Below are 115343 nucleotides of genomic sequence, written 5' to 3'. Positions count from 1 at the left end.
AGTCCACTCTGGGGATTTATTTAACATAATCCACTGTCCATAACCCCCTTCATACCCACAGTCAAAGAACTCTCCTTGGTCATAATCATAGGTGCATTTTGCATTATCTAGAGTGCCGTCTAACCCACTCGGATCTAGCAAAAGCATTTGACAGATAGCGTCTTTAATGTCTTCGCGCAAGAAAATCTTAGTTCCATAGGTTCGTTGCCGTTGTTTGTAAATCGCGTCTACCGCCATTATAAAAATAGGAGCAGCGCAGAAGTAGCGACGACTGAAGTATTCGGATTTTCCTTCTGATTTAATTACACAGGGTGATAGAGAATGTAACCAGTTCAAGACACCAGTGATACTGCTATCACTGAATGCTATTTCACTGGCAGTAAGTTCAAAGTTCACAGCAGCTTTTTCAATCACTTCTCCCACTATGGACTTTTTTTCAGCAGGTGATAAAATAACTTCTTTTCGTAACCACAGTTGTTGTACGACAGTTGCATAAGCCCAGGAGAACCTTTTATCAGGGTCGAAAAGATGTAGCTGATAAATTACTAAGTGTAAAAAATCGCCTAGTAAAGCTGGGTTTGATTGTTGAATATCAGCCGCTACTTTACCTAGTGAAGTTAAACTAGATGGATTCTTTTTGTCGAGAATAGAAAGGTTACGCAGAAAGGGAAAAACATTTTTTTGTAAAACAGTAGCTCCAAGTTTACAGAGAACCGCTAACTGGTCAATATCTGTTTGTTGAATAGAAAAATTTTCCAGAATAACCGCCACTCTTGACAAAGTGGTATTTTGCTGTATGTGGAGAGTCAATCTTTTGTTCATAAATCACGCTCCAATGTATCCAACCAAGCGACTAGGTTGTGCATAATTCGATGATTTCGGCTAGTTCTTAATTGCTCAATACTTTCACAAAAATAACAGGAGTGGTGAGTATCTCTTTTGAGCTTTTCTACACCCGCTTTCGTGGTTTCAAAACTACGTCTCACTGTAATTTGAATTTGAGATTTATTAGGGAAAAAGATACTGCCAAAGCCTCCAGCTTTCCACCAAGTTGTGCTATCGAGAGTATCGGGAATTAAGTTATGTCTGCGGAGGCGATTATAGCTGTTTGGCCCACCAATCCCAAAACAGTGAACAAGCATTCCATGTTCTCTAGCAATATCACAGACTTTTTTAAATAATGCCAAGCTCTCAAAAGATATCATATTGACACTTCCGTTAGGGCCTGATGTTCCCCAAGAACCAAAGCCAATTCTGCGAATACCAAGTCTCGCATAGGTTTCGATACAACGATTGATTTGCTTGATAGTACGTCCCTGTACGGGAGCGATCGCACGCTCTTGTACATAATTAGGCATTTTGCTATAAAATGCCTCACAATGGTAGAGTGTGTCACGGACTTTGTACTCTACAATCTCATCATTATCTGTGCTTAAAGGTACAATGTCAGGTAATACATACCCATCTGCCCACTGATTTTCTTTATAAAATTTATCTAAAAAGGCAAGAAGTTCATCATAAGTTCGTTTACCTTGCTGCACTTGATAAGCACCACAATCTAACCAGACACTTTTAATGTTTGCTACATCTTTTTGTTGCTGCAAAAATTTGGTAGTAGATGGTGGGCAAGTGATAGGTGAATAAATAACGTAAGCAAAGGGATTACGTTCCAAATCACCGCCTGATTGCCATAGTTCAAAAAGGCGCTGCAATTGGGAACCACCCGCACTAAAAGATGCAACAAATTGAGAACTTAATGGTGTTGCAGACACTAATTTTTTGTGCCACACAACTAAACTGCGTTTTACTCCTGGTTCAATATTGACTCGACTAAAGCCCATTCGGCAATAAAAACCATTAGCTTCCAAATCTAATGGACATTTGAGGCGTAAAGTTTTTATACCGGATGTTCTGCTATATTCTTCCCATGCTCTAATTAGTTTAAAACCTACCCCTTGTCGGCGGTGAGATGGGGAAACAGAAAGATGGTATAAAGTGGATATTCTGTCACGCCTGTGATGAAAATGCAAGAAGCCATGAGACGTACATAAAATTTCCTTATGAGCTATTGCCTCAGCCAAAGTAGCTCTATTAACAAAACCTATCTCATGGCGATGGGCATCTGCGAGAGCCTTGACAAAAGGTAAGTCTTTTTCTGTTGCAAATGTTACTGTAGTTTCTAAGGATTTAATCTGCACGTACTTCACCCAAGAACCTTTTTTAACTCCATATATCAATAAGGCTTTTATAACTTAACATCTTTACATAACCACTTTGCCAAATTAGCCTGCTTTACTATAGGACTCATGTTTGATTTTGGAAATATACGCAGGGTGTGAAAGCGTTGCGTTACGCACCGTCCGAAAGCTTTGGTGCATTACGGACTCCGACGTAACGCACCCTATTTATACTTAGCTTTTTTAAAATTCAATGGATTGCAATATTACAATATACTTTGGGTAATTTCAACCAAGTAACCAAGACTTTTGTTCAAATCATATCTCACCTAAACTACCAGCCAATTGTCGTATCAGAAAGGCTACTCGCAAGTGTTTAGTATTGAAAGCATCTACGAAAACACGATCAACTCCAACTGGATTTTCCCTGGTTCTCACAGTTGAGTTATCCTTAAGCCTAATAATCGGACTAGAACTCTTAAAATCTCGCTGATGTACGCGAGTTATTCCAAGAAGGCTTTCTAATATCGAAATTATTGCCAAGGAGAACAGTAAGGGACTCCAGAAATTAAATCTATCCTGATGCGATCGCTTTCATCTTAATCTCCTCATTGTTTGTAAACTGTAGTAGCCCAAAATTCCGGTCTTTGTTTACTGCTGTAGCTATTATATGAGTGAGAAGGGTAAAAAAGAAACTAAAATGTATATTTATGTTGCAGATGTTGTATTCGTTGCTTGGAATAACGAGAGGGGGGAGCTTCTAAAGCGATTACGCGGTAAAAAATCGCGGCAGAAACTAGCTGATGAAATTGCAGCCACAGGAGGGGAATGCTCCCATCAGAACATCAAAAAACTAGAGTACGGTGAGTCTGAAAGTGTCTCTATTAAAGTATTAGAGGCTATTTGTGCAGCATTGGGTATTTCTCTAAGCGACTTCCTTAGCACTCTTGAAGTAACTAATTAAAGTTTTAGATATTTTCTTGATTTTTAGCTACTAAAGTAACTAATGTATTGATGAAAGCAAAAAGGCGATCGCCTTTTGTTAAACCCCATCAATGAGGTTACTCAAATGATTGTACAAGATGAATTTGACAACCAAGCCCCGGATCAAGCAGAGTTTGAGGAATATGTTGACCACTTAGCTGACGCAGTAGCGCCAGAAATTGAAATTGACTCAGTGCCAGATGATTTGGGAGAACTGTATCGAGTTTGGAACGGTTCCCAACTTCTGGGAACTTTTTACCAGAATCTTGAAGGCAAATGGATAACGCAACCCTGTAATAGCGATAATAGAACAGGTAATCAGGAAGGATGTAGAAAAAAGTAATGTAGCGCCAAAACCAGAAATCAAACCCAAAGAAAAGTGTGGACGTGGGCGACCAAAAGGGAGCAAGAACAAAAATAAGGTGGAGGTTACTTTAACATCTGAATTAGTGCGAATTCAAAAAATGATTAATTCGCTGTTCAAATTACTATCTGGATTTGTTCCACTTACTTACTTAGTAATAGATGGACATTTTGGTAACAATAACGCTTTGCAGATGGCTCGACAAGTTAACTTGCATATAATTTCCAAGTTACGCTACGATTCAGCATTGTACGTACCTTATCAAAATCCTGACCCCAATAAACGCTCTCGTCGTAAATACGGTGAAAAGCTGGATTATAGTAACATACCGAACAAATATTTATGTAAAAGTAGTATAGAGGATCAAATCCAAACAGATGTTTATCACGCTACCCTACTTCATAAAGAATTTGCCCAAGCACTGAATATAGTTAAGCTAAAACACATCTAATTTGCAGATGAAAATTTTCTCAATATCTTGTGGGGTGGGCATCTTGCCATTGGTGTCAAGTTAAGCTCAAACTTACTATGTCAATAAGCATTTAGGCTGAATAATTCGGTTTTCAAGGGACAAAAAACGAACTTTTTCAGGGACTATTAATGCTTTGTTTATTAGCATCACTCCCCGCTTGCGTATGAAAGGCAGAAAAAAGTTCAAGTTTATACTTCATTACTTACAAAACCGATCGTTGACAAATGGGTTTTAACCTTAAGTTGACACTAATGGCATCTTGCCCGCCCTGATTATGCAACTTGAATGCTGATTAGCTTATTATAGTCAAAACTAATCTTAAAACTAATGCTCGTAGTCATGTAATTCTATTTTCGAGTGACCTAAAGTTATCATACGAAAAAATAACCGACTACTGTAGACAAATAATTCGGTTGAACAATTTTAGCGCATCAAATGCTTGTTATTTCCTGACAAAGAAGAAATAACGGTTGAACAATTTGATTCCTGACTTTCAAAAAACTTGATTCCTAGTCTAATCAACAAATAAAACGATTAAACAATTTCTGAAAAGCTTTATATAACAATAGTTTGACGGACTATTCAAAATTTTAAACATCTTCTAATTGTATTGCTGGCATGGTAGTGTTCACAAAAATACCTCAGTGGCGATCGCACTCTATTTGACTTTACCTATAGTCAGTAGCATTGAGCGATCGCTGCTTTCGTTGAGCGCGCTTTGTGATGGCTATCCGCCCGCAAAGAGCGATCGCTGTGCCTGATAGAGACAGTGGAATTAGATGTACGGGTTGCCCAAAATTTCTTTGAGATAAGAAAAGCTTACTCGTTCATGAAATACTTTCATTGATACGAATAAGCCAACAACTTTAATCCCCCTGACAGGTGTAGGTTTTTTACACGATGGCTAAAACCCAGATTATTACGTGGTCAATATGGGTTATTGATGTGCGTCTCCATATAAATACGTACATATAATGTTACAGTCTGTTGACAAGCATCTATATGAGGATATAATCGTCTGTAAATCAATAATTAGGCTAATATACAGCAAAAAGCCATCTCATTGTACAGCAATCCCTTAAATTGCTATTTAGGGTTTGCTAAAGCATCGTTTCGTGTTTGTGTAGCGTGACGCTTGCTCTCAGCCAGGAGTTCACAAGTTCAGGTATTTGACATATCAAGATGTCAAATATGTAAACTCGCATTTGGAAGTTGTTCTTGACTACGGCTAGTACGATATAGATTCCACTGACTTCACGCTATTTTCTCCAGTTCAACTGGGGAAAAATCGCAAATATCCATTTTCGACTTTCCATGCAGGTTGTCAAATCTGCACTTTCTGATTGTGTCGAAACATTTTGATATTTCATCGTTTTGAGCAAGTTTTCGGTAACAACCCGATTCTCGTTCATGCTTTGCTTTTCCACTTTCCGGAAATTGCAAACGGATGCAACGAGCCAGAGCAAACCCATCATCTGTATACGAAACCTTTAATAGCAAGGGTTTCCGCATTTTATCGTTTAGCCTATTTTTTGTTCCAGATCCTTACCCAGTAAGGGTTTCTGAAAACCCGTGCCTTCGCTCTGTGTAACGACTGACTTTTCAGGTTATGTGGAAAAGTCCACCAAAACCTAACCCCCTTCCCGACGCGGGAAGGCAGGGTGGATTAATTGTCGAGAGAGAAAATATAACATAGAAGGATGATTCCTTAAGAAAAACACGGTTCTCCCAGAGGAAAGTTAGGAATGAATTTAATCGAAGCAATCCAAGGGGTTCCCGATTATCGACATGCTAGAGGTATTAGACATAGACTTTGGATAATACTAACTATAGTTTTGTTAGGTAGTTGTACAGGATATTGGGGGTATAAACCTTTAGCTGAGTTCACAAAAAATCATCGATTATCTCTAATCAAATTATTAGATTTATCTCCAGATATTCAATTTCCGTCAGCATCAACATTCAGAAATATTATGATGTCAATTGATTTTCAGATATTAGCTGAACTGTTTAACGTCTGGGCAGAAAAGAGTTTGCCAATTAATTTCAAAGAATTATTTGCCATCGATGGGAAATGTATTAAAAGTACTGTAACCGGGGGAAATCAATCCTATCAAAACTTTGTGAGTATCGTTTCAGTTTTCAGTTTATAGTCATCAGCAAGGATGGGTAATCAGACATCAAGCTATGGAAAATAACAAAAACAGTGAGATTAGTGTGGTAGAAGAGCTAATTAAAAAGCTTTATGGGCATCATATCGTGATTACAGCCGATGCACTACATTGCCAAAAAAAACTGTTGAGCTGATTATCGAGGGAGAAAATGACTACATTATTACTATTAAAAGAAACCAGCCAAATCTCCTGAAAGTAGCTACTGAGCTAGCTGAATCCTCAATCGCTATCGATACCAATTACCATGATGAAAATTTACATGGACGAAAGACTACTCGTCAAGTCAAAGTCTATCCAATTCCATTTGAGTCACTACCTGATTGGGTTGGCGCTAAAAGTTTAATTGAGGTTAACAGATATGGAACTCGACCTCAAGGATAGAATTGTCGTCGCCAGATTGTTGACTATCATGAACAACACTTTTATTTAAGTAGCTGAAATTATTCAGCTTCAGAATTCGCGGAGATTATTCGTGGTCATTGGTCAATTGAAAATCAACTTCATTGGGTCAAGGATGTAACTTTAAATGAAGATAACTGTATTCATACTGGCGGTTTTTCACCAGCTAATTGGGCGATGGTCAGACAGTTTTTAGTTTCCCTGGCTCGTCAGTTAAATTGTCGGACTCTTCCCGAAGCGTTAAGGCTGATGGCTAACCAACTTCAAATGATTTTTGATGCGCTATTTGACCACTCCGACTCCTTTTGCCCAATGCCTGTGAGTCCAATGGTCGAGTGAGAAAACTTTTTCTCTCCCGACAATTAATCCACCCTGCTAACAGACGAGGAGAAGGGTGTTGTAGAAAAAGTTTTAGAAGAATCTTGGTTGCGAGAAGATTTAGAAGCAAAAGCTAAGAGTTATGCGATCGCTCATCTTGTTCCCCAACATCTTCAAGAACTCAAGCAGCGCAAAGAGGAACTTATTGCTAAAACGATGACAGCAGTAAAAGATAGATTAACCAAGGAGATTAATTACTGGGATCATCGGGCTGAAGAACTGAAAATGCAAGAGGAAGCTGGCAAGCCTAATGCCAAAATTAACTCAGGTAAAGCACGTCAGCGAGCTGATGATTTGCAAGCACGATTAATGCAACGCTTGGAAGAATTAGAGCAAGAACGTAGATTATCGCCATTACCGCCTGTGGTGGTTGGGGGTGCGTTGGTAGTTTCAGTAGGCTTACTGCAACGAATGCAAGGCAAACAACAGGCAACAACGGCGATATTTGCCAGGGAGACGGAACGAGTAGAAAAGGCAGCAATGACGGCTGTGATGGAAGTAGAACGCAATTTAGGGTACGAACCAATAAATGTGAGTCATCAGAAGTGCGGCTATGATATTGAGTCACGTCCCCTCACCCCCAGCCCCTCTCCCAATTTGGGAGAGGGGAGCCGGAGGCGGGGTGAGGGCTTACGATTTATTGAGGTGAAAGGGCGAATTACAGGCGCTAAAACTGTGACAGTGACGAAGAATGAAATTATTACCGCTCTAAACAAGCCAGATAATTTCATTTTGGCATTGGTGCAAGTGCCTTTAGCAGAAGATATGGAAGGTAATTGTTCTATTCACTACTTACGCCGTCCGTTCCATAAAGAACCAGATTTTGCCGTTACGAGTGTTAATTATGATTGGCTGGAGTTGTGGCAACAGGGAACTGAGCCGTTTTAAAATAATTATTTACCGTGTTAATGATTACATTCTTGATATTTTTAATCATTCTTCATCCTCCAAGACTATTCGATTTCATCTTCAGTGAGGGTAGATTTTATTGGTTATAATGGTGGTAATCAGTAGGACATGAGCAAAATGTCACCAAAAACTTTTGATATTGCTGACTTATCTGAGAATTTAGCTGATTTATTGTCAGATATCCAAAATCATGTTGAAGTTACCCTAACTCATCAGGGTGTCCCTTTGGCAAAAGTTTTGCCTTTGACTCAACCTGAGCCTACAGTTACTAAAGCTGATTTAAATGATGCTTTAAAGCCAAGAGTTGCGGGTTTTTGGCAGGGGAAAGTTAAGATTGCTGATGATTTTGATGAGACTCCAGAAGAAGTAATTGCAGCATTTTATGGGGATGAGTAGTGAGTTTTTTGTTAGATACTCATATTTTGTTGTGGTTTTTAGAAAATGATTCTAAATTGTCCGATCGGTTACGAGAGGTAATTACTAATCCTGAAAATTTAATTTTCGTCAGTGCGATTAGTGCTTGGGAGATTTCAATTAAACAGTCTTTAGGAAAGTTAATTGCTCCTGGTAATTTGGAGGAGGCTTTGCGCTTCAGTCGGTTTGAGGTTTTGTCTATGACATTGGCACATGGAATAAAGGTTGCTGATTTGCCTCTACACCATAAAGATCCTTTTGATAGGATATTAATTGCTCAAGCTTTGGTAGAAGGTTTAACAATAATTACAGTAGACCAAAAGTTTAAATTTTATGATGTGCCATTATTCTCTGATGATGTCGGGTAGCTCAACTATGCCAAAATTTCAGAACTCTAGCTTTCTCTAAAATAACTGCTACAGGTTTACTTCATTTGCTAATTGTTTTTTGGTGCGATTGCAATTTTGTCAGAGTAATCGCTCTTGAGTCTGCCTACTTTATTGGATAGCTAGTTATCCAACTAAAAAGGGATACTTTTGGTGAGAGCAATCACAGGACTAAACTAACTCCTTAGCAGAAATCCTCAGAGGCTCGACTTTGTGCGATCGCTTTCCTTTGGGTGCTACAAAGCGAATCTCGACATCGTAACCTGCACTCCTAGCAAGTTTTGCTAGGGTTTCAATTTTAGGAACCTGTTTCCCAAATTCAATCCGAGCTAGCTGTGGCTGTTTAATGCCAACTAATTGTGCAAAATCCCGTTGATTTAAGCCACTAGCTTTCCTTAAAGCAATAACTTGTCTTGCAAGCTGGAATTCAGACTCCAAGGCATCGTATTCAGCCTTTACCTCTGGATCTGCTAAAACCTCATCACGAATAGAATCCCAAGAAATTGTATTAGAAGTCATCGTTTTTTAAACTACAGGCTTTTAGCTAAAGATAATGTGCGCTCCGAGTTATCACTGAACCATCCAGCAAGTATCGTGATTATAATTGCCGGACGAAGCTCTGTAACTAAGTTAGGCGAGCAGCAATCAACAAAGACTAATTAGCCTACCAATGCTTGATGCAAATATTCCGTAAGTCCATTTACTCGGAATATTTTGTGCTGCTTCTTGCTCAGACATTTACTCGCTTCGATTAATACCAGTCTGGCAAAATGAATGACCTACCGCAAGAAGCTAATCGAAGTCGCGTTACCACTGGAAGCAATTAACAAAGAGTCTGCCAGAGAAAAATCAATTAGGCATGGACACCCTTCGACACTACATTTATGGTGGGCGCGGCGGCCGCTAGCAACTTGCCGGGCAGTTTTGTTTTCGTCTTTGGTAGATGATCCATCCAGTCATCCTGATAAATTTCCCACAAAAGAGGCGCAGGATACTGAGAGAAAACGCCTGTTTGAAATTATTGAGCAATTGGTGAAGTGGGAAAATATCAATAATCAGGAAGTTTTAGGCGCAGCTAAAGCAGAAATTCTCAAATCAACTAATAACAATCCACCACCTGTCCTAGATCCATTTTGCGGTGGGGGTTCCATACCTTTGGAAGCGCAAAGATTGGGGTTAGAGGCACATGGTAGTGATATTAATCCAGTGGCGGTTTTGATTACCAAAGCTTTGATTGAAATTCCGCCGAAGTTTGCAAATCAGCCTCCGGTTAACCCTGATTCTCGAAAAAACTCTTTAGCTACTAAAAAATGGTTTGGGGCGCAAGGTTTAGCTGAAGATGTACGCTATTACGGGAAATGGATGCGAGATGAGGCATTTAAAAGAATTGGGTATCTTTATCCAAAAGTGAATTTACCACAAGAGTATGGTGGTGGTGAGGCCACGATTATTGCTTGGTTGTGGGCAAGGATGGTGAAATGTCCTAATCCTGCTTGTGGTGCCAAAATACCTTTGACGCGTTCTTTTACACTTTCAACCAAAAAAGATAAGCAAGCTTGGGTAGAACCCATTATAGATAGAAGCCAGCACCCGCCTATTGTAAGTTTTCAAGTGAAGACGGGTAAAGGTAAAACACCTAACGGAATTGTTAATCGTAAAGGTGGTATTTGTATATGTTGTGTTACGCCTGTGCCATTTGACTACATTCGTGCAGAAGGCAAAGCGGGACGATTGAGTACTCAACTAATGGCGATCGTGGCCGAAGGTCAGCGCCAGAGGGTTTTTATCTCACCAACCCAGGAAGATGAGGAAATTGCAGCTTCAGCACAGCCAGAATGGAAACCAGATGCTGAGTTACCAATCAATCCACGAGATTTCAAAACCCCTAACTACGGGATGTGTACATTTGCTGAACTCTTCACTCTACGTCAGTTGGTCACACTAACCACTTTAAGTGACCTAGTAACAGAAGCAAGAACAAAGGTGCTAATTGATGCTATAGCAGCCAAGGTATCTGATGATAATTTACCGCTTGATGAGGGTGGCACTAATGCAACAGCTTACGCTGATGCAATTGCAACTTATTTAGGACTTAGTGTAAGTCGGAGTGCTAATACAATTTGCTCACTAGCAGTTTGGTCACAAAGTAGAGATCAAAGTGTTAATGTGTTTAGCCGACAAGCTCTTCCCATGAACTGGGATTTTCCCGAAGTTAATCCATTTGCAGGAGCAGCTGGTGATTTTGGTGAAACAACTCAGTCAATGTCTAAGACCATTGCATCATTGCCTGCTAAAGGTAAGTCATCAGTTTTACAAAAGGATGCTTGTGCTGAAAACACATTAATAAACCCAATTGTCATCTCTACTGATCCACCTTATTTTGACAATATAGGCTATGCTGACCTCTCAGACTTCTTCTATGTTTGGCTACGTCCTTCACTTGGAAAAATTTATCCTAATATCTTAAACACATTACTCACACCAAAAAAACAAGAGTTAATTGCCACTCCTTACCGCTTTGGTGGTGATAAGAAAAAGGCTCAAGAATTTTTTAAAGAAGGATTAGGTAAAGCTTTTGCTCAAATGCGTAAAGTGGCTGATTCTGATTATCCACTGACCATTTACTATGCCTTCAAACAATCGGAAACAGATGAAGAAGACGAACAAGATGGAAATGGTATAACAGCGATCGCATCTACAGGATGGGAAACCATGCTAGAAGGCTTAATTAAAGCAGGTTTTACCATTACTGGTACGTTGCCCATGCGAACCGAACGCCCTACAGGAGTTAAGGCAAAAGTTAATGCCCTTGCTTCTTGTATTGCACTTGTATGCCGTCCTCGCCCAGAAAACGCCTCATCCACCACCCGCCGCCAATTTGTCAACACTCTTAAACGCGAACTTCCAGATGCACTGCAAAAACTCCAACAAGGCAACATCGCCCCGGTCGATTTAGCACAAGCCAGCATCGGCCCTGGTATGGAAATTTACTCGCGTTACAGCAAAGTCTTAGAATCAGACGGCAAAGAAATGCCTGTGCGTACCGCGCTGCAACTGATTAACCAAACTTTAGATGAATTTCTCGCTGAACAAGAAGGCGAATTTGAGCCTGAAACCCGTTTTGCTTTGATTTGGTTTGAACAGCATACCTTTAATGAAGGATTATTTGGGGATGCTGAAACCCTCTCCAAAGCTAAGAATACAGCAGTACAAGGCTTGGTAGACGCTGGCATCCTCACTGCCAAGGCGGGTAAAGTGCGACTATTGCGCCGCGACGAATTAGCCAAAAATTGGAACCCCCAAACCGATAATCGCCTCACGGTCTGGGAAGCCACACAGCACATGATTCGGGAATTGCAAGACGGTGCTGGAAATCAAGGTGCTGCAAATTTGCTATCTCAACTGGGAACCATAGGAGAAGCAGCAAGGGAATTAGCTTATCGGCTGTATAACATTTGCGACAGAAAAGGCTGGGCTGCTGAAGGTGTCGCTTACAACAGCTTAGTGATTTCCTGGCCAGAAATTTCTCGCCTCGCTGCTGAAACCGAAGAATCGACTCCCTTACAAATGGCTTTACTTTAATTATTTTCGACTCTCTTTATTAGCCTCAGCCTATTAACACATTCTGGGTGGCTCTAACGCTCAGAGTAGATGTAGCGATCGTGAGGCAGCAGCCCTGAGTTAAAAGAAAAACTAGTATAAAAAATCTATGTCCGTAAGTAACCGCGAACGAGTTGGCAGGGTGCTAGACCTTTTGAGAGATGGCTTATATCCTTTTGTGGAAAGGGAGATGCGTTCCATTTATGGCGATAAGTGGGTAGTTGCCGCTACACCTTTTGTTCCAGAAGACCACAGCCTAAGACGTAATGTCCAGCAAATTCTCAAGCAGGACGAATCAGCACTGCTGAAACTCATGTCTAATCAGTGGCGTGAGGTGTTCAAAAAGACTCTGGGCAATGCTGAAAGAAGCTTGGTTGGGGAATTAATTGATACGCGCAACTCTTGGGCGCACAACAAGCCACTCTCTACAGATGATGCCTATCGCGCTCTTGATAGCGTATCGCGGTTACTTTCTGCTTTTTCCGCACCAGAAGCAGATGAAGTTGATAAACAAAAACAAGAACTTTTGCGGCTACGCTTTACAGAACAAGCCCGTCGTGAAACTCGTCGTGCTACTCTCCAACCTCTAGAAGGCAATCCTGTAGGCGGTTTAAAACCCTGGCGAGAAATTGTTACACCTCACCCAGATGTTGCCTCTGGTAGCTACCAACAAGCAGAATTTGCTGCCGACCTCTGGCAAGTTTATTTAGATGAAGGTTCCGACGAATATCGCATACCTACAGAGTTTTTTAGTCGTACTTTTCTCACTGAAGGGCTAAAGCAACTGCTCACAAATGCCCTGCTACGTCTTGCTAGCAATCAAGGCGACCCCGTTATCGAACTCCAAACTAACTTTGGTGGCGGCAAAACCCACGCGATGCTGGCACTATACCACCTGTTCATGGGAGTTCCCGCATCCAAGTTACCAGGATTGGAACCAGTGCTGGAAGCGGCAAATGTTTTACCTCCGCCAAAAGTTAACACAGCAGTACTGGTAGGAAATAAAATTTCTCCCGGTCAGCCTCAACATAAAAAAGATGGCACAGTTGTCCGCACACTCTGGGGCGAATTAGCTTGGCAACTGGGCGGTAGAGAAGCCTACGATATGATTCGAGAAGCAGATGAAACTTCAACGAACCCTGGCGATACCCTCCGCCTGCTGTTTAACCGCTATGCACCCTGCCTGATTTTAATTGATGAATGGGTAGCTTATGCCCGACAGCTTCACGAAATAAACGACCTTCCGGGGGGCAGCTTTGACACTCACTTTACCTTTGCCCAGACTTTGAGTGAGTCGGCAAAAAACGCTAACCAAACGCTCTTGGTTGTGAGTATCCCTGCATCTGATAATGAGATTGGAGGCGATCGCGGTAAAGCAGCCTTAAGCAGACTCAAAAATGCTATTGGCAGAGTCGAATCTCCTTGGCGACCAGCAACTGCCGATGAAAGCTTTGAAATTGTGCGGCGGCGACTGTTTCAACCCATCACCGAAGAAAGTGGCTTTATTGCCCGTGATGCCATCATCCGTGCCTTTGCAGAAATGTACCAAAACCAATCTCAGGAGTTTCCTAGTGAGTGCCGAGAAGCTAGTTACAAACGACGGCTAGAAAATGCCTATCCTATCCATCCAGAACTGTTTGACCGACTTTATAATGACTGGTCAACTCTCGACAAATTCCAACGCACGCGGGGTGTGCTGCGACTGATGGCAAAGGTGATTCATTCACTTTGGGAAGGACAGGACAAGAGTTTGTTAATCATGCCTGCCAGCGTGCCAATGGATGACGGACAGGTACAAACAGAATTGACTCGCTACCTGGAAGATAACTGGGTGCCAGTGATTGAAAAAGATGTAGATGGATATAATTCTCTACCATTAGCGTGCGATCGCCAAAACCCGAATTTGGGACGTTACTCTGCCTGTCGCCGCGTTGCCCGGACGATTTACCTTGGTTCTGCTCCTACTCTAAGAGCAGCCAATCGCGGTGTAGAAGATCATCGGATCAAGTTAGGGTGTGTTCAACCAGGGGAAAGTGCAGCAACTTTTGGCGATGCTTTGCGCCGACTTACCGACCAGTCCACACATCTTTATGTCGATAGCACTCGTTACTGGTTCTCAACTCAGCCTAGTGTCACCAGACTTGCCCAAGACCGAGCCGAGCAAATCCAGCAGGATCAGGATAAAGTTTGGGATGAAATCATTCTCCGATTAAAGGCTGATAAGCAGCGCGGTGAGTTTGCTGGAGTACATATTGCTCCCGACTCTTCGGCAGATGTTCCTGATGAAATGGCCGTAAGGCTGGTTGTCATGGGGCCACAACATCCCCATAAAAATAAGGAAAGCGAAACCCAAGCCCGCACCAGAGCCGAAGAAATACTAAACCAAAAGGGAGCCAGTCCTCGGTACTGCAAAAATATGTTGCTGTTCCTGGCACCAGACAAGGCAAAACTGGAGCTATTAGAACAATCTGTTTGCCAGTACCTCGCCTGGAATTCGATTATTCGAGATAAAGAAGCCTTAAACTTAGATGTTTTTCAAAGCAATCAGGCGACGACTAAACAACAGCAAACTGACAAAGATGTAAAAAGTTTAATTCAGGAAGCTTACATCTGGTTGTTAGTGCCGATGCAACCCGATCCCCAAGGACAGATTGAATGGCAAGAAATCCGATTGCAAAAGCAAGACTCTCCTATTGTGCAAGCAAGTCGCAAAGCTGTTCATGAAGAACATTTGATTGCTAACTATGCTGCTAGTCGCCTGCGCTTGGAAGCTCTTGACCCTTATCTCTGGCGCGATGTAAACCACCTCGACCTTAAGAAGTTATGGGAGTACTTAGCGTACTACCTTTACCTGCCACGCATCAAAAATCAACAAGTGCTATTACAAGCGATCGCAGAAGGAGTTGCAGCGTTACTGTGGAATGAAAACTTTGCTTATGCCACAGGCTGGGATGAATCCAAAGGACGTTATCTTGGTTTGAAAGCAGCTGAACACATTACCGTAACCCTTAGTAGTCAAAATCTGATAGTTAAGCCAGAAGTAGCGCAACGCCAAATTGAGGCAGATGCTGCTGCTAAAGTAACTCCACCACTGACTCCACCAGGATTTAAAGAAAAAACAGGAAGCTACAAGATTGAAAAAGAAAAAACTATTGACATTGTAATAACAGATAATGCTTCCTCTGCTGTCATAGTTCCACCAAAACGTTTCTATGGTTCAGTCAAATTGGACGCATTGCGGCTAAGACGTGACATAGGACAGATAGCAGACGAGGTTATTCAACACCTCAGTAGTTTAGTAGATGCTGAAGTAGAAATCACCTTAGAACTTCAGGTCACTGTCCCTGAAGGAGTGCCAGAGAACGTGATTCGCACAGTCAGCGAGAATTGTCGGGTTCTCAAATTTAGTAATCATGGATTTGAACAAGAATAAAGTTGAGGTAGATAAACTTGTTAGATAGTAATGAGGTAAAGCATTAAGTCACACCCAACGAAGTAAGGGAAAGTTTTGTGGGTTAACGGATTTGAGGGCAATCGCAGTCTTAATAATAGTTACTACTTATTTATTACACGTAGTAACCAAATATCTTCCCATAGTTAATCTCCTTAACAAAACTAAACCCGTCAGGCATCTGACGGGTTTTTTGGGTTCTTAGGGGCAGAACTGATAATTTGATCTATCCATAGCCTGAGAGAATCGTTCTCTTCTCTCAGGCTGCTAATTTTCCCAAGTATTCATTTTGGAGTGTAGCAACTTGTTGTTTTAGATTCTCCAAGTCCGCTTGCATTTTGGCTAAGTCTGGAGTTCCTTGGAGTTCTTCAGCCATGTAAGAACGAATCCATCCCATGATCAATTCTGAGGCTGTCTTGCCTTCAGCCTTAGCTTTATTCATAAAAGCTTCCTTTGTCTCATCATCCATTCTGACAATAATCTGATTGCTCAATTTTGTTGTCTGCCGCTTTGCCATATTACTTTCTGCTGAAAACTTTCAATCTGTAATAACTCTATTTACCCTAATTGTGGCGAATTTTGAAAATTTTGTAGTAACGCTCTTGTTTTGGTAATGACAAGTAACTACAATATAGTAACAAGACAAAGGCGATCGCCCTCCGTCCAAAGATTGCGATCGCCTTTTGTTAAACCCCATCAATGAGGTTACTCAGATGATTGTACAAGATGAGTTTGACAACCAAGCCTCGGCTCAAGCAGAGTTTGAGGAATATGTTGACCATTTAGCTGACGCAGTAGCACCAGAAATTGAAATTGACTCAGTACCAGATGATTTGGGAGAACTGTATCGAGTTTGGAACGGTTCCCAACTTCTGGGAACTTTTTACCAGAATCTTGAAAGCAAATGGGTAGCACAACCCTGTAATAGCGATAAAAAACACTGCTGTGATACTTCTGATTCAGCACTGCTTTTGATTGTTGCTGTCAACGGCTTACTGGTTGCAGATGTAGCTTAGAACTCAATATTCTTACCATCACATAGAGACGTGTTAAATTCACGTCTCTTTATTTTTTGGAACTTTTGATCAACAGAAGTATTATCAAAAAAGCGTTATTAACTTAATCTAGTTGTTTATAAAGCTCATTTTCTAGAGCTGCTTTTACTCTCTGTGAGCAATTTTCTCGTAGCGCAGCAAGTCTAATTACCTTCCAAGGCTGAATTTCTTCTCCGCAATCATCAAGCCGCTGAATTGCCCACTTAATACGCCTAATCTGAAAATCTTCTACAGTTTCTGTCACTGATTCTAAATAAACCTTAGTCACTGGCATTTCTGACAAATGTTTTTCGAGTAGTGCCAGTAAGCCAATAGCTTTGCCTATCTTGCCAATAGTTATTCTTGCGGGTTTTTCTGCACTCAGAAGCGATCGCACAGCATTTTTTACCTTTTCGAGAACTTGCTTGTCTCTTTCTACCCAGTCAACTTTACCGATGCAAGGGAGAGGCACTTTTAAAGAAGGCGAATTTTTGTTGAGCCACTCTTTATCGTTTCTATATAGCCAAATATAGGTTGCCTTAGCTAATGCCCTGAGAGTAGTTTTCGATGCCTCTGGGTACTGCTTTTGTAAAGCTTTCCAAGCTTCCCTGTATTTTATCTTGTGATCGCTGGTTAAATTTAGATTTGAATCTAAAACTTCCTGTAAGTCTACTAGCCGATTTTCCTGTGAAGATTTCCAAAAAGTTTTTAGCTTAAGTATGGCAGTATAGCGGTTTACTGTTCTGGGATCGACATTGAGCTGTCTTGCTGTCTCTCGTAGACCTAATCTTTGAATTTCTACCAGTTGTTTTAGCTTCTGCTCCCAAAATTGACCGTAAGTCAAGACTTTGCCAATTCGTAGCTTGTCTTCATCAGTTTTATCAGGGCCAGTTCTACAATAAACCATGCCACAGGAACAAGAAAAAATACCTAATGGCTTTTTATTATCCAAACAGTGAGTGACAACAAGATTAGTTATTACTGGCTTGAGGTAATGGTCTACCGCAGCATTTAGACATAGCCAAGGGCCTTCACCAAAAGGCTTATACTCGTAATCCGTGTTGAAAAACTCCTCGATAGAATTCGTCAGAAATCTAATTAGGAGTAGGTGTCTGATGGGGTGGAATGACTTTCTATGCTTCCTGACAATGCTGAATAGCCAGTTTTGCTCATTTTCGTAATTCACCATCGAGTTAACAGCCTCAAGCACTTCAGCACCATAAAAGAATAAGAAATTATCTAGTAGTCTCTTCTGGTTTACTCGCCCAGTTGCCGTTGCAAAATCTTTTTCAATCAATAAAGCTATATATTTTCTTTGAAACCACTCTAGTTCTCTAGAGAAAAGATTATTATTTATCAACCATGAAATATCTTGAGCCAGCAGTCGCAACTTTTTTAAAGTCTCTTGACTGTAAGTCTGTTGTATCGGTACAACAGGACAGTTTTCTTGGCTTGCAGCATAGTATTCATGCCTGTTAAAACCTTGCATAGGAATTGTGCTATCTTGCAAAGTCACACCATGAACTGGGCAAACTAGAACCCCTGGTGTTTGATGTAGTCTATGCCAATAGGACTCCCCATAGTTTTGCAAATCTTCTTCCAAACATTTTGGGCAAAATCGCAGATACCTCGGCATCTTCAACGAACTCGCCATAATTCCGGTTCTGGTGTGAATATCTCCTCCGAAATCTGCTTTCATAGACTCCATCACCTGACTGGCTCTTTTCGGTGGCAGAAAAACACTGTAGAAAGGATAAAGGGTATATTTATATATCAAATCTTTTACTTGATAATTCGAGATAAATTGTAGATTCTCAATCAACGAATTAAGGTTAGAAGGTAAGTCAACAGTAGCTATTACATCTTGAAAATTAAATAGCTCTCCTAGAGTTATTTTTGGACTTGTGTTACCACTCCTAATGTGGTAGCGAGCCAAGATACTGTATAAAATTTCATCTGGATAAGGGGCTGGGAAAAAGCCAAGCATAGATTTTTTCTCATGTTGAAACCTGAAAAGAATATTTTTGTAAATTCCAAAGTGTTTCAAGTTTGTGGCAATCGCCTTCCACACCTTTCTCTGCACAGTCAACAAAATTATGAGGATTTTTGTCCTCTATCATCAAAATTTTAGGTATTACACAACGCCTATATTAGCAATAATTCAGGTACTACACAATAACTAAATATCTTTGAGCAATTTATAGAATCTACCTGTAGTGCTTGCTGTTGACTATGATTTAGGAGGTGTGTAATAGCTGGGTACTAATGGGAAAGAAAGGGCAGAAAGGACAAAAAGACGTACCAGAGATGTACGATGAGGTGAAGAAAAGGGTTAACCTAGCCCTTACTCCCACTGGTATTGAAGGATTAGATGCGATCGCTTCCAATTTTGATATAAGCAGGTCGGAGCTTGTAGAGAGAATTGGCAGACGACTGATTTGCCTAGATGTAAATTCCTTCACTGAGGAGGAGATGGAAGCTATAAAAAAGCACTGGCTGAATTGATTGCTATTTACAGCGATCAGTTGAACGGTCAGGGTTTGTTTACTGGTCTTTGTGCAGTTGAGGGCGATCGCAAATTGCAACTACAGAAGCAGATTGAGCAATGGGAACAAATCCGTGCAAAAATTTTGCATCAACAGGGTTGAGAGAGGTTTATTGAAGTATAAGTTATGGCAAGAGCAACAGAATCTTGCTTAACGTCTGACGATATCTAATGTTAAAGAACTCCCAATTAGCTGGGTAGAGGCTTCTATCCATTGGCTGCTCAACGTCTGACGACATCTAATGTTAAAGAACTCCTTTGGCTGGAGCAACCGCAATGCGTCGCCCTACTGCTCAACGTCTGACGACATCTAATGTTAAAGAACGACTTTAAGCCAACCTTGATATGGGAAATGTGCGACTGCTCAACGTCTGACGACATCTAATGTTAAAGAACTCGTCATTAAGCGTGCCATCTAGATTGCAGCCTTCGACTGCTCAACGTCTGACGACATCTAATGTTAAAGAACAGTCAAAACCGGAGAATTAACCGGACGCAGCCACGCCTGCTCAACGTCTGACGACATCTAATGTTAAAGAACAGTGCTTGCGCGAACGGGGATTTATCTTCGCCATACTGCTCAACGTTTGACGACATCTAATGTTAAAGAACGGCGATGGCTAAACAATCTTAATCCATCAAGTCTTCTAGATAATCTTACAAGCACCTGTCATTAGGAGGCACTAAATTTGCAAAATTTAATGGGCCAATATTGCTAATGATAAAATTTTTATTTTTATACTGAATAATTTGGTACTCTGGAAAATAAATTCGACTAAGCTTATAGATAAAATCTATTATTTCAGTCGCTTCTACCACTGCTATTTCTATGCGAGTTTTTTGCTGCTTTGACCAAACTACCGTTCCAAATAATATTACTTGGCATCGTTTTACTTGATCGGGTATAGCCAATTCTATAATTGTTTCGTAAGTAAGGTATCTTAACGCAGCGTCTCCTAAGCTAGATACATTGAAATCCTTGTAATCTAAGTTTCTCAAATTCCAGTATTCCTGGGCATAAATTTCTAAGTCAACCACTTCAGGTATAACTAGGGCATATTGTGTATGTTCCGGTTTGGTATGCGATCGCAAAACAAAATAGTGGCAAGCAACAAGAGCATATAAAAGAGCAAAAGCCAATTGTGGTTTCTCTTCAAACCTAGTTTCTTTTGTAAAAGCGACATGACGAACTACAGATCCCGGATATAGCCACCCTGCTACACCAATTAATTGTCCTAATAATTGACCTTGTTTATCACAGAGTTGTTTAGCAAAATGTTGATGAGCATAGGAAACTGCTTTTTTATACTCGACATCGATTTCTATACCATCAACTATTAATGACCAGGATTTACCGCCGTCAAATTTAAAAACCTGGTTATGTTGGAGAAACGTTCCTGTTATTCCCAAGTGAATATTAATTTGGGTTTCAATATTGATTGAATGCGTATTTAAGCCTGTCAGCGAAATTAGACCTTCTTTATTAATCTGAAAGGATTGCTTTAGCAGCCAGTCTAAAACTACGAAATCCTGCCCTTGCCATTCAATACTGATGCTGCGAGGAGTCAGCAACCAAGTTAAATTACCAGGTCGTTCCGCAGGTATTGGGTATAGTTTTTCTAGTTGCCTAAGCGTCATCCACAGTCCTGCTATGCCAGCACGATGCATCCAAGTTATGCTTGGGTCGCCCAAATTTAACTGAATTTTGGGGTTGACAACACTAGCTACTACGGACATCTTATTTATTTCTGGGAAATACTCTCAAACTTATATTGGGTAGTAGTTAAAACCAGCTTTAACTTGCGTTTCCCTTTCTCTTCACAGGCACAAAAACGCCACAGCCCATCTTACGTTTTCCCCCAATGCCATATCTTAGCAATGTTAGCGAATCTTCATCGTTGAGATTAATGATTTCTAACCCAAAACCCACAACAGTAAAGCGCTTGATTTTGATACTTCTACGTTTTGGGCTACCATCAGTATTTTTGGTAATAAAGGCTTTCCCCTGGATACCCAGTTGTTCTAACTGACGCTGTGCTGCTGCTAAAAACGACTCCGGTTCTTGATAACCCTGGATAATCACTATACGCGATCGCAGTCTCTCAGCAGGCTCAAGCAAATAAATTTCAGGAATTCCTAAGCGAATTGTATGCCTGGCAATTTTCAGCGACTTACCTGCTAACGGATAAACCAAACGCACTTGATCTACTGGTAGCCGAATCCGAAGCCTAGAATTTTTAGTTAGCTGAATTACGCCTTCCTTGGGAATACCTGCAATAGTATGAATTCCAACTGTATTTAACTTATGAAGTTCAGGTTCAAAGTGGGCGATCGCAGAAAATAGCTCATAGCCGTGGTCGACAGGTACTGTCTCACCAACCAAGTTAAAAATTAAATCTATGTATGGTAACTCAGACGTTAAAAGCTTTCTTTGCTTTATTAGATTTAAAGGTGACTCTGGAGAAATCTGCGTAGGTAACCTGCAATCAATAATCATCTTTCCCACCCTATCTTTAAGCAGATACACGATATTTGAGGCAACTAAATTATTACTTAGGCTACCTTAGTGATTAATGTGAGATTACTTTAAAACGACAAGCAAACATGATAATTTTTAGTAACTTTTTATTGTTTTATATTAAATATATTTAAAAAGTATATGTGAACTTTTGCTATAGGAAAAATAGTTCTATAGAATTTGCTAAATATTTTATCATCAAGATATGGGTGATCCGGTCAATTGCTGGATTTAAGTCACATCCAAGCAAGCAATGGGAGAAATATTTACCTTGATGTTGGGTTAACTTTGGATTGAGAGCTTCTAAAGATTCTTGACCATAAAAATCAAATATAAGCTTTGAAAAACCATATTCGTCAAATTTAAACTTCCCAGCAGGAAAAATTTGCAATAGCCCTTTACTGATTAAGTAATGCTGGTACTGAGCGCGAAGCCAAGCCAAGCCTTTAAAGGCAAAATTACCATGAATCAGCAAGTTAATATCATTTGCCAGTGTGAAGAGTGTTTTTAAAGCCTGGTTTGTCAAACTTTTTAAACCAGTAACTGTTAAACAATTATCTAAGCTCGCAGCATAATAATGTATGCCTTTCGATTCAATTGTGACAGAACTATTGCACAAAAAGACACCATGAGTTGGACAAACTAATATGCCAGGTACTTGATGTGTTCTATGCCAGTAAGGCTCACCATATTGATGTGTATCTTGTTCTAAACATTCAGGACAAAATTTTAAAAATTTTTTTGACTCACCACTAGAACCATTAGCCACCTTAGCAAGCTCTAAAATAGAACCACTAAGTTTTTTACTCATTGAGTCTTTTAATAACCAAACTTCTTGTGGTGTTAAAAAAGTTGCATAAAAAGGGTATAAAGTATGATTTTGCAGTAAATTACCGACTGTTTGCTGGGAACGTAAAGGCAAGTTTTTAACTAAATAATTTAAGTGATTAGTTAAAGTGACCTTGCAAACTTGTTGAGAACTATAACCGAATAGCTCTAAGTCGGTTTGCTTAAAAATTCTGTTACCACTGCGAATGTGGTATCTAGCCAAAGCACTATACAAAAGTTCATCTGGATAAAGAGTTGGGAAGAAACTAAGCATCAAGAAGCGAAATATTTATAAAATTTTCTACTGGATCTTTGATTATACCTGCCAATGTTAAAGCTTCATGTGCAGATTTTTTCTCTTTTTGTGCATTTTCAACAGTGCGTCGAATGTCATTTTCTACGTACATCGGCTTCAACTTAGCTTTCTTTTTACTTATCTTAACAAGGTTCCCATTTTATTGCCCTCCTTGCAAAGCAAGAGTATATGCTTTATTGACTAAAGATGTAATATCTGCATTTTCATCATTATAAACAATTACTTGTTCCGCACATTCCTTTGCTCTAGCAGCTTCTACTTCCAATTTCAAAAGCTCAAGAATTACATAATTTAGCTTCGGCGATACTTTCTGCTGATTCTGCTGCTTTCTAGCTAATCTCTGAATTTCTTTCAAATCGTCAGAATCAAGCTTAGAGAGACATTTATTTTGATATTCTGTAGTATCAAGAGGAGCAATATCCTTATACTTAATCATCCAATCTTTGTCCCCTGACCTAATAGCATCTAGCATTGGCTTGACTAAATATAGTCCGTCTTTAGCCGCTTGTCGAATTAAGTTAATAGTAATAATTTCTTTCCCACCTATTGAAATTGCTCTCCATTGAGCCATCTTATAAAGTTTGACGGCAATATCAATAATTCCTTGACTTTCGTTATAGAAAACTTTCAAAGAACCTGCATGAGGACAATCAACCTTCAACCAAACTATCTGGTAGACACTATGCTCAGGGTGAAGAATTACTTGAGGGTAAAGATTAAGAATATTTTGAAAATTTGTAGACTTCCCCATTCCTGATGGGCCAATCAAGGTTAAACCGGAAGCAGATGTAGGAAGATTAACGTAGTTTTCTAAGTTTTTACCTCCTCCGTCTTTTATTGCATTATAAATTTGCCTAGAGCGACTTGCATATTCAGGCTTTAGAACATTCCGAGCCAGATAGCCACTCATTATGAGGGCACAAATTACCTTCTGTAATTCAACAGTTTTATTTTGGGGATCAAAATACCTAGATAACCTTTCGATGCAATGAAATCTATAATGAGCTTCTAGCTCCTTCTCTTGTTCATGAAACTCTGGCGTTCTTGTTACTTTATTTAAAAATTCTTTTGCTGAAAGGATAGGAGGTAGTGCCTGAATTAATGGATTAGCGTTATATTCTGGCAGTTTTTGGTCTATGTATCTGGCAACAATCGCTAATTCTCCATTGGGAATCCTAATTAATTCACCTTCATTTCTGTCCACGTTTACGCTCCTGTCGGTTTTTCCTGAGAAGATCCAGATGATTTGGCTGTAGTGATTCTGGCTGTTCAGAAGTTTCGAGTTTGCTCTCTACAGCCTGAAAACTGTTCTGATTTTCTGTATTTGCTAGTTCAAATCCTTCGCTCTCTCGCCGTTTAGCCTTTTCAAACGCCCTATTTTATCTGATTCCAGAGAGTTTTTTAGACTTACTTAAATTAGGCTCCTGAGCAGAATTGGTCATTTTTTCTGCTCTATCTACTATGCTTTCAATATCAGCTATCAAATCTACCTTTTCTTGTAGTTGTTTACCTTGGCTTTTTTGTCTTTCCAATTCTTCATAAGCAAGCAAATATTCAATATCATGAAAGTTTTTATTAGCATACCGCCCTTCTGAATCGATAAGAAAACATTTTTCAAAATCTCTACCATCACTTGATGGAAGGTAAATGAAGTTTGGATTTCTGATATCGTAAGACACAATCAGTGATTTATCTGACTTAGAAAGGAGATTACTTCTAGCTTTTTCAAACCATTGCCTCTTTTCAGCGCTATCACAGGTATAGTACATCTCCTTCCCTCTCATTTTGATGCCTTTAGCGGTAATGGTTGCTTTTTCAGTAGGCATCAAATTCAATTTGACAATATCTTCAGAAAAAGTTCTAAGTCTACCAGAACGATTCGTAATACCCCACTTCCACAACTCTCTGGGTATAGGGGGTATATCATCAACAATCATCGCTTTGTCCCTTTCATATTCCTTAAGAGGTTTATTGTTGTGGTGAACAATTAAACGAACAATAATTTCAGTAAATTGATCTATGTCAAGTTTGCCATCAAGCCTATAATCTCTTGCGCCTCTTTGTCTAAAATCAGTATCTATATAACCAGGTAAAAAAGGTTTTACATATTCATGGATTATACGAAAGTGTCTTTCTACTAACCCTTTCCAATCTGCTCTATAGGAAGCTGCATTTTCAATACGAATATAAAGATTAGGGATTAATGTTTCAACTTTCATACCTGCTAATTCTCCCCTATCTCCTAAAATTGCATCTGGCATTTGATTGCAAGGCCATTTATCTTCAGTAATATTAATGTCGTATTCTTGGCAAAATAGGGTTTTATCTGTCGCTACATTGGCTAGTGCCATCATTGCCCCTGTCCAAGATGGGCCTTCTAAACCAACATAAATACCCGTGATTATTCGGCTAAAAACATCAATAATTACATAAATAACTGGTCTGCCAATTATCCAATCACGATTATATTTTGATACTAAATATACATCAGCAACCGTGGCATCAATTTGATATCGAGAACCTGGGCCAATAGTTTCCATCTTAGATGTTCCCAAAATCGCTCTATTCTCTAAAGCAAACTTCTTGGCTCCTTTTCGAGATGTCAAAGTTTTTGTGACATCATCCTGCTCAAGTTGATACCAGTATTTGAATTGGGTAATTGTAGGTATTTTATCAGTCGGAATTAAGATAGATTTTTGGACACCATTTTCGTCATATCTAATTCCTTCTTTATAATAATTTTTAACCATTAATTCATAAGCAGTTGTTAAGTAGTTCTCTTTTGAGCTATTGTAAAATTTACTTATAGCTATTCTAAAAATCTTTCTATCTTCTTCTGTAACATTGACACCTTCACCAATATCTGGCTCATGTGCATATTTTCTTGGTCTTCCTCTCTTCTTGCTTGATTGGCCTCGAATTTTGCCCTTCCCTGATGAATTAATAAAATCAGGTATAAGAGCGTTTATATTTTTCCCCCTCTGCCAAAATCTTCTCAAATATCCATAGACGGTTTTTTCTACCAATTTGTCTTTATCTCTTTCTAAGTTATGCTTTTCAACAATTTTTTTAACCAGCGAACCTCTAAAATTCCTATAATATATTGATGGTTCTTCTTTAACTAATGATGAAATTATTTCCCAAGCTTTATCTCTGTATTCCTTTTCCCTATCTGTTAAATTTTCATCCCTCACGATTCTTGCCCAAGGATCTTGTTGCTGTTTCAAAGCAATACCTTCAGATATGGCTTCTAAAATTTCAGATATTTTCTTAGGTTCAGGCAAACCTTTTGTAACATTAATATCTATAACGAATGCAATAATATAACCTTCGTCTATCCAAATAATTCTTTCAACTACATGAGCGTTGGTATCTAAAGTCCACTCTATTAAATCATTGACAAATAAATCTTTAACCATATTATTTACCTACTATGGAGGTTTAAAATATTATTTTTTCAATCACCTTAGTTGATGGGCAAGCAGATAATTTTATTTTTACTAAATTTACAATGAGTTGTTTTTTAGCAATTAAATGTTTAAATACATAAAGTGATGTACCATAATTTACATTCATTTCTTCATCTAAAGCATTAGTTATTTTATTGATGGTTGCATCTTCTTCCTGAAGCTTGGATTTTAAAATTGTTGACAACTCATGCAGTTGTGAAGTGTCCATTTCCGAATTTGCTTCTAGCCTATAAGCGGAATGAACCCACTCAACATTTTCTGCTAAAAGCCTTGAAATTTCTTTTTCTGTGATAATTCCCCAGTCAATACCTCTTGCTAAGTAATATTGTCTTTCTATCTCCAATTTCTCATTAACTCGCTTTTTCTCCAGTTCTGTTGACTGCTTGACAGTCCGGGCAATCTGCATCTGCTTCCCATTGCGATTGACTGTAAGCATGAAGTCGCTTGTTAAAACTTTAGGAGTGCCACTTTGTGTATCTATAGGGTACTTTATACCTATGTCTGTAGCGATACTCATGGCTAGATCCAAATTATCTAGAGGAAACTGCTCTCTTATATCTGTGACTATATCTGACCACTCAAACAAATAAAATAACCGTTTTTCATGGTCTGAGAAGAAATGATGTACTCGATTCGTTTTCCAACCAGGAGTTCTAGAGGAACGGCCTTTAGAGGGAAAATCCTGAATTGTAAGCCAAGGTTTATAGTCTTTACCGCTTCCTCGACCACGACCTTCTTTTATGTATCGTTCATATTTAGCTTGTGTCCATTCCCTTCTGCGCCTAACCATAAAAATAACCTCTGGAAGCGATCGCACCTTTACTTGGTACAATAGTACTCCCTTAGAGGTTATTGTTCAATCGTTTTATGAATTGTTGAATCGAATTATTTATTGTTTAACCGAATTATTCCTCCACAAAAATATAAAATTTTGTAAAAAATATTACTCTACGGTAACACTTTTAGCCAGGTTTCTTGGCTGGTCAACATCTAAACCGCGACGGGCGGCAATGTGATAAGCCAATAATTGCAAAGGAACTACTGTCAGAATCGGAGAAAGTAATTCTTCTACATGAGAGACGGGAAGAAGATCGTTAAAGATTTCCGCAGCTTCGCCATCGTTGACGGGAGTCACGCCAATTAACCGAGAATCTCTGGCTTTGGCTTCTTGGGCATTAGAAATAACTTTTTCATAAACACTACCAGGGATTGCGATCGCAACTACTGGCACTTTCGCATCTAAAAGGGCGATCGGGCCGTGTTTCATCTCTCCAGCTGGATACCCTTCGGCGTGAATATAACTGATTTCTTTTAATTTCAACGCGCCTTCTAAAGCAATTGGAAAGTTAATTCCTCTGCCTATAAAAATAAAATCTTGGGTTTCGGCGAATTCGTGGGCTAACTGTTCGGTTAAACGTTCTTGACTTTCTAAAGTTGCTTCAATTTCTTTGGGAATCTGCCGTAACCCATTAATAATTTGATCTAATGTGTCTTTTGAAACTGTCTGACGACGGGCTGCTAAATCCAATGCCAAAGCATAAAACGCCATCAGTTGGGCGGTAAAAGTTTTCGTCGCTGCTACCCCAATTTCAATTCCTGCGAGGGTACTGATAATATGCGGCACTAGATGACCAAGGCTGCTTTCTGGGCGATTGGTAATCCCCAGTAGTCGCGCTTGATATTTAGGTTCTTTCCCTTGGCGACGTTCTTTTTCCATCGTCAAAGCTGCTAGGGTATCAGCAGTTTCACCCGATTGGGTAACGCCAACGATCAAAGTATTAGATGTCAAAGGCGATGGTGCATAGCGATACTCAGAAGCGTAATGTACCTGAGTTGAAATTCCTGCTAATTGTTCGAGTAAATATTTTCCGATTAATGCTGCGTGCCAACTCGTACCACAGGCGACAATATGAATTTGTTCTAAATCAGTGTATAAATCCGCAGGTAAACCAAGATTGATTGGCGATTCAGTAGATTCGGCTGGATTAAAGTAAGCGTCTAAACTCGCTCTTACTACCCCTGGTTGCTCATGGATTTCTTTGAGCATGAAGTGTTTGAATCCCTGCTTTTCTACCATTGCCGGATTGAAGTTGAGCAGTCGGGGTTGTTTTTTCAACCTGTCGCCAGCAAAATTGAAAATCTCAACACCCAAAGGTGTGAGGCGGGCAATTTCGCCATTTTCCAGAGGTAGTACGGCACGGGTGTAGGCAACGATCGCAGGGGTGTCAGAGGCACAAAATAACTCCCCTTGCCCAAAACCAATTACCAAGGGTGCTTGTTGGCGGACAACAATCAATTCATCGGGATAGTCAGCAGAAATAACTGCGATCGCAAATGCCCCTTTTAGGTGGTTAACAGCTTGGCGAATTGCTTCTAGGAAGGGAGATGAGGAAGATGAGGGAGGAAGATTCTTTAAAAATTCGGCTATTAAATGGGGAATTACTTCTGTATCGGTTTCAGAAAGAAACTGGTGTCCTTTTGCTTTGAGTTCCTCGCGTAACTCGCGGTAGTTTTCAATAATGCCATTTTGCACCACAGCTACTCGTTTTGCTGTATCCAAATGGGGATGGGCGTTGTACTCTTCTGGTTTACCATGAGTTGCCCAGCGTGTATGACCAATACCAATTTGGGCAGGGGTTTCTATTTGTTCCAGTTTAGAACGCAGGTTATGGAGTTTACCCTTTGCCCGCACACAATTTACCTCACCTTCCCAAACAGTGGCGATTCCAGCCGAATCGTAGCCCCTGTACTCTAGTTTTTCCAGTCCAGCTAGTAAAATGTCTGTCGCCGCTTGAGTGCCTATATATCCAACAATTCCGCACATTCTTCACGCCACTTTTTTTTCAGGATGATTAAATCCAGTATAGTAGGTAGCATAAAGTGGACGTTTTGCAAAGAAAAAAGGGAGTATTTTACTCCCTCTACCACTAGGTATTGTGGCGTTGCATAATGGCGGTATGAATTGAGGTAAAACTGGATGGAATGTCCGCGTTGTGGGTCGTCTCATATCCGTAAGAACGGAAATAAAAGAGGTAAACAGAATCACATTTGCTGTAATTGCGATCGCCAATTTATTGATCGGTACGAACCACCTCAAGGATACAGTGATGAAGTGAAACGGGAATGCCTGAAAATGTACGTTAATGGTATGGGATTTCGTGGCATTGAACGGGTCAAAGGTGTGCATCACACGACATTGATTACTTGGGTAAAACTTGTAGGAGAACTGCTACCTGATGTTTATGATCCAGAGACAATTCCAGAAGTTGGCGAACTCGATGAACTAGAAACGTTCGTCGGCTCAAAAAAAACAAAGTTTGGCTTTGGACAGCAGTGAACCACTTCACACAAGGTATTTTAGCGTGGGTTTTGGGCGACCATAGCGCCGAAACTTTTCGACCGTTATGGGATATTGTAGGTACTTGGCAGTGCTATTTCTATGTCACGGATGGATGGTTGGTCTATCCAGGCTTTATTCCAGAGGGCGACCAGATTGTGAGCAAGACTTACATGACACGAGTTGAGGGGGAAAACACCCGGTTGCGCCACTATCTCGCTCGATTGCATCGAAAAACGCTATGTTATTCCAAATCAGCACAAATGCTGAAATACTCGATTCGATTGCTACTTCACTATCTCAAGTTTTGGGATGTTCCAGTTTCAGTATGATTCATACCGCCATTATGCAACGCCGGTATTGTTATAGATTTTAGGTTTTTTTTACAGCGGATTCCCCGTCAGCTTTTGACTTGACGGTACAAATACAGCTTCTAGGATTTAGATACCCAGAGATTATATCCCCAATCTAAAATTGCGATTTCGTAAGGTGGGCAGTGTCCACTCTACGATCATAAAGGTGCTTGCTATTGCGACACTTAAAAGACTTGAGTGCCGAGTTCCAAGTTCCGAGTGAAGAATCAAGAAATTGTGTTTCTGATTAACTTCTTTTTGTCTCAGCACTCAGCACTCAGCACTCAGCTTTTTAGTAAGCTAGACCCATACTGCGAGTTGTTTCAGCGCCCAGGTAAACCCGGATGCTCAAAAAGTCGGTGGGACAAGCGGTTTCGCAACGCTTACAGCCCACGCAGTCTTCTGTACGGGGTGAAGAGGCAATTTGAGCAGCTTTACAGCCATCCCAAGGAACCATCTCAAGTACATCAGTAGGGCAAGCGCGGACGCATTGGGTGCAGCCAATGCAGGTATCGTAGATTTTTACGGTATGAGACATTGAAAAAACGGCTCCTTTCGAGTGTTCTTCTCTGCGAAAGAATCATAATCAACGCATAGTCTACCGCAGTGGTTGATAGGCCGTAATCAAAAGGCTACATAACTTCAAACAATGTAATAAGCACCGTTAAAATTTGCTTTTGCGAGATTGTCCCTATTGACTGATAATCTGCAACATTATCAAAGCGTATTTACCACAGTGGTATACCATAATGGGGGTGAATCGTAAAGATAGATGAAACAAAATTAAAAGGGAATTTGCGATCGCCACATCCCCGTGTAAACGAAAACAGTTTGGCAATCTAGATTACGTAAAAGCTTGTTTTTCTTACTGAATAAAACTGCTTTTGCGATGTAAATGATTAATTTAGAGATTGCGATCGCAGTCAGTAATTTTAAGCGATCGCTCACTAATAACTTGTATATTTAATCTCTTAGTTCTGGCAATTCATAATTTTTATTTCTACCTATCAGAGAATTTCAGAAATTGCAAACTCATCATTTATAGCAGCAATTTGTGTTTGAATTTTTGGCTCAACAGGTGTTAATTGCAGTTGCTCTTCTAGATTTTTAGCATCAGAAGATTTATCTTTTTCATACTCCCTTTCTCGGATTTGTCGAACAATGCTTTCTAACAGCCAAAGTTGTTCTTCCACAGACAAGGCAAGGATGGAGCGCTCAATTTCTAGTAAATTCGGTGAGATCATTTTACTTCTAATTCCTAGTAAGGTGTATTTTTCAAAGATATTATATTCAGTTTATCTGGTTAACCTAGAGCATCGTCAATTCCCGATCATTTTCCCCACGCCTATCATTTCACAAATCATCAGAGATTGCTATAAATAACTAGAAAGCCGTTTTATGACTTTTTAATTAAGTATTACTGCTGAAGCAAAATGTGCGCTAAACTGACTACATGAATTACGAAACAGCTAGGAAACTCCTCATAGATCAGACAATCACAACCGAGGAAAACCCAGATGCGCTGTTAACGCGTATGAAACAGGGCAAACCGCTGGTACCCGGTCAGATAACTTCGATTTTGTTGGCATTGAAAGTGGTGTTTGAAGCCCTCAAAGATGCAAAGAGCATAGACCGAGAACTGGCTTTGGCCCTTTATCAGTTAAGCATTAAGGCGCAACAGCTATTTGGCGCAGGGCGTAAAGCCGGAGTTGATTGGCCACCACTACTCAAAGAAGATTTACTACGAATTTCTTTAGCAGCTGAAAGTATCTTTTCGGGTATCTGGCAAACCTTAGCTCCGATGGAGTTGGGGAAGAGATGAGGGAGCAGGGGAGCAGCACTTCGGCTTCGCTCAGTGACCAGGGAGCAGGGGAGCAAGGAAAATAATTCCTTACTTCTCACTCAGCACTCAGTACTCAGCACTCAGCACTCAGATGCCTATTAACGAATTTGCAGTTCATTTTCTAACTTGTTTAGATCAGTTTTGAGTAAAACGGTCATTTGACCAGTAAAAGCTTTGCCCGTCTTGGGTTGGGCAACTTCCACCCAATATACATAGCGATCGCCTACTCGTAATTCTCCCTTTAAGGCTTCCCGAATCGGAGTTTTAGCCAGACGCGCCGAATTAACTACCTTCTGGTTGGGATATTGATACACGACTTGAGCGCGATCGTAATCTTGATAAATCTCCAAGCCATAAATCACCCGCAGGGATTCTTGGAGACGCGCAAATGTCATGCCGTTAATAGCATCATACATAGTAATGCGCTCAGTCCGAATTGTGCCACGGTCTTTGGAAAACTCCACTCTACCAGGAGGCAATACCGACGCTTGAAAAGTGAATCGTTGGGCAGCAGTATCAGTCTTTTGCACAAATAATTGCTCCCCTCTCCTGGGGCGGAGTGTCGGATGTGCTTTAATCCAAGTGCCTACCTCTTCTGTACTTTGTCCTGGTAAAGCATTGGCTTGGGAATCAAAAAGCGTTCCCACACAGAGCCAGGGCACTAGAGAAAAAGGTAAAATTAAACAGTTAAGTAGAGATTTTTTGAGCATTTTGCTGTTCAGGATTTTTATAGAAATTTCCCCATTAGGGATTAACCATAGTCTTCCCGTTTTTCAGCAAAATTACTTCAATGGGTTGTAGCGATTGCGCATCGAAGCTTTTATGGATCGCGCAACTATAGGACTCATATCAATACTGTTCGGTTAAGGCAAGAGACGCGATGAATCGCCGTCTCTACAATAATCAATCAGTCGTTTTGTCTTGACGGCAATTTATCTAAGCACTTCTCAAAGCCACAATGGGGTCGAGTTTAGCGGCGCGACGTGCAGGAACAACGCCAAAGAATAAACCAATAGCCCCAGAGACACCAACTGCCATAGTAATTGCTACAGGAGAAAGACTCGCTTCTAAAGGAGTCAAGGCTCCCACTAATAGGATGCCACTGATACCAACCGCAGTCCCAACTAAACCACCAGCTGCGGAAACAATCACTGCCTCAATGATGAACTGTAGCAAAATATCTTGCTCAGTTGCCCCGATCGCTTTTCGCAATCCGATTTCTTGGGTGCGTTCGGTGACGGAGACTAGCATAATATTCATAATGCCAATGCCGCCGACAAACAGGGATATACCTGCGATCGCAGCTAGCATAATTGTTAATGCACCTGTAATTTGACCGACAGTTTGCAAAGCATCTTTCTGGCTGCGAAGAGTAAAATCATCTTCACCATTAATTTTGTGTCGTAGACGCAGCAAATTAGTAATTTGAAATTCTGCTGCATCCACACTCTCGGAATCACGAGCGGCAGCAACGAGATAATCTAAGGCGATACCATAAGGAGAATTCTTGCCTACAAGTCGGTTTGCTGATGTGGTAATTGGTATTAAGGCAGCATCATCATAATCTGCTCCCACGCTGGAACCTTTGGCTATTAACGTCCCAATTACTTGAAAGCTGGTATTTCCAACTCGCAATTGCTGTCCTACAGGGTTACTATTACCAAATAGTTTTTCTGCCAAATCTCCACCCAGCACTACGACTTGGTTACTTCGCTTGATGTCTACCTCAGAGAAAAACCTGCCTTTAGCAGTTTCAAAATCCCGCACAGATAGAAAACTGGGGGTTGTGCCAATGATGTTGACATCGGTGTTTCTGTTGCGGTACGTAACTACCTGTCTTCTGTTTAACTCTGGTGCAACTCCTACTACTGTTGGGACTTGAGAAGCGATCGCTTCCGCATCTTGCAACACTAGAGTTTTTGGTACTTCAAAGGATATCCGCTGAGTTTCTTGATTACCTGGCAGTACAAACAGCACATTTGGCCCTAATGACTGCAACTGTTTATTTACATACTTTTGCCCACCTTCGCCAATGCCAATCATGGCAATCACCGAAGCGTTGCCAATAACTATACCCAACATCGTGAGGGCGCTACGCAGCTTATTTGATAGCAGGGTTTTCCCCGCCATATTCATGCTTTCGAGAAAATTCATATCTTAAATTACGAATTACGAATTACGAATTACGAATTACGAATTATTCTGTTCTTTTGCCTTTTCAATTTTGTAGTCTTTGGGTGGGTTAACAAAAATGCGATCGCCTTCTTTAACTCCCCCTAAAATCTGAGTTTGGTCTTGAATTTGTGCCCCAACTGTAACTTCGCGGAACTGGGGTTTATTTTTTGCATCGGGTACGAGTACGCCAGTTTTACCCTTTTCGGTGACGATTGACACCGTTGGTAACACCAAGGCATTATTAACGCGATCGCCTAAAAAAGTCAGATCTACATTTAAGCCAGAACGCAGTTGATCTATACCAGTATCAAGAGCAACCCGCACCTGAAAGGATGTCACACCTTGTTCTACCACTGCTTCTGGAGCAATCAGGCGTACATGACCTTTAAAAACTTGATCGGGATAAGCATCGGCGACAATTTCCACCTGCTGTCCCTGTTTTATTCTGCCAAGATCGGCTTCGGGAACTTGAGCTAATATTTCTAAACCCCTTGCTACGGCGACAATTGAACTAGAAGTTGCCGATGCACTAGTAGATGCAGAAGTTGTGGGTGTAACAAATGCACCTGGTTCGGCATACTTTTGGGTAACAATTCCCGACAAAGGAGCGCGAATAATAGTATCTTCTAACTGCACTTGTACACCCTTTAACTGAGCCTCAGCGGATGCAACAGCGGCTTGACGCTGGACAATTTCTTCAGAACGGGTGCCATCTTCTAACAGTACCAATGCTGCCCGTGCTTCGTTAACAGCGGCTTGGCGTTGGTCAATTTCCTCAGTCCGAGAACCACTTTGGACTAACGACAATCGTTTTTTCGCTTCTTCTAAACTAGCTCTAGCACTTTTGTCGTCGCTGATGGCTTGGTCGAGTAATTGTTTTCTCTCTGCTCCCTCTTTATATAAGTATTGATAACGCTTTACCTGTTCACCGGTGTAATTCACCCTTGCTTGAGCCGCATCCACTTGTGATTGAGATTGAGCAATCTCTTGAGGACGATTACCAGCCTTAGCCGCAGCTAGTTGGGCTTGAGCTTGGGCTAATCGGGCCTCGCTTGANGCGATTTCTTGAGGACGACTACCAGCAACGGCTTGCGCTAGCTGTGCTTGACTTTGGGCTAAGTTAGCACGGTATTGGCTTCTTTGGGCTTCAATACCAGCGCTATCCATGCGGGCGAGAATTTGCCCTTGTTGAATGCGATCGCCTTGTTCCACGTATAATTGCGACAGTACTCCGGGGTTCTTCGGACTAATATTTACACTCTGAACTGGCACGACTTTGCCACTAGCTGTAATCCGCAACGTGACGTTTTGGGCTGCAACTGGCACAGTTAGTTGAGCAATATCTTCTTTGTTTGTCCCTTGATTTACCAAGGTGTAAGTTGTTATAGTACCCACGACCAAAGCACTCCCCGCCATTAGCCCCATCAGCCAGCGCAATGGATACTTAACTTTGCCAATAACTGGAATTTCTATGTACGTAGCCATATTATAGAAACCTGTAAATCTTGCTGTATAAGAATATTTTTTAGTTAGAGGACAAGTGGAGAGTACGGAGTTGTTAAAGCTTTGGGATTAAATTTGTATGAGTTAACTAACAACTAGACGCATAATTTGCTTCACAGTTGCTTAATCTTCCTTCATACTAGGCATTCGGATTTCTGTATGTCTTCACCTGAAAGGGTGACTTTAGCCACAGCATATTAGTGTAATATTGAACCATTCGTGAGAAACAAGATCCCCGACTTTTTTGAGAAGCTGGGAATCTACGGCTGGCAATTCTCACAAATCAGATAGGATTGCTATAGTGCGATCGCGCTTTAGTTGCTCTGTATCCTTTGCTTTTTCCCTACCGCAAAGCAGTTTGTAATTATTGCTGAAATTGGGTTAATAACCAAGCACCAACTTGACTTTGATTTATTTGACGAGTTTGCCGTAATGCATCGTTTAATAAAGAAATAGCTAATCCTGGTAATACCTGAGATTCTGTAATCCGCCTACTACCTTGGTTTTCAATGGCAAAAGCCATAACTTGGACATTCTGGACATTTAAAATCCAGTATTCTTTCACTCCTAAATCTTCGTATAAAAGTCGTTTTTCACCTTGATCGTCAGCAAGTGAGGTATTAGCCACTTCAATAACTAAATCTGGTGGTGGATAGATATCTAAATTGATGATAGAAGTACCGTAGGGAATGACATCAGCATTTTCACCAATATAATAAGACACATCAGGTTGAGCTTCCTTAAAGCCTGTTTTCCGATATGTACAATTAGTTAAGCCTTTGGCAGGGATGCCTTTGATTGTGCAAAAAAGGTTAACAGCAAAGGCAATAATTGTATTGTCGCAGGCGTGGTCATGTCCTAGTGGAGGCATTTCAATCCTCATCTGTCCATTGTGGTAGTAGCCCTTAGCTTTTTCGTAGGCAGGATTTTCAATTATTTGGATATATTCATCCCAATTTGCTGTTATCCAGGTATCGGTTGCTAGTTGGGTCTGTAATTCGCTCATAATATTGCGAAAGAGGAACTTTAACAACGATCATACAAGTTTCATTTTCCAGCACTAAGCTGACAGCAAAGCTTTGCATCCTTGCTAACAATTTTCGTAGGATGTGTTACCCGGAGGCTAATGCACCGATGGTTATAACCTACAGTTGTACCCTGAACTAGGGTTTTAGCTATGCAGTCTAGAAATTTATTTCAGGGCAGTTAAACAACGCAGATACTTACTTAAACTTACCTACTAGTTTGTAACTAGTAACTCGGTGCAAAAATTTTCCGTCACTTTTTTCTGTACTTGATTCACAATCATAGAAACAAATTCGTCAAGGTCGAATGGCTTAAGTAAATATTCTTCAAACTCTATATCTGGAATTTGGTCACAAGTACCTCTGATAGATGTTGAAGTCACAATGATTGGGATATGCTTACCATTGTTTGCTTCCATAGCATCCAATGTATTTAGCAATGTATAAACACTTTCACCTAAAAACCGAATTTCACTGACAATAATGTTGGGTGTGAACCAACTCAGGATTTCTAAAGCTTCCTTTATGGAACCAGCGGTAATCACATTTGCGCTTAGGTCTTCGAGTAAAAAAGCATACAAATCTCTACTATCGCGATCGTTGTCTACCACGAGTACTTGTACACCTTTGAGTATCCCAACTGCCAAGCAAAAGTCATTGATTAAATTCATAATAAGACCTGCGATTAGGGCTTTAAGGGCAAAGCGATCTGAAAAATCTGTAGTCTTAAGGTGATGAGACAACCAGATAGGTCAAATAAAAAGTAGCAGAGAACCATTTAATGGTTACAATTACTAGGTTCTGTTCTTATACTATGAGCGCGTGTTGTTTGATTTCCTAAATGAATTGATTAACTACGACATAAAACGTAGAAAAACTTTTCAAAAAACTGCGCGGTATGTTACCTCCAAAAATCTGTGGTTCAATGAACTGAAAATAGCTGTAAAGAATTAATCAACAAAACTATTCCCATTCCCTGTCCTCAAGTTCCTTTTGAAGCAATAATAAGGTGGCTTTAATTTCTTGCCTGATAGCAGGGGTTACTTCACAATTGCTATGTAGGCAATCGAGTCGTAACTGATTAGCATCATAGTAATGTTGTAACACTTGCTGTTGTTCAAGGCTAAACTCCCACTGGTGGTTAATGTTTCGATAATAAATCACTGTTGTCTTTAACTGTTCAGCCCAGGTTGAATAGTTCGTCTGACACCATAGCCCAAACCGTTCTTGACTTTTACGAGAATTGGGTAATTGGTCAGAAAGTTGTTGCGGAGATTTATAAAGTCCAACATCCAGAACAATACCCAGAATAGTCGAGAGAGCATCTCCACAGGCGTGGATATGGGCGAACAATTGCACACTCCAGCAACAGCATCTAATGCTGCATCCAGAAACATCCCTTGGTCGAGGCTGCTGGCTAGAACAAAGTGAGGAGCTACGTGAGGAGTCAGACTCAAGTCCAAATAAAATGCTCGAACTGTCGTATCTTTTGCTTGGCTGTGAAGTATTCTTGAAAGGCCAGATAAGAGAAAGAAAAAATTCCCTGTGCCCGTTCTGCCAGTAGTCCATGTTGAGCTTCGATTGCTTTCAGTGCCGCTTCGCTTTCTACTTGCAGTTCCTCTGCATCCATTGGCACGTTGGTCAAATTCTGAATATAGTCACCAATATATTGCTCAACGATGCGTTGCTCAAAAAAGTACTGACCATCCTCAAATGTTGCTGCTGCAATCTTACTCAATAATTTGAGCTTTTGTGGTAACAAAAACCCTATATTAGCCTTGTAATCAATTGCAGGGCTAATATAGTAGAAGTTTTATTTATCTCACTTTTTTAAAACTACATTGAAAGAATTTAAATACCCAGTAATGGTTTTAGCTAATGTCTTTTGCTGTTTTTTTGTAGTGATTGCCATTACTTGATATAGTCTTCCTTCGGCAACATACATTCTACTTATAGTAATTTTCCCTCCAGAATTGATGTACTGAATTTCTTTGCCGGGATGATTATTGTAACTACGAATGTTTCGTTGACTAATTAAATTGCTTTTCGTAGTCTTTAAAGCCATATCCCGTGCATTATTAAGTACAGCTTGAGGATCAGCCATTTCACCGTAACTATAAGGAAAATCATTGTAAGCAACTATGTATGCTACTTGCTGTTTTGGTGGTTGAGCGACAAATATTTCTAGGTTAATTTCCCCCATATAAGTTTTTTGGGATTCGGTATTTCTATTAGGGCTTCCCGGCATCAAAATTGTAAAACGTCCATCTGGAGCAGTATATAACTTCCATTTTGGCTGCACGGGTTGAGAAACCTTTGGTTTGACAACAGCTACCGGAGATTTGGGTTGACGCGCTTCCACAAGAACAGAGCCACCACAGACTATCGTGGCGGCTATTAGTGGTAACAGACTTTTAACTGTCATATTTTTTGCCCTTTGAGATGCTGATCTCACTGATGATGCCAGCTGTTATAACCTAGCAGCACATAAAGCAGCACCAATTAGGCCGACTTGCGAGTTGAGGATAATATACACCGGGATCTCTTCGAGGAGGCGGCGCATTCTACCTTTTTGGGTGAAATTTAATAAGAAACCGCTGTTTTGGATTAAGGGCAGGATTTTGGGCGCAATTCCACCAGCGATGTATAAGCCACCGTAAGGTAGGAGTTTCAGGGCGAGATTGCTAGGCTTCTGCACCGTAAGCCTCTATAAATAATTGCAAAGTTTGTTCCGAAAGGCGATCGCGTTTTTCTAGTGCAGCCGTACCAATGACAGCACCGGGATCGACACTTTTCTCTTCTTGTCCCGCTTCTTGTTCCCAAGTTCTGACGACTTGGGCAATATCCGGTGATTCGGCGGCAAATTTGCGATCGCGCAGAAATTGGTAAATTGCCACAATTCCCATTCCAGAAACCACGCGTTCTACAGAAATGCGCTGGATATCATGTTTACCCAGCAGGTATTTCAATAGTTGAAACTCCATCTCGTTCCGAGGGGCAAAGTCAGCGTGTCCACCTTCTGAAGAAAAAACTTGATAGTCGTTTCCCTGTCTAATTAAAAATCCTTGGCCTAAACCAGTACCAGCGCCAATAATTGCAATCGGGGCTTCAGGTTGAGATTTGCCAACTTGCAACGTCAGCAAGTCTTGTTTTTGTAAACCTAAAATGCCGTAACCAATGGCGGCGAAGTCGTTAATCAAAGAAATGTGCGGGATACCCAATTCTTCTTCTAGACGTTCGGTATCCAGGAACCAGACTAAATTGGTTAGTTTGGCCGTATTTTTGACAATGGGGCCTGCGATCGCAAAACAAGCCTTTTCTGGTATAGGTGTATTAGCTTTGACCAAAAACTGCTGCACTATAGGTACTAAATCGGGAAAATCAGCACTGTGGTAACTTTCCTGATAAATAGTATGTAAAGCTGGTGAATCTGATGTTTCAACCAATCGCAGAATAGTTTTCGTCCCGCCGATGTCTCCTGCTAGTAACAAAGTCATAGAATTTATTCGTGAATTAATTACTTTTTTTGTAGGATATACCCAACGTAGCAGAAGGCATGAACGCAAATCTCTATCAGAGGTTTAAGCAAATCGAATAACTTCTTCTATGTGGGTTAAATGGGAAGTATCTCCCGTTAGTTCCAATAACCATTCTGGTTCCTGGCGTACCACTTTTACCAAAGAACACAAAGAAGCCTTAACTTCTGTTTTGGCAATTTCCCCCACTAGTCCCATTGCTCCGCCCAACACAGATGCACCATGCGCCACTAGCAGTATATCCTCTGGGAAGAACTCAGTAGCTAAACATCTAGCAGTTTGTCCAGAACGTTCTCGCACTTTTTCGTGGGTTTCAGGAAATTTGGCGGCGATACGCGAGGTATAGCTGGTGTCAATTCTGGGGAATAACTTCGCTAAAGCTGGAGTTGAGAGTCTTTCAGGTTCTTCCGTCATCCAAACTGGGTTTAGCCATTCACTCAAACCTGTTTCGAGTTTAATCGGCAAGTTGAGCATTTCTGCAACTGCGTTTGCTGTTTGTACGGTTCGCAGAAAAGGAGAAGCGAAAATATGTCCAATCTTTTCTTTTTTCAATCGTCTAGCTAACTGCTGTGCCTGAAGCATACCATCATCAGACAACGGTGGATCGTAGCGTCGTTCGGCGGTGAGAAACCAATCGGGGTTTACAAAGTCGAGGCGGTTAGCGTGTCTTGCTATCCAGACTATTTGACTCATAAGTTTAATCATTCCGGTGAATAGAATTCGCCGCTAAACAAATATATAGATATCTGCAAGGAGGCCTGCAAATATTAATATAGGACAAAAATCGTAATAATATTTAATAATACTAGTGATTAGGAAAAGTTATAAGTGCTGTCAATATAGCTTTTATTAAAGCCTTTTTAGCCAAGTCTCTAAAGCAATATCAACTAAAATCTCTAGAGAGTTAGTTCCACTCAGAATAAGTTTTTCATATTTTTCATAACAGATGCGTGAGCGCTCATCTCGTAATTCACCCTCTGAAAATCTTTTTATATTTTCTATAAATGCTGGATATTCATACATGCTACAGGATCTAATTTTATTACTTATAAAGGCTCTAGGGTAGTGAATTATTCTATAAAAGCTATCCCAATTTTTATCAGGAAAAATATGCATTCTCAGAGTATTTTGTTTTAAATATGGTTCTGGTTCAGGTAATCTTAGAAATAGGTTAGGTCTACCTTGAAAACCATAAATAGTGCTACCAAAGTAAAACTCAGCACAGAGCTTACTTTTTCCTTTACCATATTCAATAGAATTAGGTTTAACAATTTCTTGGATGCGTTTGTCAAAGCCAAGAATTTTTTTACGAATTCTGAGTACAGCCTCTCGCTCATTTTCGCTAGAATTGTTACATCCAACTATTACCCGTTTTTATTAAATTCACGAAATCCATTATCTGGCTCTGACTTTAGTAAATTACTACCTTTAGTATTCCCAAAGCTAGAGAAGAATTTATACAATTGATTACAACTTCAACCATCCAAATAGTTGCCCTACAGTTAATTGAAAATCGCTAACTAAATCGGGAACTGGTAATATTTCTTGTTCTTCTTGTAAAAGTTCTGGTTGCTGCTTTGGTGGATAAACCAAAACAGAATGCTCATCTGGATCAATCAGCCAACCGAAGCAACTACCATGTTTTAAACAATGTAGAATATTTCCAGTTACTTTAGTCTGGCTTTGATCGGGCGAAAGAATCTCAATTGTCCAGTCTGGATATGTCTTAAAGACATTTGCTACTTCTCCACGCTCGTCTAATAAAATCCGTTCCCAAGCAAACACAGCTATATCAGGGACAATTGAACGCCCGCCAAAAGTACATCGCAATTCTGGAAATGCAAGGGCAATTCTTTGAGGTTTGGTTACAGAATTGATATTACTGACTAGTTCACCTTGAAGAATACTATGTTTTCCCTGTGGCATTGGCTTTTGAATAATTTGACCGTTGATGTATTCTAAGCTAGGCTTTGTTTCTGATAGTTTTAAAAACTCTTCCAAAGTTAGAGGCTTAGTTGGTGATTTTACCATCTGCTTGTACTTCCTAAGTTTTCATATACAACAATAAATCATATATCGTTTAAAATTTTAACAATCATCACCCTAAATAAGCTTTTTTAACTCGCTCATCACTAATTAATTCTGATGCTGCGCCTGTTAAAGTTATAGAACCAGCCTCTAGAACATAACCACGATCGGCAATTTGTAGTGCAAGATTTGCATTTTGTTCAACTAACAATATAGTCACGCCTGTAGCCCGGAGATTTTCAATAATAGAGAAGATTTCCCGGACGATCGCAGGTGCTAAACCTAAGCTAGGCTCATCTAAAAGTAAGAGTTGTGGTTTACTCATTACAGCACGTGCGATCGCTAACATTTGTTGTTCACCACCGCTGAGAGTTCCTGCTAGTTGATTGCGTCTTTGGGATAAGCGGGGAAATAGCTCAAATTGGCGCTGAATATCTGCTTTTACCTCCGCTTGATTGGAGCGAATATAAGCACCCAAAAGTAAATTATCAAATACAGTTTGCCGCGCTAATACTCTGCGTCCTTCAGGACAATGAGCGATACCAAGTTGGACAACTTCATGAGTTTGGCGGCGGTTAATATTATGTCCATTATAGATAATTACACCACTCTTAGGATTAACTACTTTAGATATAGCGCGGAGTGTGGTAGTTTTACCAGCACCATTAGCACCAATTAAAGTAACCACTTCGCCTTTTTGAATAATTAAATTAATCTTTTTTAGAGCTTGGATACCGCCATAATTAACATCAAGTTCTTGAACTTCTAAAATTGTATAGTTTGGCTTACTATCGGCTTTCATCGGCGGTTTATATCCAGAAATGTTGATTCAAAACCTAAGATACATCAATCCTACATTTCTTAAAACAGTGCGTAGGCGTAGCCGTCGTAGACATTGCTGAAACTTCAAACCAACGCCACAATACCGCAATCTTTATGATGTACCATTAATTACTGGTAAAGATATCAAGTGTCCTGTGGCAAAAGTAGCAGATATTGGTAGCAAACGATTAATTAATTTAGCTCCCGATGCATGGGTAAAATGGGTGACACAGCGTCCTGAAGTCGTGGCGAAAGAAATTCTTGGCTCGGAGTTTCACTGGATTAGCCGCGAAACAGATGTGTTGGTGAAAGCATACAGTGCTACTCACGGAGATTTTCTAGTATTAAATGAACTACAGTTGCGTTACACGGCACAGATGCCTCTACGGATGAGAGCTTATGCTGCCTTGGCACAAGAACGCTACCGATTGCCAACTTACCCAGTATTAATCAACATTTTACCGCCTCCATCCACCTTAACTATTGTCAATAGTTACGAGCAGGAATTTTTGGGATTACGTGCTATCCAAGATTATCGCGTAATTAATTTGTGGGAAATCGATGCTGAAATAGTATTTGAGCAACCATTACCACTGGAGTTTAGACTAAAAGCGATATGAGAGAACGCAAATCAAAAGGAATTAGAGGTTAAAAATATTATCTTGTCAGCCTCAAAGCATCCGCGACCTTGAACAATTTTTGTGTAGTATGCTTGCCGAGAAAATAATACAATAATGATAATCATGAAAATGGTGGGAGAGAAACGAGCATCGCTCGTTTCTCTCCCACCCCCTTATTCGATTATCATTATCAGATAATGAGCAAGAAAAAAGGGGTGTCTAATTGAATACAGCCCCCCTTTTGGCAGAAAGTGAGAAAAGAACTACCATTACTCACCTGCCAACATGAAAAATGCCAGACTTGAAGAGTTTCGTCAAGTAGCTTACAAATATTTAGGTAGAGCTAAAGATGCGACGTTTGAATTAACAGATGCCATATTGCTGACTCGCAATGTTTATTCCTTAGCAGATTTATCCTTATCACCAGTATTTAGACGCAAGTGGCCAAGCATCTATGAAGCCTTACAAGATAGCAGACCACAAAGACAAAAATTGATGCAGCTATACATCAAACAGATCCCAGCAGAGGGACGACCATTGTTAGCAGGAGACCATACAAACTGGTCACGCCCAGATGCAGTAACGTTACAAGAGAGAACTTATGAACATAGTGGCACATCCATAGCTGGAAATAAACCGATTACCATTGGTCAAGGATATAGCACAATTGCCTGGATACCTGAAAAATCAGGCAGTTGGGCATTACCTTTGAGACATGAGCGGATCACAAGTGGGGAAAGTCCAATAGGGAAAGCGGTTTGGCAACTTAAACAGGTGTGTAAATATTTACCTGTTAGACCGATTTCAGTTTGGGATAGTGAATATGGATGCGCCCCTTTTGTCTTAAAAACTGCCAGTATTCCCGCAGATATTCTCGTTCGGTTGCGCTCAAATTTGTGTTTATGGGGTGAACCAGGAGCTTATCCAGGGATTGGCCGTCCCAAGAAGCATGGTGATAAATTTAAGCTCAATGAACCAATAACATGGAGTGAAGCCACATCTGTGTTGGAAATGAATGACCCAAAATTAGGGCGTGTGCGTGTTAGCTTGTGGAAAGATTTACACTTCCGTCAGGCTGCTACACGCCCAATGTTACTCCTGCGGGTTGAACGTCTCGACGCACAAGGCAATGAACGAGTATCCAAACCTTTGTGGTTAGCTTGGGTAGGAGAAGAAATCCCACCATTAGAGGAAGTTTGGTGTCTCTACTTGCGTCGCTTTACCATTGACCATTGGTATCGCTTTTTAAAGCAACGTCTACATTGGACAGTGCCACAGTTCAGTACTCCAATAGCATTGTGAAAGATGGAGTGACCTCATGCCTCTGATGACTTGGGAATTGTGGTTAGCCCGTGATATTGTAACTGACAATCCTTTACCTTGGCAGAAGTCTCAGGGTAATTTGACCCCTGGAAGAGTTGCTCAAGCTATGGGTGGAGTTTTCGCGGCCATTGGTACTCCCACCTCTGCACCCAAACCTCGTGGAAAGTCCCCTGGTTGGCAACCAGGAAAAAAGCGTCACCGTAAAAACCGATGTCCGATTGTTAAAAAAACTGTAACACGACCACGCAAAGAACCATCAATTGCAGTTTAATACTCAAGATTATTGATAATTTCACTAAGTCTCTGATTAACTCAGCCCTGCTGGGTCATTTTGCATGGCTTAGTCTAAACTCCAGTCGTAAGGTAGGTAAGGGAATTTGTCATCCATTGGACTAATTTCGTGAAGTACCTACACCTCTAATAAGCAAGTCAACCGAAGCATCTTATCGGTTGACTTAACTTAATACCAAAATTTGTATCGCTGAATAAATAAAACAATTACACTTTGCCAGCCAAGTTCATCAACTGTTTGAAGTTCACAAGATAAGTGATGTTGTTGGCGCTATCAATTTTTATCCACCCTTTTTCATGCAGCTTTTCCATGATTTTGGCGGTTTCTTCAACGCCGATTTCTGTCACCTCTGCTAAATCTTTAAAGGGAATGTTAAAAATTTCTCTTCCTAAGTCTGATTCCTGACCATAGCTTTCACCTAAAGTCACTAGAGTATGAGCGAGTTTAACTGCTGGTGGTGAAGACCGCATTTGCAAGCGCACGTTAATTTGTCGCAATCGCCGCACCATCAGTTGCAACATTCTGTGATGTAACTGTGGGTCTTTAAACAATATTTGAATAAACCGCTCTCTGGAAATACTCAGCAACTTCACGGGTGAAAGGGCAATGACATCAGTTGAGCGTGGAGATTCATCCAAAATTGCCATTTCTCCAAAAAAATCGCCACGCCCAAAAATTGCCAGAGCTACTGAATCGTCCCCGACGGTACGTCGGACTTTGACCCAACCAGAAACCACGAAGTAAACGGCGTTACCCCAGGCATCTTCCATCACAACGGCTCGCCCAGATGGGTATTCATGTTCAATTGCAACGTTGAGTAGCCATTCCAATGTCTGTGGATTGGCTGTACTCATTAAGGGGAAAAGTTCACTAAAAACCTCAGTTAACATGAAATATTTGCAACAATAGGATTTAAGAGGGGGAAACTAACTTTGCTACTATTAAGTTTGTTTAAACCGTAATCTTACTCAGAATACGATCGCAAAATTTGTATTTATTTGGAGATGAATCTCTAAGCTTTATCAGTCTAGGATTCCATTACAACATAACAATTATGTATGCTAACGAAATCAGCGTTTTCACTTACTAATCGATGATTTACTCTTTGTTGGTAAATTGCTATCTAGTGCCAGTATTTTGATCTGTTGGTCTAAATTTTTCACTAATTGATTCAGGGTAACTAAAGCCTCTAATTGCTGAGAATCAAGGCTAGGATTCAGTAAAAGTCGTTCTTGTAGTTCATGTAACTTAATGCTTAGTTGCTGAGAAATTCCTAAAGCATCGCGGCTTATACGCGTCAATTGTTGTTGTTGATAGAATTTTAATGCTGCTCCCCGCAATACTTGGAGTGTTGCCTCTTCGCCGTAGATTCCCGGCATGACTCGCAAGCGTAATAATAAGCGATTTTTTTGATATACGTATTCCTTTTCTACTTGTTTTGGTTCTGCAATCGTGGTTACAGGCAGGGAAGCAAACCGCTTTAATTCATTCAATACTCCTTGAAAAACTGAGAGCGGCAGTTTGTCTAATACAGATTGCAAAACTCCATTGTCACTCCACAGTATTCTGCCTTCGTAAGCTTGTCTTTCTAAGTACAGCCGACCAATTCCCCCAGCCAAGATTCGCCCTAGTAATTCTTCTAGTAATTTTTTTGGTGGTAGTGTTGTTAGCAACTCAATCGGACTCAGTAGTTCGGAAGCTTGTGTGGGAAAAACAGGTAAATTGTTTGATGATGTGGCTTCAGAATCCTCTCCCGGTTGAGTTGTGGAAATAGGGATCTGAGATGATTGATCTACTTCTGGGATAGGAGGCAAGTCTACCCGCTGCCCAGAATTTTGACGCTTTTGTGTCTGAAACACCATCAATACTGGTTGTTGATTTGATTCCGAGTCGGCATCTAAGAAAGGACTAGGTATGTCAGCAATCGTAGCTGGGCTATTTGTTGCGGGAAAGTCCACTGTTGGCTGATGCACTTGTTGGGCATCTAGCTGAGATGTATTCTTATGGTTGAGGTAGGCTGATAATATTCTGCGGTGGGCATCAGCTGCGATCGCCTCAATCACCATTGTGCAATTGATAGAAGACAAAATGCGACCAACGTAATCTAGGGCTTCGCTCTCTTGTGGATGAACCATGCCTAACAAGAGGTTTTTGTCTTCTAATCCAAAGGGCAAAATTTGGTGGTAGAGGCAAGCTTCAAAGGACAAAAGATGATCGATTAAGTGGAATATTTGTTCGCGATCGCCTTTTTCCTCCCACTTAGTTTGAGTGGCAGTTAGCATTTGCTGTCCATTTGCTGCTGTATCATTTAGTTCGCCCTTTGAAGACAACATAGATTTGATTCGTTGGTATTTACTTATATTTTGCCTCTAATTCAATAGGTAGTTAATAAAGATACTTTGTTATATTGTTAAAATTTCAATTATATATACTTAAGTAAATGTAAGTAGAAGATAAATTTTAGATTATAGACTGGAGATAATACTGAGGATTGGGCAAAAGAGTGCTGTTAGTGGATAGCTAGGGTTGAGCGAGTGCTGAGTTTTATTTATCTCCCCTGCTCCTCGGTTACAGAGCATAGCCGTACCACTTGCCTACGGCCAAGCTACGTGCAGCGTCTGTCTGCGACACGCTGCGCGAACGTAGAGAAGTGCTGCTCTCCACTCCCCCTACTTCATTTCCCACTACAAGCTACTCCTGGGTTCTTAAAGCTTGGGCTGTCAGATAGACTTTTGTCCATTCGCCTAGCACTTGATGGGTTTTGAGTTTTAACTGTTCGGCTATGGCTTCTATTGAATTACCCGCTTTCCGCAAAGCTAAAATCTGCCGCCCCAGAGGAGTCAATTTTTCATCAAGTTGCTGCCATTGGTTTTGTGTTAACCCCAAGTTATGTTCTTGCAAAGAAATTGAGAGCCAACTTTCCACGAGTTCTGGTTTACCTTTGAGGGCAAAAACACGCACAGCATGATAACTAATTTTTTCTCGTAATCGATATACCTCTTTAGTCTGCTTATTCAGTTTCTGGGCGATGTCTTCCTGGGACTTACCTTGCAGATAGAGTCGTAGCCATTCCACTGCATCTGTTCCCAGATTTTCTTGTAAATAATCTTCAAATTCTTTTTGTACTGACTGGCGCAGCCCTTGTTGTTCCTCTAGTTGTTGTGCTTCTTGATATTCTGCGATCGCCTGACTATCGACTAAATTAACTCGATTGTCACTGTCATCTGTGAGAACTTCTTCTGAAACTAGTCGAACCAAATCACGCCCTGGCACTTGGGTTAAACCACCGCGCTGAGTGCGACGCAAATAATTCACAAATCGATAAGCTAATAGGGGTTGATTCCTTACTGGCCGCAAACAATATTCTTCTAAACTGGCAAATAGCAGAGCATCTCCCAATCTTCTATCGGTTGTATATTTGGCAATATCAGCCATTTGCTGTTGCATCTGGCTGTCGTTTTGGAGTAATTCTTGGAGTACTTCTTGTAATACATCCATTACACTACGCTGGCGATCGCGACTGAGGGAAACCCAAGTCTGAATCTTATTCCGTAATGTTACTAAACTCCCCAATCGGGTTATCAAGTTGCGATAAGCACGTTCTCGCCCCAGCCCCAAGTAGCGTTGACGTAAAATCCTCCAGCGATACTCCATAGCTTGCTTGGCGATATCGAGTTCTTTAGGATTATACAGATCGAACCGTTTTGAGTCAGATCCCAACAGCCAGAGAATAATGCTTTGCCTTGCGGCTTCATTTTGGTCTGGACATTCGACAGCCAGGCGCTTTTGCCAATCTAGAGCCAGTTTTTCCACATCCATTGTCATAGTGAGATTGCATTCCTCGAAACTCAATTTTGAAGTTTGCATCACAACCCCCATTCGTCCCACCTAATTGTTTAACTGGCAGCTGCCCCAGATTTCACGAATTTCATGAATTTCATGAAAATAGCTCAGTGATTCTACTTTTATTACGTCTGAATTCATTAGAATTATGCAGAAATTTCTATATTGATGTTTTGCTTTTACTTTAAAAAGCCCAAAACCAATATATATCAAGCATTTGGAGTATTCTGCCCACTTAAACTTTTTGTAAAGTTATGTGTTTTAGTTGAGAACAGAAATCTGCTTAAAGTGGGGAGGATACACCTTTTACAAAATGGATCGGGTAGATCTGACATTTTGTATGTAACAGAGCCGAGGAACGAATATAATTTAACTCAAATTTGGACGTTATTCCACCAGTATAAGTTTCATCCCTGTACAAACCCTTACGTACTGTCGCCATAGTGTGGAATTCGTCTCAGTATCGTAGGTGATTTCCGACAAAGAAAATACCTGTGTTGGCGAGTTTCGACACAACAACCGACGGTAGTTGAATCTCGACTTACCTCGACTTCGCTCGGCACAAGTCGCTCGATTACCGCGCAGTCGGAACTCAGTGCATCGCTTCACTCAACTCTCGATCTATCACTTGGTTGAGCGTACCCCTGCGGGTAAGCAAGCTACGCGTAGGTCTTTAAGAGTTGTCGAAACCAACGACATTGATTACAGAAGCCCCAACTTCAAACGTACTCGGTAAGTTGGGGTAGTTCACACTAGCTTCAGTCACAACTACACCTTTCATATTGGTAAGTTATTCTTAAAACTTTTATATTGCTAAAAATAAACAGTCAACAGTCAATATTGGTTTTGACTATTGACTCTGACTGTTACTTTTCCTCTGCTTAAAAATTCAACTTATGCAAAATCTAAAAACAGGAAGAATGCATTTCTCTAAAGTTTTAATAGTCAGAAGCCTGACAATAAACTTCTCTGTAAATTCATCTATGGGAATTTTTTGTTTTGAATTCCCCCGCAGGAGGTTAAATCTATCGATTGTTCGCTCTAACAATGGGATTTTCTACAGACTCTCGATACCCTTGGACTTGTTCTGTGTAAGCAATTGGCAGAACAGCTTCAACGTTTTCATGGGGACGAGGAATAATCACCCAGGATTCAAGTGTACCGCCATAAACATTTTCTGCGGCTTCAACACCGGCAGCCATAGCGGCTTTTACTTCCGAAACATCGCCACGAATATTAACTGTAAAGCGAGCGCTACCTACTCTGATATAACCAACGAGGGTAACTCGACCAGCTTTTACCATAGCATCTGCTGCTGCTAGCACCGCAGGAAAACCTTTAGTTTCAAGTGCTCCAACTGCCTGTAATGACATTATTAATCTCCTGTATGAATAAACTGGGGGCTACAAGTTAATTGTACGAAGCTTCGCTACAGATTTTGATAGCAAAATTGCTTAGAACATACGGAAAGGTTCTGATTCCTCAGTGAAATGGATTGGTAATATGGTTTCCACATTTTCTGGGGGATTAGGAACGATGTAGTAGGTAATTACTGTACCAACTTTTACTTCCTCTCCAGCTACTATTCCGGCTTCAACAGCTCTATTTACTTCAGAAACGTGTCCCCGGACGGCGACTAACAAGCGGGCACTTTCCGCTTGACCATAATACACAATTGTGACTGCGGCAGCTTTGACCATTGCATCTGCTGCTGCTAAGACACTCGGAAAACCTAAAGTTTCAATTACGCCAACCGCCATTGGCATGGCATTAGCTCCTGGATTAAGGGATAAGCGATTTTAATTGTACGTGGCTTTAGTCCCCATTTTGACATTTTGGAAAACTTTCTTTGATGCTATATTTTTTTGGAGAGTAGAGACGCGATTAATTGTGTCTGTCCTGTAAGCGATTAATCGCGTCTGTTGGGAGTTAGAATATTTTGATATTCCCTGGCTTATGTTTTATATATATATTACAAATAATACTTCAGCTTCTTAGGTTGTGTAACTTTATTGTTTAACAAAATCAGTTATGGGTGGAAGCAAGCTAGTACGATAAACTGAAATTTATGTTTCCGAATTTTCTTCCTACGGCAGTTGAGCAACTCACAGAACCTACTTCGATCGCACTAGCTCGGAGTATTCAAACAACTGCGATCACTACTCCTTTAACTAATCAAGCAGTTACCACAACCTATGTCAAGCAAGGGTGTGGTGGAACTCCGATTTTATTAATTCACGGTTTTGACAGTTCTGTATTAGAATTTCGGCGGCTTTTGCCACTGCTTTCTGAAGATAATGAAACTTGGGCAGTGGATTTATTGGGTTTTGGTTTTACAGATAGACTTTCAGGAATTGCCTATAGCCCAACTGCGATTAAAACCCATCTTTATTATTTCTGGAAAAGCCTAATTAACCAACCTGTAATTTTAGTGGGCGCTTCAATGGGGGGTGCGACGGCAATTGATTTTACGTTGGCTTACCCGGAAGTGGTAGAAAAGCTAGTGTTAATTGATAGTGCGGGGTTAGCAGGTGGTTCGCCATTGAGCAAATTCATGTTTCCACCATTAGATTATTTAGCAACTCGGTTTTTGAGTAATATGAAGGTGCGCGATCGCGTTTCTCGCATTGGATATAAAAATCAAACTCTTGCCTCTATCGATGCGTTATGTTGTGGCGCATTACACTTACAAATGCCGAGTTGGAATCAAGCTCTGATTTCTTTCACTAAAAGTGGTGGTTACAGTGCTTTTAGACTAGAGACATTATCACAAATTGTGCAACAAACGCTAATTTTGTGGGGCGATTCCGATAAAATTTTGGGTACTGAGGATGCCACAAAGTTTCAAAAGGCAATCCCAAACAGTACTCTCACCTGGATTCAAGATTGTGGTCATCTTCCACACTTGGAACAACCACAAATCACCGCGCAGCATATTTTAGACTTTCGTGTTGAAAGATAGCCTAACCTCAATAATTTTTCTGTAACGCTACTCTGGAAATCTTTTCATCTGTTGCTAATGGATTTTGTCATCGCTACTATTTTTCTCTTTAATTGTGTTATACCAATTCACACATCCTTGGGTAAAGACGTAATGAATCGCGTCTCTACAAATGGTCTATTTGTCGCATTCTTTTTTCAAATTGGTATTACTTTCACAGAATTTTAGTGAACTCTGTAACTACGATCGCAAACCTGTTTTGCAAAAAGACAGCAGTTTACCCGGATTTCTCACCACACCTTTTAAAGCCTGCGCTTGTGCCGGGGAGAAGTAATGAGTAAGAAGTAAGAAGTTTTTACTCATTACTCATTACTCATTACTCATTACTCATTACTTCTCCTCTGCTCCATCAAACGCCTTGAGCTTGTGAGAAATGCGGGTTTATTACTTAGTAGGTAGATGTGATAATTTTATCTGAGTAAATCAGATTAGGGTGGGCATTACAATGCATACCTTACAAGCTCAAAAGATTTACACTTGCACTTGGTAATTTAAGTTTAATTCATCTCCTGTTGTTCCCCGGATACCCCAGTTGTGTTTTGGGGTTTCTGTAATCGTGATTTCTATATCTATAGGTGCAATTGCAACTTGTTCAGATAAGCCAGAAAACAACAACCTAATTAATTTCTTTTTCGTTTCAATAGTGCGTCCCTCAAACATACTAATCTCAATGATGATGTATTTCTCTGAGCGTCCTAAAGGGTAGATGAAATCATCAGGTTCGAGAGGGAAGAACCGATGGGTACGCTTATCTTGAGGATATGCTAAAGCTTCAACAACACAAGAATGAATTGTGTCAGAAATGGCACTGCGAGAATGACGGATAAATGAAGCAGTGCCATAGATTTTGATTTGTACCATTAACCTTTAACTGACTGATGAACTAACTCTAGTCAAGTAACCACATCTCATTAGAACTATCGGGATACTCATTTGGTTGATTTTGAGGTTGATTTTGAGCGAGTGTTTCCGATGACCGATGTGATTTTTTGTAGTTAAGCGGATTGTAGTGGTCTTTTACTGGTTTGATCGCGCTAGTTTCTTTGACAACAAGTTTAGATTTCTCTTCTACTTTTTGTTCTGCTTCTTTTTTGAAAACGTTAATTTCTTCTATCAGCTGGGAATTGGCCTCTGCAAGTTGCAGTGCTGCTTTTTTGGTTTCGTCAAGTTCTTTGGTTAGTTGTTCTAGTAATGATTTTTGTTCTGATACAAAGGTTTTTTGTTTAGATAATTTTGATTGCAAATCAGTAATTTCTTGTCCAAGAGATGCTTCTTTTTTGTGGCTTGTTTCTAAATTACTTGTCAACTCTTTGACAGTTGCTTCTAGATCAGCCTTAGTAGGACTTGTACGCTTAGTAGAAGCTGGTTCAAGTGGTTGTCCTAACGATTCCTCATCAGATGCAGCTTGTTCTTCGACAACTTTTTCTGCTGTAACTTCGATCGCAGATTCACCTTCTGGGGGTGTAAATTTTTGCGCCTCTTCTTGTAGTAAGTCAGAGAGACTTTGTTTCCTAGCCATTATTATTTTCTCCAATCACGCTGTAATTCATCAGCTGCACGGCGGTAGTCTAATTCCGCCTCCCGTGCGTTTCCTCCTCGCCATTGAGTAATCGCTACACCTTCAAGTGCTGCTCGTTCATGAGCTTTATAGGCACGGATGAAGGTATTACAAGTAGGAATACCTAAGCGAGTCAGAGTGTTTTTTGCTTCTTGTGCTTCCCCCAGACTGCGCGTATCGACTTTGGTGAGCAATACCCGATGGGGGGTTCCCAAGGGGATGACGGCTTCCTTGACTGTTTCCACGAGGATTGCTAAATCCATTGCAGATGGGGGTGTCGGCAAAACTAGATAATCTGCGATCGCAACTACCGCCACTAATGCTTCAGAGCGCAGGGCGGGAGGTGTATCCACCACTACTAAATCGTAACCTGTTATTTTTCCTAAATCACTTAAAAGTGCGGGATCGGTTTCTTGAGATAAATCAAATCCCATTCCCTGCTGACTGCGCCCAAACCACCAACTGGCAGAACCTTGAATATCTGCGTCAATCAGCAGCACCTTTTTTTTCTTCGCAAAGTTTGCAGCCAGATTGACTGCGGTAGTCGTTTTACCGACTCCTCCTTTACCGTTGAGAATAGCGATGATTTTTGGCACTGCTTACTTCCGATGCTGCCTTTTGTTAGCGGTAGCGGGGCGTTTAGCCCGTGCTGGGTTAGGAGTTAGGAGTTAGGAGTTATTATTCTCTTTCTTGTCCAGCTTGTCTTCTTAGTCCCCAGTCTGTAGTCCTCAATCATGAATATACCGCTTTCTGTAACCCTAAGTAACATGAAAAGTCGTAACAATAAAATTCAGAAGCCATTAACTCTACAAAATTCTATGACAACTAATTACAATTTGCCTGATGGGCCTCAAATGCCACGCTGGCTGAGGATGATCAAGTTTATTAGTCAGCCAGTGAAATATGTGGATGATTTTGCCCAAATCTACGGTGACACTTTCACCATCAGGAGTAATCGCTCTGATAATCATCTTGTGTATTTTAGTCAACCCCAAGCGCTTGAGCAGATTTTTACTGCTGATTCCAGCCATTTTGAGGTTGGCAGGGGGAACATAGGACTAAAATTTTTACTTGGCGATCGCTCCTTCATGTTATCAGATGGCGATCGCCACCAGAGGCAACGGCAATTATTAGCTCCTCCCTTTCATGGCGAAAGGATGCGCGCTTACGGTGAGGAAATTCGGGAAATCACCCGACAGGTGACTAATGAATGGCAAATTGGTAAACCTTTTAAGATCCGTGAGTCGATGCAAGAAATTACCTTGCGTGTTATTCTGCGGGTTGTATTTGGTTTGAATGATGGACAGCTGTTTGAGGAACTGAGGCGATCGCTAAGTGACTTGTTAGACTTCATCACTTCGCCTCTAATGTCCAGCGCCTTCTTTTTCCAGTTCATGCAAAAAGATTTCGGTGCGTGGAGTCCGTGGGGCTGGGTTCTGCAACAACGGCAAAAAATTGATGGACTGATTTATGCTTTACTTCGAGAACGTCGGGCTGAACCCGAGCAAAATCGCCAAGATATCCTAAGTTTGATGATGGCGGCTCGTTACGACGATGGTCAAGGGATGTCAGATGAAGAATTACACGACGAGTTAATGACACTGCTAGTTGCGGGACATGAAACCACCGCTTCGGCTTTGACGTGGGCTTTTTACTGGATTGATCGTTTACCAGAGGTGCGTGAGAAGTTGTTACAGGAACTCAACACCATTGGAGTTAACCACGATTTGAGTAGTGTAGGTAAATTACCCTATTTGACAGCAGTTTGCCAAGAGACATTGCGACTTTACCCAATTGTCATGACTGCTTTCCCCCGGATTGTGAAAACCCCAATTACAATTATGGGCTACGAACTGCGAGAGGGAACGGTAATAATCCCCAGCATTTATTTAGCGCATCATCGGGAAGAAGTTTACCCACAATCCAAGCAGTTCAAACCAGAACGCTTTTTAGAAAGACAATATTCACCTTATGAATATTTACCCTTTGGTGGCGGTAATCGTCGCTGTATTGGGATGGCATTTGCCCAGTATGAAATGAAAATTGTCTTGGCAACTGTTTTGTCAGAATTTCAAGTTTCGCTAGTGAATAAACGTCCCGTGCGTCCTGTGCGCCGTGGGTTAACTTTAGCTGCACCTGCTGGAATGCGGATGGTTGCTACACCTCAAGTTAAGCGTGTAAATACACCAGTGTTAGTTTAGGTAAGTAGGGTGGGCATTTTAATACCCACCCTACTATTAAGTAATAATTACGAATTACGTTAGTGTATGGGGACGTAGCCTATTACGAATTAAATTTTACTAGTATATCATTAGTAAATTAAATGGAAGCTTTACCCAATAATTGGGAAGATATTCAACCTAATACTGTATATTTTTCAACCAGTGGTCTACTAGTTTCATTTGCAAGCGAACAAATAAAGTTTGCATTAAAATACGATCGGAATGGCAAACATTTAAAAGCTATTGAAAAAGGGCAAGTGCCTCCTCGCGGTAATATGGGACTGGTGACTTCCCAAGAATCCGGTTACGATTTGAAATCTAAAGTTTTAGGTAAAGGTGGCGATCGCCGATTTCATGCAAAATTCATTGATGGTATATTACACTTCCCCGGTTTGGTGACAGAACATTAAACCCGCATAACTATGACAAAACTCGAATTAAAAAATCATCAAGTTTGGCGAGATTTAACTGAAATATTAGAAACCTTAGATGCTAATGATCTTGTTAAAAAACATTTAGAACTATCTGATTATAAAATATGCGGCTATTGGGATGAACAAGATAAATATTATGAAACAATTATTTTGCCTCGTATCCTAAAAGCCGAATTAGTTAGTAGCTCTATTGGCGTTACCTATAAAGAACGTTTTCTACAACTAAAGTTTTTCCTTATAGCTTTTGCTGTTGATGACACACAGGTGGCAAGCAATAACCCTCAAAAGCTAGGTGAGTTGGTTCTTATTTACAATGAAAATTTAGAGTTTATTGATGAAAATTGGCTTTTAGATATCGATTCTTCAATGCTTGAGATACAATTCTGAAGTCTAGCAAAATTTATAAATCCTCATCGCGTCCAGACTTGACAGGAAGCCAACTGATGTAGCAAGATGCATTGAAGTCCCTTTCGTCCCACATCTCGCAGTGGGTAGGAGGCAATGCATGATTGGCAGTATTTCTTTAACCACGATCGCAGCAATTTAAATCAAGGCATTTATCGCATCTTTGAGCCGGAGTGGAAAGCAGAGATTCTCCACTGGTTCAACCAAAAGGATGTGGATAAGCAGCAGAAAGAAGATTTTATCCAAGCATTAATAGATTTTGATGAGGCGTTGCATAATGGCGGTATGAATTGAGGTAAAACTGGATGGAATGTCCGCGTTGTGGGTCGTCTCATATCCGTAAGAACGGAAATAAAAGAGGTAAACAGAATCACATTTGCTGTAATTGCGATCGCCAATTTATTGATCGGTACGAACCACCTCAAGGATACAGTGATGAAGTGAAACGGGAATGCCTGAAAATGTACGTTAATGGTATGGGATTTCGTGGCATTGAACGGGTCAAAGGTGTGCATCACACGACATTGATTACTTGGGTAAAACTTGTAGGAGAACTGCTACCTGATGTTTATGATCCAGAGACAATTCCAGAAGTTGGCGAACTCGATGAACTAGAAACGTTCGTCGGCTCAAAAAAAACAAAGTTTGGCTTTGGACAGCAGTGAACCACTTCACACAAGGTATTTTAGCGTGGGTTTTGGGCGACCATAGCGCCGAAACTTTTCGACCGTTATGGGATATTGTAGGTACTTGGCAGTGCTATTTCTATGTCACGGATGGATGGTTGGTCTATCCAGGCTTTATTCCAGAGGGCGACTCAGATTGTGAGCAAGACTTACATGACACGAGTTGAGGGGGAAAACACCCGGTTGCGCCACTATCTCGCTCGATTGCATCGAAAAACGCTATGTTATTCCAAATCAGCACAAATGCTGAAATACTCGATTCGATTGCTACTTCACTATCTCAAGTTTTGGGATGTTCCAGTTTCAGTATGATTCATACCGCCATTATGCAACGCCTTTGATGACAGTTGCGGCAATTTTTATCGGTATCGCGCCTACTTTTTGGCTGCTGAGGCTTTATCCCAGTTCCCAGAATGTAGTTTGGGTGATGCAATTGTAGAACAACTGCTCAAATGGAGTTATGCCTATTTTCGGCAGGATAAACGAGATTGGCAGATATTACCAAAACCATTGGTGAAGACAGCTAGAAAAACGCTGGAATTAACCGACAGAAAACGGGTAATTGCTGCCTTTGTGCATTTGGTTCATACTACAGAAAGTCGTTCAATTCTCCGAGTTGCAGCCGAGAAGTTAGGAACACTCGATCCGGGTAATAAAAGTGCGATCGCAGCCTTGGCTTTGATGCCGATTACTGAGGAGAGACACGGATACCAGAGAAGTTCTAGTCTAAGCAAAATCGCCGTTGGCAATGAAACTGCGATCGCTGTTCTAGTTAACGACATTAAAAATATACCAGATCGGAAAATTTGCAGGGATGGAATTACAGCTTTGAGAGATATCGCTGACGGCAATCACGCTGCAATCGCTGCATTAGTTAACCTTATGGAGACGACACTGAATAAGGACAATTGTTGCGAAGCGATCGCAACTTTGAGAAAAATTGCAGTGGGTAATCAAACTGCGATCGCAGCCCTTGTCAAATTCTTACAGATAAACCAGGGTGATAGAATCTGTTTTGATGCAGCTCAAGCTTTGTGGGAAATTGATCCTGGTAATGCACCTGTACTCAAGAGTTTAGTCCACATTCTCGAAACTTCTGCGAATACATCTCTTATAAATCGCGCGGCTACATATCTACTGGAAATTGAGCCAGAGAATAAAACTGCGATCGCTATTTTATCCAAAACACTTGAAACCTCTCAGTCTGACGGCGAACGTTTGCAAGCAGCTAAAAGTCTCCTACAAGTAGACTCTAATAATCAAATTGCAATTAATGTCTTATTAGAGTTAGTTAAAAATCTGGGTCAATCCCCAAAAGATCCGTATTATACACAATGTCTCGCGTGGGAAGCAACTAGAACTCTGTCGCAAATCGACCCCAGTAATAAAATTGCAATTAATGCTCTAGTTGATCTGATTAGAACTGCTAACCATCATTCTTACCTCAACCTAGCAGTGCAGTATTTAGGGCTTTTTGGTGCTGGGAATGAAACTGCAATTGCAACTTTAATCGAGTTAATCGCCTCCACTAAAGATGATTCCCTATTATGCGATGCCGCTGGGAGTCTAGGAAAAATTGATTCAGGTAATAAAGTGGTGGTTAGCACGTTATCTCAGGTACTTGAAACTACTCAAGATGAATGGGGACGTTTGTATGCAGCCAAAAACCTACTGGAAATTGATCCTGTCAATCTAAAGGCGATCGCGACTTTATGCCAAATAATGGAAATAAATCCTTATCAAGATGAATCAATCTTGACGGATGCAGTTCAAAATTTAGAACAACTCAATCTAGAAAACAAATTGATTAAAGAGAAGCTCAACGAAGTTATCTCTACTCTGATCCAATTTATTCAAATCTATCAACAAGATGATGACAATAAAAACTGCTTCAGCAACAAAGCCACTATTCGGCTATCCTATGAATCCTGTCTTTTGGATATAGCCGATAGTTTAACAAAAATCCTCCAAAGTGAACATTTACCACAAGTAGTTACAACCCTAAAAGACTATCTAAGTAAACAGTTCTACAAAAACAGTTCATATCGCTACGAAGCCGTATTTAACATCATCTGGCATTGTGCCGAAAATCTAACTTACCCAGATTTCCACAAAGCAATCAACTAAACAAAAAGCGCAGAGTTCTTATCTTCCTCCGCGTTCCTCTGCGCTTCCCTCCGCGTCCCTTTGCGTTAAAAAACAATCTCCTCCCTCATTCTCTCCTCCAGCACATCCAATAACCCATCCACATCCTTACCAGCTTGCTCAAAACAAATCGGTGGTGCTGGTTCCGGTGCAAACTGAATTAACTTAATTTCCCCCTTCCCAATCCCAATCATCACAACTTCCACATCCGGCTTGTGATTCTCAACAATTCCCAAAATTTCCTGAAGCCGATTATCAACTTTATTATTTAAATTCTCTATCTGCTCTTTCGGACAATAAACAAAATGCGGTGTTGGCTGCAAATCAATACCAACAGTACCCTGACTGTCACCATTTGCTAACCACAATCCCCAAAACAGCGCCGCCAATTCTTGCTGATTTGCTTTGACAAACTTATCCAACTGGCGACGCCACTTAGTATCACCTGATTCTGGTTGACTATTACCAAAAAACATAAATCATTCGTAATGAAGACACAGACAATAGGCGAAACTTATCTTAAACCTGACTGTACACGCCAGAGGCCGGAATAAATACCGTCTTCCTCTAGCAATTGTTCATGGGTTCCCGATTCTACTAATTTCCCATGTTCCATGACATAAATGCAATCAGCATTGCGGATAGTGGAAAGACGATGAGCGATCGCAATTGTAGTTCTATCTACTGTAATCCGTTCTAGCGATCGCTGGATTGCCGCTTCTGTTTCATTATCTACTGCCGAGGTAGCTTCGTCTAAAATCAGAATTGGGGGATTCTTTAAGACTGCACGGGCGATCGCAATCCGTTGTCTTTGTCCACCAGATAACTTTTGTCCTCTTTCCCCAACAATTGTCTCATAACCTTGGGGCAATTCAACAATAAATTCGTGCGCCTCGGCTATCTTCGCCGCCGTGATGATTTCTTGTTCTGTAGTCTCAAAACTACCATAGGCAATATTCTCCGCTACAGTGCCATGAAATAGAAACACATCTTGGCTCACCAAACCGATGCAGCGCCGTAAATCTTGCAAATTCAAACTTTGCAAATCAATGCCATCCACAGTAATGCTTCCAGCTTGCACCTCATACAACCGTAACAAGAGTTTGACTAAAGTGCTTTTACCAGAACCCGTTGAACCGACAATTGCAATGGTTTTCCCCGCCGGAATATCCAAAGACAGATTTTTAATCACTGGAAATCTATCTTTATAGGCAAAATAAACATTGTTAAATTGCACTTCACCGCGCACTTTATCTATAGGTAACGCTACATCACCTGTATGAATGGCGATAGGAGTATCCAATAAATTCATGACTCGATTAGTAGAAGCCATTGCCCTTTGATATTGGTCAAAAGTTTCGCCTAATCTAGTTAAAGGCCACAGCAATCGCTGGATTAAAAATACTAATACGCTGTAAGTACCTACAGACATTGCTCCAGAAACCGCTGCCATCCCGCCATACAAAAGTAATGCCGTGAACCCCACCAAAATCAGCATCCGAATTAGCGGGACAAAAGCAGCAGAAAGAGTAATTGCCTTAGCATTACTGTGGCGATAAGCGTCACTATCTAATTCCAAGCGATAGGCTTCATAAGTTTCAGCAGTGAAGCTTTTAATAGTAGTGATTCCGCTGATATTGTTTGACAACCGCGAATTGAGAAAACCTACCTTTTCGCGGACATCAGCATAGCGAGGTGCAAGTAGTCGTTGATAGGCAAAAGAACCCCAGAGGATGAATGGCATCGGTGACAAAGCCATCCACGCGACACTAGGAGCCAGAATAAAGAAAGCAGCGCCAATAATTAAAACAGTTGCAGAAACTTGGATGATATCATTTGCTCCCCCATCCAAAAACCGCTCTAATTGGTTAATATCATCACTGAGGATAGACATTAAACCGCCAGTGCTGCGTTCTTCAAAATAAGCCAATTCCAACTCTTGCAAATGTTTGTATGCATCCAAACGCAAGTCATGCTGAATATTCTGAGCCAAATTTCGCCAAAGTCGAGCGTAGGCATATTCAAAAACCGATTCAAGTATCCAAATGACCACAGTCAGGAAGGAAATAATCAAAAATTGTTGAAAGACATCCCGCACCCCTAACTGTGCAATTATGGAATCCTGTTGCTTAACTACCACATCCACCGCCACGCCAATTAAGCCGGGTGGTGCCAAGTCGAAAAATTTATTGAGGGTAGAATAAGTAGTCGCCAGCCAAATTTGTTTACGATACTGGTGTCCATACTCAAGCAAACGCTGGAGAGGATGCGTTGAATGTTTACGCCTTCTTGATGCCCGATGAGATTTTAATGCAGTAGCCACGGCTTTTTGCGGTTTCGTGTCACTGATATTACCACGGAACAAAGTTTTGAGTCCTAAGTCCTGAGTCTGAAGATTGATTCAGGCAGACTAGTGAGAAACTAGTAACTGAGTTTATTCAAGGACTGGGGAGCAGCACTTCGGCTCCTTTCGACTTCGCTCAAGGCAAGTCGCTCAGTGACCGAGGAGATCGGGAGCAGCACTTCTCTGCGAGACGCTGCGCGAACGGCTCCTTTCGACTTCGCTCAAGGCAAGTCGCTCAGTGACCGAGGAGATGGGGGAGAATAACAAATAACAAAACAAATAACAAATGACCAATGACTAACTAAATATTGGAGAGAATAATTTGAAAAATCAGCAATTTGGTAATTGGCAAACCACAGTTTTGGGAATTGTGTTAGCAATACTAGTGATTATTGGGCTAAATTCCTTTATCATTATTAACCCAGGACAAGCAGGAGTAATCAGCATCTTGGGTAAAGCCAGAGATGGGGCTTTATTGGAAGGTATTCATTTAAAACCGCCTTTTATCACTGTGATAGATGTGTATGATTTAACGGTGCAAAAATTTGAAGTACCAGCCGAAAGTTCCACTAAAGATTTGCAAAATTTATCTGCAAGATTTGCAATTAACTTTCGCCTCGATCCGATAAAGGTAGTTGAAGTTAGAAGAAAACAAGGAACATTAGCTAATATTGTATCAAAAATCATTGCCCCTCAGACACAAGAAGCATTTAAAATTGCCGCAGCTAGAAGAACAGTCGAAGAAGCGATTACCAAACGAAGTGAGTTAAAAGAAGACTTCGATAATGCGTTAGGCGATCGCTTAGACAAATATGGGATAATTGTATTAGATACTAGTGTAGTTGATTTAGCATTCTCACCAGAATTTGCCAGAGCAGTTGAAGAAAAGCAAATTGCTGAACAACGGGCGCAAAGAGCCGTTTACGTAGCACGAGAAGCTGAACAAGAAGCACAAGCAGACATTAATCGTGCCAAAGGTAGGGCAGAAGCTCAAAGACTCTTAGCAGAGACACTCAAAGCCCAAGGAGGACAGTTAGTTCTGCAAAAAGAAGCCATTGAAGCTTGGAAGACTGGCGGCGCTCAGATGCCCAAAGTCCTGGTTATGGGTAATGACTCAAAAAATGGCGTACCCTTTATATTCAACCTTGGGAATGTCCAAAATCAACCGTAAAAGGGAAGTGGGCATGAGATAACAAGGTCTAAAATTATGGAGTTTGCTCTGACTTCAGACAAATTCAACAATACATTGGACTATTCCCAATTCAAAACCTAAAATCCAAAATGGTATAAGTTGGGCTAGTAAAGGCTGGTGTAAAGAAACTTCCTATTTCATTACACCTAGAAAGCCCGAAATTAAAGCATGAGTAACTTTTGACCCTTCGACTCCTTTCGACTGCGCTACCTCGGCTTTGCTCGGCACAAGGCAAGTCGCTCAGGGTCAAACTTCCGCCTTGCGGTACTAGTCCCAACTCAAACACCACAGAAAAACCAACCAGATAATAGTCGAAGTTTATGTCAACCCCCAATCCTCAGAATCTCACCGCCGAAGAAGCGAAAAAATTACTGAACAAATTCAACTGTCTAGACATTGCTCCTATCCTCAACTCATCAGAAAAAGTAGTAATTCGTAATGCCTTAATTTTGCTCGCCAAGCTTACTGATTACCAAATATTAGGAATTTGTGCTGATACAGCAGAAGAAGGAATATTGGCGATGAAAACCTATTCTTTGGCTTTGGGTTATGAACCACCAAATAATTTACTTACACCCGAAGGCCCAGTTTATATCAAATTAAATGGCAAAAACGGCTTGTGTTATCTTGATTCCTATGATGGACATCATCGTGGTGTATTAGTATCTTGCCAGTCTTATGACGAAGATGGAATCAACGAAATGTATGGACATCTTCCCCTGGACTTATTTGTATAGAATGACGCAATGTAGGTAAGGTATTTGCCTTACCTACTCACTAACGAAAAATAATTAATGACTTCAATCTTATGAGTATTATTACACTACAATCAGTAACAAAAGACTTTGGTATCAAGGAAATTTTAAAAGATGCGAGTTTTAGCCTTGATGCTACCGATAAAGTTGGATTAATTGGTACTAACGGTTCTGGTAAATCAACCTTATTAAAAATGATCGCTGGGTTAGAATCCATTGATAGCGGTCAAATTTTAATTAACTCCGGTTCTAAAATTATCTACTTACCGCAGCAGCCAGATTTAGATGAAAATCACACAGTTTTAGAGCAAGTTTTCGCTGATAGTGGCGAACACATGGCTTTAGTACGCGAGTATGAAGAACTTTCTGATAAATTGGTTCACTATCCAGATGATAGTCAACTGATGTCTCGCCTTTCTGCGGTGATGCAACGGATGGATACGAGTGGTGCTTGGGAACTAGAAACAAATGCCAAAATCATCCTGACAAAATTAGGAATTTCTGATTTTGATGCCAAGATAAGTACTTTATCTGGAGGTTATCGCAAGCGCATTGCTTTAGCATCAGCTTTGCTATCAGAACCAGATGCTTTGCTCATGGATGAGCCAACAAACCATCTTGATGCTCTTTCTGTGGAATGGTTACAAAGTTATTTAAATCGCTATCGCGGCGCATTGTTTTTGATCACTCACGATCGCTACTTTTTAGATCGCGTTACCAACCGGATCATTGAAATCGACCGAGGCGACATTTACACCTATACAGGTAACTACTCATATTACCTCGAAAAGAAAGCTTTAGCTGAAGAATCTGCCGTCAGCAGTCAACGTAAACACCAAGGCTTGTTGCGGCGCGAGTTGGAATGGCTGAAAAAAGGGCCGAAAGCCAGAAGTACCAAGCAAAAAGCGAGAATTGACCGCGCTCACGCTCTGCGGGATACTGAATTTAAACAAGTTCAGGGTAAAGTTGATATTTCGACAGTTGGTCGTCGCATTGGGAAAAAAGTTATTGAATTAGATAACGTTTGTAAGGCATACAATGGACGCACTCTGATTAATAATTTCACTTACGAATTTAGTCCAGAAGATCGCATCGGCATTATTGGCGCTAATGGTGCAGGTAAATCGACTTTAATGGATATCATTACTGGACGGGTTAAGCCAGATTCCGGCATTGCAGAAATTGGTACTACAGTTCACATCGGTTATTTTGACCAGCATTCGGAAGAATTGCTCACAGCATTAAACGAAAGTCAGCGCGTGATTGACTATATCAAAGAAGAAGGAGAATTTGTAAAAATTACCGATGGAACTCAAATTAGTGCTTCGCAAATGTTAGAGCGGTTTTTGTTTCCTGGTAATCAGCAGTATGCCCCAATTAGTAAACTTTCGGGTGGGGAAAAACGCCGTTTATTTCTGTTGCGGGTTTTGATGGGTGCGCCCAATGTCTTAATTTTAGATGAACCGACAAATGATTTAGATGTTCAGACCTTGGCAGTATTAGAGGATTATTTAGAAGACTTTGCCGGGTGTGTAATTGTAGTTTCTCACGATCGCTACTTTTTAGATCGCACCATTGACACAGTATTTTCCTTTGAGGAAGGCGGTAATCTGCGGCAATATCCAGGTAATTACTCGATTTATCTGGACTATAAGAAGGCTGAAGAGGCGCAGCAACAAGCTGCGAACGCTAAGGAGAAGCCAAAAAATGTTGAAACCCAAAATGGTGCGGCTTCAACCAAGGATGGAGAGAATACCAAGCGGCGGAGATTATCCAATTGGGAGAAAAAAGAATTTGAGCAGCTAGAAGGTAAAATTGCCGAGTTAGAGGCTGAGAAAGAAGAAACCGAGAAAACACTAGCGAATGTCTCACCGGGTAATTATAGCCAAGTGCAGAAATTGTATGATCATGTAGAAAAGCTCAAGCACGCGATCGATGTGGCGACTGAACGGTGGTTAGAATTGGCAGAAATGGAGTCTTAATTAGTAGTGGCGTATCTAGCCTTAAATAGTGCATTAGAAAAACTCTTGTGGGATGGGTGTCTCACCCGTTCGGGGCGGACAAGATGACGCTGCCTCTTCTGCTGCAATGTCAGCGTCAATTTGGTCGCGGTTAGCATGATAATAAGCTAAAGCTGCATAAACCTGCGCTAAGGTCAAATGACTAAGAAGCAGGTTCGCAACTTATGGGAGCAGGTTCGCAACTTGTGGGAGCAGGTTCGCAACTTGTGGGAGTAGGTTCGCAACTTGTGGGAGCAGGTTCGCAACTTATGGGAGCAGGTTCGCAACTTATGGGAGCAGGTTCGCAACTTGTGGGAGCAGGTTCGCAACTTGTGGGAGCAGGTTCGCAACTTGTGGGAGCAGGTTCGCAACTTATGGGAGTAGTGTCCCTTAAAGTTTTGATGAAGCTGAGACAATTATCTATATACAGCACTGACAGCTATTATGCAATACAGACCGCCAGGGAATAGAATTCCCTGTCTAATGGTGCAAGTCCTCTAGAAGAGGACTAGAAAAACTTGGGTTAAAGCACTGACAGCTATTATGCAATACAGTACAGTTTTTCTTTTTGCCCTTTTCTATCATAGCTTCCAGCTTTGAGGATGTACCTCATAGCTGCCGGAAGTGCTGTAAATACCAATGTTTAGTAATAAAATTCCGAAAATTTACTGCTATGACTTAAAAATTTTATTACAAAAACTGCGAGTTTTGCTGAACCAAAATGCAGTTTAATTGAGGCAAGCTAGCTCTATAAGAATTTTAAAGGAGTAGTTTTATGTCTCGTAAAAAACGTACATCCCGTGTTTTAGAAAAAGCTCAGTTAAGATCGGCTGGACTGAAATCGATTGTTCCAAGCGTCAAATTTGACGAAGATTATAGTCTAGAAAAATTAGTTGAGTCAATCGACCAGTTACGCGGCAAAATTGATGTTTATAATACTGCTCTATCTGTAGTTGACTCTTCTAAAACTGAAATTGAAGAGATGGAAAAAAACTTGAGTCAGCTTTCTGAAAAGATGCTGATGGTGGTTGGTATTAAGTACGGCAAAGACAGCCGTGAATATGAGATGGCGGGTGGTGTTCGCTATAGCGATCGCATCCGCAAAATCAGATCGAGCCGCTTAAAAAATGTTGCAGAACAAGCATCTGATGAAAATGCTAAAACTGCATAAAATGCAGGATAAGGTAAAAGACGCGATAAATCGCGTCTTTGAGAAATCCGGGAGAAATTGTTTCTTTAAAGTGTTGAAATAAGTCAAACAGAACGCGATCGCTTTATTAGCATTAGTAAGTAAGTTGGGAAAATCTACACCTCCAAAAGCTTTAGCTACTCCCTACTTTGGAGAAAATCACCACTCAGACTAATTTTAGGAAAAGCAAATGGGCGTTAGCACGCTAGCAAAATCAGCACATAATACAATAGACATCTTGCAGAAGTTGGGAAAAGGGGAAAGGTTTGTTATTTTCCCTTTCCCCTTTAACCTTTTTCCACAAGAGTGCAAAAAGAACAAATGCCAAGAAGTCTAATAGCTAGCGTCCCCCAAAAGCCACTCATGCCGCAAAATAACCAAACCGCCATCGAATTCCGCGATGTCACCTTTAGCCGCAATCATCGCCCATTGGTGTCAAATCTCAATTTCACCATCAGTCAAGGAGAAGCACTGGTATTACTTGGGCGCAGTGGTAGCGGCAAAACCACGACAATGAAGTTAATTAATCGCCTATTTACACCTACACAAGGCGAAGTTTTATTTGATGGCATTCCCACAACTCAATGGGATGAAATTAAACTGCGGCGAAAAATTGGTTACGTCATTCAAGAAATTGGTTTATTTCCCCATTTTACAGTTGAACGCAATGTGGGTTTAGTCCCGTCTTTAGAAGGTTGGCAACCAAAACAAATTAAAACGCGGGTTTATGAGTTGTTGCAATTGGTAGGCTTAGAACCAGCACAATTTGCCACACGTTATCCGCACGAACTTTCAGGAGGACAAAGGCAAAGAGTCGGTGTAGCCAGGGCTTTAGCAGCAGATCCGCCGGTGTTGTTGATGGATGAACCCTTTGGCGCACTCGATCCAATTACGCGCCTCGAACTGCAACAAGAGTTTCGGCATTTGCAGCAAGAGTTAGGCAAGACAGTTGTTTTCGTCACCCACGATATTCAAGAAGCCTTAGTTTTGGCATCGAGAATTGGTTTAATGTATGGCGGAGAATTGGTAGTATTGGGGACGAGAGATGAATTTATGCGATCGCAACATCCAGAAAGCCTCGCCTTTCTCCAATGTCTGCGTTCCCTGCAAGATACTTTATGAAAAATTTCTTCTTAATTAAGTATGCCCCAGAAATTCTTCAGCATACACTCGAACATCTATTTTTAGTCGGCATCGCGATCGGAATTGCCATCCTTGTGGGCATTCCATTAGGTATTTTAATTACACGTAAAACCTATCTCCGCCAACCAATTCTCGGCATAGCGAATATTCTCCAAACTATACCTAGCTTGGCACTCTTTGGTTTACTTATTCCTGTTCCCATAATTGGCGGAATTGGTGCAGTACCAGCAATTGTTGCCCTGACTGTATATTCCTTACTGCCGATAATTCGTAACACTTACACAGGTATTACTAGCGTCGATCCAGCAATTCGGGAAGCAGGAAGAGGCATGGGAATGACAGATAGACAATTGTTATTACAAGTTGAGATTCCCTTAGCAATGGGAGTAATTTTGGCAGGAGTGCGAGTCGCAACAGTAATCGCCATAGGTATTGCAACTATTGCCGCCGCGATTGGGGCTGGTGGTTTGGGAGTATTTATTTTTCGCGGTATATCAGTAGTAAACGATCAGTTAATTTTAGCTGGTGCAGTTCCGGCAGCGGCAATTGCATTATTAGCTGACTTTGCAATTGGCTGGATGGAGAATAAATTAAAAATTAANAAGTTAATGAAAAGATTTTTCACGCTTTGCTTTTTAAGTTTTGCCTTGTTATTGGTAATTGTTGGCTGCACGCCGAATTTAAATAGTAATAACGGTGGTAATATTATTGTTGCTTCCAAAGATTTTACCGAACAAGATATTTTAGGTGAACTGTTAGCACAGCAAATTGAGGCGACAACTAATTTAAAAGTAGCTCGTCGTCCCCGTTTAGGTGGTTCTTTTGTTTGTCATAGTGCTATTACTGCTGGCAAAATCGATGCTTATATTGAGTACACAGGCACATCTTTTACTGCAATTTTGAAGCAAAAAGCAATTAACGATCCGAAAGAAGTTTATGAGAAGTTAAAACAAGCATACTCGCAGCAGTTCAATTTGGAAGTGATGCCCAGCTTAGGTTTTGAAAACACTTTTGCGATAATTGTCCGGGGTGAAGATGCCAGACGCTACAATATTCAAACTCTCTCCGAAGCTACTCAATATACACCGCAGTGGCGTGGCGGTTTCGGTTACGAATTTTTAGAAAGAGAAGATGGTTTTCCCGGATTAGCGAAAACTTACAATTTACGTTTTGCTAAATCTCCGCAAATCATGGACTTGGGTTTAATATATCGTGCTTTAATTCAAAAACAAGTGGATATGGTGGCGGGTAATTCCACTGACGGGCAAATTTCTCGCTTAGGTTTAGTTGTACTCAAGGATGATAAACATTATTTTCCACCTTACGAGACTGTGCCAATTGTCCGACAAGAAATATTAAAAAAATATCCCGAATTAAAAACAGCGATTGCTTCCCTTGCTGGCAAGATTTCAGCAGATGAAATGCGACAGTTAAACTATTTAGTTGAAGGGGAATTACGTGATGTTAAAGATGTTGTCCAGGAGTTTCGCAAATCGAAGGGATTATAATAATTCGTAATTCGTAATTCGTAACGGTTCAGTTAAGCAGTGTTTTCCTCTCTCTGTTCCCTCTGTGCCTCTGCGGTTCGTTAAAAAAATTGACTTTGATAAAGAGTTTTAGCCTTAACTGAACCGTATTGATCCATAATTAGCTCATATTTTAGATATTGGCGATCGCAGGATTGATAAATTCCATGAACAGATTATTAAATCAAAGTTTTTTGCTTACAAATACAAAGCCACGGCTCTTCTTTGATACGGAATCATTTGTCAGCATTGCTTTCCATAAATCTGTTGTTTTTACCCATACTGGTGGATACTTGTAACGAGAAACATCAAAAATTAAAAATCTATCTGTTTGCTCATTATATGCTGCTACAGGAGAAATATGCCCGCCTTTCTCTTGACCAATTTCTTTGCGTAAATAGTTTACTAAAATGAAATTTTGCGGTTGTTTTAAATTTTCTGCTGCTTGTTTGCGGAACTCTTCTAAACTAGTGTCGGCAGCGTGGTAAACATTAACTTTAACGCCATAACTAGCTAGTAATTGCCCTAACTGATCTAAAGTCATACCTTCGCGAGATACAACTTCGGGAGCTAGCACTTTTTTTGTATTCTCATTACTAAAAAAGTTTTCTTGAGTAAATACTCGATATGGCTTGTCTTCTGGTGCTGGAACTTTTAGACTATTTAGTACCATAACCATACTAGCAACACCACAATATGTCTGAGTATTTTGAGTAGTAAATTGCATACTCAACGGAAAGAAGTCTTGATTGGACTTACTCTCAAATAATAATTTTTCACCTTCAGGTGTATTAAAACCAACTAAATTAGAGGATAGCGGTAATGTTTGAGAGAGAACGCTTCCACTAGAGATACATAATCCAATAGTTAAAGCTTTAAAAAATGTTTTACTTATTTTTCGCAACATAGGATTTATAAGTAATGTAAAATTTTCAAATCAGCTTGTATTAATAATCTCACACCATGATGCTAGACAAATATAAAATTTTCGGAGAAATTGTATAAAAATGCTTACTGTTGCTAAACCCAAGCGAATTGCCAGCGTAATCTTTTCTTTTACTGTTTTACTTTACAGCCAAGTCGCATCAGCCGCCTTAACTTTACCTTTACGCAGCAAGAAGGGAATGGTGGTTTCAGCCCATCCCCTAGCAAGTGAAGCGGGAATTTTGATGTTACGCAAAGGGGGTAATGCAGTAGATGCAGCTGTCGCCACAACTTTTGCGCTTTCTGTAGTTGAGCCTTTTTCAGCAGGAATCGGTGGCGGCGGATTTTTATTGATGCACTCTGAGAAAACTGGCGATATGAAAGCGCTAGATTTCCGCGAACGCGCACCCCTGAAAGCTACAAGAAATATGTATCTAGAGGCAGCAGGAAAGGTGCGTCCGAATGCAAGTATTAATGGTTATTTGGCAGTAGCGACACCAGGAACAGTGGCAGGACTTTATGAAGTGCATCGTCGCTATGGTAAGCTTGCTTGGCAAGAGGTAATGAAACCTGCGATCGCACTCGCTAAAGATGGTTTTATTCTTAGTGAGATGGTAACTTGGCGTTCTCTGCAAGCAAACGATCCTCGCAAGCAAGTAGTTCTCAACAATCCCGCAGCGCGAGAAATCTTCACTCGCAAGGGTGAATTTTACCAACCAGGCGAGAAGCTAGTGCAGCGTGATTTGGCACGTACTTTAACAGCAATTGCCGAAAATCCTCAAAGTTTTTACACCGGGAGTATTGCTCGTGCGATCGCTTCTGATATGGTAAAAAATGGTGGTTTAATTACCCTCGAAGACCTAAAAGCTTATAAACCAATCTGGCGCACTCCCGTTTGTGGTAACTTCCGCAAAGCTAAAATTTGCTCAATGCCACCACCATCATCAGGAGGCGTTCATCTATTGCAGATTTTAAATATTATCGGTGACACCGATTTGAAATCTTTGGGATGGCATCATCCAGACGCAATACATTTAATGGTAGAGGCAATGAAGATTGCTTACAGCGATCGCTCAAAATATTTAGGCGATCCTGATTTTGTCAAAGTCCCTGTACAAGAACTGCTCAGTCCAGCTTACGCCAAAAAACGCCGTCAAGAAATTAATATGCAAATGGCTCGACCCTCCACCGAAGTCAAGCCAGTAGATTTAAATTCAAAATGTCTGCGTCTTCCCTCATCCCCTTGTCTTCCCCATGAATCTCCCCAAACCACTCATCTGACTGTTGTGGATGAACAACACAACGCCGTAAGTCTGACTTTCACGATTAACCTCATTTTTGGTGCTGGTATTGTGACACCGGGAACTGGAATTGTTCTCAACAATGAGATGGATGATTTTGCCGCTGCGCCAGGAGTGCCTAATGCTTTTGGTTTGGTTGGTAATGATGCCAACAGCATTGCACCCCGCAAAACTCCCCTATCCAGCATGACTCCCACAATTGTCACAGAAAATGGTCATTTTCGGATGGCAGCAGGTGCGCCTGGTGGTAGCACCATCATCACCCAGGTTTTGCAAGTAATCCTGAATGTGCTGGAATACAACATGGATGTTGGTGCGGCTATTTCTGTTCCACGCATACATCATCAATGGCTGCCAGATGAGTTGCGCGTTGAATCTTGGGGCTTGGATGCTCTGACTTTGCAAGACTTACGCCGTCGGGGACACAAAATTAAGGAAACTACTCCTTGGGGTAATGGTAACGCGATCGCTGTTACATCTGATGGAATTTTAGAAGGAGCCGCCGATCCTCGCGGTGAAGGTTCCCCCAGAGGTTTGTGAGCCAGACGCGGGGACGCAAAAAATAACTAATGACAAATGACTAATGACTATTGATTTTGAATTGTTGACTCTGCGTAGCTGTTGCTACCAAACTCGTTTGCCCGTGCGCTAGGTACTAGTGTCCAACCTGCTTTCAAAAGTTTTTGATAAGTTGCCCAACCTTTAGAACCACCTGGTATTTGATAATCTGGGACTGCAAAATGTCCAAAAGCTGTGTAAGGACGCCAGGATTGATTGGCTTCTGTCTGCAAATACAAAATTTTCTCTCCGTCGCCACCAGACTTAGACAACCAACACATTTGTCGATGCATTGCAAACTCCTTTGCTTTTAGCTAATGATGCATAATAGCTGATCCTTGTCAAGCTAATTATCATCCTTGGGGATAATTTTTGCCTAATACTTTAGACAAAATGTAATTAAGTTCTATCCACTACAGGATAATTGCTTAACAACTCATAGCCTGGAAGACAGCTGCTAAAGGGACATAAAGATAAACAGCTTTGCCTCACCTTGTTTATTGGGTGAGATTTTTCCCATGTTATCCGCGTTTTTTGCGATCGTGTGTAACAATAACTACTGTTTTGACTGAGGCTTGCAATCAGACTATTTGTTTTTCTGTTGAGATATATAAGCGCAGATTCTAGAAGTTAGTTATAAAGTTTGGTTGATTAAACACTCTGAGCAAACAATATAAAATCTATTTTTATGTTGGTTGTATACAATCGTCCGTTTGATGATGAGAAGCAATTTCGTATTTATCTATAAGCTAAATTTAAATCCCCGACTTCTTTAAAAAGTCGGGGATTTGGACAACAAGTTGGATTATTAGAAGGATGGAGCATACAACTTATCGCCGACAATCTGGCGAATTGTCTCTACTAGTTGACTGTATGCAAGGTTAGATAAAACTGGTTGTGCTGTTTGCAACTGAATTTCTCGATCTAAATCAATCCATGACTTGCAGCCAGCGTATTTGGCGTAATAGGGAATTTCTAGCTCTTGCGATAGTTTATATGTCCGCAGAAGCAGGATATAAAGGGGTTGACGTGCTTTCCATTTGAGGCGATCGCTAATAAAATGCTCGTTCCAAATGTGAAAGGGAAGTAAGGTGTTGACAATAGACTCGTCACTCACTGGCAAAATATCTGTAATTTCAGCCCAACTGCCAATGCGAACAGTTTCAGGATGCCAGCCTGATGTTACAGGATAGACATTATTGGCGTATTCAGCTTTCAGCATGAAAGCTTGTTGATGTTCATAAGTAGGGTAAAGCAGAATTTGCTGGTGGGCAACTTGAAAATGTCCATGTCGTTCGTGGATACCGCCCTTGCGGAGCAACATAATTGTTTTGCCACTTTCCAAGGCATTTATGGCAACTGCCCATTCTTTGAGAGCATGAAAAGTTGTAGTCAATTCCATCGGCATCTACTGTAACTCTGATTTAATTTGAAGCTAAGACTGATAAAGTATGAACCTGTCCAAGGCAATGAATTAGGAAACAGTTATAGAAAAGCGATTGCTAGGTACAAGTGAAGTCAAAATCACACCCATCCTCATGGGAACTTGGCAAGCTGGTAAAAGAATGTGGGTGGGAATTGAGGATGCTGACTCGATTAAAACGATTCGAGCCGCTTATGAAGCTGGGATTACGACAATTGACACTGCTGAAGTATATGGTGAAGGACACTCGGAGCAAATTGTCGCTGAAGCTTTATCTGATGTACGAACTCACGTGCAATATGCCACGAAAGTTTTTGCTAACCATCTCAAGTATGAACAAGTGATTGAAGCTTGCGATCGTTCCCTAAAAAACCTGAAAACTGATTACATCGACTTTTACCAAATACATTGGCCCTCCGGCGCTTTCAATAGTGAAATAGTACCTATCGAAGAAACTATGAGCGCTCTTAACTTACTCAAAAAGCAAGGTAAAATTCGAGCAATCGGCGTTTCCAACTTTTCTCACGCCCAGTTAGCAGAAGCAGCAAGTTATGGACGTATTGATAGTTTACAACCACCCTATTCTTTATTCTGGAGACAGGTAGAACAAGATGCATTTCCCTATTGTATCGAAAACAATATTTCTATCCTTGCTTATTCACCTTTAGCACAGGGGTTGTTAACCGGAAGGTTTTCTCTCGGTCATCAATTTGACCCGACAGATAACCGTGCTAGAAATAAACTGTTTCAAGGCGAAAACTTTGAACGTGCCCAACAAGCACTAGAAAAACTGCGTCCTATAGCCCTTCTTCATGATTGTACCCTTGCTCAGTTAGCTTTAGCCTGGTTAATTGCTCAACCTCAAACAAATGCGATTGCCGGAGCGCGTTATCCCGAACAAGCACGAGACAACGCATTAGCTGCCCAAATCAAGCTTTCCGCCGCCGAAATAGCAGAAATTGATGCCATTGGGCGTATTGTCACCGACCATCTGGATGACAATCAGATTATGTGGGATTGATGACAATGCAGTTTGGTACTATGCTTAATCCATCCAAGATCCCTATAACTTTCTTCAAAAGAGGGCTGGGGATCAAATTTATGGCTCTAGATTGCAAAATCTAACAAAACGTCAACTTTCGTAAACCAAGGGTTGCAACTCACAAATTAAGTGATACCTTAAATAGTAGGACACCAAACAAAATAAAACCAAACAAAAAGGGTCAATGACTTAGTGTCCCCTTGTCATCAGCCCAAGCAAGTTTCAGCATATCAAATGTGATAGAAGTGGCAAAAAGCCTAATGTAAAAGGCAAAGGCAAAGCCAAATCCTAAAGCGGAAAAACGCAAGAATGCTGAGTTTGTTAGTTTTTTAGTCCACCCTAGTTATTAACTTTCAGCTTGTTAATTAGTTTAAAACTTGAAATCTGTAAACTCGATAAAACCTGGTCAACCTTGACCAGGTTTTTGGTATTTTATTGTAAACCCAACCTACATCAGTATAATTTTTAGTCTTAACTGAACTGTATTGAAGCGTATTGGACTATAAATAATTTTACAGCAGGGAATAGAATAGGACAGCAACATATCCTGCTAGGAGAATTTGATGAAAAATTATCGCTTTTTAAATAAGATTACTACAGCTATGATTGTAGCTACTCTTTCTTTTTCCTGTAAGTCTTCTGTTAGTAGAAATGCAGAACAGGCAAAAGCAACTGAGAAACCGAAGCTACAACAAAATCTTATCTATGGCGATTTAATTATTAAAGAACAATCAGATTATCTAATGATTCCTGTTAGTCTTGGAGAGCAGAATAAAGATAAAGGAGTTGATTTAAACCTTTCACGTTCTTATGAAAATGGAAGAGATAATCAATTGTATAATATCATCTTTTATCAAAAGCAAGGTAGTGAAGCTCATCTTTTATTAAATAAAAAAGCCATTATCGCCTCCTTCGATTTATTGGAGGTAAAAGCAGCAAATAAGCCAACTACAAGAGTTTGGTTATATAAAATCATTGACCAAGATACAAATACAGATAAAAAACTTAATAGCGAAGATGCTACTATTGGCTATATTTCTGATTTATCAGGTAAGAACCTCCAGCAAATTACCCCAAATAATACTAGAATCATCAGTTGGGTTGTTGTTCCTAGTCAAAATGCAATTTTTCTAAAAATTCTTAAAGACTCGGATAATGATAAAAAATTTACAAAAGAAGATAAAACAAATTTTGTGAGGGTTAATCTTGATAAAATCGGTATGGGAACTGAAATTATTAGTGACCAAATAGAACAAGAAATTAAATCATACGTTTTTAAATAAGCTTATTTGTAGTAAGGGCTGGAGCCACTTACTACAAACTTTTAATCCAATACTCTTGGGTTAAGGATAATTGATATTTAAAGACGCGATAAATCGCGTCTCGACATGAGGGTTTTGTTGTTCATTATGAACTTGTATTGATCTTTACAAAACCCAATCGCGTAAAAGTTGGTTTACTTTATCCGGTATTTCATCATGGGGACAATGACCTGCCGTTAAGAAATGTTCTGTCAAGTTAGGACAATATTGACGAAACTTTGGAGAACGTTCTCTAGTATTCATCCAAGGGTCAGCTTCTCCCCATAACATCAATAAAGGACAAGTTAATTGCTTTAGTAGCACATCAACTTTTTCTCCTTGAGGAGTGCTAAAAACTGAAACAAACACATCCAACGCACCCGGATCAAAAGCAGGGCGAGAAATTTCTTCTACCAATTGGTCTGTAATCGCACTTTTATCAAGATATACCTTTTCTAAGGTTTGGCGAATTACCCAACGTTGTCGCACATATTGAAATAACAGAAATTGAGCTAAAGGTTGTTGAAAAATCCACTTAACTGAGTCACCCAGAAGTTTCTCTAAAGAAGAGGGTTGTTTGGGTGGCTGAATTTCACTTTGCAAAGCTTCAGGTTCAGATGTGGGCTGGCTTTGGCTAAAGGGACCAGCACTATTGAGCAACACTAATCCAGCCGCACTGTCGGGACGTTGGGCTGCAACACACAAGCAAGCATAACCACCAAGGGAATTACCTGCTAATACTGCTTTTTGACCAATCACTTCGCTGATAAAATCATGAAGTTGGTCGCGCCATAAGTCGCCACTGTACTGCAATTTTGGTTTTGCCGATCGCCCAAATCCCAAAAGGTCGATCGCAAATACTTCAAAATCTTGACACAATCCTGTGATATTCTTGCGCCAGTGGTCTGTGGAAGCACCAAATCCATGTACCAAAAGCAAGGGCGGACGTTGCGCTTGCTTCTCTCCCGCACGCACGTAGTAAACGTTGTGCCCGCGCCACTGCCAATATTTACCAGGAATTGGAGTTGTAGAGGGGGCTGTAGTTGCCTGCATGATTTAAAGAAATGTTAAGTAGCTTCTAATAATTGTAAACTAGTCGGGAGTGGGGAGTGGCGACTAGAGACTGAGGACTAGGGAAGAGTTTTCTTAAGCCAATGACAAATGACAAATGACAAAAGAAAATTTAATTACAGGCAAAACTAAACTACTAGGAGTCATTGGACATCCGGTGGAGCATTCGCTGTCGCCAGTAATGCATAATGCAGCGATCGCACAACTAGGATTAGATTATATCTATCTGCCTTTTCCGATTGAACCACAGAATTTAGAGGTAGCGATCGCAGGTTTAGCTGCTGTTGGGGTTGTCGGCTTTAGTGTGACAATACCTTATAAACAAGCAATCATCCCCCTACTCTCAGAAATTACGCCCCTGGCTCAAACTATTGGAGCAGTGAATACTGTTAGCCGCCAAAATCACAAATGGGTAGGCACAAATACAGATATAGAAGGATTTCTCGCCCCTTTGCAGACAACATATAAACAAGATTGGAGTCAGAAGGTAGCGGTAATTTTAGGTAATGGTGGTGCAGCAAGAGCTGTTGTAGCAGGTTGTATTCAGCTAGGTTTTGCCCAAATTCATGTTGTTGGGCGCAATATGCAGAGATTACAAGAATTCCGCAACAGTTGGAGCAATTCATCTCTAGCTGATAAATTCCAGGTTCATCAATGGCAGGAATTACCAAAGCTCATTCCCCAGGCAAATCTGCTGGTAAATACAACTCCGATTGGGATGTATCCCAAAGTCGATGAATCGCCTTTGAGTGTAGAAGAAATCGCAAATTTACCAACAGGTGCGATCGCTTACGATTTAATATATACTCCTAAACCAACGCAATTTCTGAAGCAGGCTGAAAAACAAGGTGCAATTGCGATCGATGGATTAGAAATGCTAGTCCAACAAGGGGTAGCAGCATTAAAAATCTGGTTGCATCTGGAAACTTTGCCTGTAGAAGTGATGCGCCAAGCGTTACAAAATCACCTTCGTTTGGGGAAATGAGGGTTTTATATGACTCCTACTTGATTTTTAAACAAAACTTTAGTAGACCTATTGCAAAAGTCCCTAACACCCCACCCCCTACCCCTCCCCGCTCTTCGGGCTACGGTGTACACACAAGTCTATATCATTCTTTATTAATGAATCTCGCACTGTGTTTTGATCCCGCCTCGGAATGAATTCCGAGTCTCATAGCCCAAGTCCACTGAAAGTGGACTGAATTAATTATTTAGTCCACTTTCAGTGGAGTTTCGCTATCAGCCCTGAACTTCAGTTCTGGGCGGGATATGGGTGGGCGTGACAATCCAGTAATTAGGCATCCTTTATGGATGCCTGTCAATATGAACTCAGCCATTAACTAAATTTTCTACAGTATCAGCATCGTTCGGTAATGCAGCTGTTAAAACTTCGCTGCCGTCTGTAGTAACTAAAACATCATCTTCAATGCGAATTCCCCGGACATCGGCGAATTCAGATAAACGCTGCCAATTCACCACATTCTGATATTTGGAACGAACATTAGCATCATTTAAAATTGCTGGTACTTGATAAAAACCAGGTTCAATTGTGACTAACATTCCTGGACGCAGGGGACGATTTAAACGGAGATAGCTTAAGCCAAAGCGATCGCTCCTTTCACGTCCTTCTTCATACCCGGCTAAATCGCCCAAATCTTCCATATCATGCACATCTAAACCCAGTAGATGGCCGATACCATGAGGAAAAAACAGCGCGTGGGCATCGATTTCTACTAAATCTTGGGGATTTCCTTGTAAAATGCCTAACTCTACTAAACCTTCAGCGATCGCTGTAGCCGCTTGCAGGTGAATATCCCCATACTCTACACCAGGCTGGATTTTGGCAATGCAAGCATCATGGGCTGCCAAAACCACATTATAAATATCTCTTTGGGTAGATGAAAACTTGCCCGAAACTGGCCAAGTGCGAGTCACATCACCAGCCCAACCAGTCTCAGTTTCAGCGCCAACATCGGCAAGCAGTAAATCACCTGGTTGCAAACTATGGTGATAATGCTCGTTATGCAAAACTTCACCGTGAACAGTGACAATACTGTTGTAAGAGGTAGTCATATTGTGGGCAATAATTACCCCTTCCATCGCAGCCCGAACTTCTGCTTCTAGTTTGGCTTGGGGTGTTGCTGCCATCCCCGCTTTGTGAGCTTTGACAGTGACAGCCGCAGCTTTTCGCAACTCGCTTAATGCCGCATCATCGTGGGTAAGACGGAGTGAAACGATCGCCTTTGCTAACTCCAAGTCAATTCCTTGGGGAGGACTTTGTGGTAAAATCCATCTATTTAATAGCTGCGATTGCTGCGTCCAAGTAGCCGCATCTTGGACGGCAAGTGTCGCGGCATCTTCTAGGCAAGACTCTAATTCTGCCATTGGCCCTGCCACATCCGCCCCAATCTTCTCGGCTATTTCTTCGCGCGTTGGCATTTCTCCATGCCAAAGGGCGCTGCTGGGTGACGGATCGTCGATGAATAGTTCTAGTTTGCCCGCTTCTAGACGAATTGCCGCCTTTGGTAATGGCAGTCCGGCGAAATAAAGGAAATGACTGTTAGCACGAAATGGAAAGGAATTTGCCGGAAAGTTGCGCGAATTATTGCTACCTGACCACAGAATTGCCGGAAAATCAATCAGCTTGGCTAGTTGTTGCCGTCGGTGGCGTAAAGTCTCGCCGAGAGAAGTAGAAGTTTGTGGGATAAGCATAAATGTAAGGTGATAATTTTACCTTTATTTAGTCGTTATCGTCTTTATCGTCATCTTTTTTATCATTTTTGCGATCGCCATCTTTGTCGTCGTCATCTTTGTCGTCATCTCTGTCGTTTTGGTTAGGTTGTACGACTGGTTTTTGTTGCTCAGTTGGTGCAGGTGGCTGCGGGGCTTCAATAACACAACTAACTAATCCTCCAGAAATTAGCGCTAAGTTGACAGCAGCAAAGATGCTTCTAAAGATTTTTATCCTCACGTTTTCGGTTTGCTTTAACATTGACTCTAGTTTTTGGAGATTGTATTCCTAATTTCTAAGGTACTGTATATAGTGGTTCTGATTAAACAAGCACGCTGTGCCCCTACAGACCAACAATATATTGCTGTCTAACTTTCAAGGTGATTCTAATGGGACAAATCATTACTCAGGTTGATGCTTTTACCAATACACCTTTTGCAGGTAATCCTGCTGCTGTCTGTGTTTTGCCTACTCTCCAAGATGAGCGCTGGATGCAAAACGTGGCGCAGGAGATGAATTTATCTGAAACAGCTTTTTTAGTCAGACAGGATGATGGCTTTAATCTGCGTTGGTTTACGCCCACAGTGGAAGTGCCGCTTTGTGGTCATGCAACTTTAGCTAGTGCCCATGTACTTTGGTCAGAAGGACATTTGTCACCTGATAAAGTTGCACGTTTTTATACCAAAAGTGGAGTGCTGACTGCAAAGCTGCAAGGTGAGTGGATTGAGTTAGATTTTCCTATAAATCACTCCCAAGCAACAGTCGTCCCTCCAGAACTCAAGCAAGCTTTGGGTGTACCCTACAAATCTGTCTTGCAGAATTCACTAGGTTATCTAGTGGAATTGGAATCTGAAGAATTGGTGCGGCAAATACAGCCTAATTTTCAACTACTCAAAACGTTGCCTGTTTCTGATGTCATTGTCACCAGCCTCACTGACTCTGATTCTGAATATGATTTCGTCTCTCGCTTCTTTGCACCGGGATTAGGTATTAATGAAGACCCAGTTACAGGAGCGGCTCATTGCTGTCTCGCTTGGTTCTGGCGCGATCGCTTGCACAAAAATGAGTATTTGGCTTATCAAGCATCTAGTCGCGGTGGCGTGGTGAAGGTGTATTATGACGGAGGCGATCACGTCTTTCTCGCTGGACAAGCGGTAACTGTGCTGCGAGGTGAGTTATTTACCGCATCAACCTAATATTACAAATCAATAGTATCTGGCAAAAACTCACTATCAAGAACTTGGGCAATGGAATAAGGACATTCCACTGGAAACGTATTTATTGGTAGTTCAGTTTCATTACTAGCAGCTTTCAATCCCCGATAATAGCACTGGGCTAAAACTTCTTCTGGATAAGATTTGAGGCTGAGACTCTCTTGCAGTAAATCTGCAATTTTGTGGCGCTGCTCATCAATCGTATTTCGCCAAGAGCCACTCCGCAAACTAGATTAGACTTCTTGCAAAAGTCGGGGTAAAGGGGAAGGTGGGGCCCCCTCTGGGGATAAGGGGCGGGGGAAAAGGGTAAAAAAACTCAAAATCCTTTCCCTTTAACCTTTACCCTTTTCCCTAAGAGTGCAAAAACATATTTTTGCAAGAGGTCTATTGATATTGCCACTTGAGCAAATGCTGTAATAATACTTCCAAACGGCTTTTCAATTCTCGTCGTTCTGACCGTCCCAAGCTTTCAATTTCCTCAATCACAGCATTCCAGTCTACTTCTCTAAATTGTCCAGCACGAATGAGTTGTACAGTTTTTTCTGTCCATGCTGCAAAGTCTGTTTCATACAACTGGGCTGCACTTTTCGGAATCTGGGTCATGAGCTTTTTGCAATCTAGCGTATACTAGCTAAGTTGGAGATACTTTACACCCATTTTAACTTCAACAAAACGATCGCATCTTTTTAGCCATACAAGCCGTAACGCGCTTATCTTGAACTGTTGATGTTGAGGTGGCAGGCGTAGAATTTAACTTTTCAGATATCCTTTAATAAAAAACTTGTAAGTGAGTTGAAAAAATGGCAACCGTGTTTGATAACATCGCTCTCCAGTTTCAAAAACTTAACAAATTGCCTTATCGCTTGTATGGTGAGGCATATACATACTTAAATTTAATCGGAGATGTTGCCGGGAAATCAATCCTCGATCTAGCTTGTGGAGAAGGATTTTTCACACGATTGCTCAAACAGAATGGCGCTGCACGTTTGGTTGGTGTAGATATTTCCTCAGAAATGATCAAATTGGCAAGACTTGAAGAAGCCTCTGTTCCACTTGATATTGAATATATCATCGGTGATGTCATGGAAATTGGTTCTATTGGCAGCTTCGATCTTGTGGTAGTCTCCTACTTGCTGAATTGCGCTTCAACTAAAGAGCAACTACTCAAAATGTGTCAGTCCATAGCAATTCATCTGAAACCTGGTGGTAGATTCGTCAGTTTGAATAATAATTTAGAACTGCTTCCAGAATTTTATAACAAACATGAGAAATATGGCATTTATAGGAAATGTGCCCAGTCGCTCCAGGAAGGTACTCCCATAACCTTAACATTGAGCATTCCTGATGACGGTGAGTCTATTAGTATTGATAACTACTACCTTAGCCAAGCGACTTATGAATGGGCCTTGATGAGTGCTGGTTTTAAAGAGATCCGCTGGCATCATCCAAAAGTCTCCCCCAAAGGCATACAGAAATTTGGCTCCGAGTTCTGGCAGGATTACATTGACTATCCCGATATGATCGGCATTACCTGCCTAAAATAGCTGTCAATGCAGTTGGTTAGAGGCTGTTAGGGAGTTTTGCAAGATATCTAATGTTTGTTAGGGCAAACAATCATATTGCAGAAGATTGAGTTAAAATTGCACGTCAATACAAACACTAAACCGCAAAAGCGTAATTTTACGAATAAACAACTGTCACAATATTTAAACAAGCCTATATTTTTATTTCAAAAATGTCTGCTAAATACAAAGATAGTAGAACTACTATCCAATCTCGTGATTGGCCAATTGAGGAATTACCTGGACTGAGCCACGAAGAACAATCTCAACTGCAAAATTGTGGGATTACTAGCACAGTAACCTTAGTCAAACAAGGGAAAACTCTAGAGTCAAGACTAGCGTTAGCAAATAAACTACAGATTCATCTTCAGTATGTAAATAAATGGATGGCTTTAGCTGACTTGGCACGTATTCCCAGTGTCGGGACACAATATTGTGGTTTATTGCTTCATGCAGGTATTGGTTCTGTAGTGCAGTTAGCTCAAACTCCCACTCACAGATTGCACCAACAAATTATGCGCTTGCAGGTAGCAACAATGCAGCGCCGAGATTTGTGTCCAGCAATTGAGCTAGTACAACAGTGGAGTCAGCAAGCTAAAGCAATCATTAGTTAGGAGTTAGGAGTGAGGAGTTAGAAGTTAAAAGTTAGGAGTTAAAACTCATAATTCATAATTCATAACTCATAACTCTTTAACCAAGACACCATTAAGAAAGATATCAGCGAGTCCTTCCGCCATTTCCTGCATTTGTTGGGGAGAGGCGTCAGGTTCGATGAGGGTGTTGTTAGAAAAACCTGCGATCGCAAACATTCCTAAAAAAACTTTCGCAACTAGCTTCGCGTCCCCTTGACGATAAATGCCTTTATCCATCGCTGTTTGAAAGAATGCTTCACCCACATCAGTCATTTTGGTAATGACTTCTAATTGAATGCGATCGCGCAAATCGGGGTGAAATTGCACCTCCATAAAACAAACACGCATCAAATCGGCATTTTTTTGGAAATTCCACATCCGGCGGCGCATTACCTGAGCGACGGCTTTATAGCTGCCCATTTCACTTAATTCTGTGAGCAAATCTGTCAAAATCTCTACCCAGCCACTCGTGGCTACTTCCACCAAAATTGCTTTTTTATTCGGAAAATGACGAAATAGAGTACCTTCAGCTACACCTGCCGCTTGTGCTAAGTCACGGGTGGTAGTACCGTCAAATCCCTTAGAAGCAAACAACCGTTGTGCTGCCTCTAAAATCCGGGTGCGCGTCTGAGCCTCTGAAGGTGGGGAAGAATTAAAAACTCGCATAAAAGTTATGGTTAGATATCCGTAACAAGACTTGTAGCATTATTGTCTAACGTCAAGTGCAAAGAGCCACTGAAAGCTTAATACAAGATTAACGCTCTTTTGCTAAGTATCCTGTTATTTAGGTAATGTAACTTTATCTTACTTCTCGCTTATGAACCAGAGCAGTCGGTCAATTTTAGATTTTAAATTGGGGACTTTCCTGCGGAACGCTACGCGTAGCTTGCTTCCCCGAAGGGGTACGACTTCGCTCAGTCGAACGATTTTGGATTGATCGGATCGAGTATCTGTCAGATTGGGGCGGTTATTGGTCATTATCTTGACTTTAATTATCTTCTCGTGGGGATTGCTGCCAGAAGTTGCTCTAGCTCAAACTCAGACAGCGCCTCCTCCTCAAGAAACTAAAACTCAAACCCCGCCAGTTCAAACTTCAATCCAACCTTATCTCGATCGAGTTATTAAGCAGTTAACGGAGTTTCGCCTCGACAATGGTTTGAAATTCATTGTTTTGGAACGACATCAAGCGCCCGTAGTTTCTTTTCTGACTTATGCGAATGTGGGTGGTGTAGATGAGCCAGATGGCAAAACTGGTGTAGCTCACTTTTTGGAACATTTGGCGTTTAAAGGCACAACCCGCATTGGTACACAAGACTACAAAAAAGAAAAACCGCTACTAGATACCTTAGAGCAGTTGAATGCTCAAATTAAAACAGCGAAAGCCGATGGCAAAAAAGCTGAGGTTGCTCGGTTAGAAACTGAGTTTAAACAAGTGGAATTGCAAGCTAGCAAGCTAGTCAAGCAAAATGAATTGGGACAAATTGTCGAACAAGCAGGAGGCGTGGGTTTAAATGCCAATACTTCAACTGAAGCTACCCGTTATTTGTACAGCTTTCCTGCCAATAAGCTAGAACTTTGGATGTCGTTGGAGTCGGAGCGATTTCTCGATCCGGTAATTCGTCGTGAGTTTTATAAAGAGAAAGATGTAATTTTAGAAGAACGACGGATGCGGGTGGAAAATTCACCCATTGGACAGATGGTGGAAAAGTTTATTGATGCTGCTTACAAAGCTCATCCTTACAGGCGTCCGGTGATTGGTTATGACGAAGATATCCGCAATCTGACACCAGAAGATGTCCAAAAGTTTTTTGATACTCACTACGTACCAAGTAATTTGACCATTGCTATTGTCGGAGATGTCAATCCCACTCAGGTGAAAAAACTGGCGCAAACTTATTTTGGCCGCTTTCAAGCCAAAACCAAAGCTGTTGAACAAATTCCGGTGGAACCACCACAACAACAAACACGGGAAGTTACTTTACAGCTACCTTCTCAACCTTGGTATTTAGAAGGTTATCACCGTCCGGCGATTACTCATCCAGATAATGCCGTCTATGAAATCATTGGCAGTTTATTAAGTGATGGGCGCACATCGCGGCTATATAAGTCTTTGGTAGAAAAGCAACGTTTGGCGCTAAATGCTCAAGGTTACAGTGGATTTCCTGGAGATAAGTACCCAAACCTGATCTTTTTCTATGCTCTCACAGCTCCTGGTCATACAGTTGATGAGTTGGCGGTGGCTTTACGTCAAGAAATTGACAAATTAAAAACTGAGCCTGTAGCGGCGGCTGATTTGCAACGAGTGAAAACCCAAGCACGGGCAGGTTTGTTACGTACTCTCGATTCCAATATGGGTATGGCGCAACAATTGTTGGAATATGAGGTGAAAACTGGCTCTTGGCGCAATTTGTTTAAGCAGTTGGATGACATTTCAGCGGTGACGACGGCTGATATTGTGCGAGTGGCAAAAGAGACTTTTACGCCGAAAAATCGCACGATTGGGAAGCTGTTGTCGAAATCACCATGAAAAACAAACCGCAAAGGGCGCACAGGAAAATAGATATGCAGAAGTACAAGTTGAAGGGTAAAAGGCAGATAGCGTTGAAAATTCAAAATAGGAAAGGGCTGATTTATGCTTTGGTTGCTGTTTTTGCGTGCTTACTTTTAACTTGTAATTTTTCTCTGGCGGCGACAGCTGAGGCGAAACATTACACAGAATTGCAGCTACCACCGCTACCTGAGATTAAGTTACCCAAGTATGAGCGGTTTGTGCTGCAAAATGGCTTGGTTGTCTATTTAATGGAAGATCACGAGTTACCGTTGGTGAATGGTACAGCGTTTGTACGAACAGGGAATCGCTTGGAACCAATGGAAAAAGTTGGGTTGGCTGGTTTTACAGGCGCAGTAATGCGAACTGGAGGAACTAAGAACCATTCGTCTGATGAACTCAACGAAATATTGGAACAACGGGCAGCATCTGTGGAAGTTGGTATTGGTGAAGCTTCTGGTAGTGCTAGCTTTGACGCCCTCAGTGAAGATTTAGAAACAGTGTTTGGGCTGTTTGCTGAGGTACTGCGATCGCCTGTATTTGCTCAAGAAAAGTTAGACTTGGCGAAAACTCAAGCCAAAGGTGGCATTGCCCGTCGTAATGACAATCCAGATGGGATTGCTAGTCGGGAATTTAAAAAATTAATCTATGGGAAAGATAGCCCTTATGCTCGCACTACAGAGTATGCAACGGTAGATAAAGTTGAGCGTGAAGATTTGCTCAAGTTTTATCAGCAATATTTCCATCCCAATAATATGATTTTGGGGATTGTGGGTGATTTTGATGCTAAGAAAATGCGATCGCTCATTCAAGCTAAGTTTGCCGATTGGCAGCGTAACCCAGGTATTGCTAAACCCACATTACCAAAGGTTTTACCAGCTAATACAGGTGGAGTCTTTTTTGTCAATCAGCCACAATTAACCCAAAGTAGTGTACTTATCGGGCATTTGGGCGGACGTTTCGACAATCCAGATTATGCAGCGCTGGATGTATTAAATGGAGTGTTAAATGGATTTGGTGGACGCTTATTTAATGAATTGCGATCGCGTCAAGGTTTAGCTTACTCTGTATATGGCCAGTGGAGTCCCCGTTTCGATTATCCTGGCATATTTATCGCTGGTGGACAGACGCGATCGGATGCTACCGTCCAGTTTGTCAAAGCCTTACAAGCTGAAATCAAGCGCACCCAAACTCAAAGAGTGACTGCAAAAGAACTGGCTTATGCCAAAGAGTCTACACTCAACTCCTTTGTGTTCAACTTTCAAGATCCCAGCCAAACCTTATCACGGTTGATGCGATACGAATATTTCGGCTATCCTGCTGATTTTCTCTTTCGCTATCAAAAAGCCGTCGCCGCCACCACAGCAGCCGATGTCCAACGGGTAGCACGAGAATATCTCAAGCCAGAAAAGATTGTGACTTTAGTAGTGGGGAATCAAACGGCCATTCAACCGCCATTGACACAGTTAGCTAAACAGGTGACACCAATTGATGTAACGATTCCTGGTTCTCAGCCACAGGCAAAGAATTAATAGCGTAGATGGGTAGACACTCAATATCCAAATAAAATCGCAAGGCTCAGATCCCCGACTTCTCTAAGAAGTCGGGGATATTGTTGTTCAAATAATTTTCTCCATTATCGGGAAATGACTAAGGACAAATTGGAGTAACAAGTAGAAACTAAATCAGGAACCAAAACCTCTGGGAACTCCAGAGGTTTTTTCTTTACTCTATTCATCTTTATAACAGCGATCGCTCCAGCATACTTCTATGAAGCAACAAAAATTGTCGCAGCGAATTAGTCAACTAGAGTAAGCTAAATTTAGGTTTCAACTACTGGGAGTGGAGATGATGTTGTTGGAATTAAAGCGCATCCATGTTCCACCAGGACAAAGAGTGCTACTGCGAGATGTAACCTGGCAGGAATTGGAAGCAATTCTAGAAGATTTAGGGGAACACCGAGCAGCACGAATTGCTTATGATAGGGGAATACTGGAGATTATGGCATCACTGCCAGAACATGAATATGACAAAGAAATTAGGCGTTGCATAATGGCGGTATGAATCATACTGAAACTGGAACATCCCAAAACTTGAGATAGTGAAGTAGCAATCGAATCGAGTATTTCAGCATTTGTGCTGATTTGGAATAACATAGCGTTTTTCGATGCAATCGAGCGAGATAGTGGCGCAACCGGGTGTTTTCCCCCTCAACTCGTGTCATGTAAGTCTTGCTCACAATCTGGTCGCCCTCTGGAATAAAGCCTGGATAGACCAACCATCCATCCGTGACATAGAAATAGCACTGCCAAGTACCTACAATATCCCATAACGGTCGAAAAGTTTCGGCGCTATGGTCGCCCAAAACCCACGCTAAAATACCTTGTGTGAAGTGGTTCACTGCTGTCCAAAGCCAAACTTTGTTTTTTTTGAGCCGACGAACGTTTCTAGTTCATCGAGTTCGCCAACTTCTGGAATTGTCTCTGGATCATAAACATCAGGTAGCAGTTCTCCTACAAGTTTTACCCAAGTAATCAATGTCGTGTGATGCACACCTTTGACCCGTTCAATGCCACGAAATCCCATACCATTAACGTACATTTTCAGGCATTCCCGTTTCACTTCATCACTGTATCCTTGAGGTGGTTCGTACCGATCAATAAATTGGCGATCGCAATTACAGCAAATGTGATTCTGTTTACCTCTTTTATTTCCGTTCTTACGGATATGAGACGACCCACAACGCGGACATTCCATCCAGTTTTACCTCAATTCATACCGCCATTATGCAACGCCAGAAATTATTGGTGATTTAGTCAAAGCTCTTTTGGAAGAATTAGACATTGAGTTTAGATGCCTTGGTTCTACCACTTTCAAAAACCAAGCAATGGCTCAAGGTATAGAACCCGATCAGTGTTTCTATATAAAAAATGAATCTAAGATTCGCGGCAAGAAGCGGCTAGATTTAACAGTAGATCCTCCTCCAGATTTAGCTCTAGAAATTGATATTACTTCTCGCACTCATCCTAATATTTATGAAGCTCTAAAAGTGCCTGAACTTTGGCATTTTGATCGAGGAAAACTCAAAATTAATGTTTTGCAAGAGGGACATTATGTAGAATCTCAAAAAAGCTTAAATTTTCCTCTATTCTCACTAATTGAAGCAATTCCCCAATATCTAGAGCAAAGTACAACAGCAGGCAGAAATGCAACGCTCAAAGCTTTTCGTCTTTGGGTACAAAAACAGATACAACAGCAATAACTTCTACTATCACCATAATTCACAACACGCAGCAGATTTCAAGTTAGCGAAGTACATAATCTAGCCTACCGTAAAGCATAAATAAATACATTTGTATAACCCAAAACCCAGATGTAGAGACGAGATTTATCGCGTCTTGAAATACCCTGAATTATGAATTCTGACTCCTGAATACTGAATTCTGCTGTATAACTATTGCCAACCTTAGAATTAGCGGATAAATTGTACTTATTTTAAGTTATGATTACCGCATTTTAATCTATGTTTGTTAAACCCAAAATATTTTTATCATCGCTTGCATTATTACTAAGTTTTGCAAGTCTATTTCTTAGTGCTTGGATTATTCTTCCTGCTACAAACATGTTTTTACTCACACTAGCAGTAGGAGCGCCAGAAGTCAGTCCTTGGTTATTATTATTAAATTTGCTCTTTTTATTGCTGTCTTTATTCTATATCCGTCGCCGTAAATTACAGCGTTTAATTTGCATTTTCAGTTTAATCGGATTGCTAATTTGTGGATGGGTGCTAGTAAATATCCCACCAACTCAAATGCAGATGGCTAAAGCTATGAAACAAGGGCTGGGAGCAAATTATCTAGAGCAAATTCCCGTTCAAGTAAGGGCTAAAATGCAAACCCATCCCTTTGACTTAGTTAATTTCTTCTGGGGTATTCCATTAGGGAAAACGCGTCATCAAAAAGATATTCTCTTTGCTTCTCCTGGGGGAGTACCTTTAAAAATGGAAGTTTACCAACCCTCAAAAGTAGGCAAATATCCAGCAGTGGTAGTAATTTATGGTGGAGCTTGGCAATATGGCAATACTCATGCCAATTCTGAGTTTAATCAATATATTGCTAATCATGGATATACGGTATTTGCGATCGACTATCGACACGCACCTCAATATCAGTTTCCATCTCAATTAGATGATGTGCGTACAGCCCTAAATTTTATTCGCAAACATGCAGCTGAATATGAAGCCGATTCAGAACGTATGGTACTTTTAGGACGTTCTGCTGGGGCACATTTAGCAATGCTAGCGGCTTACCAACCCGATGCACCACCCATTCGTGCTGTGGTGAACTATTACGGGCCTGTTAACTTAACTGAAGGATATAAAACACCACCAAATCCCGATCCTATAAATTCTCGCGCTGTTTTAAAAGCATTTCTTGGTGGTTCTTTAGAAGAATTGCCTAATCGGTATGAAATTGCTTCACCGATAAATTACCTAACCCACCTTTTACCGCCAACTTTATTAATTTACGGCAGTCGCGACCATTTGGTGCAAGCCCGATTTGGCAGACAGATGTATGAACGTTTACATGACTCTGGCAACACTGCGGTTTTTCTAGAAATTCCTTGGGCAGAACACGCTTTTGATGCTGTTTTCAACGGTGTGAGCAATCAATTAGCGTTGTATTATACTGAGAGGTTTTTGGCTTGGGCGTTGTTCAGGCAATGATTTGATTCGCAGACTCATTCACAAGTATTAAAAACTCAACACTCCTTACTCCTTTTGAGCCAGCGCCAATTGTAGCGATTCCATTCATACATACCTTGAATTTCATACTCAGCGCCGTTAAAGAAGCGGACGACGCAATTAGTAGAGGAATCATCGCTGCATCTACGCCCGTCGTAGACATCGCTAATTTCCTCGACCTTAATCACCATACAGGGAAACCATTCCCGCTTACAAGGCCCATCTTTTTGCACCCATTCCCATAGTGCATTGGAAACTTCAATGCGATCGCCTACTCTTAACTTCAGTGCATCCTCAAAATAAGAATACTTGTCAAAATGATATGACTCAACCCGATTCAACCACTGTAAACCATAGCGTTGACGAATAAATTGTACCGTCCCAGAGTCATTTTCCAGCAACCAGTCGTTGAGTAATTGCACTTTCCAAGTGCGGTTGCGTTGTTCTTCATCCTTAACAAATTGTAAAAATGCTTCTAACTCCTCTGAGGTAAGTTCGTCTAAAGGATTAGCAATATTTGACTTCCCAGAGGTAGAATTTCCCTGAATTTGCTCAACCACTTGCAGTAATATCTGTTTCTGCGTGTCAGTGAGAGGACAGCTTGCTGCATCACAATCATTAAAGGCTGCGAACATAGCTACTTCAATCTCATCTGGAGTCATAAGTTCATAGCAATTGAGGGGTTATTCCCCTAATTATTACAAATGTTAAATTCAAGTCTCCAATCACCCTGTAGTTAAATTCAGGTAAGCTGAGGTTGTAAGTTAAATATTGTTTGCTAAATTAACTCACGGGGTCTTTTATGCGGTTGCGTTCACTCACGGTCGTTTTGATTTCATGTCTCATTACCCTTCTATCGTGGGTGATTATTCCCCCAGCTGTAGCCCTGACACAGATTAAACTATTTGATGTCTCTTATAAAGATTGTCCACCAGAACTAGCAGAAGGGGCTGTTATCAGTAGCGGTAGTGCTGCCGCCAATTGTTTTCTTGTCGTTGGCAAGGCAGAAAATGGCACTAATAAAACAGTCTACGACGCAGATATTTTTGGACGCATTTATGATGCAAATAATGACTCGGTAATGCAAAACCGCACTCGCTTAGGCTCTATTACCGAGGTGCCACCAGGTATTAGCGATTTTGAATTGAGAATTTCTGTACCGGCAAATCAGCCTACTCCGTTGAAGCTGAAGCAATTCAAGGCTGCGGGGTTTAGCGGTCAAGTGCGTAAGTAATTCGTAATTCGTAATTCGTAATTCGTAGTATTCGCCAAAAGCGAGAAACAGGTAGGTAATTAACGTAAGTTGCTAGTTAGTGTCGCATAATGGTATTTTTTGATAACTAGCAACTTGGGTTAATTAGTAATTCGTAAAAAATCGTAGAGACGCTTGTATACTTAACGTCTCTACTGAATTTTTTACCAAAGTAGTAATCAAAATCTTTCTATAAGGGCAGGCTAGCTGGAATGGCACTCAGAAGCCCACTAACTAGATTGAGTGCTAAGAAAGCTAAGATCGGCGAAAAATCCATACCGCCCAATGGGGGAATAATTGAGCGGAATAGATTCAGATAAGGATCGGTTATCTGGGCTAAAGCGGCAAATGGCTGGTTATACCAGTTGATTGTCGGGAACCAGGTTAGCAAAACCCGGATAATTAGCAAATAGCTATAAAAGCTGACAAAGGTAATTAGTGTCGTAATCAGTAAACTCATGGATAGCTTTGTTTCCTACTAGGTGTCAAATGCGGTCTTANTCTTTTAATTTTAATTTAGTCCAAGTCAAAATGTTTGCGGATTTCACGTTTACCACACTTGACACTTTCACCACGCCTGAACAAACTTCAGGAGTCTTTAGTGAGGGAGCGGTCATTGGTTGGTTGGGGTGAACTGCTATTAACATTTCCCAGTTGCTTTCGCACTTCATCAATTGTGGCATTTAGCTGGGCAATTTTATCTTCTAGCGATCGCCTGGCCGTTTCTATGCCGATGCTTTCGCTTTCTGAGGCTTTCATCTGACGCCGCTTTGCTGCTATTTTCTTAGCTTCGGCTTGACTATCTGTCAGTTCTGTCTCCTCTTCTATTAGCAATTCTGCATCGCGTCGAGAAGCAATCAGCGCCCCGATAACACCGCCAAATATGCCACCAACAAACGCCCCTGCTACAAAACCACTGCCAAAACCATCTCGCTGACTCATATCTTTACCGCCTTCAACAAACCTTGCAACTTTTACAGTAGTTATGCTATTTACCTGCCCTAGCTGCATACTAGCTTAAGTCCCAAAGATGCGATCGCCTGCATCTCCCAATCCCGGTACAATATATCCCTTGCTGTCCAGTTTTTCGTCAATAGTAGCGGTGTAAATTATTAAACCTGGATAAGCTTCACTCAATTTTTGTAAAGCTGGTGGAGCCGCTACTACACAAACAATCCGCGTCAGGGCTGGGTCAGCACCCCGTTGTGTCAATTCTGCCATTGCCGCCATCATTGACCCTCCGGTTGCCAACATTGGATCGGTAACTAACACTCGTGTTTGGGGGTCAAATTTTTCTGGTAACTTGTTCAGATAACAATGAGGTTGCAGTGTCTCTTCATCTCGCGCCAAGCCAAGGTGGTAAATCGATGCTAAAGGCAGTAAAGTCTGCGCTCCCTCTAGTAATCCTAGCCCAGCCCGCAAAATCGGCACTACTGCCATAGGCACTTGCGGATCAATCACCGTTGCTGGACAGGTATCTAAGGGACTCTGTACTGCTGTTTCTTGAGTCGGCAACCAGTCTCGTGCAGCTTCATAAGTCAGCCATCTTCCCAACTCAGTCATGGCACTGCGGAACAATACTGAAGGCGTGCCTGCATCACGGGCAACTGCTAGCCAGTGCTTGATCAGGGGATGGGGTGGAACATAAACGCGCAATTGTAGCGTCATAGCCAGAAATAGGCGCCTTTTTATTGTATAAGAACTGAAACACCATAATACTCTTTCCTGCATCCGGCTGACAGCTTAAAATTAACAATCTCAATTTTATTGATAAAAATTTTCATTAGTAGTTGACATTAATTCTCAATCAAGGCTATATTCTTATAAAGTGTTCTCCTCTCTTTTAAGGATCGGCAGACGGGATTAGCCAGCAGTAGCAGGCTCGTCCCTCTTTTTTTTGATTAGTCATTGGTCATTTGTCATTAGTTAAATTAAATATCGATTGACTCTAGACAAAGGACAAATAGTTCTCTACGTTCGCGCAGCTTTCGCTTTAGCGATACGCTCAGTACAAATGACAAAGGACAAATGACAAATGACAATTGACGCAATCGTAATTGGGTCTGGGATTGGCGGATTAGTCACTGCGACACAATTAGCGGCGAAGGGAGCAAAAGTGCTGGTACTGGAACGTTATTTGATTCCAGGCGGTAGTGCTGGTTATTTTGAGCGCCAAGGCTATCGATTCGATGTTGGCGCATCAATGATTTTTGGGCTGGGACAGAACGGTACAACCAACTTACTCACCCGTGCATTATCAAGTGTAAATGTCAGCCAAGAAGCGATCGCAGATCCGGTACAGATTCACTATCATCTACCCCAAGGTTTAGACCTGAAGGTTGATCGAGTTTATGAAAAATTTTTGCAAAATCTTATTGCTCATTTTCCCCATGAAGAACAAGGGATTCGTCGCTTTTATGACGAATGTCAAAAAGTCTTCAAGTGCCTCAACAGTATGGATTTGCTGTCACTGGAAGAACCTCGGTATTTACTGCGCGTATTTTTCCAGCATCCTTTGGCGTGTCTCGGTTTAGCTAAGTATCTGCCCCAAAATGCCGGGGATGTGGCGCGGCGTTACATCAAAGACCCGCAATTATTGAAATTTATCGATATGGAATGTTATTGCTGGTCGGTGGTTCCATCAGACATGACACCAATGATTAATGCTGGAATGGTCTTTTCTGACAGGCATTATGGCGGAGTTAACTATCCCAAAGGCGGAGTCGGACAAATTGCCCAAAAACTAGTGGAAGGTCTAGAAAAGGCTGGAGGTCAGATTCAGTACCAAGCTAGAGTCACCAAAATTCTTACAGAACAGGGAAAAGCGGTAGGTGTGCAACTGGCTAATGGTAAAGTATATCGGGGTAAACGCATAGTTTCTAATGCTACTCGCTGGGACACATTTACACAATTACTACCAGTAGAAGCAATGCCCTATAATGAGAAAAAATGGCAACAAAACTACCAAAAATCTCCAAGTTTCTTGAGTTTGCACATCGGGGTAAAGGAGTCAGTTTTACCCGCGGGGACAGAGTGTCACCATATTTTGCTGGAAGACTGGGAAAAGATGACAGCAGCCGAAGGGACAGTTTTCGTTTCGATTCCCACATTGCTTGACCCAGATTTAGCACCAAATGGATATCACATCATTCATGCCTTCACACCTCACTGGATTGATGATTGGCAAAAACTTTCTCCGAGTGAGTACGAAGCGAAGAAAGAAGAGGCGGCTTGGCGAATTATTGACCGCCTAGAGAAGATTTTTCCAGGCTTAGATACTGGATTGGATTATTTAGAAGTGGGGACACCGCGCACCCATCGCCGCTTTTTGGGTCGTGAAGATGGCACTTATGGGCCAATGCCCCGGCGTAAGTTGTGGGGATTATTGAATATGCCCTTTAATCGCACAGCGATTCCAGGACTTTATTGTGTAGGCGATAGTACTTTTCCGGGTCAAGGTTTGAATGCAGTCGCTTTTTCTGGGTTTGCTTGCGCCCACCGCATTGCCGTAGATTTAGGATTGTGAAGTACCCCTTTACAATTTTGTCAAATGCTATTGACGCTCTCGATTCCAGGCTTTGACCAGATGTATGGCTGAAATGGTTTATCAAGAGGCGTTTTAGCAATGTGGTTTGTGTAGTTGTGCATCACTTTAATTGCTATGCCCAGAATGACTTCTAGTACTTGTTGCTTATCATAACCAACTGCTAAAAATTCCTGAATTTCAGCATCTTCAACCCAACCCCGTGCTTGAATCATTCGTTGCGTAAAACGGCGTAGTGCTTGCAATTTTGGCTCTTTGAGTGGTGTATTATCACGTAGTGCTTGAATATCTTCACTCTTCATACCCATAATCTTTGCCAAGCCGGAGTGGGCTGCCATGCAGTAGTGACACTCGTGTTCATAATTCACAGTCAAATAAATGATTTGCTGTTCAATTGGGCTGAAACTTGTCGTAGCAAACAAATCCCATAGTGCCATCGAACCTTTGAGTAATGCAGGTGCTTGGGCGAAAACTCCCTCTAAATTTGGAATAAACCCAAACGTTTGTTGTGCGTGAACTAATGCTGCTTTAGAGTCTTCAGGCGCGGTATCAATCGTGTAAATGGTAAATTCCATTGGTTGTTGCCTCAAATGTACAAAAAAAGTAGACAAGTTTGTCTACTAAAAGTTGGTGCTATTGTATTTCAAAGGAGACAAGCTTGTCTACTCATTTAACTATGACTACTGAATCAAGTCACGCTCGGCAACAAATCCTGGAAACGGCTTCTGAACTCTTCTACCAGAAGGGTATTCAGCATGTCGGTATTAATGAAGTCATTGCAGTCTCAGGTGTTGCTAAACGGACGCTTTACCGTTGGTTTCCTTCCAAAGACTTATTAATCGAGGAAGTGATGAAATATCGCGCTATCCAGTGGTTATGCTGGTTTGAGGATGCAGTTTCAGAGCGAGGCATTACACCCAAAGAACGCTTATTAGGAACGTTTGATGTGTTGCGTGAGTGGTACTCAAGCCCCAATTTTCGGGGTTGTCCGTTCATCAATGCTGTTTTGGAAATTGCCGATACCTCTCATAAAGCACATCAGGTTTCGGTAGACCTACGTGAGTCAATTCGACAAATTATTGTGCGCTTGGCGGCTGATGCAGGCGTTAAAAATCCAGAATTCTTTTCGCAACAGTACCTTCTGCTGATTGGAGGAGCCAGCTTAATGGCAACAATCGAACAGTCACCGAACGGAGCAATATTTGCTCAAAGTGCGCTCTCGGTTCTGATTGATGCCAACATAGGAAATTGACATGAACACATGGTCAATTACACAAAATAAATTAGGTAGACTTCGCTTATATAGTCGCGATTTCTAGTTGTTCGGTGTTCTGCTACAAGATGTAAGTCAACTTAGTTAACAGGGCTAGATGATTTGAATTTTACTTGCAGCTTTTGTAGCTTTTTTCCTAGCCTCTTGGACATTAATACCTTTCGCTAAAGCTACGCCCATTCGCCGATATGGATGAGCATTAGGTTTACCGAATAATTTAATATCTACATCTTTTTCCGACAAAGCATCGGCTACACCACTAAAAGCAATAGAATCAGATTTTTTGGAAGCTAAAATTACTGCACTGGCTGATGCTCCTAGCAGTTCTATGTGAGGAATTGGCAAGCCTAAAATAGCTCTTAAATGTAGTTCAAACTCATTTAAATTTTGTGAGATTAATGTCACCATTCCCGTATCGTGAGGTCTGGGAGAAAGCTCTGAAAAAATCACTTCATCTTTGGTAATGAAAAATTCAACGCCAAAAATTCCGGCTCCTCCTAAAGCATCAGTGACTTTTATAGCTATTTCTTGGGATTTTAATATTTTATCTTCAGAAATTTCTGCGGGTTGCCACGATTCTTGATAATCGCCTCTTTCTTGACGATGACCAATGGGAGAGCAGAAAATTGTCGGCGCATTCCACTGTTTAATTGTCAGTAAAGTTATTTCAATTTCAAAGTTAATAAACTCTTCTACAATGACTTTGTGAGTGTCTCCTCTAGAATTAGCGATCGCATAATTCCAAGCCTTCTCAACTTCACTCTTATCTTGGACTACAGATTGACCTTTCCCAGATGATGACATCACAGGTTTAACAACATTGGGAAAGCCAATTTTATCCGAAATTGCAATCAATTCTTCTAGAGTTGTTGCATAACCATATTTAGCCGTTCTGATGCCCAATTCTTGATGTGCCAGTTCCCGAATTCTATCGCGGTTCATTGTATAGTTCGTAGCAGCCGCAGTCGGAATAACTGTAATCCCTCTCTGTTCAAATTCGATCAGTTTTTCTGTTCGGATTGCTTCAATTTCTGGTATAATAATATCTGGCTGATGTTTTGTCACTACAGCTTCTAAATCATCAGCACTGAGCATAGAAATAACTTCATAAGCATCAGCAACTTGCATCGCCGGAGCATTGGCGTAGCGGTCAACGGCAATCACATAATTACCAAGACGTTGAGCAGCGATCGCAAATTCTTTGCCCAGTTCTCCTGAACCCAGCAACATCAATTTTTGGGGCAACTTAATACTCATTAACTTATCCAGGTCAAGATCAATTCAATCATCTTATAATTTTTTGTGTTTTCATTCCTAACTTCTCAAGAATTAAATATAGCTTTGCGTAGTTCTAAATCTTGACGTTGTAGATAATTTAAACCAATACCTGTGCCAAGCTGACACTTATCTACTAAAGTCTCTACCCAAATAGTCTCGTTCAGAGTTGCACCTCGTAAATCTGCATTTCGCAAATCGGATTTTGTGAAATTTACAAATAAGAGGTCTGCATTTACTAAACTACTACTTTGTAGATTTACTTCTGACAAATTTCCTCGTATGAAGTTGACACCATCTAAAATTAAACCAGATAAATCTGCTCCCATAAGATTAGGAAACTTTAGCTGACTGGGATATTTAAAAAACCGCATTATACAGATTATATTGGCTTCATTTCGTTGAATTTTGGTTAAAAAATCATAACGAGCTATGCCCAGTTGCTTAAGGATTTCTAGACGCTGTGGAGGACTTTGTTCTAAAAAATGGATGGCTGTATAGCGTAGGTCTTGAGTAGAGATGTTTAACATGATTTTCAGATTGTTGTGATACTTGTGTTAATCAATAAATTAACAAATCATATAGCAGTCTTAAACCATTTATAAAAAACAAGAACCCCAATTTCTCAAAAAATTGAGGTTCTAAGTTTATTGATAACTACATAGCTAGTTATGCTAATAATGCTTTCGTAGCAGATTCACCTGCTAATCTCACTTGCCTTGTCAACTGCAAGTTTAACCATCCTAGAAAAGTTAACTCAGCGAGGAATGCCATAAAAATTGTTGTCGTTCCAGAGCCTTGTATACCAGCCCAAGGAAAAGTTGAAAACAGCCATACAGTAGACATCACAGTAGACACCTCTGAAGTGATGCCGATAAATCCTAAAATTATCGGTGGTAGTAACACTGCTGTACCTATAATCCGAATTGCCCAGGAAGAACGTTTGGGAGTTTTCAGCAAAAGTATCAATTGGGCGATGGTAGCATAAATCATGATTACGCTGATAGACAAAGCTATAGCTAAAAGTACTTTAAACCTGTCAACATCGTTAACCAGCCAAGTTTGGTCATTGTTAGTATCAAAAACAGATGTAAATGAAATCCAAACTAGCCAGGGTATAGTAACAATTGTAAGATTAATTGCGATCGCCACGAGTGCAGGGCTTTTTTCAGCCCAAATTAAATCCTGCCAAATACTCTTGTGGCTAGAAACTCCCTGATGTCGATATCTTGCCCAATCTTGTACATCTTGACGGTGAGGGGAAAGAACTGCAATTAAACTTAAAATCAACACCAAGTTGTACGATGCTAGCAAAATGTAATTTTCCCCAAATTGTTGATCTAATGTGTAACTATTTTCACCAATTTGTAAAGTAAAACCCCAGATCATCAACTGGCAAAACGCTACTAATAAATAACTTTGCTTCTTGCTAATTATTGAGGCTTGAGGATTACGAAAGCAACGTTTAAGAATGTGCAAAATTCCGTAACTGCACAATCCCAAGTTTAATAAATGAAAGCCAAGAATACTAATAATATTTCTCCCTAATGGGAGATAGAAAAATTGCAGTTTTTTAATATCCGAGCCATTGGATAGATTAAACAAGTTAGGAAATAAATAATTAGTTGTATCCCAAGGATTAAAAAGTCTAAACCAAGCAGTTGAACTATTCAAACTGTGGTTATAAGACGATGCGAGTAACATCGTTATGAACAAAAACATAAAAATTACACCACTAACTAATAAACCTAACAAAGGCTGAGAACCACTAAATGAACGGCTAAGTAAGCTAAGTAGTAGTGCCGCACTGTAGAAGAAAATACAGCTAGTAGCAAGAATTGTGTAGTAAGCCAAAATGTAACTAAAAGCAATTTTGGCAGAAAGCCCAGCCCATAAATGTAAAGGAACTGCTACTAAAATCAGGAGATAAATTAAACTCGGAACTCCTAGCAACTTGCCAGTCAATATACTTGTTTCTGATTGGGGACTAAGACGGATAAAGTTTAGTGTGCCGCGAGTTTCTTCTTTAGCGAAATCGTTAATTAGCAAATAAGTTCCTGCAACTAGTAGTGTAAATAGAAAAATTACACTCAATGTTAAGAATATATATTCCCAATGATCTCGCCACCACAACTGCCAATCAATTTGATTTGGGGGACAAAAATTTTTTGAAAAGAAATAATTTAACTCATCAATTTTAGATTGATTTGATTCCTTGAAAGCCTGTGTTTGTTGCGGTTCATATATTTGACGTAAACGACAGTATGTACCAGTTAGGGAGTATTCATTATCAGGAAGATTACTTAAATGATATAAGATAACTACCAGTTGCAATAGTAAAGATGTTAAAACTACAATCGCTACATTAACAAATTTAAATTGTCCTTTGAGTTCGCGGAATAATTGCGGATTCCAATCGCCGATTTTGTCTATTAAGTTGAGCATAGTATGACAAACTTATCCAAAAATGGTGAGTGAGATTTATTGATAAATCAAGATGCTTGTTTGTGACCTAATTTTAAGAAAATACTTTCTAAGTCTTCTTGCGTACAGTGAAAATCAGTTAGAGGAATGCCCGCTTTAATTAGCGATCGCAATAACTCAGCACTATCTTCATCTTTGCCTGAAAAATTCACCCGCACACTATTTTTTCCTGATATTACCTCCCACTCTTCTACTAAAGGATGATATTTAAGCTCGCTCAAAAGTGCCTCTAAGTTCCCTAGAGTTGATAACACAATTTGCTGATGGGCTAAACGTTGATAAAGTTGCTGTAGGGAAGTACTTTCTACTAAGAAGCCAAGTTCCATAATTCCTACAGAAGTACAAATTTCCGCTAAATCACTGAGAACGTGGGAGGAAATGATGACAGTCATCCCAGCTTCTTGCAAAGCCTTAATAATTTCGCGAAAGTGCATCCTCGCAATAGGATCAAGCCCAGAAACAGGTTCATCTAGTAATAGTAAAATTGGTTCGTGGATAATGGTTCGCGCTAAACTTAAACGCTGTTTCATTCCCCGCGACAATGTAGAAATCTGACTATTGCGTTTATTACCAAGTTGAATAAGTTCTAAAACTTCATGTAAGCGTTTAGTACGGCGCGGTTCTCGCAAACGATATAAACGCGCAAAGTAATCTAAGTAATCCCAGACTGTCAAATCCTCATATAGTGGGTAGTCATCGGGTAAATAGCCAAGATGACGCTTAAGTTTGAGGTTACTTGTGTCACGGATGAGGCGATCACCATTAATATAAATCTCACCCGTAGTTGGTTCCTCAGCAGTTGCCAACATGCGGATGAGAGTTGTTTTACCCGCGCCATTCGGTCCAATCAGCCCATATACTTCCCCTGCTTGGATTTCTAAATCAACATCATTGACAGCAACATGTCGGTCAAATTGCTTAGTGAGTCCACGGGTGCAAATTGTTAATTCTTTTACCATCGCTGCTAGGGTGCGGCTTGTGATTAACCGCTAACCTAACTTTTTTTACAGCTTTTGTCAGCATGGTTTCAGAAATTGAAACTAGCTTTATGTAAAGCTGCTTTGAGCCATAGGCATTATTTACACCACTTTATCAAAGCTTTGAACAATGCCAAATATTAAGTTTTGCTACGGGGAATACTAAAGCTAGAAATCTCTAGGTGTTCTCAGTTAATCAGGTCAAAGCTGTATGGATTTTGAATCAATTATGAATATGCCTGCGATCGCGCAAGCTATTGCTTATGCTATTGAAGATGGTAGGCAATGGGGATTATCTTTTGCCAACAATTTTTATTGGGTAGGTAATAGAGATAATATTGCAAACTGAATGATATTAGAGTCAACCGCTTGGTCAGTAGGCAACGGCATTTTCAGTGGATTCATCGGACTAGCGGGAATACCCACTGATATTACGATTACTTTATATTCCAATGTAAAACTAGCATCAGCTCTTTTTGCTCTTTATGGCATTGATACAAGAAGCGAATTTGCACGACTACCAGTTTTAGCTGCTGCGGCTGGAGTGGGTGTATCTGAACTGGCTAATCAATTAGGAACTAAAGTAGCTCAATAATTGCCATTCACCACTCTGACAACGAGCCAAAATCAGCCGTACTGCCTCAGCTTCTAAAAAAATCCGTTCTTGTGTCTGGTCATCAAAAGGGCGATTCAGACAACATACATCTAAAAAAATTAAAAACTCCATCGGTACATTTTGCTAGGTATGATATTTGATCTGTAAGCATTTACCTAGTAATCATCAGCTATGACCCAGAACTACCGCATTACTCTACTACCCGGCGATGGCATTGGCCCTGAAATTATGGCAGTGGCGGTAGACGTGCTGAAAGTCGTAGGGAAGCAATTTGATCTGAAGTTTGAATTCCAGGAAGCCCTCATCGGTGGTGCAGCAATTGATGCCACAGGCGAACCCCTACCATCTGCAACTCTAGAGGCTTGCCGTAACAGTGATGCTGTATTACTCGCAGCCATTGGTGGCTACAAGTGGGATTCCCTGCCATCCAATTTACGCCCAGAAGCAGGTTTGTTAGGATTACGTGCAGGTTTAGAATTATTTGCCAATTTGCGCCCAGCGAAAATTTTGCCGCAGCTAATCGACGCCTCGACTTTGAAACGCGAAGTTGTGGAAGGCGTGGATATTATGGTGGTGCGTGAACTCACTGGCGGGATTTACTTCGGTAAACCTAAAGGGATTTTTGCCACAGAAACAGGTGAAAAACGCGGTGTAAATACAATGGTTTACACCGAGTCGGAAATTGAACGGATTGGGCGGGTGGCATTTGAAGCGGCAAAAAAACGCGGCGGCAAACTTTGTTCGGTGGATAAGGCGAACGTATTAGAAGTATCTCAGTTGTGGCGCGATCGCATCACCCAACTTTCACAAGAATATCCAGATATCGAACTCTCTCATTTATATGTAGATAATGCTGCTATGCAGTTAGTACGCGCTCCCAAGCAGTTCGACACCATTGTTACAGGCAATTTGTTTGGTGATATTCTCTCTGATGCTGCTGCCATGCTCACAGGTAGTATTGGGATGTTACCCTCGGCTAGTTTGGGCGCTTCTGGGCCTGGTGTGTTTGAACCAGTTCATGGTTCCGCCCCAGATATTGCCGGACAGGATAAGGCAAATCCTTTAGCACAGGTTTTGAGTGCGGCGATGATGTTGCGCTACGGTTTAGACCAACCAAAAGCCGCAGACCACATAGAGCAAGCCGTATTGCAAGTTTTAGAACAAGGCGATCGCACAGGGGATATAATTTCTCCAGGAAAAAATCTCCTTGGTTGCCGCGCTATGGGAGACTCACTCATCAAAGCGATCGAACAAAAATAATTTTGTATAGCAACTTGGGCAATTTGGCAACCTTTGCCATAAGTTTCGGGTAGACTAAAGGGAAATCTAGCAATCAAATAACAGTCGATAGTGTACGCATTACGACAAGGACAAGCAAATTTTACCGCCCCAAAAAACCAATCGCCTTTGATTGATCCCTCTGTAATCAGAGCTGCTGGGCAGATATACTATACTCACTGTGAAGTCCATCCCGAAATAGCTGGGCAACCTTCCGGTGTAGCAATTAATCGTGTGACTCATCGAGGTAAGGTTATTTTTACTAACCAACCAGTTCTTTTACCTCAAGAGTGTTTTGTGCCCTTAAGTCAAATTGAATCCCACATGTATTAGTCATTGGTCATTAGTCATTAGTCATTGGTCACTTGTACTGAGTTTCGACTGCGCTCAACTACCGCGTAGTCGTTGGCGTAGCCTCTCGTAGAGAAGTATTAGTTATTGACAAAGGACAAATGACAAAGCACAAATGACACAGGACAAATGACAAAGGACAAATGACTGTATGGACATTTTGTTCGCCATCCCGGCGAGTGTAATGGTCTTTGCTTTGGGTGCATCTATTGGTAGTTTTCTCAATGTTATTGTTTATCGCCTACCTGCTGGGTTGTCAATTCTTTGGCCGCCTTCTCGTTGTCCTAAATGCTTCAACCAGCTAAAAGCTTACGACAATGTACCAGTATTTGGCTGGATTTCCTTAAGAGGGCGGTGTCGATATTGCAAGAGCAAAATTTCTGTCCGTTATCCTGTGGTAGAAGGGGTAACGGGCATAATTTTTTTACTAATTTTTTTGGTATTTCAAGTTTCGACTTTAACAATAGGCTATTGGGCTTTTTGCAGTTGGTTATTAGCGCTATCGCTCATTGACTTAGATACAATGACCCTACCTAATCCACTTACTCAGTCGGGTTTAGTGGTGGGGATTTTGTTTCAAATGGTAGTTGGTTTTCTACCAGAAGGTAGTTTTGTGGAATTGGTAAATCACCTGATAATGGCGATAGTTGGTGCAGTATTAGGCTTATGGCTATTTGATGCGATCGCCTTATTGAGTTCAATTGCCTTTGGGAAAACTGCAATGGGTGCAGGTGACGCCAAGTTAGCAGCCATGATGGGAGCCTGGTTAGGCTGGAAATATTTGCTCTTGGCTAGTTTTATTGGCTGTGGGCTGGGAGCATTAATTGGCATAGGTATTTTGATTATGCAGCGATCGCAACAAAAATTAGGACAAAAAATACCTTTTGGCCCTTTTCTGGCTTTAGGATCTGTGATTACCCTGTTTAGCGGCGAAGCCATTTTGTCTAGCTACCTGCGGTTATTTTTTCCAGCCTCTTGAATTGAAATATCGAGCTGGGAGTGGGGAGCAGGAAGCAGGGGAGCAGGGAGCAGGGAGATGAGGGGACAAGGAGATAAACAGAACTCCTAACTCTTAACTCCTAACTTCTAACTCCTAACTCAGCACTCCCAATGCCTTTTCATAAGAAATATTTATAATTCGTGACTGTAACCAACATTACCCCATCTGCCCTTCACATTTTGATAATATTCAGCTTGTGACTTGTATTACCCTCTTAACGACGATTAACCGTTGGCAAGTACAACTACTGCAACAGATGCTGATTGTTCAAAACCCAGCAATACAAATAATTGATTAGGGTGGGAGGGGGAAAGCATCTTATTTGGAGGTTGGTATTCTCATGGTTTTGTCACTACGTCCATATAATTAAGTCTGCTGAAAAAAAGAGCAAGAGACTTGTATTGGTATAAGTATTTTCGTTAAGCTGGCAACCAAAGACGAAAATTAAGGTCTGAATTGCTTAAAAACGTAGTTTAACGATGTAGCCATTAGTCTAAATAAAGAAAAATGACTAATGACTAAGGACAACCCAATACGGTTTGACATGTTTTCGACCTCATACCCACTTAAAATAAAATAAAAAATGGCTAACAACGAAGAATCACGTGGTTTAAAGTCTCTATTTGATTGGTTTGCAAATCGACGGAAGTCAGGATCTACCAGCCTCGAACGTCAAGAACGTGAAATTGCTGATGGTCTGTGGCACAAATGTTCTAAGTGTGGCGTGTTGGCATATACAAAAGACCTGAAAGCCAATCAGATGGTTTGTGTCGAATGTAATCATCACAATCGGGTAGACAGTGATGAGCGCATCCGCCAATTGATAGATAGCAATACCTGGAAACCGCTGGATGAGCATTTACGTCCAACCGACCCGCTAGAATTTCGCGATCGCAAACTCTACAGCGATCGCTTGCGGGAAACACAAGATAAAATTGGCTTAATAGACGCAGTTAGAACTGGTTTAGGTCAAATCAATGGTTTGCCCATTGCCCTTGGGGTTATGGACTTCCGTTTTATGGGTGGTAGTATGGGTTCGGTCGTGGGAGAAAGACTCACCCGCATGATTGAACAAGCCACTCAACGGCGGTATCCTGTAGTTATCGTCTGCACCTCCGGCGGCGCGAGAATGCAAGAAGGAATGCTTTCTTTGATGCAGATGGCGAAAATTTCCGCAGCCTTACAGCGCCATAAAGACGCTCGATTATTATATATTCCCGTTTTGACCAATCCGACAACGGGCGGCGTTACCGCTAGTTTTGCAATGTTGGGCGATATAATTTTGGCAGAACCCAAAGCAACCATTGGTTTTGCTGGTCGGCGAGTGATTGAGCAAACCCTGCGGGAAAAACTACCCGAAAATTTCCAGACTGCTGAAGATTTGCTCCAGCATGGTTTTGTGGATGATATCGTACCCCGTACCCAATTAAAGAACACCCTAGCCCAGCTGATTGCTCTACACCAGCCTGTATTAACAACACCTCACATGGTTTTGTGGGAAACAATGTCTTTAACTTCTACCGCCGCAGAATAAAGTTTGGGGAATGGGGCATGGGGCACAAGAGGCAGAGGGGCAGAGGGGAAAAACTTACTGCAACTTCCCCCCTGCTCCCCTGCTCCCCTGCTCCCTAACTTCTTTGTGGCTCTTGGAGAAACATGAGTGGAACAAGGGCTACTAGTCGGAATACACCAGAGAGGACAAACAAAGTTAGTAAACCTCCAGACTGAGCAAATTGGACGATGAAACTGCCTATAGTTGTGCCTAAAGCGCCACTTACTCCAGCAACGGCAGCTGCGATCGCAAAATAGATAGACTGATTTTTAATTGGTGCGATCGCCAATTGTATATTGTTACTGCACAAATCAATCGCTGCCCAAGTACCTCCAGCTAAAATGTGCAATAGTGGCAACCACAGCCAAATATCAAGGCGATTAATACTAATTCCCAGCCACAGAAATGGTGTGACTCCAACCAAAATCCCAATACAGATGAGGATGGGACGATTGCCTATCTTGTCTGCTAATTTTCCCCACAGAATGAGCATTAGCAAAGTCGCCCCCGCTTGGAGGCTGTTGTAGATAGTCACGTAACTTACATCTAAATCCAGCGTATCCAGCATATAGAGGTTAAAGAAAGGACTGCTGAGGTTAACAGCAAGTGTCCAAAAGCTGAAATACAGCAGAAATATCAAAAAGTTAGAGTTTTTCCAAACACTGTTAGCTAATTGGTTTTGTGGTGGATGAATTGATTGAAGCACTTCAGAAGATTCATCTTTTACAACCTCTGATTGAATCTCACTTGTTTGAGTTAACTTGCCATAATAAGTGTTTTGCGATCGCGGATTCATATCCACCTGGAAATATTGACACCCCAATCCCATAATTCCAAAGACAACGCTTACCAGTAGAACTAACCCATAACCTTGTAGAGATCCCCCATACCAATGTGATACAACTAGACCAGCTATTGGTACGCAAACCAAATTAGTTAGGCTAGCGGCGCTACTGCGTAGCCCAAAATACCTGCCTCGTAATCGTCGGGGAACTATCATTGCCACCCAACTTAACCACGATGCAGTTCCTAATCCTCCCAAAAGATTGCTGAATAGAACAATCAAGAGTGTCAATATCACTAACTGGTGAGTATCAACCACTCCCCAACTGGCGCTGGCAATACCAATTACTAAAATCAGCCATAGCAGCCGACCAATTCCGTGTGTCCGAAGCGAATATTGAAAACGGCTGGTGCTGCGTTCCGACAAGTAAGCACCCAATGGCTGAATGAGATTGACCAACATCGGGATAGAGCAAAGCATCCCAAATACCACTGGACTAGCACCCAATTCCACCAATAAATTGCTGAGTAAAATCCCGCCAGTTCCAAGAGAGTAAACCGATGCTAAGACAGAATCCGCAGTGGAAGCTTTTAAACTAGTGCGAATAGTATCCTTGGGAATTCGAGAGTTTGGAGAGATTGCTGTTGGTGCTGAGGCAATCTGGGGAAATTCTAGAGCCAGTGGCGCAGTTGTTTCAGCCTGAACAGAATCCATAATCTATGTTTATGGGTAAAGTACCCTGGGATAAACCCGGTTGTAGAGAAAGTCAGTATGCTTCAATTAGCATTGCTGATAATTTTTTGTTATTTTAGCTTGCAATTTTCAACAAAAATTTCAAGTAAGTAAAATCTCACTCTTCAATAACACAAGATATAAGGGAGGAGAAAGACTTTTATCTGTCTGTGATTAATAAAAGATTATTTAATTTTTTAGGATTGGTGATGGCGATCGCGATCGCTATTATTGCTTGTCAAAGCCTACAATTGCCAAGCAAACCGTTAGCATCTACCGCAGTCACCATCAAACTCAGTGGTTGGGGAGGTTCTCCCGTTGAGCAAAAACTCTTGAGACAAGTACTGCAAGACTTTGAGGCACAACATCCAGCTATTAAGGTCAAATATGAGGTAATTGCCGACCAATACATGGATGTAATCAAAACTCGTTTAGTTGGAGAAGCTGCACCTGATGTTTTTTATCTAGATGCGCTGGAAGCTCCTTTCTTGATGAGTCAAAATGTCCTAGAACCGTTAGATAGTTATATCACTCCCAAATTTGACTTAGTAGACTTCGAGGATACCCTACTCAACAGTTTTAAATATCAGAACCAGATTTACGGTCTTCCCAAAGACTATTCCACCCTTGCTTTGTTTTATAACAAAAAAGCCTTTGCCTTTGCAGGCTTGAGTAATCCACCAGCGACTTGGGATGAATTACGGACTTACTCGAAGCAATTGACAGGCAAACTTAACAAATACGGCTTTGGTGAAATTCCAGAATTGGCGCGTCAGGCTTATAAAATCAAAGCCTTTGGTGGACAACTCGTTGATCAAAACGGTTCTGCTACCTTTGCTAGTGAGGCAGGTTTACAAGGTTTAGAGTTGGTAGTTGACCAGTATCAAAAAGACCGTTCCTCTGCCCAAAAATCTGATGTGGGGACAAACTCAGGTAGTGAAATGTTTGGTCAGAATAAAGTGGCAATGGTGATTGAAGGTAACTGGGCAATTCCTTACTTAACAGAAACTTTTCCCCAAGTAGAGTTTGCTACTGCACCACTGCCTACGATTAATGACAAAAAAGGCACAATGGTGTTTACAGTTGCCTACGTAATGAATAAGCAAGCACAACACAAAGCCGAAGCCTGGGAATTAATTTCTTATCTCACAGGTAAAGAAGGAATGCAAAAATGGACAGGAACAGGATTTGCTTTGCCAACACGTAAATCAGTGGCAAAGAATTTGGGTTATGACCAAGACGCGTTGCGATCGCCATTAGTTGCGGGTGTTAATTATGCTACACCTTGGCAGGTGGGGAAATATCCAAGTGCGATCGTGAATAATTTTGATAACCAGTTTGTCAGCGCCTTGTTGGGGCAACAGCCATTAAATCAAGCAATGCTGAGGGCAGAGAATGAAGCAAATCAGCAGATTAAAGCGATGCATTGACCGAAAGGGCTTCTTGCTTTTCTCCTAAATCGTCGTAGACTTTGCCAATACCAAGGAGGGTGGTGGCTGTGGCTTCCCAGCCTTTATCATCAACTTGTTGCCAAAGCTTCAGCGCTTCTTGCCATTTTGCGATCGCCTGTCGCAGTGATTCTGCTGTCCCTTGTTGATAAAGCTGCATCCCCTCTTGAAAAACCCGTTCCGCAGCAGCACGAGTGGCATTTTGTTGAGTAGTTTCTGGCTGTTGTGCTATTTGTAACTCTCTGTTTCTCAGTGTAGCACCTACAGCATTAGACAACAAAACCGCACTCAGAAAGAAAGTTAAACTGTAGCGGGTCAATTTTGGTAGAAACCACCAGCAAACTCGTTGAGACTTTGCACTTCTCTTCATTCTTTAGCCTCACAGCCTCAATCAGTGATTATTTACAGCCCTATCCCGTCGGCATCAATTCCGATTATTAGTAAATTATTTAACTGTCGCCAGTAATATTGCTGAAACTTTAGATTGATTTTACGGTTGCGGTTTAAGGTTGCAGTTGTGGTTACGGTTTTTGTAACCAACTCATCGGTAAACCCTGATTTTCTCGTCCTGACGCTTCCTAACGAGAGACTCATATGTTGCACTTAGCCCTGGCGATTAGAAATCGCGGCTATACAAACAAAGTCCGCCATCGCGCTTGCGCTGCGCGAAGCGCACCACGCGGACTAATACAAAATCAAGGTTTTCNAACCCGCGCAGGCGGGTTTTGCCTGTGTAGCCGCGACTTTCAGTCGCCTGGTGCAAGATATCAGGAGAGGGATGAGAGGTGATAATAGTTATTGAACGAGTAAAGGTAACTTTGATATGTCGTATAAAGTTAGCATTGTTATCGAAAAAGATGAATATGGATATTATGCTTATTGTCCTGAACTTCCTGGTTGTCAATCTCAAGGTGATTCCCTAGAAGAAGTACAGGCAAATATCAAAGAAGCAGTTGAGCTTTATATAGAAACCTTGTCAAATTCAGAAAAACAGGCGCTTCAGAACAAGGAAACATTCACAATAACCTTGGAGGTAAAAGTTGCCTAAGCTGCCACGTTTGACTGCAACAGAAGCTGAAAAACTTTTATTAGATGTAGGCTTTATTCAAATTAGAAGCAAAGGAAGTCACAGGATTTATTTTCGAGAAGAAGTGAGAGTAGTGATTCCTTTTCATTCAGGAAAAATATTGCACCCAAAAATAGTTAAACAGGTTTTACAAGCCATTGACATTTCTGAGAATGAAGCGACAGCAGAAGAAGTAATACCTGAGACTGATGAATAAAAATACCATCCCCGAAGCGGCGCTTTTATATCCTCCACCAAAAGACCTACAGCGAAATGGGCAGTTAGAAACCGCGTCTACACGAAACTTTACCCAACTCCGTGTGTTTCAAAACCTTAATTTGACCTTAGTCCACTTGGTGCGCTTCGCGCAGCGCAAGCGCGATAGGCGGACTTTACCTGTGTAGCCGCGAATTCCATTCGCCAAGGCAAAAGTAGACACGTATGAGATGCGATCGCCTATTACGAAACTGAATTTAAATGGAGAGTGGGAAGCGATCGCAACAACAGGAAGACGAGTTATTTTTTACGAGCAATTAGGGTGTGGTAATAGCGATCGCCCCACAGATCCCAATTTATATTCCATAGATTAGTTCAAAGAAGAACTCTATTTTTGAATCGTTTCGCAGCCATCCCGATGGATCTATTTCTTACTCTTGAGATTCTACCTTTTGGATAAACTTCTGAATTGCTTGTAAATACGAGTTACTTCCAGGTTGATAAATTTGGACATGTTTTCCTTTTGGAATTAATAAAAGTTGTTTGGGTTCAGGGGCAGCATCATATAACTGCTGACTCATGTAGGATGGAACAATGCTGTCATTAGTTCCATGAATAAATAAAACGGGAAGACGTAGAGAACGAACTTTAGAAATAGAATCAAACTTTTGTGTTAGCAGTAACTCGATGGGAAACATACGTAACCAATCTCTATATTTGATTTCCTCTGCCATTGATGTAAAAGAGCTTTGCACAATTAATCGACTTGCTTCTGGATGTTTTACTGCCAAATCTATAGCAACTGCTCCCCCCATTGATTCGCCGTAAATAACAATTCTCTCAGGAGGTATTTGTTGTATTTTTACTAAATAATTCCAGGCTATTTGACTATCTTGATAAAGCTGAGACTCACTAGGGAAATTCCCTTTGCTACTACCATAACCTCGGTAGTCAATCACTAATACAGAAAACCCTAACTGTCGCATTGCTTGAAGTCTGCCTATATAATTGTAGTAACCTTTATTATTAGCAGCACCACAAAAGTATAAAAATGTTTTAGGTGATTTTAAAATTTTTACAGGCTCATTTGGAATTAAAGAAACTTTCTCTTTTGGTAATGGTGCTGGAATCCACCAGCCATGTATATATTCATTAGAGTCGGTAATAGATAAACGCACATCTTTGTAAGGAAGAAAAAAGTCGGGTGAACTAGGTAGAGTTAAAATTTGTGGAGTGGGGCTAAATATCAAAGAACGCTGCCGAACAAACAAAAATAGACAAGTTGAAATGTAGGCGATCGCTATTGCTCCTAGACTTGTTAGCAGCAGTTTTCGATGATTAAAATATTTCATATTCCTAAAGTTATTTTCCAAAACTACCAAAAGGTGCAATGTCTACGACGGGCTACGCCTACGCTATTTTTATTAGCCCATTTCTAAAACAATCCCCATTCTAATTTCAGAGTTTCTAACTTAGGATTCTTTACACTCATTCTCCTACACTCTTCTAAAAATTCTTTGACTTGTTCTTCGTTAAGACTTAACCCACCATCTTGTAGATTATTGATATAAGTAATCACATCTGAAGTTGTTAAAGCCGAATTGATTTCTTCTAGAAGAATAGCATTTCTAACTTCCCGACAAACTAACTCAATATCGGATGAAGTAAATCTACCACTTTTATCTGCAAGAATTTCAAAGTTGACTAGCTGATTAATATCAATTTTCGACAAGTAGTATTGGAATAAATCTCTTCTCTCTACTTGATCCGGTGGAAAAACAGGAATCTTCCAATCCAATCTACCAGAACGTTTCAAAGCACTATCAATGCCACTCAAATAATTAGTTGCAGCAATGACAATTACATCACTATTTTGAAGATTATTTAGTTCTATAAGTAACTGGTTGATGGTTGCCTTTTGGTCTGTATGTGCGTTGTCATCATTACGATTAAATCCAATACTGTCTAATTCATCAATGAATAAAAGTGAAGGAGACTTTTTCTTAGCTTGAGCAAATATATCTCGAATATTCTTTTGACTTTGCCCGATCCAAACACTGACAATATCGGCAGGAGAGAACTTAAAGAAATATCTCCCAGACTCATTAGCAAAGGCATTTGCTAGTAGAGTTTTACCACATCCCGGTAAGCCATAGAAAAGAATTCCACCAATTGAACTCTTATATCCTTTAGATTGCAGCTTCAAGAGTCTAGTTAGTTTATCTTTTTCTTCATTTAGCCCTTGTACTTGGCTAAAGTCAAGCTTAAATTCTTTGATGCGGTTAGTAATTGGATATGCTTGTACTAAACTAGTTTTTTTAGCTCCATAATTAAAAGATGGATAGTCGATAGAGTCAAAGGATACTGGGACTAATTGGTGTTTTTCATAATCAGGAGCCATGATTACAACTTGGAAGCGATCGCCATAATATCCAGAAAACTTATATTCTAATATTTCCTTAGCCTTTTTCAATTGGTAATAATTTCGTGCTATCTCAAAACCAGGAATTACTAACCAAAGGCTTTCTAGTTTATTTGGCCATACTTTTGATTTCCTTAAAACTCTTTTAATTGAATCTAAAAAGAGGTTATTATCCTGAAATTCCTGGTATTTGAGAGTTTCTATTTCAACCACTACCTGATTTTTGACATAGACTTCAATAATCTCATTTTGGTACTCTTCATCATCATCTGATGTATCTTCATCGATTGTTTCTTCATCGCTAGAAGTCAATTCAACTTCACAGCCGATATTAGACAATCCATATCCTAGACTTTCCAACGTTTTAATAGCAAAATACTTAAGGTAGATATATTCTTTACTTTCTTGCTGCCACTTCAGAGTGTAAAAATGTTCAGCTTTCATTTTTAATAGTAACTGTGACTCAGCCTGTATTTGAGCCTTTTGCAATTCGACAAAGTAATCTTGCAAAGATGCATCATCTTCCTCTATTTCATAATATGGAAGTTCCAGTAATAGGCGGAAATGGGCGTATACTTCCTCTTTGTATTCAATAGAGGCTTCATTTGGATATTTACACCTGAGAGTAAAAGTAAAAGGAATTTTACTAGCAACTCTATCTACCAAGTAGCCTAAAGCATCTTCTTGTTGATGAGCTTGGATTTCTAATGCCGATGGACAATGAAATAAAATAAAAAATTGTTCGGAATTATATTTATTGGCATATAGGGATATCTGTTCAAACTGCTGATCGAATTTTTCAGAATCAAGCAATTCTAAACCAGTGTTGCCAAGTATAATACTGGTCATGGTTGAACGATAAAACTGAAAAATGCTAGCATCAGAGATAGAATTTTCTTGTTCATCTTCACAATCTTTATCTTCTGAGACAATACTTGTAGGAATTTTCCTAGCAGCAGCTTTGGGGATACTATTATAGCCGCCATACTGGTATTTTCTAATTAATTCATAATTAAAGATTTTGACAACAATATCAGAGAAGAAATCTTCTACTTGTGGAATTAAAAAAATACCTACTGGCTGGTGAGAATCTAAACACGCTTGAAATCGTTCATATTCTTGTTCAGAGCCAAAATCAAACAAGTAGTAGAAAAAATCGTGTTTAACTGAGATTGCCTCTTTTAGTTTGGCTGAAATAGATTGAGATTCAGCAACTTCATTTATTGGTTCTACACCTTTAAGAAAAATTGCTATTTTTGTATCTAACGGAATATGCAAATCCAACTGAGGATTTGCACAAAGCCCTAATTCATCAAGAGCAGTATTAAAATCATCTATGAATGATTGACTTCTACGCTGGTAGCCAAACTGTTCTATGATGGTTTTGACCCGTAGGCTTTTTTGAGTTTTCCCAGTTCTCTGGAGTTTATTTTTAATCGAACGTAAGTAGGCTGTATATGACATTTTGTGAGCATCCCAAGGAAACTAAATATATAGTTCCCTAACTTACATATCCAGCTAACTCACACAAGCAATGTCTTTATTTTTGTCTGGGAGTACGATAAATAATCATGCACAATCCATCGCTACAGCCGGGTTAGTGCGAGATTAGATGGAGGTTCAGTAGTGTTTGAAATCAACAGGCGGCGGAGTAACCCCAGGCGGAACATCACTGAAGACTTGGCTGGGTATATGTTTATGATGCCCACCATTCTAGTTTTGGGAACTTTTGTAGTCTTACCCATTCTCTACGCCGTTTTTCTTTCTTTGCAAAAAGTCCAACTTCTTGGCGGTATTGAGTACGAGTTCATCGGTTTTCGCAACTTCACACGATTAGCTGAAGATGAAAGAGTTTGGATTGCTTTGAGAAACACCGCCGAATATGTAGGTATTGTTGTGCCAACTCAAACTATCCTGGCTTTAATTCTGGCAGTAACTCTGAATTCTGCAATTCGCGGTAAAAACTGGTGGCGTATCCTCTATTTTTTGCCGACAGTCACTTCTTCAGCAGTGCTGACACTCATCTTTATGTGGATTTATAACACTGATGGGCTACTAAACGATTTTCTCGCTTTTGTGGGGCTACCTACTTATAACTGGTTGGGCGATCCAGCAGTTGCGCTTAAAGGGATTATGATCATGAACATTTGGTCAACTGCGCCGTTTTTCATGGTGATTTATCTGGCGGCGTTGCAGGATATACCCCAAACACTTTACGAAGCGGCGGAACTTGATGGCGCAAATGGATGGCAGCAATTTATCCACATTACTCTTCCCTTGCTTAAGCCTGTAACCTTCTTTGT

General features: G+C 40.9%; 120 protein-coding genes and 7 pseudogenes (2 of these 127 only partly in view). 62 read left to right on the top strand and 65 right to left on the bottom strand.

Annotated elements, in window-relative coordinates; genetic code table 11:
• Both QUD05_RS10440 and QUD05_RS10435 read right to left on the bottom strand, forming a co-directional pair.
• On the bottom strand, positions 1-822 hold the 5' portion of the coding sequence (locus tag QUD05_RS10440) for a hypothetical protein (protein ID WP_289795969.1). Its footprint begins 12 nt before the window's first position; only the first 822 of its 834 coding nucleotides appear in the window; the start codon lies at positions 820-822; its stop codon lies beyond the left edge, outside the window.
• On the bottom strand, positions 819-2198 hold the full coding sequence (locus QUD05_RS10435; protein ID WP_289795968.1) for a GNAT family N-acetyltransferase: 1380 nt from the start codon (positions 2196-2198) through the stop codon (positions 819-821). The genes QUD05_RS10440 and QUD05_RS10435 overlap by 4 nt, the downstream gene beginning before the upstream one ends.
• 679 nt (positions 2199-2877) lie before the next feature.
• On the opposite strand from QUD05_RS10435, the gene QUD05_RS10430 reads away from it, so the two are divergent.
• The 4 genes and pseudogenes from QUD05_RS10430 to QUD05_RS10415 all read left to right on the top strand — a co-directional run bounded on the left by QUD05_RS10430 (position 2878) and on the right by QUD05_RS10415 (position 4758).
• Positions 2878-3141, top strand: a complete 264-nt coding sequence (locus tag QUD05_RS10430) for a helix-turn-helix domain-containing protein (RefSeq protein ID WP_289795967.1) — start codon at positions 2878-2880, stop codon at positions 3139-3141.
• 105 nt (positions 3142-3246) lie between these two features.
• A complete protein-coding gene (locus QUD05_RS10425; protein WP_289795966.1) occupies positions 3247-3504 on the top strand; it encodes a hypothetical protein in 258 nt (85 codons plus the stop codon).
• Positions 3467-3964 (top strand): annotated as a pseudogene (locus tag QUD05_RS10420) (transposase); the annotation flags it as partial. The gene QUD05_RS10425 and the pseudogene QUD05_RS10420, both read left to right, overlap by 38 nt.
• Positions 3965-4602: 638 nt before the next feature.
• Entirely contained in the window at positions 4603-4758 is a 156-nt protein-coding gene (locus QUD05_RS10415) for a hypothetical protein (RefSeq protein ID WP_289795965.1), read from the top strand.
• 498 nt (positions 4759-5256) lie between these two features.
• On the opposite strand, the gene QUD05_RS10410 is transcribed toward QUD05_RS10415, so the two are convergent.
• Positions 5257-5409 (bottom strand): hypothetical protein, encoded by a 153-nt coding sequence (locus tag QUD05_RS10410; RefSeq protein WP_289795964.1) that lies wholly within the window; start codon positions 5407-5409, stop codon positions 5257-5259.
• Positions 5410-5742: 333 nt separating this feature from the next.
• On the opposite strand from QUD05_RS10410, the gene QUD05_RS10405 reads away from it, so the two are divergent.
• The 6 genes from QUD05_RS10405 (at position 5743) to QUD05_RS10380 (ending at position 8639) form a co-directional block, all read left to right on the top strand.
• Complete coding sequence (locus QUD05_RS10405; protein WP_289795575.1) at positions 5743-6150, top strand: transposase family protein; 408 nt, start codon at positions 5743-5745, stop codon at positions 6148-6150.
• A gap of 129 nt (positions 6151-6279) precedes the next feature.
• A complete protein-coding gene (locus QUD05_RS10400; protein WP_289794483.1) occupies positions 6280-6552 on the top strand; it encodes a hypothetical protein in 273 nt (90 codons plus the stop codon).
• A gap of 195 nt (positions 6553-6747) precedes the next feature.
• Positions 6748-6909, top strand: coding sequence for a hypothetical protein (locus tag QUD05_RS10395; protein ID WP_289794484.1), 162 nt, complete (start codon positions 6748-6750; stop codon positions 6907-6909).
• A gap of 87 nt (positions 6910-6996) precedes the next feature.
• Positions 6997-7836 carry a protein NO VEIN domain-containing protein gene (locus tag QUD05_RS10390; protein WP_289795963.1) on the top strand — a complete coding sequence of 280 codons (840 nt, stop codon included), beginning with the start codon at positions 6997-6999 and terminating at the stop codon, positions 7834-7836.
• Between the two features lie 138 nt (positions 7837-7974).
• Positions 7975-8253 (top strand): hypothetical protein, encoded by a 279-nt coding sequence (locus tag QUD05_RS10385; RefSeq protein WP_163928202.1) that lies wholly within the window; start codon positions 7975-7977, stop codon positions 8251-8253.
• The gene (locus QUD05_RS10380; RefSeq protein WP_289795962.1) at positions 8253-8639 is read left to right on the top strand and encodes a type II toxin-antitoxin system VapC family toxin; all 387 of its coding nucleotides are present in this window, start codon (positions 8253-8255) and stop codon (positions 8637-8639) included. Before QUD05_RS10385 ends, QUD05_RS10380 begins: the two co-directional genes overlap by 1 nt.
• 189 nt (positions 8640-8828) lie before the next feature.
• On the opposite strand, the gene QUD05_RS10375 is transcribed toward QUD05_RS10380, so the two are convergent.
• A complete protein-coding gene (locus QUD05_RS10375; protein ID WP_289795961.1) occupies positions 8829-9176 on the bottom strand; it encodes a helix-turn-helix domain-containing protein in 348 nt (115 codons plus the stop codon).
• A 255-nt stretch (positions 9177-9431) separates the two neighbouring features.
• Here QUD05_RS10375 and QUD05_RS10370 point away from each other — a divergent pair, with 255 nt between their 5' ends.
• A complete protein-coding gene (locus QUD05_RS10370; RefSeq protein WP_289795960.1) occupies positions 9432-12239 on the top strand; it encodes a DUF1156 domain-containing protein in 2808 nt (935 codons plus the stop codon).
• A 127-nt stretch (positions 12240-12366) separates the two neighbouring features.
• The gene (locus QUD05_RS10365; RefSeq protein ID WP_289795959.1) at positions 12367-15690 is read left to right on the top strand and encodes a Swt1 family HEPN domain-containing protein; all 3324 of its coding nucleotides are present in this window, start codon (positions 12367-12369) and stop codon (positions 15688-15690) included.
• A gap of 277 nt (positions 15691-15967) precedes the next feature.
• On the opposite strand, the gene QUD05_RS10360 is transcribed toward QUD05_RS10365, so the two are convergent.
• The gene (locus QUD05_RS10360; RefSeq protein WP_289795958.1) at positions 15968-16225 is read right to left on the bottom strand and encodes a hypothetical protein; all 258 of its coding nucleotides are present in this window, start codon (positions 16223-16225) and stop codon (positions 15968-15970) included.
• Positions 16226-16421: 196 nt separating this feature from the next.
• Here QUD05_RS10360 and QUD05_RS10355 point away from each other — a divergent pair, with 196 nt between their 5' ends.
• Positions 16422-16724: a hypothetical protein gene (locus tag QUD05_RS10355; RefSeq protein ID WP_289795957.1), complete on the top strand. Its 303-nt coding sequence runs from the start codon at positions 16422-16424 to the stop codon at positions 16722-16724.
• Between the two features lie 103 nt (positions 16725-16827).
• Here QUD05_RS10355 and QUD05_RS10350 read toward each other — a convergent pair whose 3' ends face one another.
• Positions 16828-18729, bottom strand: coding sequence for a TnsD family Tn7-like transposition protein (locus QUD05_RS10350; protein WP_289795956.1), 1902 nt, complete (start codon positions 18727-18729; stop codon positions 16828-16830).
• A gap of 278 nt (positions 18730-19007) precedes the next feature.
• Here QUD05_RS10350 and QUD05_RS10345 point away from each other — a divergent pair, with 278 nt between their 5' ends.
• Positions 19008-19247, top strand: coding sequence for a hypothetical protein (locus QUD05_RS10345; RefSeq protein ID WP_289795955.1), 240 nt, complete (start codon positions 19008-19010; stop codon positions 19245-19247).
• Positions 19244-19390, top strand: coding sequence for a hypothetical protein (locus QUD05_RS10340; protein WP_289795954.1), 147 nt, complete (start codon positions 19244-19246; stop codon positions 19388-19390). The genes QUD05_RS10345 and QUD05_RS10340 overlap by 4 nt, the downstream gene beginning before the upstream one ends.
• 554 nt (positions 19391-19944) lie before the next feature.
• Here QUD05_RS10340 and cas8a1 read toward each other — a convergent pair.
• The 8 genes from cas8a1 to glmS form a co-directional block, all read right to left on the bottom strand.
• The gene (cas8a1, locus tag QUD05_RS10335) at positions 19945-21024 is read right to left on the bottom strand and encodes a type I-MYXAN CRISPR-associated Cas8a1/Cmx1 (protein ID WP_289795953.1); all 1080 of its coding nucleotides are present in this window, start codon (positions 21022-21024) and stop codon (positions 19945-19947) included.
• A gap of 58 nt (positions 21025-21082) precedes the next feature.
• On the bottom strand, positions 21083-21784 hold the full coding sequence (gene cas6 / locus QUD05_RS10330) for a type I-MYXAN CRISPR-associated protein Cas6/Cmx6 (RefSeq protein WP_289795952.1): 702 nt from the start codon (positions 21782-21784) through the stop codon (positions 21083-21085).
• A 175-nt stretch (positions 21785-21959) separates the two neighbouring features.
• A complete protein-coding gene (locus QUD05_RS10325; protein WP_289795951.1) occupies positions 21960-22907 on the bottom strand; it encodes a TnsD family Tn7-like transposition protein in 948 nt (315 codons plus the stop codon).
• Positions 22900-23040 (bottom strand): hypothetical protein, encoded by a 141-nt coding sequence (locus tag QUD05_RS10320; protein ID WP_289795950.1) that lies wholly within the window; start codon positions 23038-23040, stop codon positions 22900-22902. Before QUD05_RS10320 ends, QUD05_RS10325 begins: the two co-directional genes overlap by 8 nt.
• A gap of 48 nt (positions 23041-23088) precedes the next feature.
• Complete coding sequence (locus tag QUD05_RS10315; protein WP_289795949.1) at positions 23089-24153, bottom strand: P-loop NTPase family protein; 1065 nt, start codon at positions 24151-24153, stop codon at positions 23089-23091.
• 175 nt (positions 24154-24328) lie between these two features.
• A complete protein-coding gene (locus QUD05_RS10310) occupies positions 24329-26368 on the bottom strand; it encodes a TnsB C-terminal domain-containing protein (RefSeq protein WP_289795948.1) in 2040 nt (679 codons plus the stop codon).
• Positions 26369-26390: 22 nt separating this feature from the next.
• The gene (locus QUD05_RS10305) at positions 26391-27209 is read right to left on the bottom strand and encodes a TnsA endonuclease C-terminal domain-containing protein (RefSeq protein WP_289795947.1); all 819 of its coding nucleotides are present in this window, start codon (positions 27207-27209) and stop codon (positions 26391-26393) included.
• A 153-nt stretch (positions 27210-27362) separates the two neighbouring features.
• Positions 27363-29243, bottom strand: coding sequence for a glutamine--fructose-6-phosphate transaminase (isomerizing) (glmS, locus tag QUD05_RS10300; protein ID WP_289795946.1), 1881 nt, complete (start codon positions 29241-29243; stop codon positions 27363-27365).
• Positions 29244-29396: 153 nt separating this feature from the next.
• Here glmS and QUD05_RS10295 point away from each other — a divergent pair.
• Positions 29397-30088, top strand: a protein-coding gene (locus QUD05_RS10295) for an IS1 family transposase (protein ID WP_289794349.1) whose coding sequence is annotated in 2 segments (ribosomal slippage) — positions 29397-29721 and positions 29721-30088 — 693 coding nt in all. Because the reading frame shifts where the segments join, the coding sequence is not laid out codon by codon here.
• A 313-nt stretch (positions 30089-30401) separates the two neighbouring features.
• Here the strand turns inward: QUD05_RS10295 and psaC are convergent.
• The 3 genes from psaC to QUD05_RS10280 form a co-directional block, all read right to left on the bottom strand.
• Positions 30402-30647 carry a photosystem I iron-sulfur center protein PsaC gene (gene psaC, locus QUD05_RS10290; protein WP_012411495.1) on the bottom strand — a complete coding sequence of 82 codons (246 nt, stop codon included), beginning with the start codon at positions 30645-30647 and terminating at the stop codon, positions 30402-30404.
• Positions 30648-30892: 245 nt separating this feature from the next.
• Complete coding sequence (locus tag QUD05_RS10285; protein ID WP_289795945.1) at positions 30893-31057, bottom strand: hypothetical protein; 165 nt, start codon at positions 31055-31057, stop codon at positions 30893-30895.
• 59 nt (positions 31058-31116) lie between these two features.
• On the bottom strand, positions 31117-31353 hold the full coding sequence (locus tag QUD05_RS10280) for a hypothetical protein (protein ID WP_289795944.1): 237 nt from the start codon (positions 31351-31353) through the stop codon (positions 31117-31119).
• Between the two features lie 209 nt (positions 31354-31562).
• Between QUD05_RS10280 and QUD05_RS10275 the strand changes: the two genes are divergently transcribed.
• Complete coding sequence (locus QUD05_RS10275) at positions 31563-31931, top strand: Dethiobiotin synthetase (RefSeq protein ID WP_289795943.1); 369 nt, start codon at positions 31563-31565, stop codon at positions 31929-31931.
• Between the two features lie 119 nt (positions 31932-32050).
• On the opposite strand, the gene QUD05_RS10270 is transcribed toward QUD05_RS10275, so the two are convergent.
• The 13 genes and pseudogenes from QUD05_RS10270 to QUD05_RS10210 form a co-directional block, all read right to left on the bottom strand.
• Complete coding sequence (locus QUD05_RS10270) at positions 32051-32662, bottom strand: hypothetical protein (RefSeq protein WP_289795942.1); 612 nt, start codon at positions 32660-32662, stop codon at positions 32051-32053.
• Between the two features lie 226 nt (positions 32663-32888).
• Entirely contained in the window at positions 32889-34106 is a 1218-nt protein-coding gene (locus tag QUD05_RS10265) for an ABC transporter permease (RefSeq protein ID WP_289795941.1), read from the bottom strand.
• Between the two features lie 36 nt (positions 34107-34142).
• Positions 34143-35612, bottom strand: coding sequence for an efflux RND transporter periplasmic adaptor subunit (locus QUD05_RS10260; protein ID WP_289795940.1), 1470 nt, complete (start codon positions 35610-35612; stop codon positions 34143-34145).
• A gap of 382 nt (positions 35613-35994) precedes the next feature.
• On the bottom strand, positions 35995-36636 hold the full coding sequence (locus QUD05_RS10255; protein WP_289795939.1) for a Uma2 family endonuclease: 642 nt from the start codon (positions 36634-36636) through the stop codon (positions 35995-35997).
• Between the two features lie 234 nt (positions 36637-36870).
• Complete coding sequence (locus tag QUD05_RS10250) at positions 36871-37326, bottom strand: response regulator (protein ID WP_289795938.1); 456 nt, start codon at positions 37324-37326, stop codon at positions 36871-36873.
• Between the two features lie 292 nt (positions 37327-37618).
• Positions 37619-38014: an NACHT C-terminal helical domain 2-containing protein gene (locus tag QUD05_RS10245; protein WP_289795937.1), complete on the bottom strand. Its 396-nt coding sequence runs from the start codon at positions 38012-38014 to the stop codon at positions 37619-37621.
• Positions 38015-38108: 94 nt separating this feature from the next.
• Positions 38109-38393, bottom strand: coding sequence for a hypothetical protein (locus QUD05_RS10240; protein ID WP_289795936.1), 285 nt, complete (start codon positions 38391-38393; stop codon positions 38109-38111).
• Between the two features lie 84 nt (positions 38394-38477).
• Complete coding sequence (locus QUD05_RS10235; RefSeq protein WP_289795935.1) at positions 38478-39080, bottom strand: hypothetical protein; 603 nt, start codon at positions 39078-39080, stop codon at positions 38478-38480.
• A 45-nt stretch (positions 39081-39125) separates the two neighbouring features.
• Positions 39126-40152: pseudogene (locus tag QUD05_RS10230) on the bottom strand (glucokinase).
• Positions 40153-40236: 84 nt separating this feature from the next.
• Positions 40237-40884, bottom strand: a complete 648-nt coding sequence (locus QUD05_RS10225) for a histidine phosphatase family protein (protein ID WP_289795934.1) — start codon at positions 40882-40884, stop codon at positions 40237-40239.
• Between the two features lie 156 nt (positions 40885-41040).
• Positions 41041-41214, bottom strand: a complete 174-nt coding sequence (locus QUD05_RS10220) for a hypothetical protein (protein WP_289795933.1) — start codon at positions 41212-41214, stop codon at positions 41041-41043.
• Between the two features lie 444 nt (positions 41215-41658).
• Positions 41659-42222, bottom strand: a complete 564-nt coding sequence (locus QUD05_RS10215) for a Uma2 family endonuclease (protein ID WP_289795932.1) — start codon at positions 42220-42222, stop codon at positions 41659-41661.
• A gap of 67 nt (positions 42223-42289) precedes the next feature.
• Complete coding sequence (locus QUD05_RS10210) at positions 42290-43021, bottom strand: ABC transporter ATP-binding protein (protein ID WP_118169733.1); 732 nt, start codon at positions 43019-43021, stop codon at positions 42290-42292.
• A gap of 175 nt (positions 43022-43196) precedes the next feature.
• Between QUD05_RS10210 and QUD05_RS10205 the strand changes: the two are divergent.
• Positions 43197-43634 (top strand): annotated as a pseudogene (locus tag QUD05_RS10205) (RpnC/YadD family protein); the annotation flags it as partial.
• Positions 43635-43946: 312 nt separating this feature from the next.
• Positions 43947-45255, top strand: a pseudogene (locus QUD05_RS10200) (NF041680 family putative transposase).
• Between the two features lie 227 nt (positions 45256-45482).
• Here QUD05_RS10200 and QUD05_RS10190 read toward each other — a convergent pair.
• The 6 genes and pseudogenes from QUD05_RS10190 to QUD05_RS10165 form a co-directional block, all read right to left on the bottom strand.
• The gene (locus QUD05_RS10190; protein ID WP_289795929.1) at positions 45483-46166 is read right to left on the bottom strand and encodes a Crp/Fnr family transcriptional regulator; all 684 of its coding nucleotides are present in this window, start codon (positions 46164-46166) and stop codon (positions 45483-45485) included.
• A gap of 189 nt (positions 46167-46355) precedes the next feature.
• Positions 46356-46916, bottom strand: a pseudogene (locus QUD05_RS34365) (pilus assembly protein PilB); the annotation flags it as partial.
• A 1051-nt stretch (positions 46917-47967) separates the two neighbouring features.
• Positions 47968-49155, bottom strand: a complete 1188-nt coding sequence (locus tag QUD05_RS10180; RefSeq protein ID WP_289795927.1) for a HetZ-related protein 2 — start codon at positions 49153-49155, stop codon at positions 47968-47970.
• A gap of 351 nt (positions 49156-49506) precedes the next feature.
• Complete coding sequence (locus QUD05_RS10175; protein ID WP_289795926.1) at positions 49507-49728, bottom strand: hypothetical protein; 222 nt, start codon at positions 49726-49728, stop codon at positions 49507-49509.
• A 416-nt stretch (positions 49729-50144) separates the two neighbouring features.
• On the bottom strand, positions 50145-50492 hold the full coding sequence (locus QUD05_RS10170) for a carbon dioxide-concentrating mechanism protein CcmK (RefSeq protein ID WP_289795925.1): 348 nt from the start codon (positions 50490-50492) through the stop codon (positions 50145-50147).
• 81 nt (positions 50493-50573) lie between these two features.
• Positions 50574-50885, bottom strand: a complete 312-nt coding sequence (locus QUD05_RS10165) for a BMC domain-containing protein (RefSeq protein ID WP_094352432.1) — start codon at positions 50883-50885, stop codon at positions 50574-50576.
• Positions 50886-51187: 302 nt separating this feature from the next.
• Here QUD05_RS10165 and QUD05_RS10160 point away from each other — a divergent pair, with 302 nt between their 5' ends.
• Positions 51188-52081 (top strand): alpha/beta fold hydrolase, encoded by an 894-nt coding sequence (locus QUD05_RS10160; RefSeq protein WP_289795924.1) that lies wholly within the window; start codon positions 51188-51190, stop codon positions 52079-52081.
• A 510-nt stretch (positions 52082-52591) separates the two neighbouring features.
• Here QUD05_RS10160 and QUD05_RS10155 read toward each other — a convergent pair.
• The 3 genes from QUD05_RS10155 to QUD05_RS10145 are packed head-to-tail and all read right to left on the bottom strand — an operon-like array spanning position 52592 to position 54274.
• Positions 52592-52981, bottom strand: coding sequence for a tautomerase family protein (locus QUD05_RS10155; protein ID WP_289795923.1), 390 nt, complete (start codon positions 52979-52981; stop codon positions 52592-52594).
• Positions 52982-53009: 28 nt separating this feature from the next.
• Positions 53010-53639 carry a hypothetical protein gene (locus QUD05_RS10150; protein WP_289795922.1) on the bottom strand — a complete coding sequence of 210 codons (630 nt, stop codon included), beginning with the start codon at positions 53637-53639 and terminating at the stop codon, positions 53010-53012.
• Between the two features lie 2 nt (positions 53640-53641).
• Positions 53642-54274: a ParA family protein gene (locus QUD05_RS10145; protein ID WP_181930437.1), complete on the bottom strand. Its 633-nt coding sequence runs from the start codon at positions 54272-54274 to the stop codon at positions 53642-53644.
• 222 nt (positions 54275-54496) lie between these two features.
• Here QUD05_RS10145 and QUD05_RS10140 point away from each other — a divergent pair, with 222 nt between their 5' ends.
• The 8 genes from QUD05_RS10140 (at position 54497) to QUD05_RS10115 (ending at position 59552) form a co-directional block, all read left to right on the top strand.
• Positions 54497-55879, top strand: a complete 1383-nt coding sequence (locus QUD05_RS10140) for a cytochrome P450 (RefSeq protein WP_289795921.1) — start codon at positions 54497-54499, stop codon at positions 55877-55879.
• A 122-nt stretch (positions 55880-56001) separates the two neighbouring features.
• Positions 56002-56310, top strand: a complete 309-nt coding sequence (locus QUD05_RS10135) for a hypothetical protein (RefSeq protein ID WP_289795920.1) — start codon at positions 56002-56004, stop codon at positions 56308-56310.
• A 12-nt stretch (positions 56311-56322) separates the two neighbouring features.
• Entirely contained in the window at positions 56323-56721 is a 399-nt protein-coding gene (locus QUD05_RS10130; protein WP_289795919.1) for a hypothetical protein, read from the top strand.
• A 114-nt stretch (positions 56722-56835) separates the two neighbouring features.
• Positions 56836-57033 (top strand): hypothetical protein, encoded by a 198-nt coding sequence (locus QUD05_RS10125; RefSeq protein WP_289795918.1) that lies wholly within the window; start codon positions 56836-56838, stop codon positions 57031-57033.
• An 11-nt stretch (positions 57034-57044) separates the two neighbouring features.
• Positions 57045-57404 (top strand): IS1 family transposase, encoded by a 360-nt coding sequence (locus QUD05_RS34360; RefSeq protein ID WP_502911393.1) that lies wholly within the window; start codon positions 57045-57047, stop codon positions 57402-57404.
• Positions 57401-57592, top strand: a complete 192-nt coding sequence (locus QUD05_RS34355) for a hypothetical protein (protein WP_502911392.1) — start codon at positions 57401-57403, stop codon at positions 57590-57592. Before QUD05_RS34360 ends, QUD05_RS34355 begins: the two co-directional genes overlap by 4 nt.
• A complete protein-coding gene (locus QUD05_RS34350) occupies positions 57579-57737 on the top strand; it encodes an IS1 family transposase (protein WP_502911391.1) in 159 nt (52 codons plus the stop codon). The genes QUD05_RS34355 and QUD05_RS34350 overlap by 14 nt, the downstream gene beginning before the upstream one ends.
• Positions 57738-57845: 108 nt before the next feature.
• Positions 57846-59552 carry a tetratricopeptide repeat protein gene (locus QUD05_RS10115; RefSeq protein ID WP_289795917.1) on the top strand — a complete coding sequence of 569 codons (1707 nt, stop codon included), beginning with the start codon at positions 57846-57848 and terminating at the stop codon, positions 59550-59552.
• Positions 59553-59617: 65 nt separating this feature from the next.
• Here QUD05_RS10115 and ccmS read toward each other — a convergent pair whose 3' ends face one another.
• Both ccmS and QUD05_RS10105 read right to left on the bottom strand, forming a co-directional pair.
• Positions 59618-60046, bottom strand: coding sequence for a beta-carboxysome assembly chaperone CcmS (gene ccmS, locus QUD05_RS10110; protein ID WP_289795916.1), 429 nt, complete (start codon positions 60044-60046; stop codon positions 59618-59620).
• Positions 60047-60084: 38 nt separating this feature from the next.
• Positions 60085-61893 carry an ABC transporter ATP-binding protein gene (locus QUD05_RS10105; protein ID WP_289795915.1) on the bottom strand — a complete coding sequence of 603 codons (1809 nt, stop codon included), beginning with the start codon at positions 61891-61893 and terminating at the stop codon, positions 60085-60087.
• Between the two features lie 343 nt (positions 61894-62236).
• Between QUD05_RS10105 and QUD05_RS10100 the strand changes: the two genes are divergently transcribed.
• The 7 genes from QUD05_RS10100 to QUD05_RS10070 all read left to right on the top strand — a co-directional run bounded on the left by QUD05_RS10100 (position 62237) and on the right by QUD05_RS10070 (position 69701).
• Positions 62237-63085, top strand: a complete 849-nt coding sequence (locus tag QUD05_RS10100; RefSeq protein ID WP_289795914.1) for a prohibitin family protein — start codon at positions 62237-62239, stop codon at positions 63083-63085.
• A gap of 341 nt (positions 63086-63426) precedes the next feature.
• Complete coding sequence (locus tag QUD05_RS10095) at positions 63427-63843, top strand: DUF1824 family protein (RefSeq protein ID WP_094352421.1); 417 nt, start codon at positions 63427-63429, stop codon at positions 63841-63843.
• 71 nt (positions 63844-63914) lie between these two features.
• The gene (locus QUD05_RS10090; RefSeq protein ID WP_289795913.1) at positions 63915-65843 is read left to right on the top strand and encodes an ABC-F family ATP-binding cassette domain-containing protein; all 1929 of its coding nucleotides are present in this window, start codon (positions 63915-63917) and stop codon (positions 65841-65843) included.
• Positions 65844-66046: 203 nt separating this feature from the next.
• Positions 66047-66331 (top strand): hypothetical protein, encoded by a 285-nt coding sequence (locus QUD05_RS10085; protein ID WP_289795912.1) that lies wholly within the window; start codon positions 66047-66049, stop codon positions 66329-66331.
• 305 nt (positions 66332-66636) lie between these two features.
• Positions 66637-67032, top strand: coding sequence for a hypothetical protein (locus tag QUD05_RS10080; protein WP_289795911.1), 396 nt, complete (start codon positions 66637-66639; stop codon positions 67030-67032).
• Positions 67033-67413: 381 nt separating this feature from the next.
• Positions 67414-68172 carry an ATP-binding cassette domain-containing protein gene (locus tag QUD05_RS10075; RefSeq protein ID WP_289799936.1) on the top strand — a complete coding sequence of 253 codons (759 nt, stop codon included), beginning with the start codon at positions 67414-67416 and terminating at the stop codon, positions 68170-68172.
• Entirely contained in the window at positions 68169-69701 is a 1533-nt protein-coding gene (locus tag QUD05_RS10070) for a glycine betaine ABC transporter substrate-binding protein (RefSeq protein WP_289795910.1), read from the top strand. Before QUD05_RS10075 ends, QUD05_RS10070 begins: the two co-directional genes overlap by 4 nt.
• Before the next feature lie 202 nt (positions 69702-69903).
• Here QUD05_RS10070 and QUD05_RS10065 read toward each other — a convergent pair whose 3' ends face one another.
• Entirely contained in the window at positions 69904-70626 is a 723-nt protein-coding gene (locus tag QUD05_RS10065) for a phytochelatin synthase family protein (protein WP_289795909.1), read from the bottom strand.
• A 100-nt stretch (positions 70627-70726) separates the two neighbouring features.
• Between QUD05_RS10065 and ggt the strand changes: the two genes are divergently transcribed.
• Entirely contained in the window at positions 70727-72484 is a 1758-nt protein-coding gene (gene ggt / locus QUD05_RS10060; RefSeq protein ID WP_289795908.1) for a gamma-glutamyltransferase, read from the top strand.
• A 47-nt stretch (positions 72485-72531) separates the two neighbouring features.
• Here the strand turns inward: ggt and QUD05_RS10055 are convergent, their stop codons facing one another.
• Together QUD05_RS10055 and QUD05_RS10050 are read right to left on the bottom strand one after the other, a co-directional pair.
• Entirely contained in the window at positions 72532-72795 is a 264-nt protein-coding gene (locus tag QUD05_RS10055) for a hypothetical protein (protein ID WP_289795907.1), read from the bottom strand.
• 515 nt (positions 72796-73310) lie between these two features.
• A complete protein-coding gene (locus tag QUD05_RS10050) occupies positions 73311-73910 on the bottom strand; it encodes a DUF1802 family protein (protein WP_289795906.1) in 600 nt (199 codons plus the stop codon).
• A gap of 79 nt (positions 73911-73989) precedes the next feature.
• On the opposite strand from QUD05_RS10050, the gene QUD05_RS10045 reads away from it, so the two are divergent.
• Entirely contained in the window at positions 73990-74946 is a 957-nt protein-coding gene (locus QUD05_RS10045) for an aldo/keto reductase (protein WP_289799935.1), read from the top strand.
• A 584-nt stretch (positions 74947-75530) separates the two neighbouring features.
• Entirely contained in the window at positions 75531-76250 is a 720-nt protein-coding gene (locus QUD05_RS10040) for a hypothetical protein (RefSeq protein WP_289795905.1), read from the top strand.
• A 144-nt stretch (positions 76251-76394) separates the two neighbouring features.
• On the opposite strand, the gene QUD05_RS10035 is transcribed toward QUD05_RS10040, so the two are convergent.
• Complete coding sequence (locus QUD05_RS10035) at positions 76395-77321, bottom strand: alpha/beta fold hydrolase (protein ID WP_289795904.1); 927 nt, start codon at positions 77319-77321, stop codon at positions 76395-76397.
• Between the two features lie 115 nt (positions 77322-77436).
• Here QUD05_RS10035 and QUD05_RS10030 point away from each other — a divergent pair, with 115 nt between their 5' ends.
• Positions 77437-78324 carry a shikimate dehydrogenase gene (locus QUD05_RS10030; protein WP_289795903.1) on the top strand — a complete coding sequence of 296 codons (888 nt, stop codon included), beginning with the start codon at positions 77437-77439 and terminating at the stop codon, positions 78322-78324.
• A 344-nt stretch (positions 78325-78668) separates the two neighbouring features.
• Here QUD05_RS10030 and QUD05_RS10025 read toward each other — a convergent pair whose 3' ends face one another.
• Both QUD05_RS10025 and QUD05_RS10020 read right to left on the bottom strand, forming a co-directional pair.
• Positions 78669-80051, bottom strand: coding sequence for an aminopeptidase P family protein (locus QUD05_RS10025; RefSeq protein WP_289795902.1), 1383 nt, complete (start codon positions 80049-80051; stop codon positions 78669-78671).
• Positions 80052-80079: 28 nt separating this feature from the next.
• Positions 80080-80331 (bottom strand): hypothetical protein, encoded by a 252-nt coding sequence (locus QUD05_RS10020; protein ID WP_289795901.1) that lies wholly within the window; start codon positions 80329-80331, stop codon positions 80080-80082.
• Between the two features lie 128 nt (positions 80332-80459).
• On the opposite strand from QUD05_RS10020, the gene QUD05_RS10015 reads away from it, so the two are divergent.
• Positions 80460-81266 carry a PhzF family phenazine biosynthesis protein gene (locus tag QUD05_RS10015; protein ID WP_289795900.1) on the top strand — a complete coding sequence of 269 codons (807 nt, stop codon included), beginning with the start codon at positions 80460-80462 and terminating at the stop codon, positions 81264-81266.
• Between the two features lie 2 nt (positions 81267-81268).
• Here QUD05_RS10015 and QUD05_RS10010 read toward each other — a convergent pair whose 3' ends face one another.
• Together QUD05_RS10010 and QUD05_RS10005 are read right to left on the bottom strand one after the other, a co-directional pair.
• The gene (locus tag QUD05_RS10010) at positions 81269-81511 is read right to left on the bottom strand and encodes a DUF29 domain-containing protein (protein ID WP_289795899.1); all 243 of its coding nucleotides are present in this window, start codon (positions 81509-81511) and stop codon (positions 81269-81271) included.
• A 157-nt stretch (positions 81512-81668) separates the two neighbouring features.
• Positions 81669-81887, bottom strand: a complete 219-nt coding sequence (locus QUD05_RS10005) for a DUF29 domain-containing protein (protein WP_289795898.1) — start codon at positions 81885-81887, stop codon at positions 81669-81671.
• Between the two features lie 197 nt (positions 81888-82084).
• Between QUD05_RS10005 and QUD05_RS10000 the strand changes: the two genes are divergently transcribed.
• Together QUD05_RS10000 and QUD05_RS09995 are read left to right on the top strand one after the other, a co-directional pair.
• Positions 82085-82828: a class I SAM-dependent methyltransferase gene (locus QUD05_RS10000; protein ID WP_289795897.1), complete on the top strand. Its 744-nt coding sequence runs from the start codon at positions 82085-82087 to the stop codon at positions 82826-82828.
• A 191-nt stretch (positions 82829-83019) separates the two neighbouring features.
• The gene (locus QUD05_RS09995; protein WP_289795896.1) at positions 83020-83460 is read left to right on the top strand and encodes a DUF4332 domain-containing protein; all 441 of its coding nucleotides are present in this window, start codon (positions 83020-83022) and stop codon (positions 83458-83460) included.
• A 66-nt stretch (positions 83461-83526) separates the two neighbouring features.
• Here QUD05_RS09995 and QUD05_RS09990 read toward each other — a convergent pair whose 3' ends face one another.
• Complete coding sequence (locus QUD05_RS09990) at positions 83527-84144, bottom strand: TetR/AcrR family transcriptional regulator (protein ID WP_289795895.1); 618 nt, start codon at positions 84142-84144, stop codon at positions 83527-83529.
• A gap of 304 nt (positions 84145-84448) precedes the next feature.
• Here QUD05_RS09990 and QUD05_RS09985 point away from each other — a divergent pair, with 304 nt between their 5' ends.
• The 3 genes and pseudogenes from QUD05_RS09985 to QUD05_RS09975 form a co-directional block, all read left to right on the top strand.
• A complete protein-coding gene (locus tag QUD05_RS09985) occupies positions 84449-86005 on the top strand; it encodes a M16 family metallopeptidase (protein ID WP_289795894.1) in 1557 nt (518 codons plus the stop codon).
• 35 nt (positions 86006-86040) lie between these two features.
• Entirely contained in the window at positions 86041-87558 is a 1518-nt protein-coding gene (locus QUD05_RS09980) for a M16 family metallopeptidase (protein WP_289795893.1), read from the top strand.
• A gap of 319 nt (positions 87559-87877) precedes the next feature.
• A pseudogene (locus QUD05_RS09975) lies at positions 87878-88066 on the top strand (Uma2 family endonuclease); the annotation flags it as partial.
• A gap of 25 nt (positions 88067-88091) precedes the next feature.
• Here QUD05_RS09975 and QUD05_RS09970 read toward each other — a convergent pair.
• Positions 88092-88783 (bottom strand): IS1 family transposase gene (locus QUD05_RS09970; protein ID WP_289794349.1). Its coding sequence is split into 2 segments (ribosomal slippage): positions 88092-88459 and positions 88459-88783, totalling 693 coding nucleotides; the frame shifts between segments, so codons are not numbered across the junction.
• Positions 88784-88808: 25 nt separating this feature from the next.
• On the opposite strand from QUD05_RS09970, the pseudogene QUD05_RS09965 reads away from it, so the two are divergent.
• Together QUD05_RS09965 and QUD05_RS09960 are read left to right on the top strand one after the other, a co-directional pair.
• Positions 88809-89288: pseudogene (locus QUD05_RS09965) on the top strand (Uma2 family endonuclease); the annotation flags it as partial.
• Positions 89289-89549: 261 nt separating this feature from the next.
• Positions 89550-90752 (top strand): alpha/beta hydrolase, encoded by a 1203-nt coding sequence (locus QUD05_RS09960; protein WP_289795892.1) that lies wholly within the window; start codon positions 89550-89552, stop codon positions 90750-90752.
• A 35-nt stretch (positions 90753-90787) separates the two neighbouring features.
• Here QUD05_RS09960 and QUD05_RS09955 read toward each other — a convergent pair whose 3' ends face one another.
• Positions 90788-91432: a hypothetical protein gene (locus tag QUD05_RS09955; protein WP_289795891.1), complete on the bottom strand. Its 645-nt coding sequence runs from the start codon at positions 91430-91432 to the stop codon at positions 90788-90790.
• A gap of 140 nt (positions 91433-91572) precedes the next feature.
• On the opposite strand from QUD05_RS09955, the gene QUD05_RS09950 reads away from it, so the two are divergent.
• Positions 91573-92004, top strand: coding sequence for a biotin carboxylase (locus QUD05_RS09950; RefSeq protein WP_289795890.1), 432 nt, complete (start codon positions 91573-91575; stop codon positions 92002-92004).
• A gap of 208 nt (positions 92005-92212) precedes the next feature.
• Here QUD05_RS09950 and QUD05_RS09945 read toward each other — a convergent pair whose 3' ends face one another.
• From QUD05_RS09945 to upp, 3 genes are all read right to left on the bottom strand, one after another.
• Positions 92213-92482: a YggT family protein gene (locus QUD05_RS09945; RefSeq protein WP_194042243.1), complete on the bottom strand. Its 270-nt coding sequence runs from the start codon at positions 92480-92482 to the stop codon at positions 92213-92215.
• 128 nt (positions 92483-92610) lie between these two features.
• Positions 92611-92964 (bottom strand): ssl2009 family thylakoid membrane protein, encoded by a 354-nt coding sequence (locus QUD05_RS09940; protein WP_289799934.1) that lies wholly within the window; start codon positions 92962-92964, stop codon positions 92611-92613.
• A 75-nt stretch (positions 92965-93039) separates the two neighbouring features.
• The gene (gene upp / locus QUD05_RS09935) at positions 93040-93690 is read right to left on the bottom strand and encodes a uracil phosphoribosyltransferase (protein WP_289795889.1); all 651 of its coding nucleotides are present in this window, start codon (positions 93688-93690) and stop codon (positions 93040-93042) included.
• 367 nt (positions 93691-94057) lie between these two features.
• On the opposite strand from upp, the gene crtH reads away from it, so the two are divergent.
• The gene (gene crtH, locus QUD05_RS09930) at positions 94058-95548 is read left to right on the top strand and encodes a carotenoid isomerase (protein ID WP_289795888.1); all 1491 of its coding nucleotides are present in this window, start codon (positions 94058-94060) and stop codon (positions 95546-95548) included.
• 20 nt (positions 95549-95568) lie between these two features.
• On the opposite strand, the gene QUD05_RS09925 is transcribed toward crtH, so the two are convergent.
• A complete protein-coding gene (locus QUD05_RS09925; protein WP_289795887.1) occupies positions 95569-96141 on the bottom strand; it encodes a carboxymuconolactone decarboxylase family protein in 573 nt (190 codons plus the stop codon).
• 101 nt (positions 96142-96242) lie between these two features.
• On the opposite strand from QUD05_RS09925, the gene QUD05_RS09920 reads away from it, so the two are divergent.
• Positions 96243-96818, top strand: a complete 576-nt coding sequence (locus QUD05_RS09920) for a TetR/AcrR family transcriptional regulator (RefSeq protein ID WP_289795886.1) — start codon at positions 96243-96245, stop codon at positions 96816-96818.
• 114 nt (positions 96819-96932) lie between these two features.
• Here the strand turns inward: QUD05_RS09920 and purT are convergent, their stop codons facing one another.
• From purT to QUD05_RS09900, 4 genes are all read right to left on the bottom strand, one after another.
• Positions 96933-98096, bottom strand: coding sequence for a formate-dependent phosphoribosylglycinamide formyltransferase (gene purT, locus QUD05_RS09915; protein ID WP_289795885.1), 1164 nt, complete (start codon positions 98094-98096; stop codon positions 96933-96935).
• 65 nt (positions 98097-98161) lie between these two features.
• A complete protein-coding gene (locus QUD05_RS09910) occupies positions 98162-98644 on the bottom strand; it encodes a pentapeptide repeat-containing protein (protein WP_289795884.1) in 483 nt (160 codons plus the stop codon).
• Positions 98645-98783: 139 nt separating this feature from the next.
• Positions 98784-100559 carry an ABC transporter permease subunit gene (locus QUD05_RS09905; RefSeq protein ID WP_289795883.1) on the bottom strand — a complete coding sequence of 592 codons (1776 nt, stop codon included), beginning with the start codon at positions 100557-100559 and terminating at the stop codon, positions 98784-98786.
• A 47-nt stretch (positions 100560-100606) separates the two neighbouring features.
• Positions 100607-101557 carry an ABC transporter ATP-binding protein gene (locus tag QUD05_RS09900; protein WP_289795882.1) on the bottom strand — a complete coding sequence of 317 codons (951 nt, stop codon included), beginning with the start codon at positions 101555-101557 and terminating at the stop codon, positions 100607-100609.
• A gap of 229 nt (positions 101558-101786) precedes the next feature.
• Between QUD05_RS09900 and QUD05_RS09895 the strand changes: the two genes are divergently transcribed.
• Both QUD05_RS09895 and QUD05_RS09890 read left to right on the top strand, forming a co-directional pair.
• The gene (locus QUD05_RS09895) at positions 101787-101924 is read left to right on the top strand and encodes a hypothetical protein (protein WP_289795881.1); all 138 of its coding nucleotides are present in this window, start codon (positions 101787-101789) and stop codon (positions 101922-101924) included.
• The gene (locus QUD05_RS09890; RefSeq protein WP_289795880.1) at positions 101925-102170 is read left to right on the top strand and encodes a hypothetical protein; all 246 of its coding nucleotides are present in this window, start codon (positions 101925-101927) and stop codon (positions 102168-102170) included.
• Here the strand turns inward: QUD05_RS09890 and QUD05_RS09885 are convergent.
• The gene (locus tag QUD05_RS09885; RefSeq protein WP_289795879.1) at positions 102147-102302 is read right to left on the bottom strand and encodes a hypothetical protein; all 156 of its coding nucleotides are present in this window, start codon (positions 102300-102302) and stop codon (positions 102147-102149) included. The two genes, QUD05_RS09890 and QUD05_RS09885, sit on opposite strands and share 24 nt — an antisense overlap.
• Before the next feature lie 60 nt (positions 102303-102362).
• Here QUD05_RS09885 and leuB point away from each other — a divergent pair, with 60 nt between their 5' ends.
• From leuB to accD, 4 genes are all read left to right on the top strand, one after another.
• Positions 102363-103451 carry a 3-isopropylmalate dehydrogenase gene (gene leuB / locus QUD05_RS09880; protein ID WP_289795878.1) on the top strand — a complete coding sequence of 363 codons (1089 nt, stop codon included), beginning with the start codon at positions 102363-102365 and terminating at the stop codon, positions 103449-103451.
• Between the two features lie 90 nt (positions 103452-103541).
• Positions 103542-103802 carry a hypothetical protein gene (locus tag QUD05_RS09875; protein WP_069070883.1) on the top strand — a complete coding sequence of 87 codons (261 nt, stop codon included), beginning with the start codon at positions 103542-103544 and terminating at the stop codon, positions 103800-103802.
• A 169-nt stretch (positions 103803-103971) separates the two neighbouring features.
• Entirely contained in the window at positions 103972-104799 is an 828-nt protein-coding gene (locus QUD05_RS09870; RefSeq protein WP_289795877.1) for a prepilin peptidase, read from the top strand.
• Between the two features lie 604 nt (positions 104800-105403).
• Positions 105404-106354, top strand: a complete 951-nt coding sequence (gene accD, locus QUD05_RS09865) for an acetyl-CoA carboxylase, carboxyltransferase subunit beta (protein ID WP_069070881.1) — start codon at positions 105404-105406, stop codon at positions 106352-106354.
• A 94-nt stretch (positions 106355-106448) separates the two neighbouring features.
• On the opposite strand, the gene QUD05_RS09860 is transcribed toward accD, so the two are convergent.
• The gene (locus tag QUD05_RS09860) at positions 106449-107870 is read right to left on the bottom strand and encodes an MFS transporter (RefSeq protein WP_289795876.1); all 1422 of its coding nucleotides are present in this window, start codon (positions 107868-107870) and stop codon (positions 106449-106451) included.
• A 227-nt stretch (positions 107871-108097) separates the two neighbouring features.
• On the opposite strand from QUD05_RS09860, the gene QUD05_RS09855 reads away from it, so the two are divergent.
• Positions 108098-109318: an ABC transporter substrate-binding protein gene (locus QUD05_RS09855; RefSeq protein ID WP_289799933.1), complete on the top strand. Its 1221-nt coding sequence runs from the start codon at positions 108098-108100 to the stop codon at positions 109316-109318.
• Here the strand turns inward: QUD05_RS09855 and QUD05_RS09850 are convergent.
• Positions 109302-109706 (bottom strand): tetratricopeptide repeat protein, encoded by a 405-nt coding sequence (locus tag QUD05_RS09850; protein ID WP_289795875.1) that lies wholly within the window; start codon positions 109704-109706, stop codon positions 109302-109304. The genes QUD05_RS09855 and QUD05_RS09850 overlap by 17 nt on opposite strands.
• A gap of 453 nt (positions 109707-110159) precedes the next feature.
• On the opposite strand from QUD05_RS09850, the gene QUD05_RS09845 reads away from it, so the two are divergent.
• Genes QUD05_RS09845 through QUD05_RS09830 form a run of 4 tightly spaced genes read left to right on the top strand, consistent with a single transcriptional unit; the run spans position 110160 to position 110992 of the window.
• Entirely contained in the window at positions 110160-110384 is a 225-nt protein-coding gene (locus QUD05_RS09845; protein ID WP_190935193.1) for a type II toxin-antitoxin system HicB family antitoxin, read from the top strand.
• Positions 110385-110394: 10 nt separating this feature from the next.
• Positions 110395-110619, top strand: a complete 225-nt coding sequence (locus QUD05_RS09840; RefSeq protein ID WP_289795874.1) for a type II toxin-antitoxin system HicA family toxin — start codon at positions 110395-110397, stop codon at positions 110617-110619.
• Positions 110612-110806, top strand: coding sequence for a hypothetical protein (locus tag QUD05_RS09835; protein WP_289795873.1), 195 nt, complete (start codon positions 110612-110614; stop codon positions 110804-110806). Before QUD05_RS09840 ends, QUD05_RS09835 begins: the two co-directional genes overlap by 8 nt.
• Before the next feature lie 42 nt (positions 110807-110848).
• Entirely contained in the window at positions 110849-110992 is a 144-nt protein-coding gene (locus QUD05_RS09830; RefSeq protein ID WP_289795872.1) for a hypothetical protein, read from the top strand.
• A gap of 57 nt (positions 110993-111049) precedes the next feature.
• Here QUD05_RS09830 and QUD05_RS09825 read toward each other — a convergent pair whose 3' ends face one another.
• The gene (locus QUD05_RS09825; protein WP_289795871.1) at positions 111050-111970 is read right to left on the bottom strand and encodes an alpha/beta hydrolase; all 921 of its coding nucleotides are present in this window, start codon (positions 111968-111970) and stop codon (positions 111050-111052) included.
• An 83-nt stretch (positions 111971-112053) separates the two neighbouring features.
• The gene (locus QUD05_RS09820) at positions 112054-114504 is read right to left on the bottom strand and encodes an ATP-binding protein (protein WP_289795870.1); all 2451 of its coding nucleotides are present in this window, start codon (positions 114502-114504) and stop codon (positions 112054-112056) included.
• Positions 114505-114666: 162 nt separating this feature from the next.
• Here QUD05_RS09820 and QUD05_RS09815 point away from each other — a divergent pair, with 162 nt between their 5' ends.
• A protein-coding gene (locus QUD05_RS09815; protein WP_289795869.1) for a carbohydrate ABC transporter permease crosses the window boundary here: on the top strand, positions 114667-115343 show its 5' portion. It continues 232 nt past the right edge of the window; the window shows 677 of its 909 coding nt (coding positions 1-677); the start codon lies at positions 114667-114669; its stop codon lies off the right edge, out of view.

Origin of the sequence: Nostoc sp. GT001, from assembly GCF_030382115.1 — a bacterium.
In the GTDB taxonomy this organism is placed as follows: domain Bacteria; phylum Cyanobacteriota; class Cyanobacteriia; order Cyanobacteriales; family Nostocaceae; genus Nostoc.
The sequence above is the reverse complement of the archived record's forward strand: the minus strand, read 5'-3'. Positions and strand labels throughout refer to the sequence as shown.

What these genes read in the sequence shown, in the direction of transcription:
- QUD05_RS10265 (WP_289795941.1), bottom strand. Translation starts at nt 34,106, where the DNA reads ATGAATTTTCTCGAAAGCATGAATATGGCGGGGAAAACCCTGCTATCA.
- QUD05_RS10035 (WP_289795904.1), bottom strand. Translation starts at nt 77,321, where the DNA reads ATGCAGGCAACTACAGCCCCCTCTACAACTCCAATTCCTGGTAAATAT.
- QUD05_RS10235 (WP_289795935.1), bottom strand. Translation starts at nt 39,080, where the DNA reads ATGACAGTTAAAAGTCTGTTACCACTAATAGCCGCCACGATAGTCTGT.
- QUD05_RS09855 (WP_289799933.1), top strand. Translation starts at nt 108,098, where the DNA reads ATGGCGATCGCGATCGCTATTATTGCTTGTCAAAGCCTACAATTGCCA.
- ccmS (WP_289795916.1), bottom strand. Translation starts at nt 60,046, where the DNA reads ATGTTTTTTGGTAATAGTCAACCAGAATCAGGTGATACTAAGTGGCGT.
- QUD05_RS09835 (WP_289795873.1), top strand. Translation starts at nt 110,612, where the DNA reads ATGAATAAAAATACCATCCCCGAAGCGGCGCTTTTATATCCTCCACCA.
- QUD05_RS10020 (WP_289795901.1), bottom strand. Translation starts at nt 80,331, where the DNA reads ATGTTAAAGCAAACCGAAAACGTGAGGATAAAAATCTTTAGAAGCATC.
- cas8a1 (WP_289795953.1), bottom strand. Translation starts at nt 21,024, where the DNA reads ATGTCCGTAGTAGCTAGTGTTGTCAACCCCAAAATTCAGTTAAATTTG.
- QUD05_RS10170 (WP_289795925.1), bottom strand. Translation starts at nt 50,492, where the DNA reads ATGTCATTACAGGCAGTTGGAGCACTTGAAACTAAAGGTTTTCCTGCG.
- QUD05_RS09950 (WP_289795890.1), top strand. Translation starts at nt 91,573, where the DNA reads ATGCGGTTGCGTTCACTCACGGTCGTTTTGATTTCATGTCTCATTACC.
- QUD05_RS09885 (WP_289795879.1), bottom strand. Translation starts at nt 102,302, where the DNA reads ATGGAGTTTTTAATTTTTTTAGATGTATGTTGTCTGAATCGCCCTTTT.
- QUD05_RS09890 (WP_289795880.1), top strand. Translation starts at nt 101,925, where the DNA reads ATGATATTAGAGTCAACCGCTTGGTCAGTAGGCAACGGCATTTTCAGT.
- QUD05_RS09820 (WP_289795870.1), bottom strand. Translation starts at nt 114,504, where the DNA reads ATGTCATATACAGCCTACTTACGTTCGATTAAAAATAAACTCCAGAGA.
- QUD05_RS09905 (WP_289795883.1), bottom strand. Translation starts at nt 100,559, where the DNA reads ATGCTCAACTTAATAGACAAAATCGGCGATTGGAATCCGCAATTATTC.
- glmS (WP_289795946.1), bottom strand. Translation starts at nt 29,243, where the DNA reads ATGTGCGGAATTGTTGGATATATAGGCACTCAAGCGGCGACAGACATT.
- QUD05_RS10310 (WP_289795948.1), bottom strand. Translation starts at nt 26,368, where the DNA reads ATGGTTAAAGATTTATTTGTCAATGATTTAATAGAGTGGACTTTAGAT.
- QUD05_RS34360 (WP_502911393.1), top strand. Translation starts at nt 57,045, where the DNA reads ATGGAATGTCCGCGTTGTGGGTCGTCTCATATCCGTAAGAACGGAAAT.
- QUD05_RS09845 (WP_190935193.1), top strand. Translation starts at nt 110,160, where the DNA reads ATGTCGTATAAAGTTAGCATTGTTATCGAAAAAGATGAATATGGATAT.
- cas6 (WP_289795952.1), bottom strand. Translation starts at nt 21,784, where the DNA reads ATGATTATTGATTGCAGGTTACCTACGCAGATTTCTCCAGAGTCACCT.
- QUD05_RS10065 (WP_289795909.1), bottom strand. Translation starts at nt 70,626, where the DNA reads ATGTTGCGAAAAATAAGTAAAACATTTTTTAAAGCTTTAACTATTGGA.
- QUD05_RS10080 (WP_289795911.1), top strand. Translation starts at nt 66,637, where the DNA reads ATGTCTCGTAAAAAACGTACATCCCGTGTTTTAGAAAAAGCTCAGTTA.
- QUD05_RS10165 (WP_094352432.1), bottom strand. Translation starts at nt 50,885, where the DNA reads ATGCCAATGGCGGTTGGCGTAATTGAAACTTTAGGTTTTCCGAGTGTC.
- QUD05_RS10350 (WP_289795956.1), bottom strand. Translation starts at nt 18,729, where the DNA reads ATGCTTGGCTTTTTCCCAGCCCCTTATCCAGATGAAATTTTATACAGT.
- QUD05_RS10025 (WP_289795902.1), bottom strand. Translation starts at nt 80,051, where the DNA reads ATGCTTATCCCACAAACTTCTACTTCTCTCGGCGAGACTTTACGCCAC.
- leuB (WP_289795878.1), top strand. Translation starts at nt 102,363, where the DNA reads ATGACCCAGAACTACCGCATTACTCTACTACCCGGCGATGGCATTGGC.
- QUD05_RS10375 (WP_289795961.1), bottom strand. Translation starts at nt 9,176, where the DNA reads ATGACTTCTAATACAATTTCTTGGGATTCTATTCGTGATGAGGTTTTA.
- QUD05_RS09955 (WP_289795891.1), bottom strand. Translation starts at nt 91,432, where the DNA reads ATGACTCCAGATGAGATTGAAGTAGCTATGTTCGCAGCCTTTAATGAT.
- QUD05_RS10280 (WP_289795944.1), bottom strand. Translation starts at nt 31,353, where the DNA reads ATGATCTCACCGAATTTACTAGAAATTGAGCGCTCCATCCTTGCCTTG.
- QUD05_RS10095 (WP_094352421.1), top strand. Translation starts at nt 63,427, where the DNA reads ATGTCAACCCCCAATCCTCAGAATCTCACCGCCGAAGAAGCGAAAAAA.
- purT (WP_289795885.1), bottom strand. Translation starts at nt 98,096, where the DNA reads ATGAGTATTAAGTTGCCCCAAAAATTGATGTTGCTGGGTTCAGGAGAA.
- QUD05_RS09990 (WP_289795895.1), bottom strand. Translation starts at nt 84,144, where the DNA reads ATGCGAGTTTTTAATTCTTCCCCACCTTCAGAGGCTCAGACGCGCACC.
- QUD05_RS10385 (WP_163928202.1), top strand. Translation starts at nt 7,975, where the DNA reads ATGTCACCAAAAACTTTTGATATTGCTGACTTATCTGAGAATTTAGCT.
- QUD05_RS09925 (WP_289795887.1), bottom strand. Translation starts at nt 96,141, where the DNA reads ATGGAATTTACCATTTACACGATTGATACCGCGCCTGAAGACTCTAAA.
- QUD05_RS09980 (WP_289795893.1), top strand. Translation starts at nt 86,041, where the DNA reads ATGCAGAAGTACAAGTTGAAGGGTAAAAGGCAGATAGCGTTGAAAATT.
- QUD05_RS09870 (WP_289795877.1), top strand. Translation starts at nt 103,972, where the DNA reads ATGGACATTTTGTTCGCCATCCCGGCGAGTGTAATGGTCTTTGCTTTG.
- QUD05_RS09960 (WP_289795892.1), top strand. Translation starts at nt 89,550, where the DNA reads ATGTTTGTTAAACCCAAAATATTTTTATCATCGCTTGCATTATTACTA.
- QUD05_RS10040 (WP_289795905.1), top strand. Translation starts at nt 75,531, where the DNA reads ATGAAAAATTATCGCTTTTTAAATAAGATTACTACAGCTATGATTGTA.
- QUD05_RS10150 (WP_289795922.1), bottom strand. Translation starts at nt 53,639, where the DNA reads ATGGCTAGGAAACAAAGTCTCTCTGACTTACTACAAGAAGAGGCGCAA.
- QUD05_RS09850 (WP_289795875.1), bottom strand. Translation starts at nt 109,706, where the DNA reads ATGAAGAGAAGTGCAAAGTCTCAACGAGTTTGCTGGTGGTTTCTACCA.
- QUD05_RS10360 (WP_289795958.1), bottom strand. Translation starts at nt 16,225, where the DNA reads ATGGCAAAGCGGCAGACAACAAAATTGAGCAATCAGATTATTGTCAGA.
- QUD05_RS10215 (WP_289795932.1), bottom strand. Translation starts at nt 42,222, where the DNA reads ATGGTAAAATCACCAACTAAGCCTCTAACTTTGGAAGAGTTTTTAAAA.
- QUD05_RS10345 (WP_289795955.1), top strand. Translation starts at nt 19,008, where the DNA reads ATGGGAAAGAAAGGGCAGAAAGGACAAAAAGACGTACCAGAGATGTAC.
- QUD05_RS10180 (WP_289795927.1), bottom strand. Translation starts at nt 49,155, where the DNA reads ATGGGGGTTGTGATGCAAACTTCAAAATTGAGTTTCGAGGAATGCAAT.
- QUD05_RS10210 (WP_118169733.1), bottom strand. Translation starts at nt 43,021, where the DNA reads ATGAAAGCCGATAGTAAGCCAAACTATACAATTTTAGAAGTTCAAGAA.
- QUD05_RS09920 (WP_289795886.1), top strand. Translation starts at nt 96,243, where the DNA reads ATGACTACTGAATCAAGTCACGCTCGGCAACAAATCCTGGAAACGGCT.
- QUD05_RS09830 (WP_289795872.1), top strand. Translation starts at nt 110,849, where the DNA reads ATGCGATCGCCTATTACGAAACTGAATTTAAATGGAGAGTGGGAAGCG.
- upp (WP_289795889.1), bottom strand. Translation starts at nt 93,690, where the DNA reads ATGACGCTACAATTGCGCGTTTATGTTCCACCCCATCCCCTGATCAAG.
- QUD05_RS10050 (WP_289795906.1), bottom strand. Translation starts at nt 73,910, where the DNA reads ATGCCGATGGAATTGACTACAACTTTTCATGCTCTCAAAGAATGGGCA.
- QUD05_RS10190 (WP_289795929.1), bottom strand. Translation starts at nt 46,166, where the DNA reads ATGTTAACTGAGGTTTTTAGTGAACTTTTCCCCTTAATGAGTACAGCC.
- QUD05_RS10320 (WP_289795950.1), bottom strand. Translation starts at nt 23,040, where the DNA reads ATGTACGTAGAAAATGACATTCGACGCACTGTTGAAAATGCACAAAAA.
- QUD05_RS10325 (WP_289795951.1), bottom strand. Translation starts at nt 22,907, where the DNA reads ATGCTTAGTTTCTTCCCAACTCTTTATCCAGATGAACTTTTGTATAGT.
- QUD05_RS10410 (WP_289795964.1), bottom strand. Translation starts at nt 5,409, where the DNA reads ATGAACGAGAATCGGGTTGTTACCGAAAACTTGCTCAAAACGATGAAA.
- QUD05_RS10075 (WP_289799936.1), top strand. Translation starts at nt 67,414, where the DNA reads ATGCCGCAAAATAACCAAACCGCCATCGAATTCCGCGATGTCACCTTT.
- QUD05_RS10305 (WP_289795947.1), bottom strand. Translation starts at nt 27,209, where the DNA reads ATGGTTAGGCGCAGAAGGGAATGGACACAAGCTAAATATGAACGATAC.
- QUD05_RS10085 (WP_289795912.1), top strand. Translation starts at nt 66,047, where the DNA reads ATGGGAGCAGGTTCGCAACTTGTGGGAGCAGGTTCGCAACTTGTGGGA.
- QUD05_RS10225 (WP_289795934.1), bottom strand. Translation starts at nt 40,884, where the DNA reads ATGAGTCAAATAGTCTGGATAGCAAGACACGCTAACCGCCTCGACTTT.
- QUD05_RS09945 (WP_194042243.1), bottom strand. Translation starts at nt 92,482, where the DNA reads ATGAGTTTACTGATTACGACACTAATTACCTTTGTCAGCTTTTATAGC.
- QUD05_RS10425 (WP_289795966.1), top strand. Translation starts at nt 3,247, where the DNA reads ATGATTGTACAAGATGAATTTGACAACCAAGCCCCGGATCAAGCAGAG.
- QUD05_RS10015 (WP_289795900.1), top strand. Translation starts at nt 80,460, where the DNA reads ATGGGACAAATCATTACTCAGGTTGATGCTTTTACCAATACACCTTTT.
- QUD05_RS09900 (WP_289795882.1), bottom strand. Translation starts at nt 101,557, where the DNA reads ATGGTAAAAGAATTAACAATTTGCACCCGTGGACTCACTAAGCAATTT.
- QUD05_RS10055 (WP_289795907.1), bottom strand. Translation starts at nt 72,795, where the DNA reads ATGCATCGACAAATGTGTTGGTTGTCTAAGTCTGGTGGCGACGGAGAG.
- psaC (WP_012411495.1), bottom strand. Translation starts at nt 30,647, where the DNA reads ATGTCTCATACCGTAAAAATCTACGATACCTGCATTGGCTGCACCCAA.
- QUD05_RS10365 (WP_289795959.1), top strand. Translation starts at nt 12,367, where the DNA reads ATGTCCGTAAGTAACCGCGAACGAGTTGGCAGGGTGCTAGACCTTTTG.
- QUD05_RS10275 (WP_289795943.1), top strand. Translation starts at nt 31,563, where the DNA reads ATGAATTACGAAACAGCTAGGAAACTCCTCATAGATCAGACAATCACA.
- QUD05_RS10125 (WP_289795918.1), top strand. Translation starts at nt 56,836, where the DNA reads ATGCATGATTGGCAGTATTTCTTTAACCACGATCGCAGCAATTTAAAT.
- QUD05_RS10155 (WP_289795923.1), bottom strand. Translation starts at nt 52,981, where the DNA reads ATGGTACAAATCAAAATCTATGGCACTGCTTCATTTATCCGTCATTCT.
- crtH (WP_289795888.1), top strand. Translation starts at nt 94,058, where the DNA reads ATGACAATTGACGCAATCGTAATTGGGTCTGGGATTGGCGGATTAGTC.
- QUD05_RS10250 (WP_289795938.1), bottom strand. Translation starts at nt 37,326, where the DNA reads ATGAATTTAATCAATGACTTTTGCTTGGCAGTTGGGATACTCAAAGGT.
- QUD05_RS10270 (WP_289795942.1), bottom strand. Translation starts at nt 32,662, where the DNA reads ATGCTCAAAAAATCTCTACTTAACTGTTTAATTTTACCTTTTTCTCTA.
- QUD05_RS10160 (WP_289795924.1), top strand. Translation starts at nt 51,188, where the DNA reads ATGTTTCCGAATTTTCTTCCTACGGCAGTTGAGCAACTCACAGAACCT.
- ggt (WP_289795908.1), top strand. Translation starts at nt 70,727, where the DNA reads ATGCTTACTGTTGCTAAACCCAAGCGAATTGCCAGCGTAATCTTTTCT.
- QUD05_RS09860 (WP_289795876.1), bottom strand. Translation starts at nt 107,870, where the DNA reads ATGGATTCTGTTCAGGCTGAAACAACTGCGCCACTGGCTCTAGAATTT.
- QUD05_RS09910 (WP_289795884.1), bottom strand. Translation starts at nt 98,644, where the DNA reads ATGTTAAACATCTCTACTCAAGACCTACGCTATACAGCCATCCATTTT.
- QUD05_RS34350 (WP_502911391.1), top strand. Translation starts at nt 57,579, where the DNA reads ATGACACGAGTTGAGGGGGAAAACACCCGGTTGCGCCACTATCTCGCT.
- QUD05_RS10395 (WP_289794484.1), top strand. Translation starts at nt 6,748, where the DNA reads ATGGTCAGACAGTTTTTAGTTTCCCTGGCTCGTCAGTTAAATTGTCGG.
- QUD05_RS09895 (WP_289795881.1), top strand. Translation starts at nt 101,787, where the DNA reads ATGGATTTTGAATCAATTATGAATATGCCTGCGATCGCGCAAGCTATT.
- accD (WP_069070881.1), top strand. Translation starts at nt 105,404, where the DNA reads ATGGCTAACAACGAAGAATCACGTGGTTTAAAGTCTCTATTTGATTGG.
- QUD05_RS09995 (WP_289795896.1), top strand. Translation starts at nt 83,020, where the DNA reads ATGTCTGCTAAATACAAAGATAGTAGAACTACTATCCAATCTCGTGAT.
- QUD05_RS10255 (WP_289795939.1), bottom strand. Translation starts at nt 36,636, where the DNA reads ATGAGCGAATTACAGACCCAACTAGCAACCGATACCTGGATAACAGCA.
- QUD05_RS10430 (WP_289795967.1), top strand. Translation starts at nt 2,878, where the DNA reads ATGTATATTTATGTTGCAGATGTTGTATTCGTTGCTTGGAATAACGAG.
- QUD05_RS10030 (WP_289795903.1), top strand. Translation starts at nt 77,437, where the DNA reads ATGACAAAAGAAAATTTAATTACAGGCAAAACTAAACTACTAGGAGTC.
- QUD05_RS10370 (WP_289795960.1), top strand. Translation starts at nt 9,432, where the DNA reads ATGACCTACCGCAAGAAGCTAATCGAAGTCGCGTTACCACTGGAAGCA.
- QUD05_RS09825 (WP_289795871.1), bottom strand. Translation starts at nt 111,970, where the DNA reads ATGAAATATTTTAATCATCGAAAACTGCTGCTAACAAGTCTAGGAGCA.
- QUD05_RS10135 (WP_289795920.1), top strand. Translation starts at nt 56,002, where the DNA reads ATGGAAGCTTTACCCAATAATTGGGAAGATATTCAACCTAATACTGTA.
- QUD05_RS10355 (WP_289795957.1), top strand. Translation starts at nt 16,422, where the DNA reads ATGATTGTACAAGATGAGTTTGACAACCAAGCCTCGGCTCAAGCAGAG.
- QUD05_RS10220 (WP_289795933.1), bottom strand. Translation starts at nt 41,214, where the DNA reads ATGTATGAATATCCAGCATTTATAGAAAATATAAAAAGATTTTCAGAG.
- QUD05_RS10405 (WP_289795575.1), top strand. Translation starts at nt 5,743, where the DNA reads ATGAATTTAATCGAAGCAATCCAAGGGGTTCCCGATTATCGACATGCT.
- QUD05_RS10005 (WP_289795898.1), bottom strand. Translation starts at nt 81,887, where the DNA reads ATGACCCAGATTCCGAAAAGTGCAGCCCAGTTGTATGAAACAGACTTT.
- QUD05_RS09940 (WP_289799934.1), bottom strand. Translation starts at nt 92,964, where the DNA reads ATGAGTCAGCGAGATGGTTTTGGCAGTGGTTTTGTAGCAGGGGCGTTT.
- QUD05_RS10000 (WP_289795897.1), top strand. Translation starts at nt 82,085, where the DNA reads ATGGCAACCGTGTTTGATAACATCGCTCTCCAGTTTCAAAAACTTAAC.
- QUD05_RS10130 (WP_289795919.1), top strand. Translation starts at nt 56,323, where the DNA reads ATGACAAAACTCGAATTAAAAAATCATCAAGTTTGGCGAGATTTAACT.
- QUD05_RS10140 (WP_289795921.1), top strand. Translation starts at nt 54,497, where the DNA reads ATGACAACTAATTACAATTTGCCTGATGGGCCTCAAATGCCACGCTGG.
- QUD05_RS10090 (WP_289795913.1), top strand. Translation starts at nt 63,915, where the DNA reads ATGAGTATTATTACACTACAATCAGTAACAAAAGACTTTGGTATCAAG.